This window comes from Tabrizicola sp. T74 (assembly GCF_057219935.1).
The window spans coordinates 269,925-381,165 of record NZ_JBXVVT010000005.1 but is presented as its reverse complement, the minus strand read 5'-3'; the positions used below and the strand labels follow the sequence as shown (position 1 = coordinate 381,165).

Genomic DNA, 111,241 nt, shown 5'->3' with positions numbered 1-111,241 from the left:
CGCCCCCGCCTGCCGCAGCCGCGCGACCGAGACGGCATCCTCTGGCGCGATGAACCCCGCAAACAGCCGTGACCCCTGCGTTGCCGGCAGCCCCTGTACCCAGATGTTGTCCTTGATCACCACCGGCACGCCGGCGAGCGGCAGCCGTTCCCCAGCCGCCAGCCGCCTTGCCACAGCTTCCGCCGCCTCCAGCGCATTAGGGGCGACGCAGGTCAGTGCGTTAAGCGTGGGTTCGTGCCGTGCGATCCGGTCGAGGCTGCGCTGCACCACCTCCACGGGGCTGACGCGCCCATCACGCACCGCGGCAGCAATCCCGCTTGCGGTTTCCGGCAGGTCTGCGCGCGTCGGATCGCTCAATGCCACCTCCTCATCCCGGGCCGCGACGCTCCGCGCGTTTCCGGCGCGGGCGCAAGCGGTTGCAGGAAACCGCCGCCGCAGCAGCCCGTAAATGCCGCCGTTTGCAGCCGCCAGGCGCGACTATGCCCAGAAAACGGGCAGGACGCGGCGTGGCCGTAGCGCGCCTCAGGGGCTGGGGATGATGAAATCCGGCACGATGCCCGAGGCCGCGATGAAGGGCGCGGTATCCCGCCCGGCGAAAAGTCCGTGGTCGGTGACCAGCACACTGCGGCACCCGGCCGCCGCGCCACCCAGGACGTCGGTGTGCAATGTGTCGCCCACCATTGCCAGGCGGTCGGGGGCAAGGCCTGTGCGCGCGATGCCTTCGGCAAAGGCATCGCCGAACGGTTTGCCGAACCAGTGGACCTCGCCGCCGATGGCGTCGAGCAGGTCATGACCGAACAGCCCCGGCTCCAGCGTCAGGCCATCTTCGCGGGGGGCGACGATGTCGGGGTTTGCGATGACCAAGGGGCGCGGACGGCGGGCCAGTGCCTCGACCAGACGGGCCTGCAGGGTGGGGGTCCAGCGGGCGGTCGACAGGAACAGGATACCGTCGGCAGTGTCGAAGGTGGAAGGGTCGGCCACCGCATCGACCAGCCGGGCCGGGATGTCGGCAAAACTATCCCCCGCCGCCGCAATAGCTGCCCAGGTCGCGCCGGGGGCGATGGCCTGCAGCCGCGCCACGGCTACATCGCGGGAGGCCACGACCTCCTCCGCGGTGAAGTCGAACCCCAGCCGGTGGTACTTGGCCAAAAGCTGCGCCCGGGTATAGCTCGCGGCATTGGTCAGGACCGCCAGCCGCTTGCCCCGCGCCCGAAGCGAGGCCATCCGCGCCACCGCGCCGGGGATCGCGGTTTCGCCCACATTCAGCACGCCAAAGGCATCGAGGAGGAACCCGTCGACATGATCGGCCACCGCGTCCAGCGACGGCAGGTTCAGCGACCGCGCCGGATAGCGGGCCAGCGGCAGGCGGGGGCGGATCGCCTCGTACCGGGCAAAGGCGGAAACGGCGTCGGACATCAGCCCGCCCGCCGTCGCATCCAGCGACACGTCAGACACTGGTGAACCCGCCTTCCACCATCAGAAGCGCCCCGTTCACCATGGCCGAGGCGTCAGAGGCGAGGTAGAGCGCGGCATCGGCCACCTCCACCGGCTCGGCAAACCGGCGCGCTGGGGTCGCGTTGCGGAACGGGTCTCCCTTTTCCGGCTTCCCCCAGACTTCGACCCCCATCGGCGTCATCACCACTGTCGGGCAGATCGCGTTGACCTGCACGTTGAACCGCGCCCATTCGGCGCAGAGCGACTTCGTGAGCGCATTCAGCCCGCCCTTTGAGGACGCATAGGCCGCATGGTCATCCAGCGCGATCACCCCGGTCTGCGAGGAGATGTTGATCACCTTCCCCCACCTTTGCGCGATCATCGCCGGGGCCAGGGTCCGCGCGGTCAGGAACGGGGCGCGGAGGTTGACGGCCATCATCCGGTCCCAGGCCTCGGTGGTGAAGTCGACGGCGGGGGCGACATGGGCGATTCCGGCCGAGTTCACCAGGATATCGATCGTCCCCCATTCCTTCAGCGCCGTTTCGCAGGCTTCGACGGGTTCGGTCGGGCTTTCCATCTCGGCCACCAGCGTCAGGCAGCGGCGGCCTTGCGCGCGAACCGCATCCGCCGTGGCGGCGAGGTCGGCCTTGTCGCGGCCCAAAGCCACGATATCGGCCCCGGCCTCGGCGAAGACCCGGGCGATCTCGGCCCCGATCCCCTTGGAGGCCCCGGTGACCAGCGCCTTGCGGCCCTGAAGGGAAAAGCGGTCTTGCCAGCCCATCGGCTACTCCAGGTTGGTATGGCGGGCGCGCATCGCCTGCGGGTCCACAGCCAGGCGGTCGCGCAAGGCGAGGACCAGCAACTCGAACGCAAGGTACTGCGCGCCTTCAAACAGCGATCCCATTGGCAGGACCGAGGTGGCAGCGGCCCCCTGGTCATTGGCCATGGTCTGCGCGGGGATCAGGAACACCCGGTCGGCAGCCCTTGGCGCGGACCCCTGGGCCTGCGCGGTGACACAGGCGATCCGCGCACCGGCCTTGCGCGCGACGCCGATCAGGCCGTCCACGGTCGAGAACCCTCCCGGCCCCGCGCTGACCACCAGCAGGTCTCCGGGCCCGACCGGAGGGCAGGACATGTCGCCCACCACATGCGCATCCAGCCCCATATGATAAAGCCGCATCGCCAGCGCCCGCATCATCAGCCCCTCGCGCCCGACGCCGTAGCAGACGACGCGCTTGGCCTGCGCGAGTTCGGTGACCATCCCCGCCAGCGCAGCGGGTTCGATGGCAGCGACCGCATCGCGGATTTCCGCTGCGGCGCGGGTTGCAAGGTCGGAAAGCGTCATGTGCCCACCCTGGACTGCGCGGCCTTCGGCAGGGCCGCGACGGCAGCCTGATCCAGAAGCCCGACTTCGTCCAGCAGGTCCAGCACGGTATAGCGGCTGCGCAGGAAGCGGGCTTTCAGGATCGTGCGGTAGAGGTAAGCGGTGTCGACGCCGATGTCCGCCGCCTCGACCGGCGCACCGGCGCGGGCCAGGTGCTGCGCCATGCGGTCCGCTGTCCACAGGCGGGAGCGCAGGCGGGCGGACAGGTCGGGCCAGACGCCGCGCAGCCGGGTCAGCCGGGCCTGCAGCTCCGCGCCGTCGATATGCTTGGCGCGCGTCTCGACGATAGCGCGCTCGGCTATCTCTCCGGGGCCGAAGCGGTCGCGGATCTCGGCCTCCTTGGCGGCCAGGCTCGGCGCCTCGGCGGCCCGGCGGGAGGGGTCAAGCGTGGACAGGTCGCGCGACAGAAGCCAGTCGTACATCCGCAGCGCCGTCATGGTGCCCACGGCCACACAGGCCCCATGGCTGACCCTTTCGCCGCCGTGGTGCAGGTCGTCCATCTCCCACAGATGCGCGATCTGGTGGTCGGCGCCCGACGCAGGGCGCGAAGACCCATGCGCTTCCATCGCCAGGCCGACCAGCGTCAGGCCCAGGAACAGGCCTTCCACGGCGCCCCGGTCGCCCGCCGCGATCCGGTCGGGCTGCGACAGCCAGCCTTCCAGTCCCCCCTGCACCATCGGCCAGGCGACCGCGTCGATGGCCTCGATCCCCAGCGCGTCCGCAATCATCCAGTCGCCCCCAGCCGGAACCTTCCCCGCCAGGTCGCCATAGCCCCAGCCGGTCATCTCGGGCGGAGCGGCGGCGATCACGTCCAGGTCGGCCAGCAGCACCTTCGCCGGACGGCAGGGAATGGTGATCTTGAACCCCTTGTCCGACAGCGGAGCCCCGGCCGAAGTGTATCCATCCATGCTGGCCGCCGTCGCCACGCACATGTAGGGGATGCCCAACCCGAAGGCCGCGTGCTTGACCACGTCGTTCATCACGCCGGACCCGATGGCGATGGGCGTCTCGCCCGGGCGCAACACCGCGCGCAGGCTGTTCGCCAGATCAACCGTGGGCTTCGGACGGGGCTTTGCCGGGATGACATGGCGTCGAACGGAGATGCCTGCAGCGGTCAGCGCCGCCTCGACGCCAGCGCCAGCAGCACCCCAGCCACGTTCATCCGCCATCAGCACCGCCGGCCCTTTGAAGTGCCGCGCAAACAAAGCCCCGGCCTCGGCCAACACGCCGCGCCCAATCATCACTTCGGCCACATTGGCCGACCGCGCCACGGCATCACGGATCAGATCGCCGCTCATGCCGCAACCCCGCCCGAGGCAAGCGTCCGCCCGTCCGCCGCAAAGTGGTGCTGGCGCTGCGGCGGCACGTCCAGCCCGATCACCGCGCCGTGGTCCAGCGTCGTGTCGCCCTCGGCCCGGACAACCAGCGTCTGCCCGCCCGCAAGGCGCACATACAGATAGGCGTCCCCGCCCAGCGTCTCGGTGATGGAAACGGTGGCCGAGAGCTGACCCTGACCTGCGGGCCGCAAGACCAGATGCTCGGGTCGGATGCCCAGCTTGACTGTCCCCGCGGGGGCCGCCCCCAGAGTCACGCCCTCGACCACCACCTGCCCCTCGCGCAGGTCAACCGGCAGGAAGTTCATCGCAGGCGCCCCGATGAAGCCCGCGACGAATTCGCTGGCGGGGCGGTTGTACAGATCCATCGGTGCGCCGACCTGTTCGATGCGGCCCGCGTTCAGCACCACGATCTTGTCGGCCATGGTCATCGCCTCGACCTGGTCGTGGGTGACGTAGATCATCGTGGCCTTCAGGTCGCGGTGCAGCGCCTCCAGCTCTACCCGCATCTGGACGCGGAGCTTCGCGTCGAGGTTGGACAGGGGCTCATCGAACAGGAACACCTTCGGCTCCTTGACGATGGCGCGTCCGATGGCCACCCGCTGGCGCTGGCCGCCGGACAGCTGGCTCGGCTTGCGGTCAAGGTAGGGTTCCAGCTGCAGGATGCGCGCAGCCTCGGCAATGCGGCGCTTGCGGTCGGCTTCGGGGAAGTTGTTGACCTTCATCCCGAAGTCCATGTTCTCACGCACGGTCATGTGCGGGTACAGAGCATAGGACTGGAACACCATCGCCACGTCACGGTCTGACGGAGCCGCGCGGGTCACGTCGCGGTCGCCGATGTGGACCGTGCCGCCAGAAATCTCCTCCAGCCCCGCAATGGATCGCAGAAGTGTGGACTTGCCACAGCCCGACGGGCCGACGAAGACCGCAAACTCGCCGTCCGCAATGGTCAGCGTCACCGAATGCAGCGCCTGTGCCGCGCCGTAGAACTTGTTCACGCCTGACAGCCTCACCTCGGCCATGGCGACCCCTTCTCCTGTGCCGTCCTGCCGCGAGAACGGTAAATTTTCCGGTTGACTCGTCCCGGTTTCGATACATTTATATGTGCAGCGTTACAAATGGAAGTCAACTCTGCAACGCTGAACCTTAGGGAGGTTACAATGAAACTCAAGTCGCATGTCAGCGCGATTGCGCTGGCGTCCGCGTCGCTTGCTGGCCTCGCCGGCGCGGCGCAGGCCTGGTCGCTGGAAGAAGCCGCCAAGCCCTATGCCGGGACCGAACTGGAAGTGCTGTTCCTGGACCGTCCGGGCTATAACGCCGCGATCCAGATGCTGCCGGAATTCGAGGCGGCGACCGGCATCAAGGTCAACTACACCACCGTGCCTTACGAAAACGCGCTGGGCGAACAGGTCCGCGACTTCGTGGCCGGGGGCGACCTCGACATCGCGCTGATCGACCTCGTCTGGATCGGCAACTTCGCCGAAAACGGCTGGCTGGTCCCGTCGGAAACCTTCATCAACAATCCTGACCTCGCCGACCCGGCGCTGGATATGGCCGACTTCTTCCCGCTGGTGCTGGATGCCTTCGGGTCGTGGAACGGGGTGAACTACGGCCTGCCGTTCGACAACTATTCGGGCCTGCTGTTCTACAACCGCTGCATGCTGGAAGCCGCCGGGTTCGACAAGCCTCCGGCCACCTGGCAAGAGGTGATGGACACCTATGGCCCGGCGCTGACCAAGGACGGCAAGTACGCCTATGCGCTGCAGTCCAAGCGCAACGAGACCCAGTCTGCCGACAGCTTCGCGCGCTTCCTCTGGCCCTTCGGCGGATCGTTCCTGAACGCCGAGTTCAAGTCGAACCTGCTGTCTGCGGAAAGCCAGGCGGGCCTGCAGTTCCGCCAGGACCTGATGAAGTTCATGCCCGAAGGCATCGTCGCCTATGACCATGCCGAGACGGTGAACGCCTTCGCCCAGGGCGACGTGGCGATGATCACCGAATGGTCGGCCTTCTATTCGACCGTGGTCAGCCCCGAGACCTCGAAAGTCGCGGACTGCGTTGAAATTGCTCCGGAACCGACTGGCCCCGCAGGCCGGAAACCGGCACTGGGCGGCTTCTCGCTGGCGGTTGCTTCGCAGGCCGACGAGGCTGAACAGGCGGCGGGCTGGCTTTTCATCCAGTGGGTGACCTCGGCCGCGAAGGCGGGTCAGTATCTGGAGATGGGCGGCGTCCCGGCGCGCAAGTCGGCCTATGCCGATCCGGCCTTGGCCGAGACGTTCAAGTTCATCCCGGCGCTGGTCGAAAGCTGGCAGGAAGGCGTGCCGGAGTTCCGTCCGCGCTTTGCCGAATGGCCCGCGATCACCGAGATCGTGCAGGAATGGGGCACCAAGATGATGCTGGGTGAAGTCAGCCTGGAAGAGGGTGCCAAGCAGATCGGCGAGAAGATGGAAGCCGTTCTGGCCGAAGCCGGCTACTACGACGGCAAGAAGCCTCTGGCCCAGTGATCGGGCTGATGTAAGCTCCTCCCAGGAGACGTGCCGCCAGGCACTGTAAGGCCCCCGTCCGCGTGGCGGGGGTCTGACTACCCGCAGACCGAATTCGAGGACCCGATGACCTTCCGCGTGCCCCGGCGCACTATCGCCGCCTTTCTCGGCCCCGCCGTCGCCGCGCTGGCCATCGTGGGCATCGCGCCGCTGCTCTACGCGGTCTGGAAAAGCCTGCACTATTTCAACCTGACCAAACTGGCGCAGCAGAGGTTCGTGGGGCTGGAAAACTACTGGGCCGTCCTGACCGACCCGGTCTTCTGGCAGGCGATGGGACGGACGGCGCTGTTGTTCATAATCGCCGTCCCGATCCAGATCGCGCTGGGCCTGCTGATCGCGCTGGTCCTGCACCGGCCTGGGCTCACGTTCTGGAAGACCCTGACCCGCCTCAGCCTCGTCCTGCCGATGGCCACCACCTATGCCGTGGTGGGCCTTCTGGCGCAGGTGATGCTGAACCAGAAATACGGCGTCATCAACCAGATGCTGGGCTGGATCGGCGTCGACGCGATCAATTTCATCGGTGACCCGACAAATGCATTCATTGCCGTGGTTCTATGGGACATCTGGCAATGGACCCCCTTCGTGGCCCTTGTCCTTCTCGCCGGGCTCTCCACTGTCCCGCCCGAGATCGAAGAGGCCGCGAAGCTGGAGACGAAGTCCAACTGGACAGTCCTGCGCCATGTGCAGCTGCCGTTCCTGATCCCCAGCCTTGTCGCGGTCCTGATCCTGCGCACCGCCGACACGCTGAAGCTCTTCGACATGCCCTTCACCATGACGCGCGGCGGCCCGGGGTCGGCGACCGAATTCATCGCCGTCCTGATCGAACGCGTCGGCAACCGGCAGTTCGACATCGGCATGGCTGCCGCGCAGTCGATCATCATGCTGGCGATCACCATCGTGCTGGCCCGCCTCTACATCCGCCTCTTCTACCGCGAGGTCCGCTGACATGGCCGCCCCCATCCAACGCCGCAGCCTGTGGGGCGAAGGCACGCTTCTCCTTCTCATCGGCCTATTCTGCGTCTTCCCGTTCTACTGGATGGTCACCACCAGCCTGAAGACCCAGGTCGTCGCGCTGGAGTCGCCCCCCGTCTGGTGGTTCACGCCCACGCTCGCCAACTACTGGGAGGTGCTCTTCGTCGACAAGGTCGGCCCGGCGCTGATCAACTCCATCATCGTCGCCGTCTGCACCACCGCGCTGGCCGTGGGCCTGGGCACCCCCGCCGCCTACGCACTGGCAAGGTTCGAGTTCCGCGGCAAGCAGGACCTCTGGTTCTGGTTCATCACCAACCGCTTCGTGTCGCCCGTCGTCCTCGCCTTCCCGGTCTTCCTGATCGCCCGCGAGATCGGCATCCGCGACACCCATCTGGCGCTGATCCTGATGTACCTGACCTTCACCCTGCCGATCGTGATCTGGATCTGCACCGACCAGTTCCGCGGCATCCCGAGGGAGCTTGACGAGGCCGCGATGCTGGAAGGCGCCAGCCAGTGGCGCATCTTCCGGTCGATCTGCCTGCCCTTGGCGATGCCCGGCGTCGCGGTCAGCTCGATCCTGTCGTTCATCTTCTCGTGGAACGAGCTTCTCTTCGCCTACATCCTGGCACCCAAGGCCGCCAAGACCGCGCCCGCGATGGCGGTGACCTTCATGGAAGGCTACGACGTGCCTTACGGAAAGATCATGGCCACCTCGACGCTGATCGTCGTCCCCGTCTTGATCTTTGCGCTGCTGGCGTCGAAACACCTGGTCCGGGGCCTGACGATGGGGGCCGTGAAGTAGGGCATCCATGGCGCGCGCACCAAAGCTTCCGCAGATCGACACCGAGGAGCGGTTCCTGGCGCAGGTCGCCTGGGCCTACCATGTCGAGGGGCTGACGCAGGAAAAGGTTGCCGAGAAACTGGGCGCAACCCGTCTGCGGGTGAACAAGGCCCTGTCCGAGGCGACAGCGCGGGGCCTTGTCCGGATCACCTTCAACACCGCCTTCGCGGCTTGTGCGGAACTTGAGGCCGCCCTTCGTGCCCGCTTCAACCTGCGCCAGGCCTATGTCGCACCTGCGCCGATGGAGCCGCGCGATGTCCAGACCATCACCGGCGCGGCCTTGGGGAACCTTCTGTCCGAGGTCCTCGCCGACCCCAAGGTGCGGCTCTTCGGCATGTCCTGGGGCGGCACGCTGAACATCGCCACCCGCTTCGTCGCCGCGATGGAACGGCCTGACCTTGAGGTCATCAGCGTGATGGGTGGCCTGACGCGCGGGTCGGATCTGAACAGCTTCGAGATCACCACGCGTCTTGCCGACCTGCTTGGCGCGCAGCACAGCTATTTCACCGCGCCGCTTTATGCCGGCAGCCGGGAAAGCCGCGACACGATCATGCAGCTCGACGTGTTCCGCGAGGTGCTGGAGAAGCTCCGCAGCGTGGATGCGCTGGCGATGGCGGCGGGGGACATTTCGAAGAACTCGCTTCTCATGCGCGACGGCTTGCCGGGTGATGTCACGATGGAGGAGCTGACGGCGCTTGGGGCGGTGGGCGACGTGCTGGGCGTGGTGATCGACGCCGAGGGGCAGCCCATCGCGCACCCGATCAACGAGCGCGTCATCGGGATCGGGCTGAATGACCTGAGCGGCATCCCGAACGTCATCCTCGCCGCCGGGGGGCCGCACAAGGTGGCCGTGGTCCGCGCCGTGCTGAAGCGGCAAGTGGTGAACACGCTCGTCACCGACGAAACCACCGCCCGTGCCCTGTTGGAGCGGGCCTGATGCATATCGGCATCGACCTTGGCACCTCCGGCATCAAGGCGGTGCTGATCGAGGACCTGAGCCGCGTGATCGCCGTGGCCAGCGAGCCTGTGGCGGTCAGCCGTCCGAAGGTTGGCTACAGCGAACAGGACGCAGACCTCTGGGTCTCGACCGTCCTGACTTGCCTTGACCGGCTGGCCGCCGAAGCCCCGCGCGAGATGGCGTCGGTTCGGGGCATCGGCCTCTCCGGCCAGATGCTGTGTGCTCTGATCCTGGACGAAAACCTCAAGCCCCTGCGTCCGGCGATGCTGTGGAACGACCAGCGCGCCCTGGCCGAATGCGCCGAGCTTCTGGCCGCCGTCCCCGACATCGGACGCCGCACCAACGGCACACCCGACCCCGGGATCACCGCGCCGAAACTGATGTGGCTCAGGAAGCACGAGCCGGCCCTGATGGACCGCGCGCGGATGCTGATGCTGACCAAGGACTATGTGCGGCTGGCCCTGACCGGAGAGGTCGCCTCGGAACCCTCTGACGCCGGTGGGACGCAGCTTATGGACGTCGCCACCGGCACCTGGGACGCGGACCTCTGCCGCGCCGTGGGCTGGGATCCGGCCCATCTTCCCCCAGTCCTGGACAGCTGGGCCGAGGCTGGGCGGCTGAAGCCCGACCTTCTGCAGCGCTGGGGGATGAGCGGGCCGGTTGCTGTCGCGGCAGGGGCAGGGGACAACATGGGGTCGACCCTCGGCGCGGGCGGCGCGCGACCGGGGGATGCGGTCCTGACTATCGGCACCTCGGGCGTGGCCTGCATCGTGGATTCGACCTTCCACCCCGGACCGGAGCGGGCGATCCTGACCTCGGCCCATGTGGTGCCGGATGTCTTCCTGTCGATGGGCGTCGTCATGTCGGCCACGGCAAGCCTTGACTGGGTTGGCCAGATGACCGGCCGCCGCGTTCCCGACCTCGACGCAGAAGCCACCGCCTTTGCCGCAACCGGCATCGAGACCGCGCCCGTCTTCCTGCCCTGTCTGACCGGCATCCGCACGCCGCTGAACCGCCCCGACATGACGGGCCGGATCACCGGCCTCCACCCCGGCGTGACGCCTGCGATGCTGGCCTATGCGACGATGGAGGGCGTGGCCTTCCAGTTCGCCGATTGCGTCGCGGCACAACAGGAGGTCGGGGTCCGGCCCGAACGCTTTACCGTCGTCGGCGGCGGCACCCGCAGCGCGCTGTGGCTGCGGCTTCTGGCCACGGCGCTGGACCGGCCGGTCAGCCTGATCGACGGCGCCGACATGGCTGGCCCGCGCGGGGCAGCGACGCTGGCGGCGGTTGCTGCGGGCGGGCCGGTCGGCCTTTTGTCCGCGCCCATCGCGCCGACCCGGATGATCGCACCCGATCCGGCGCTCGCCGGGCCGATTGCCACCCGCCGCGCCACTGCCACACGCCTTGCGCGGGATTGAGGGGCAACGACCGGGTTGCTAGGCTGGTCCGATCCCGCAAGTAACGGACCGCCCGATGACCCAGAAACCCCGCGCCCGCGACCTTGGCCTGCCGTTCCCCGGCACCCCCGGCCCGTTCAACGCCATCACCGATGTGCCGGGCGTCCAGGTGGGCTTCTCCACCCTCACCGATCCTGCCCGCAAGATGCGGACCGGCGTCACCGCGATCCTGCCGCGCCCCGACACTGGCAGCCCGCAGCCGGTCTGGGCCGGGTTTCACGCGCTGAACGGCAACGGCGAGATGACGGGCGTGCACTGGGTCAATGATGCCGGGTACTTTCTGGGGCCGATCCTCATCACCAACACCCACGGCATCGGCGCCTGCCATCACGGCGCCGTCGAATGGATGATCCGCACCTACGACATCCACTTCCGCGACCGCCACGCCTGGGCGATGCCGATCGTCGCCGAAACCTACGACGGCATCCTGAACGACATCAACGCGCTGCACGTGAAGCCGGAACATGCCATAGCGGCGCTGGACGCCGCCGCCTCCGGCCCCGTCGCCGAAGGCTCGGTCGGCGGAGGCAATGGCATGATCGCCTACCAGTTCAAGGGCGGCACCGGCACCGCCTCGCGTCGGGTCAGCATCGGCGGCGCGACCTACACCGTCGCCGCGCTGGTCCAGGCAAACTACGGCATACGCGACTGGTTCACCGTGCTGGGCGTGCCGGTCGGCCAGGCGATGCCGCTGGCCCGGCCCTTCCGCCAGCCTCCAAAGGAAACCGGCTCGATCATCGTGATCCTTGCCACCGACGCCCCCCTGTCCGACGCGCTTCTGCGGAACCTCGCCAAACGCGCGGCCCTTGGCATCTCCCGCTCCGGCTCGCCCGGCGGCAATTCCTCGGGCGACATCTTCCTCGCCTTCTCGGTCGCGGACCCGATGCCCGAGCCGCAACAGCTCGGCCCTATCGTCACGCGCCACAGTCTGAACTGGGAGGAGATGAACCCGGTCTACGAAGCCGCCGTCCAGGCCGTCGACGAAAGCGTCATCAACGCCATCGTCCAGGGCGAGGACGTGCCATGCGTCAAGCCCGAAGGCGAGGTCTGCCCCGGCATCGACACCGAAGACCTGCGCCGGATAATGGCTCTGCACTTGCGCCTGTCCGAAAGCACCTAGCCTTCCGCGCTGCCCTGACTGTCATGAAACCTTCACTGGACCGGTTCTGACAGTTCCAGTATTCCGGAAATATGGATAACTCAGCCGCCATCCACGCCTTCGCGACTCTCGGCCATCCCGACCGGCTGGCCGTCTTCCGCCTCTTGATGCGCTTTGCCCCGCAAGGCGTGCGCCCGACCGAAATCGCCCAGGCGCTGGGCCTGAAGCAGAACACCCTGTCGCATCACCTGGCCGACCTGACCGCCTCGGGCCTGGTGCAGGTCACCCGGGCCGGCCGGTCGCTCTACTACGCGGTCGACCTCGACACGACGGAACACCTGATCGGCTATCTCGCGCTGGATGTGGGCCGCGCCCGTCCCGACCTGCTTGCCCCCTTGCAAACCACCCGAAAGGAAACCGCCCAAATGGACCGGACCATTCCCGACACCGATTTCGACGTGCTGTTCATCTGCTCGGGCAACTCGGCCCGGTCGATCTTTGCCGAGGCGCTGCTGCGCGACCTGGGCCGCGGCAAGTTCCAGGCCTTCTCGGCCGGATACAACCCGAACAGCGCGCTGAACCCCTTCGCGGTCGAGATCCTGCAGCGCAACGGCCACGATACTTCCACCTTGCGATCCAAGCACATCTCCGAGTTCCAGAAACCCGGTGCCATCGTGATGGATTTCGTCTTCACCGTCTGCGACACCTCGGCGGCCGAGGAATGCCCGCCCTGGCCCGGTCAGCCGATCACCGGCCACTGGGGCCTGCCGGACCCGGTCAAGGCCACCGGGACCGACGCCGAAAAGGCGCTGGTCTTCGCCCAGACCTACGCCGCCCTGCGCCGCCGGATCGCGGCCTTTGTGGAACTGCCGTTCGAAAGCCTCAGCCGCCTGTCCCTGCAATCCCGTGTCGATGCCATAGGCTTTGACACCCCGGCAAAGGCCTGACCCGATGACCCACATCGCCCTGAACGGCCTTGGCCGCATCGGAAAGCTTGCCCTCCGCGACCTGATCGACAGCGGCGCGGGCGGTGAAATCGTGCTCTTGAACGACCCCGTCGGCGATGCCGAACAGCATGCCCTGCTGATGGAGTTCGACAGCGTCCATGGCCGCTGGCGCACGCCGGTAAGCGCTGCCAAGGGCGCGCTGGTGCTGGACGGGAAGACCATACGCCTGACGCATGAAAAGACCATCGAGGCGCTTCCGCTGGCCGCTCTTGGCGTTGACCTCGTCATCGATTGCACCGGAGTCTTCAAGACCGGCGCCAAGGTTGCACCCTACTATGCGGCGGGGGTGAAGAAGGTCGTCGTCAGCGCTCCGGTCAAGGACGGCGGCGCGCTGAATCTGGTCTACGGGGTGAACCATCACCTCTACGACGGCTCGCAGGCGCTGGTCACCGCGGCAAGCTGCACGACGAATTGCCTGGCCCCGGTGGTTAAGGTGATCCACGAAAACCTTGGCATCCGCCACGGCTCGATCACCACGATTCATGACGTGACCAACACGCAGACGATTGTCGACCGCCCGGCCAAGGACATGCGTCGGGCACGGTCGGCGCTGATGAACCTGATCCCGACGACGACGGGCTCGGCCACCGCGATCACCCTGATCTACCCGGAACTCAAGGGCCGCCTGAACGGCCATGCCGTGCGGGTGCCGCTCTTGAACGCCTCGCTGACCGATTGCGTGTTCGAAGTTGAACGGGCGACCACGGCGGAAGAGGTCAACGCGCTTTTCAAGGCCGCAGCGGAGGGCCCGCTGAAGGGCATTCTGGGGTATGAGGCGCGGCCGCTGGTGTCCTGCGATTTCACCAATGACCCCCGGTCCTCGATCATCGACGCACAGTCCACCATGGTCATCAACGGGACACAGGTGAAGATCTACGCCTGGTATGACAACGAATGGGGCTATGCCTGCCGCCTGGCCGACATTGCGCGGATGGTGGCGGGGTCACTGTGACGGCTGCCAACCCCCTGCGGGCCTATGCTGCCGTCACGGCGGCCTACTGGGCCTTCATGCTGTCGGACGGCGCGCTGCGGATGCTGGTGCTGTTGCATTTCAACAGCCTGGGCTTCACGCCGGTCCAGCTGGCCTGGCTGTTCCTCTTGTACGAAGTCGCCGGGATCGTAACCAACCTTGCCGCAGGCTGGCTGGCTGCGCGCTTCGGGCTGGCGGCGACGCTTTACGGCGGGCTTGCCCTGCAGATCGGGGCGCTGGTGGTGCTGGCGCAGCTTGATCCCGCATGGGGAATTGCCGCCTCGGTCGCCTTCGTGATGGCAGTGCAGGGGGTGTCGGGCGTGGCCAAGGACCTGGCCAAGATGTCCTCGAAATCGGCGGTCAAGCTCTTGGCCCCGCAGGACGGCGGTGGCCTCTTCCGCTGGGTGGCGGTGCTGACCGGCTCGAAGAACGCAGTGAAGGGATTGGGCTTCTTCCTTGGGGCAGCACTTCTGGCGCTGGCGGGTTTTCAGGCGGCGGTCTGGGGCATGGCCGGGGTGCTGGCAGTGATCCTGATCGCCGTGGTGCTGTTCCTGCCTGCGGGACTGCCGGGGCGGATGAAGGCGGACGAAGCCTGGGGCGGCTGGCGCTCGCAGGACGAGCGGGTCAATCGGCTCAGCCTTGCGCGACTTTTCCTCTTCGGCGCGCGGGATGTCTGGTTCGTCGTGGGTATCCCGGTCTATTTCCAGGCCGTCCTGTCGGATGGCACGCCGGAGGGTCGGCGCGAGGCCTTCTTCATGATCGGCGGCTTCCTGGCGCTGTGGATCATCGCTTATGGCGCCGTGCAGGCGCTCGCCCCGCGCATACTTGGTGCGAAGGCGCAGCCCGAGGCCGAGACGGTGCGGAAGGCCGTGTTCTGGGCCGGGCTTCTGGTGCCGATCCCGTTCCTGCTGGCCGGCGCTGCTTGGGCGGCAGGCGGGCCCGCGACCTGGCTGACGGCAACACTGATCCTGGGCCTCCTCCTCTTCGGCTTTGTCTTCGCGGTCAATTCCTCGGTGCATTCCTACCTGATCCTTGCCTTCGGATCGGCTGACCGGATCACCCGCGACGTAGGTTTCTACTACATGGCCAATGCCGCCGGGCGGCTGATCGGAACGCTCCTCTCCGGCCTCAGCTACCAGATCGGCGGGCTGGCTCTTTGCCTCTCCACCGCAGGTCTCATGGCGCTCGCCAGTTGGATTGCGGCACGACGGTTGGTTGGCTGACGCGGGGCCGTCCTATCCCGCGACCTGAACCCCGGTGCCCCAGTCCCGGCATTTCCGCATCAGCTCCTCGGGCAGGGGCTGGTCGGTGAACAGCGTGGTGATCTCGGACAACGACGCCAGTCGGGCCGGGGCAGAGCGGTCGATCTTGGAATGGTCGGCCACCAGATGCACCTTGCGCGACTGCTGGATGATCGCCTTCGACACCCGCACCTCGGCCAGGTCGAAGTCCAGCAGGTCCCCGTCCCGGTCCAGCGCCGAGACGCCGATCACCGCATAGTCGACCTTGAACTGCTCGAAGAACTGGGTGGTCAGCTCCCCCACCAGCCCCCCGTCCGTCCGCCGCAAGGCACCGCCCGCGACCACGATCTCGCACCCGGGGTTCGCCACCAGGATATTCGCCACGTTCATGTTGTTGGTGATGACGGTGATGTTGCGATGCGTCAGCAATTCCCGCGCCACCGCCTCGGTCGTGGTGCCAAGGTTCATGATCAGGCTGCAATTGTCCGGGATCGCCGCCGCGCAGGCCCGCGCGATGGCAGCCTTCGCGCCCTCGTTCATCTTCCGCCGCGCCTCGTAGCCGATATTAGCCACTCCGGTCCGCAGCACCGCCCCGCCATGCACCCGGTCCAGATGCCCCGCATCCGCCAGGTCCGAAAGATCGCGCCGGATCGTCTGCAGCGTCACGTCAAAGCGCTGCGCCAGGTCCTCGACCACCACCCGCCCCTCGGCCCGGGCGAGTTCCAGGATCTCGGTCTGCCGGAAGTTCAGCGCCACGGGTTCGGTTTCCTTCTGGGTCCGCGTTCCGGCTTTCTGCCACGGCTCTGTTGATCTGTCAGCGTTTTTCTTTTTTCGTATTTTTGCGAATGCAGCAAAACTCGCCGCAGTTGCACAGTCGCGCTTGCGCCGATGTTCGCTTTCTGAAAAAGCGCGTCGAAACGAAAATTTCCTGTTGACGGAATCGCAACACCCGGTCCAGCTATGCGCCGGGGGAGGAGCCCTAAGTGACAATCGAACGCGCAGGGGTCAGCGACCTCTTCATCATCGGTGGTGGGATCAATGGCTGCGGCATCGCCCGCGACGCCACCGGGCGTGGCCTGACCGTGACGCTCGCCGAACAAGGCGACCTGGCGCAGGGGACTTCCTCGGCCTCGACCAAGCTCTTCCACGGCGGGCTCCGCTATCTGGAATACTTCGAGTTCCGCCTGGTCCGCGAGGCGCTGGAGGAACGCGAGACCCTCCTCGTCGCCATGCCGCACATCAGCTGGCCGATGCGTTTCGTCCTGCCCCTGTCCCCGGACATGCGATTCGAATCCAACACGCCCACCTCGCGCCTTCTGGGCTGGGTCATGCCCTGGGCCAAGGGCCGCCGCCCCGACTGGCTGATCCGGCTTGGCCTTTACATGTACGACACGATGGGCGGCCGGAAGATCCTGCCTGCGACCCGCACGCTGGACCTCAGCCGTGATCCGGCGGGCAAGCCGCTGAAAGACAAGTTCCGCAAGGCCTTCGAATACTCCGACTGCTGGGTCGAGGATTCCCGCCTCGTCGCGCTGAACGCCCGCGATGCCGCGCAGCGGGGCGCGAAGATCATGACGCGCACCCGCGTGACCAGCGCCGAACGCCGCGACGGGCTCTGGCACGTCGCCACCCAGGGCCCGCATGGCACCGAGCACCACCGGGCCCGCGCGCTGGTCAATGCCGGCGGCCCCTGGGTCGAGGACGTGATCCGCAACGTCGCCCGCATCAACTCCAGCGAAGGCGTCCGCCTCGTCCGCGGCAGCCACATCGTGACGAAAAGGCTTTTCGACCACGACCGCTGCTACTTCTTCCAGGGCTCTGATGGCCGGATCATCTTTGCCATCCCGTACGAACAGGACTTCACCCTGATCGGCACCACGGACAAGGACCACACCGGAGCCCCGAAGGATGTCCACTGCACGGATGAGGAGCGCGACTACCTCCTCGCCTTCGCGTCGCAGTATTTCGCCAAGCCGGTGACGAAGGACGACGTGGTCTGGACCTATTCCGGTGTCCGCCCGCTGTACAACGACGGCGCCAAGTCGGCCACCGCGGCGACCCGTGACTACGTCCTCAGCCTTGACCAGACCGGCGCGCCGCTCCTGAACGTCTTCGGCGGCAAGATCACCACCTACCGCCGCCTGGCGGAATCCGCGCTGGCGAAGCTTGCACCCTTCTTCCCGCAGGCGAAACCGGCCTGGACGGCGCGTGTGGCCCTGCCGGGCGGCGATTTCCCGCATGACGGCGTGGCGGCCCTGATCGCCAGCCTCAAGGCCAAGCACCCGTTCCTGACCGACTACTGGGCTGCCCGCCTGGTCCGCGCCTATGGGACCGAGGCCGCGACGATCCTGGGCAATGCCACCAGCGCCGAGGCGCTTGGCCAGGACTTCGGCGCCACGCTGACCGAGGCCGAGGTGCGCTGGCTGATGACCCATGAATACGCGACTGCCGCCGCTGACGTGGTCTGGCGGCGCTCCAAGCTGGGGCTGCGGATGACCGCGGACCAGATCGAACGACTTGACCGCTTCATGGCCGATCAGGCCGGGGCGGACGCTGCGCGGGCCGTCAGCCCGGCGGCGGAATAGGGGGAACGGGATGACGCTGGAACTGCAGGGGGTCTCACGGTCGGTTGGAGGGCGGGTGCATATCCACCCCACCGACCTGACCCTGAAGAACGGGACGATGAACGTCCTTCTGGGCCCGACGCTCTCGGGCAAGACCAGCCTGATGCGGCTGATGGCGGGCCTCGACAAGCCGTCCTCGGGCCGCATCCTGTGGGAAGGCAAGGATGTCACCGGCGTCAAGGTGCAGGACCGCAAGGTGGCGATGGTCTACCAGCAGTTCATCAATTACCCGGGCCTCACGGTCTATGAAAACATCGCCTCGCCCCTGCGCCTGATGGGTCGCGCGTCCGCTGACATTGACAAGGCCGTCCGCCAGACCGCCGACATGCTGCGCTTGACGCCCATGCTGCAGCGCAAACCGCTGGAGCTTTCGGGCGGCCAGCAGCAGCGCTGCGCGCTCGCCCGCGCGCTGGTGAAAGGCGCTGGGCTGGTCCTTCTGGACGAACCGCTCGCCAACCTCGACTACAAGCTGCGCGAGGAGCTGCGCGTGGAAATCCCCCGCATCTTTGAGGCCAGTGGCGCGATCTTCGTCTATGCGACGACCGAACCGGAAGAGGCGCTCCTTCTCGGCGGCAACACCGCGACCCTGTGGGAGGGCCGGGTGACCCAGTTCGGGCCGACACCGACGGTGTACCGCCTGCCGGGTGACGCCCAGACCGCCCGCGTCTTCAGCGACCCGCCAATGAACTTCGTCCCTTGCCGGAAAGAGGCCGGCCGCCTGACCTTTGGCGAAAGCGCGCATGCGGCTGCGGAAGGTCCGACCCGCGACCTGCCTGATGGCACTTACACGGCGGGCTTCCGCGCGAACCATGTGACGCTCAACCGCCATTCCGGCGATGCGGTGGAATTCCGCTGCACGATCAGCGCGACCGAGATCACCGGGTCGGAAACCTTCCTGCACCTCGACCACGGGTCCGACCGCTGGGTCGGGCTGGTCCACGGCGTGCATCCGATGGCGGCGGGGACACAGGCCTCGGTCTACGTCGACCCGGCGCATGTGTACCTCTTCGATGAAACGGGACGCCTCGCCGCGCCCGCCCCTTATGCGATGGCGGCCTGACATGTCCCGGATCACGCTTTCCAAACTCGCCCACAGCTACAACCCGAACCCGACTTCGGACGCGGACTTTGCGCTGAAGGAAATGGACCACGTCTGGCAGGACGGCGGGGCCTATGCGCTCCTAGGTGCCTCGGGCTGCGGCAAGACCACTTTGCTCAACATCATCTCGGGGCTGGTGCGCCCCTCGCAGGGCCGCGTCCTGTTCGGCGATACCGACGTGACCGATGCCGAGACGACGGAAAGGAACATCGCCCAGGTGTTCCAGTTCCCCGTCGTCTACGACACGATGACCGTGCGCGACAACCTGGCCTTCCCGCTGCGCAACCGGGGGATGGATGCCGGTTACATCGCCAAGCGCGTCGATCAGATCGCCAGGATGATCGGCATGGAGGCCGACCTGAACCGCAAGGCTCGGGGCCTGACCGCCGACGCCAAGCAGAAGATCAGCCTTGGCCGCGGGATGGTGCGCGAGGACGTGAACGCGATCCTCTTCGACGAGCCGCTGACCGTCATCGACCCCCACATGAAGTGGGAACTGCGGACCCAGCTCAAGGACCTGCACCGTGAGTTCGGCCACACGATGATCTACGTCACCCACGACCAGACCGAGGCGTTGACCTTCGCGCAGAAGGTCGTGGTCATGCACGAAGGCCGCGTCGTCCAGATGGGCACGCCCGAGGAACTGTTCGAGACCCCCGCCCACACCTTCGTCGGCTATTTCATCGGCTCACCCGGCATGAACCTCTTCGACGCCGAGGTCTCGGGGTCGGTGGCCAAACTGGGCGGCGTCACCGTGCCCCTTGGAGCTGCCTATGGCGAAACCAAGGGCCGCACCCAGATCGGCATCCGCCCGGATTACGTGACGATCTCGGATGAAGGCGTCCCCGTTGCCGTGAAACGGGTCGAGGATGTGGGCCGCCACCGCATCGTCCGCGCGGAAATTGCCGGTCAGCCGCTGAACGCGATCCTGGCCGAGGGGCAGACCGTCCCCGCCGACCCCCGCGCGGCCTTCCCGCCCGCGAAGATCAACGTCTACGACAACGACTGGCGCGTCGCGCCGATGGGGGCCTGACCAATGGAAAAGACCCAGAACAACAAGGCCTGGTTCCTCGTCCTGCCGGTCCTGGTGCTGGTGGCCTTCTCGGCCATCCTGCCCCTGATGACCGTGGTCAACTACGCCTTCAACGACACCTTCGGGCAGAACGAATTCTTCTGGGCCGGGATCGACTGGTTCGAGGAGATGGTCACCTCCGACCGCCTGCACGAAGCACTCGGCCGGCAGATCCTCTTCTCGGTCATCATCCTGCTGATCCAGGTCCCGCTCGGCATCTTCATCGCGCTGAACATGCCGAAAAAGGGCTTCTGGGCCTCGTTCTGCCTCGTGCTGATGGCCCTGCCGCTTCTCATCCCGTTCAACGTCGTCGGCACGATCTGGCAGATCTTCGGCCGCGTCGACATCGGGCTTCTGGGCCATACCCTCGCCGCGATGGGCATCGACTACAACTACACCAACGATCCACTGGACGCCTGGATCACCGTCATCGTGATGGACGTCTGGCACTGGACCTCGCTGGTCGCCCTCCTCTGCTACGCGGGCCTCCAGTCGATCCCCCAGGCCTACTACCAGGCCGCCAAGATCGACCAGGCCACCCGCTGGTCCGTCTTCCGCTACATCGAACTGCCGAAGATGAAGGGAGTTCTCCTCATCGCCGTCCTCCTCCGCTTCATGGACAGCTTCATGATCTATACCGAGCCCTTCGTCGTCACCGGCGGCGGCCCCGGCAACTCCACCACCTTCCTGTCGATCGACCTTGCCAAGATGGCCACCGGCCAGTTCGACCTCGGCCCTGCCGCCGCCTTTTCGATCATGTACTTCCTGGTGATCCTCCTGATCTCATGGGTCTTCTATACCGTCATGACCAACCTCGACCGTGAGGAGAACCGCTGATGCGCATCCGCTCCAACGCCGTCGTGATGACGATCTACCTCCTGTTCCTGCTAGTGCCGATCTACTGGCTGCTGGGGATGAGCCTGAAGACGAACACCGAGATCACCTCGACCTTCACCCTCTTCCCCGCAGACCTGACCTTCCGGAACTACATGGTCATCCTGACCGACCCCAGCTGGTACATGGGCTACGTCAACTCGATGATCTACGTGACGCTGAACGTGGTCATCACCATCACCGTGGCCCTGCCCGCCGCCTATGCCTTCAGCCGCTACAGCTTCATGGGCGACAAGCATCTGTTCTTCTGGCTGCTCACCAACCGCATGGCCCCCCCGGCCGTCTTCGCGCTGCCGTTCTTCCAGCTTTATTCGGCGATGAACCTGATCGACACCCACATCGCCGTGGCGCTGGCACACTGCCTCTTCAACGTGCCGCTCGCCGTCTGGATCCTGGAAGGCTTCATGCGCGGCGTCCCGAAGGAGATTGACGAGACCGCCTACATCGACGGCTATTCCTTCCCGAAGTTCTTCGTGAAGATCTTCATGCCGCTCATCGCCTCCGGCATCGGCGTCGCCGCCTTCTTCTGCTTCATGTTCAGCTGGGTAGAGCTTCTCCTCTCCCGCACGCTGACCACCACCGACGCCAAACCCATCGCCGCCACGATGACCCGGACGGTCAGCGCAAGCGGCATGGACTGGGGCGTCCTTGCCGCCGCCGGGGTCCTGACCATCGTGCCGGGGGCACTCGTCATCTACTTCGTCCGCAACTACATCGCCAAGGGCTTCGCCCTGGGGAGGGTGTGATGTCCCAGACCCGCTGGACCCCGATCTATCTGACCCTCGCAGCCATAATGGGGGCGATCCTCGCCCTCCTCCTCTGGGCTGTCCCGGTCGATGACGAAGGCGTCCGTGAATGGACCGGGCAACTGATCCCCGGCTTCTGGATGGCCTGGACCTTCCCGGTGGCGCTCTTCTTCTGGTGCATCGCGGCGCTTCTCATCATCATGACGCTGCTTGCCATCCGCTTTCCGGAAACCCCGCGCGTCGGCATCCTGCGGATCGAAACCACGCGCGGCGACCGTCTGTTCATCACCCTTCTGGGCACAGCCTTCATCCACTTGGGCTGGCTCTTCTTCGCGGGCCCCGACGCACTCTGGGGCGCGCTCATCCTCTCCCTCGCCTATGCTTTCGCGGTCTTCCGCTGGGTTTAGATGAGGGGCACTGACGACCCCGGATCGGGTGACCGGACCGGGCAAGACCAAAGGCAACGTCTCAATTCTTGGGAGGAATCACATGAGACTTCGTTCAACCGCAACAGCCATGGCGCTCGCGCTCATGGCCATGCAGGCCCCCGCCTGGGCCGACATCGAGGCGGCGAAAGCCTTCCTCGATGCCGAAATCGGCGAACTTTCGACTCTGGACCGCGCCGCGCAAGAGGCGGAAATGCAGTGGTTCATCGACGCGGCCGCGCCCTATGCGGGGATGGAGATCAAGGTCGTCTCGGAAACCATCACCACGCATGAATACGAAGCCAAGGTGCTGGCCCCGGCCTTCACCGCGATCACCGGCATCAAGGTCACCCATGACCTGATCGGCGAAGGCGACGTGGTGGAAAAGCTGCAGACGCAGATGCAGTCGGGCGAAAACATCTATGACGCCTACATCAACGATAGCGACCTGATCGGCACCCACTGGCGCTACCAGCTGGCTTACAACCTGACCGACTGGATGGCGAACGAAGGGGCTGCGGTCACCAACCCGAACCTCGACCTCGCCGACTTCATCGGCCTCAAGTTCACCACCGGCCCGGATGGCAAGGTCTACCAGCTGCCCGACCAGCAGTTCGCGAACCTCTACTGGTTCCGCTACGACTGGTTCAACGACCAGAAGACCAAGGACGACTTCAAGGCCGCCTATGGCTATGACCTTGGCGTTCCGGTCAACTGGTCGGCCTACGAGGACATCGCCGAGTTCTTCACCGGCCGCGACATGTCCTATGCGGGCGGCCCGGCCACCGGTGTCTATGGCAACATGGACTACGGCAAGAAGGACCCCTCGCTTGGCTGGCGCTACACCGACGCGTGGATGTCGATGGCCGGCATGGGCGACGTGGGTGAACCGAACGGCCTGCCGGTCGACGAATGGGGCATCCGCGTGGACGAAAACTCGCGTCCCGTCGGCTCCTGCGTGGCGCGCGGTGGTTCGACCAACGACGCGGCGGCGGTCTATGCCGTGACCAAGGCGATCGAGTGGCTGCAGAAGTACTCGCCGCCGGAAGCCCAGGGCATGACCTTCGGCGAAGCCGGTCCGGTTCCTGCACAGGGCTCCATCGCCCAGCAGATGTTCTGGTACACCGCCTTCACTGCCGACATGGTCAAGGAAGGCCTGCCGGTCATGAACGAGGACGGCACGCCCAAGTGGCGCATGGCTCCCTCGCCGCATGGCGTCTACTGGCAGGAAGGCCAGAAGATCGGCTACCAGGACGCCGGGTCCTGGACGCTCTTGAAGTCGACCCCGGTGGACCGCGCGCAGGCCGCTTGGCTCTACGCCCAGTTCATCACCTCGAAGACCGTCGACGTGAAGAAGTCCCACGTCGGCCTGACCTTCATCCGTGAATCGACGATCCAGCACGAGTCGTTTACCGAACGCGCTCCGAAACTCGGCGGTCTGATCGAGTTCTACCGCTCGCCCGCCCGCGTCCAGTGGTCGCCGACGGGGACCAACGTTCCGGACTATCCGAAGCTTGCCCAGCTGTGGTGGCAGAACATCGGCGACGCCATGTCGGGGGCGAAGACCCCGCAGGAAGCGCTCGATGCCCTCTGCGAAGAGCAGGAGAAGGTGCTGGAGCGTCTGGAAAAGGCCGGCGTCCAGGGCGACATCGGCCCGAAACTGAACGAGCCGCAGGACCCGCAGGTCTGGCTTGACGCCCCCGGCGCTCCGGTTGCCAAGCTGGAGAACGAGGACGAAGAGCCGAAGACCGTCAGCTACGACGAGCTGATCAAGTCCTGGCAGTAAGCTGAAGGGGCCCGGGCGGTGCCGAACGGTGCCGCCCGGGACCAAATTCCTTCGAAGGAATTTGCAAGAATTTTCGAAAATTCTTGCGCCAGGGCGCACCGTCTGGGATGAAATTCAAACCTTAAGATTTCCCTAACGTCCGCGACCAAGCCCTTGTAATCCTTGACACTCCAGCGTTTGTCCACCGTGGACACTTCTTCCGGCAGGCTTCCGACATGACCCACATCCTCGCCATCGACCAAGGCACCACCTCCTCCCGCGCGATCCTGTTCGACGCGTCCCTGAGGCCGGTCGCCAGCGCCCAGGAAGAGTTCCCCCAACACTACCCCCGCCCCGGCTGGGTCGAACACGACCCCGCCGACCTCTGGTCCACCGTGGCTGCGACAGCCCGGGCCGCGATCGAGAAGGCCGGGAAGGGGGCCGGCGAAATCGCCGCCATCGGCATCACCAACCAGCGCGAAACGACGCTGATCTGGGACCGCAAGACCGGCCAGCCGATCTACCCCGCCATCGTCTGGCAGGACCGCCGCACCGCCGACACCTGCGCCGCCCTCAAGGCCGCCGGGCACGAGCCCACGATCACCGCCAAGACCGGCCTCCTCCTCGACCCCTACTTTTCCGGCACCAAGGTGAAGTGGCTCCTCGACCACGTCGAAGGCGCCCGCGACCGGGCCAACCGCGGCGAACTCGCCTTCGGAACGGTCGACACCTGGCTGATCTGGAACCTCACCGGGGGCAAGGTCCACGCCACCGACGCCACCAACGCCTCCCGCACCCTCCTCTACAACATCGCCAAGGGAGAGTGGGACGCGGAAATCTGCCAGCTGCTCGGCGTGCCGATGTCCCTCCTTCCCGAGGTCCGCGACTGCGCCGCCCCCTTCGGCACCACGCGCCCCGACCTTTTCGGTCGCGAGATCCCGATCCTTGGCGTCGCGGGGGACCAGCAGGCGGCGACCGTGGGCCAGGCCTGCTTCTCCCCCGGCATGATGAAGTCGACCTACGGGACCGGCTGCTTCGCGCTCCTCAACACCGGGGCCGACATGGTCCCGTCGAAGAACCGGCTCCTCACCACCATCGCCTACCAGCTGCAGGGCAAGCCCACATACGCCCTTGAAGGCTCGATCTTCATCGCAGGCGCCGTGGTCCAGTGGCTCCGCGACGGCCTGAAGATCATCCGCGAGGCGAAGGAGACCCAGCCCCTCGCGCAAGCGGCCGAGGAGGCGCAGGGCGTCATCCTCGTCCCCGCCTTCACCGGCCTTGGCGCGCCCTACTGGCGGCCGGACTGCCGGGGGGCCGTCTTCGGGCTGACCCGCAATTCCGGCCCCGCTGAATTCGCCCGCGCGGCACTGGAAAGCGTCGGCTACCAGACCCGCGACCTGTTGGAGGCGATGCGGGCCGACTGGGGCGCGGCGGCGGATGGGGTGCTGCGGGTCGACGGGGGCATGACCGCCAGCGACTGGACGATGCAGTTCCTGTCCGACATCCTGGGCGCGCCGGTGGACCGCCCGAAGGTCACTGAGACCACCGCCCTTGGCGCGGCCTACCTCGCCGCGATGCAGGCGGAGGTGATCGGCGGGCCGGAGGAGTTCGCGAAATCCTGGGCGCTCGACCGCCGCTTCTCGCCCCAGATGGACGCCGCCACCCGTGACGCGAAATACGCCCGCTGGGGCAAGGCCATCGCCGCCACGATGTCGGTATGACGCCCTTCGGGATCACCCAACCGGGTCGCATCCTCTTCGGCCGGGGCGAGGCTGCCAAGGCCCCCGCCCTGATCCGCGCCTTCGGGCCGCGCGGGGTGGTTGTTCACGGCGCGAACCCGGCGCGCGCGGCCTGGCTGGTTGAAGCCCTGGGATCAGAGACCCTGGCGCTGCCTTGTGCGGGCGAGCCGACGCTGGCCGATCTTGAGACCGCTCTTGGACGCGCCCGCGCCCACCGTCCCGCTTGGGTGGCAAGCCTGGGTGGAGGCGCAGCGCTGGACCTTGGCAAGGCGCTGGCGGCGCTGATCCCGGCGCCGGGTGACCCAATGGACCATCTGGAGGTCGTTGGGAAAGGCCTGCCGCTGACCGCCGCCCCGCTGCCGTTCATCGCCATCCCGACCACTGCGGGCACGGGGGCAGAGGTCACGAAGAACGCCGTCATCGCGGTGGATGGCCGCAAGGTCAGCCTGCGGGACGACCGGATGGTCGCACGGCTGGCGATCGTCGACCCGGCGCTGACCGATGGCTGTCCTAAGGGCGTGACGCTGTCCTCGGGACTGGATGCGGTGACGCAGGTGATCGAGCCGTTCGTTTCGGGGAAGGCCACGCCATACACCGACGCCCTTACCCGACCGGCGATTGGCCCGGGCCTGCAGGCACTGATGCGGCTGATGCGGGAGGAGGACAGGGATGCCCGCGACCGCATGGCCTGGGTCAGTCTCTGCGGCGGGCTGGCGCTGGCCAATGCGGGCCTGGGTGCGGTGCACGGCTTTGCCGGCGTGATCGGCGGGATGACCGGGGCCGCGCATGGCTCGATCTGCGGTGCCCTTCTGGGGCCGGTCCTGCAGGCGAACCGGGACGCCACGACGGGTCAAACGCGACAACGGCTGGACGAGGTCTGCGCCGCCCTGGGCGCGACGCTTGGCTGTCCGGCGGCCGAGGCTCCGTCGGCGTTGCAGGCCTGGGCCTGGGCCGAAGGACTACCGGGGCTTGCGGCGCTGGGCGTGACCGAAGATCAGCACGCTGCCATCGTCGCGGCGGCGCGAGAGGCGTCTTCGATGAAAGGCAATCCGGTCGTGCTGTCCGATGCCGTGCTGCACGAGGTGCTTGCCCGGGCCTAGGTTGTCCTGCCAGCTTTCCGCCCGCAATTGACGCCGATCAAGGTGGTCCGGCGCGATCCGTGCAAGGGACATCGCAAGGCTTGCGAAGGAGGGCTTCCGATGCGCCTGATGATGGTTCTCTACTCGATGATTGCGACGGCCCTGGCGGGTAGCGGTGTCGTTGCCGTGCTGACCATGGGCTATGGGACGCTGTGGCCCATCGTGATTGCCGCCGCTGCCGGAGCTGTGCTGGCCCTGCCCGTGTCCTGGGCCATCGCGCGGCAGATCGACTAGGCCTCCAGGAAAACCCGGACGGTTTCCTCGAACTCACGGGGCTTTTCGGCGTGCAGCCAGTGCCCCGCGCCGGGCAGTTTGGCAAAGCGGGCCTTGGAGAACAGCGCCCGGATGACCTCGCGGTGTTCGGGCAGGACATAGCGGCTTTCCGCGCCGGTCAGGAACAGGGTCGGATGGTCGAAGACCGCTTGCGTGCCCGGCCAGCCGACGATCTTCGGCATCTCGGCTTCCAGGACGGCAAGGTTCAGCTTCCAGCGCGGCGGCTTTTGGCGCAGGTCGAGCGATTGCAGGAAGAAGGCCCGCAGGGCCGGGTCGTCAATCCGCTCGGCCAGCGCGGCATCCGCCTCGGTCCGAGTGGTGATCCGGGTCAGGTCCAGGTCGGCCATGGCGCGCGCGTTGCGGGTCTGGTCGTGACTGTAGGCCACCGGGGCAATGTCTGCGACGACCAGGCGGTGGATCAGGTCGGGGCGGGTCAGTGCCAGCTGCATCGCGGCCTTGCCGCCCATCGAATGGCCTAGAAGATCGACCGGCTGCGGCCCGAGGCTTTCGATCACCTCCGCCAGGTCGGCGGCCATGTCGGGGTAGGACTGCGTCGGGAAGCGCGGGCTGTCGCCGTGGTTGCGCATGTCGACCGCCACCACCTCGCGCCGGTCGGCGAGACGGCGGGCGACCACGCCCCAGTTCCGGCCGGAACCATACAGCCCGTGCGCGATTACAAGGGTCGGGGCATCCGAAGGACCGGCGGCGGGGTGGCGGATCGTGGCAAGCATGCGTTTTCATAGCGATAACCCCGGCTTCGGGCCAGCCCCGTCGACCATCTGCGGTTGATCGTGCCCGCAATCACCTCTAGGTTCGGGCCTGCGAGACGGAGGGGTGGCAAGATGAGTGCGGTGACGATCCAGCAGATGGCGGATCGGGTGGCTCAGCTTCTGGAAGAGCGGCTTGGGCTGGGCGGAAAGGGACTGGCCGCGAAGATGAAGCGGGCGGGGCGCCTCTTGCCGCGCAAGGTGCGGGATGCGGGCAAGCAGCTGGCGGTGTCGGCACAGAAGGCGCAGAACCCGAAGCTGTTAGGTCAGATCGACATGGGCGAGGTCACCGAGGCCTATGATGTCTGCCTGAAACATCTGATCGCCATCGACCCGGTCGACCGCAAGCGGGGCTATCTGGCCGGGATGATCGGCTCGGTCGCTTTTGGGGTGCTGGTGCTGATGATCGCGATTGCCGTGCTGTTGGCCTGGCGCGGGTATTTCTAGCCTGTCCACGCTGGGCGGGCTGGCGCAGTCCCCATATATCAAGGGCTTGGCCGTGGGCGTTTACGATTTGGCAGGGTTTTCGGCCGGGCTGCCAAGGCCCGGGCTGCGCGGCGTGTAGGACAGGGCGCTGCGGCTGACCAGCGTCACGGTCACGAAGGCCACGTACAACAGAAGATACCAGGAGCCGAGCTTGGCCAGGCTGACCATCTCGCCCGGGAGCTGGCCGGAATAGATCCAGGTGCCGGTCGCGGTGCCGACGTTCTCGGCAACCCAAAGCGCGACTGCCGCCAACAGGGCCGCGACGGGCAGCGGCATCCACCAGTGTCGGTCATGGATGCGGAACCAGATGCGGGTGCGCCAGTATAGCGCGACGGTGGCTGCGAACAGCGCATAGCGGATGTCGGGCAGAAAGTGGTGCGCGAAGAAGTTGACGTAGATCGCCGTGGCCAGCACGACAGTCAGTGCAAAGCGCGGGTATGGCGCGAACTGCATGTCGAAGACGCGGATCACCCGGGCGATGTAGCTGCCGACGGCGGCATACATGAAGCCCGAGAACAAGGGCACGCCCATCAGCTTGAAGATGCCGGGCTCGGGGTAGGCCCAGGACCCGGCATGGACCTTGAACCATTCCATCGCGGTGCCGGTGAGGTGGAAAAGGAGGATGACGCGGGCTTCCTCCCAGGTTTCCAGTTTCGTCCAGAGGAAGACGACCTGGGTCGCGACGGCGAAGAGGAAGAGCGCGTCGTAGCGGTGGAGCGGCCAGTCGGGCTGCCAGATCAGCTTGGTCAGCAGGATCACCGCGAGAAGAAGCCCGCCGAAGAGGCAGGCCCAACCCTGTTTCAGGACGAACATGACGAATTCGGCCACTGCGAACGACAGCCGCGCCCGGGCCCAGTCGCCCATGCGGTGTTCAAGTGAACGAGTGTCGCGGGTGGTCATGCGGGTCCCGACGGTAGGGTCACGGGATGTGACCGGCGGAGCGGCGCTGCGTCAAGGTCGGGTTTCCGGAAGCGGCGTGGCGAACCGGTAGAAGAGGTTCGGTTCCGAGACGATGTAGACTTCGCCCGTCGGGCCGATTGCCACGCCTTCCGCCTGGGGCACGCTGGAGGTCAGTCCGTGCCGACCAGCCCAGAGCGACAGAAGGCTGAGCGGCGCGCCCTCGGCGTCGTATTCGAGCAGGAGCGAGGACATGTGGCTGAGCAGGATCATGTTGCCGGTCGGGTCGTGCACGGAGACGGACGACAAGTCAGCCACCCCATGGCCGGCCCAGCCCTGTGGGCGCCATTCGCGCAGCGAGATTCCCAGGCCCTGATCCCGTACCGCCTGTTCCAACCCACCCAAGACGATGACGCGGACGGGCAGCATTTCCTGCACGACGACCAGTTCCTGCTTGCGCTGATCCCACGCGATGCCCTCGAACCCGAGGTTCGACAGCATCACGGGGTCAAGCATCATGAAGGGCGTGCCCGCAAGATCGATCACCTGGGTCTCGGGTGTGATCGTGATCCAGTTCAGTCGGCTCTCGCCTTCGTCCACGATGATGAATCGGTTGCCCTCGACATGGGCAATGCCTTCGACATCCCGCGCGCCGCTGACTGCGATACGGCGCAGTAGTCTCCCGTCAGGCGATAGCTCCGCCAGTTGAGGCGGGTCGTTGATCGAGGAGAACAAGGTGCCGGTTTCCGTGCTGAAGGTCAGACCGGAGGTGTTCTCGGTCAGGCCCAGGATCGGCTTGGCCTCGATCTGGACCCGGTAGGTGCCGAAATCCAGCCTTCCGCCGAGGTCGTCGGGGCCAAGCCCGCGCATGGCGAGCAGCTGGCTGGCGAGGCCGAAGATCCCGCCAGCCCAGGCCCCGGTCGCGACAAGCAGGGCGAGAACCGGAATAAGCCGGATCAGCCGTCGCCGCCGGGGGGCGGCTAGGGCCGGGGTGTCGGGACCGAAGTCCCCGGGCATCAAAGTTCCGGATAGATCGGGAACCGGGCGCAGAGCGCTTCGACTTCGGCCTTCACCTTGGCCTCGACCGCGCCGTTGCCGTCTTCGCCGTTCTTCGCGAGGCCCTCGGTCACTTCGATGATCCAGCGACCGATCTGGCGGAACTCGGGTTCACCGAAGCCGCGCGTGGTGCCTGCGGGGGTGCCGAGGCGGACTCCGCTCGTGATCGTCGGCTTTTCGGTGTCGAAGGGGATGCCGTTCTTGTTGCAGGTGATGTGGGCGCGGCCGAGGGCCTTCTCGGTTGCGTTGCCCTTCACGCCCTTGGGGCGCAGGTCCACCAGCATCAGATGGGTGTCGGTGCCGCCGGTGACGATGTCGAGGCCGCCCTTCATCAGCTCATCCGCCAGCGCCTTGGCGTTCTTCACGACCTGGGCCTGGTAGTCCTTGAAGCCGGGGCGCAGCGCTTCGCCGAAGGCCACCGCCTTGGCGGCGATGACGTGCATCAGGGGGCCGCCCTGGATGCCCGGGAAGATGGCCGAGTTGACCTTCTTGGCGATGTCCTCGTCGTTCGTGAGGATCATGCCACCACGGGGACCGCGCAGGGTCTTGTGGGTCGTGGTGGTGGCGACATGGGCATGCGGGAAGGGCGAGGGGTAGAGGCCCGCGGCCACCAGACCCGCGAAGTGCGCCATGTCGACGAGGAGGTAGGCGCCGACTGAGTCGGCAATCTCGCGCATGCGCTTGAAGTCGATCACGCGCGGAATGGCCGAGCCGCCGGCGATGATCATCTTCGGTTTGTGCTCGGTCGCCAGTTCCTGAACCTGGTCGTAGTTCAGCTCCAGATCCTGCTTGCGGACCCCGTACTGGACGGCGTGGAACCACTTGCCGGACTGGTTCGGCGCCGCACCGTGGGTCAGATGGCCACCAGCGTCCAGCGACATGCCAAGGATGGTGTCGCCGGGCTTGATCAGTGCCTGGAAGACGCCTTGGTTCGCCTGAGAGCCGGAGTTCGGCTGGACGTTGGCGAAGCCGCAGTTGAAGAGCTGCTTGGCGCGGTCGATGGCGAGGTTTTCCGCCACGTCGACGAACTGGCAGCCGCCGTAATAGCGCTTGCCCGGATAGCCCTCGGCGTACTTGTTGGTCATCACCGAGCCCTGCGCCTCCATCACGGCGCGGGAGACGATGTTTTCAGACGCGATCAGCTCGATCTCATGCCGCTGGCGGCCAAGTTCCTGGGTGACCGCGCCGAAAAGCTCGGGGTCGCGCGAGGACAGGGGTTCGGTGAAAAAGCCGGTATCGCGGTGCGGGGCATTCATGGATCGTGTCCTCCGGGCCAAGTGTGCGCAGCTATCTAGAGCATGGGTGGGCAGTGGGAAAGGCAAGAAAGCGACATGATCGGCGGTGGGGGCGAAATATTCTTACGCGGGGGAAACCGGGGGCGCGGATCGGAAACCGGGCTTGAGTTCCGGGGCGGGGGCGGCAAGAGTGCGGGCAGGCAACGGGGGCAAGGGCGTGCGGATCAGGTTCACGGCATCGAAGGCCCCGGCGGCGGTGGAGGCGCTGGCCGCCCTGACCGCGCGCTATGGGCAGGCGGATGCGCGGGTGGCAGAGGTGATCGTGGCCTTGGGCGGCGACGGGTTCATGCTGCAGACGTTGCACGCGGCGCATGGGCGGCGGCTGCCGGTCTACGGGATGAACTGCGGGACCATCGGGTTCCTGATGAACGTCTATGCGGTCGAGGATTTGCCGGCACGGCTGGTTGCGGCTGAAGAGACGGTGATCCATCCGCTGGTGATGCGGGCCGAGAACGCGAAGGGTCGGGTGACCGAGGCGCTGGCGATCAACGAGGTGTCCTTGCTGCGCCAAGGGCCGCAGGCGGCCAAGCTGCGGGTGTCGATCGACGGGCGGGTGCGGATGGAGGAGCTGGTCTGCGACGGGGCGCTGGTGGCGACGCCGGCGGGGTCGACGGCCTACAACTACTCGGCGCACGGGCCGATCCTGCCCATCGGGTCGGACGTGCTTGCGCTGACCGCGATGTCGGCCTTCCGGCCGCGGCGCTGGCGGGGGGCCTTGTTGCCATCAAGCGCGGTGGTGCGGTTCGAGGTGAACGAGGGCGAGAAGCGCCCCGTCATGGCGGATGCGGACAGCCGGTCCTCGGTGAGGGATGTGGTCAGCGTCGAGGTGCGGTCGGAACCTTCGGTGCAGCATCGCCTGCTGTTCGACCCGGGACACGGGCTGGAAGAACGGCTGATCGGCGAGCAGTTCGTCTAGGACGCCCTGGCGTTCCAGGCTTCGATCTTGCGGTAAAGGGTCGAGGGCGAGACGTCCAGCACCCGCGCGGCCTTGGGGATCGACCCACCGTAAAGCGCAAGCGTGGCCTCGATCAGCCGGCGTTCGGCCTCGGCCAGGGGGATGCCCATCAGGCTGTCGAGCGCGAGCGCATCCGGTGCGGCAAGGGCGGCTTGGACCGGCTGGCCCGGCACGCCTTCTTCGGCGAGACCGGGGGGCAGCATGTCCGGCGTGACCCAGCCGCCGGGGTTCAGCACCACCACGTTGCGCATCACGTTCAAGAGCTGGCGGACGTTCCCCGGCCAGGGCAAGGACTGCATCAGCGCGCGTGTCGCCGGATCGAGGCCATGGAACTGCCGCCCCTCCTCCTGGGCAAAGCGGGCAAGCGCTGCCTCGGCGATCTCGATCACGTCCTGCCCGCGGTCTCGGAGCGGCGGCATGTGGATCGGCACGACGTAAAGCCGGTAGTACAGGTCTTCGCGGAAATGGCCGCGGCGGACGGCGTCCAGGGGGTCGCGGTTCGTCGCGCAGACGATGCGGACGTTGACCTTACGGGGTCGGGTGGCGCCAACAGGCTGGACGGTCGAGGTCTGCAGGAAGCGCAGGAGCTTGGTCTGCAGGGCGGGGGCCATCTCGCAGATCTCGTCCAGGAACAGCGTGCCGCCGTCAGCTGCCGTGGCTGCGCCCTGCTTGTCGGAAATCGCGCCGGTGAAGCTGCCCTTCATGTGGCCGAAGACTTCCGATTCCAGCAGGTCCTGCGGGATCGCGCCGCAGTTCAGTGCGATGAAGGGCCCCGAGGCACGGTTGGAATTGGCGTGGACGGCCAGAGCGCAGAGTTCCTTCCCGGTGCCGCTTTCGCCGGTGATGAACACGGTCGCCATCGACCGCGCGACCGAGGCGATGGTGGAATGGATGCGCCGCATCGGCTCGGAGGTGCCGATGAAGCCAGAGCTTTCCGACAGCTCGGCCGACGATGGGGCAGCGGCCGCGTCGGGCTTTGCCGGATCGCGCGGCGCGGCTTCGGCCAGGGCGTTCTGCACGGCGGACAGGAAGCGGCCCTCGTCGAAGGGCTTGACCAGGAAGTCATGTGCGCCCGCGCGCATCGCCTCGACTGCGCGGTTGACCGAGCCGTTGGCGGTGATCGCGATCACCCGGGTTTCCGGCTGCAGCGTCTGGATTTCGCGCATCAGCTCCAGCCCGTCGCGGTCGGGCAGGATCAGGTCCAGAAGCACGACCATGGGCCGGTGCGCGCGGAACTGCTGCAGGCCATCCTCGGCCGAGCCCGCGACCGCGACACGGTGTCCGGCGGTGGCCAGGATCGACCGGTAGACCATCTGCAGGGACAGCGTGTCCTCGACCAGAAGGACGGAAGGGCGGGAAAGGGGCGTGACGTTCTTCATCGTGCGTGCCCGTTCGGCGGGCGGGTGTCGTGGATCAGCCGGATCAGGCTGGACAGCTCGGACAGAAGCGTCGGCATCAGCTTGTCGAGCGCCCTGCGATCCTGGCTGTGTGCGATGGCGTTCAGCGCCTCGGACATCGCCTGCAGGGACAAGGCGCCCACCGAACCCGACAGCGAGATCAGGACATGGCTGCCTTCGCGCAGCGTCTTCCAGTCATGCGATGCCGCCCCCGCAATCACTGCCGATTCAGTCGCGCGCAGGTCTTCGGTCAGCCGGGCCAGGAGTTCGACGGCCATGTCCGGACCGGTGATTTCCAGCAGATGGTTCAGCCGGGAGGGATCAAAGTCCATCAGGCCGACCGGTTCCGACAGTGTCGGTTCCGCCAGCCGGATGGTGGTTTCCTCGATCAGGAACAGGGCGGCCAACTGGTCCGGCGTCGTCAGGTGGGGCCGAACGCCTTCGATTGCATGGCGCAGGTTTGCCAGCGCCCTTGATTTACCCCCGGTGGCCATCACGACAGATTCGTCCCGAAATGCGAAGAATTCATTTGCATAATGCGACAGGTGCCGCAAATTGCGACGCCTGTCCAGTGTTCTTCGCGCTATCCGCGAGCGAGACCCAAAGTTTTCAACGCTTGGGCGATCTCATCCAGGATCGCGGGATCGTCGATGGTGGCGGGCATCTTCCAGGGCTGGCTGTCAGCGATCTTGACCATGGTGCCGCGCAGGATCTTGCCGGACCGGGTCTTGGGCAGACGGTCCACCACCACGGCGCGCTTGAAGTCTGCCACGGGGCCGATCTGGTCGCGCACCAGTTGGACGCATTCCTTGACCACTTCGGCATGCGGCCGGTTCGAGCCCTTGTTGAGGCAGAGGAAGCCGAGCGGCGACTGGCCCTTGAGGTCGTCGGCCACCCCGATCACGGCGCATTCGGCGACGTCCTTGTGGCTGGCCAGAACCTCCTCCATCGCGCCGGTCGACAGGCGGTGGCCTGCGACGTTGATGACGTCATCGGTGCGGGCCATGATGTAGAGATAGCCGTCGGCGTCGATGTAGCCCGCGTCGCCGGTTTCATAGTAGCCGGGGAAGTGGTTCAGGTAGGACTTGCGAAAGCGGTCCTCGGCGTTCCAGAGGGTCGGCAGCGTACCGGGGGGCAGGGGCAGCTTGATCGCGATCGCGCCCAGCGTGCCTGGGCTGACGGGGTGGCCGCCTTCGTCCAGCACCTGAACGTCGAAGCCCGGCATGGCGACCGAAGGCGAGCCGATCTTGACCGGTAGGTGCTCGATCCCCAGCGGGTTCGCGGCGATGGCATAACCGGTTTCGGTCTGCCACCAATGGTCGATGACCGGGACTTTCAGGTGATTTTGTGCCCAGTGGATCGTGTCGGGGTCGGCCCGTTCCCCCGCCAGGTAGAGGGCCTGAAGGGTGGGGAGCGGCGGGACCAGTTTGCCTTCGGGGTCGTCACGCTTGATGGCGCGGAGGGCGGTGGGGGCAGTGAAGAAGCTGCGGATCTTGTGTTCGTTGATGACGCGCCAGAAGGCGGCGGCGTCAGGGGTGCCGACGGGTTTGCCTTCGTAGACCACGGTGGTGCAGCCGGCGATGAGGGGGGCGTAGCAGATGTAGCTGTGGCCGACGACCCAGCCCACGTCGCTGGCGGCCCAGAAGACATCGCCCGCGCCGCAGTTGTAGATCGCGCGCATCGTCCAGTTGAGCGCGACAAGGTGCCCGGCGGTGGGGCGGACGACGCCCTTGGGCGCGCCGGTGGTGCCGGAGGTATAGAGGATATAGGCCGGGTGGTTGCCTGCGACGGGGGTGCAGTCGGCGGGGGTGACGCCGTACTGGAATTCGTGCCAGGCGACATCGCGGCCTGGGATCAGCTTCGCGACCTCTTGCTCGCGCTGGAAAATCACGCAGAAGTCGGGCTTGTGGTCGGCCAGGTCGATGGCGGCGTCGAGGAGGGGTTTGTAGTGGACGGTGCGGGAGGGCTCGATCCCGCAAGAGGCCGCGATGATCGCCTTGGGGGTACAGTCGTCGATGCGGACGGCAAGCTCGTTCGCGGCAAAGCCGCCGAAGACGACGGAGTGAATGGCGCCAAGGCGGGCGCAGGCGAGCATCGCCTCCAGGGCCTCTGGGACCATCGGCATGTAGATGATGACGCGGTCGCCCTTTTCGATGCCCTTGGCCTTCAGCGCCCCGGCGAGGCGGGCGACGCGGTCCTGCAGTTCGGCGTAGGTGATGACGTGTTTCGTGCCAGTGACGGGGCTGTCATGGATGATGGCGGGCTGCTTGCCGCGGCCGGCGATGACGTGACGGTCGACTGCGTTCCAGCAGGTGTTCACCTCGGCGTCGGTGAACCATTCGTAGAGGGGCGCGCGGCTGTCATCGAGCGCCTTGCCGGGTTTCTTCACCCAGTCGATGCCCCCGGCGGCGGAAAGCCAGAAACCCTCCGGGTCCTTCTGCCACTGGCTGTAGACCTGTGCGTAGCTCATCGCGATCTCCCCCCGCTGCTGCACTGCGGTGGTGGTATGCGATGGGATGCCGGTCACGCAACGGTGTTACCGGTAGCGGGGTGCGACTAATTTGCAGAATTTGCCTGTTTCCGGCGCCTGGATTTGCAAAGTCTGGAAAACTGCCAATCATGTGGCGACGCGAAAAGCCGGTTTGCAAAGCCGTCAGGTATAGGCGAGTCGCAAGCCACCCCAATGCTGGCCGCGGACGATGATCGGGGCCGAGACATCCATCATGATCCGGTATTCCCCCCCACCCATGTCGCGGCGGTAGACTTGCAACAGGAACGGCTCCGTGTTGCGCCCGGCCTTCAGGCCGACGCGGTCGGCGAAGATGCGGCGGTTTCGGCAGTTCGCGGCGTTCCACACCGGGTCACGACCCTGCGGCCGCGAGAACTTGACGTTGTGGGTCGGCAGATAGCCGTTGCGATCGACCGCCGCGCAGAAGACGACACGGTCGGATAGGTCAAGCGCCGCCTCTTGCACTTCGGGGAACAGCCGGTCGGTCAGAGTGGTGAAGGGGGCCATGACCTGGGCCGGATCGCTGTTCGGGACCGGGCGGTAGTCGGAACTGAAGAGCGCGGCCTGTGTGATTTCGCCCCGGTCCAGCGCAGCTTCAAGAAGGTGGGACAGCTTGGCCGCATCGGCCATCACGCGGTCGATGAACTGCTTCTCGCTGCTGGCAGCACCAAGCGAGACGGCGTGCTGGACCATCGATTCGGAGGTATCGATCAGCTCCAGCGAGCGGGCGCCGAGTTGGGTGATATCCTCGCCGCGCTTGCGCAGGTTGGTTTCCAGTTCGCGGATGTCGGGCGCATAGGCTGAGACCGCATCCCGCACACGCGAGGTCGCCCCACCGATCGAACCGGCCACGGCATCCAGCGCGGACATGCCCTGTCGGATGTCGTCCAGCGCGCGGTCCATGTCCTGCGAGCTTGCGACGACCTTTTCGGCATCCGCCATCACCTCGACCGCGCCGGCGGCAAAGCTTTCAGCCTCTTCGCGCACGCGGGTCAGGCTTTGGCCGATCCCGCTGGCTGCCGTCCCCGTGTCACGTGCAAGCTGGCCGATCGCCTCAGCAATAACGGAAAAGCCCGCGCCGGATGAGCCGGCACGCGCAGCCTCGATCCGGGCATTCAGCGCCAGGATGTTCACCTCGCGCGCGATGTGGGTGATGAGCGAGAGGTCCTTCTCGGTCGCGGAAAGCGAATCCATGAATTCGGCCATCCAGCCCCGCACGCCCGAGACCCAGTCGGTGATTCGCAGCGCCTGACCCAGCGAGTCCTGCATGATCGTCACTGAACCTTCGATCACCTGGCGTGAGGAAGTGGCCGCCTCGACCACGGTCTGGGCGGCGGTCTGCATCTGGCCGGTTTCGTCCAGCACCCGATCAAGCCCGCGGCCGATCTTGGTCAGAAGTCCCTGTTCGGCCTTGGCATTCTGGTCAAGGTCATCCAGGAACCGGGCAATTTCCACGGCCGAGCGACCGACCTGCCCGGCCTCGTGCGCGACGGCATTCAGCTTGGTCCAGTCAGCGGCAGTCTCTTCCGCGGGGGTTGCGCCCTGGAAGGGATGATGGGCGGCAAAGGTCATGAACACTCCGTCCTCTGGGCTGCGGACAGAATGGCAACAAGGCCTGAAGGCAGTGTTAACGGCTATCCGTAATGTGCGACGGGAGTCCCTGCGATGGCGGACATGTTCAGAAGGCCCCGCGCGGTGATTGCCGGGGTCACGACATGCGCCTTGTTGCCCATGCCCATCAGGATCGGGCCGACCTCCAGCCCGCCTGCCTTGACCTTCAGGATGTTGCGGACGCCCGAGGCGACCTCGGAGGAGGCGAAGACGAGGACGTTCGCCGCGCCTTCGTAGCGGGAGCCCGGCAAGAGGCGGTCGCGGATCGACTGGTCGAGGGCCGCGTCGATGTTCATCTCGCCTTCGTAGGCGAAGTCGGGCTCGCGGGCGTCGAGCATCTCGAGCGCGTCGCGCATCCGGCGGGCGCTGGCGGTATCCATGTTGCCGAACTGCGACTGCGTGCAGAGCGCGATCTTGGGCGCAAGGCCGAAGCGGCGGACATGGCGGGCGGCGCCGATGACCGTCTCCATGATCTGCTGCGGCGAAGGTTCCGGGTGCACATGCGTGTCGGCGATGAAGAGCGGGCCGTCTTCCAGGATCATCAGCGACAGGGCGGCGACGGGGTGGAGACCCCCGCGCGCGAGGATCTGGCGGACATAGCCCAAGTGCCAGTTGAACTGGCCGAAGGTGCCGCAGATCATGCTGTCGGCTTCGTCCCGGTGGACCATGATCGCGGCGATGGCGGTGGAGTTGGTGCGCATCACGGCGCGGGCGGTGTCGGGGGTCACGCCGCGGCGGGCCATCAGCTCGTGATAGGTGCCCCAATAGTCGCGGTAGCGGTGGTCGTTTTCCGGGTTCACCAGATGGAAGTCGCGGCCCGGGCGGATCGGCAGGCCGAAGCGTTCGCAGCGCGCCTCGACCACTTCGGGACGGCCGATCAGGATCGGCTGGTCGTTCGTCTCTTCCAGCATCGCGTTGGCGGCGCGGAGGACGCGCTCGTCCTCGCCTTCGGCAAAGACGATGCGGCGGGCGGCCATTTTTGACGCCTCGAACACCGGGCGCATCAGGAGGGCGGATTTGAAGACCGACCCGTCGAGGTTGCGCTTGTAGGCGTCGAGGTCCTGTAAGGGCCTGGTGGCAACGCCGGTTTCCATCGCGGCCTTGGCGACGGCAGAGGCGACGACGCCGATCAGGCGGGGGTCGAAGGGTTTCGGGATCAGGTAGTCGGGGCCAAAGCTGAGGGTCTCGCCCCGGTAGGCGGCGGCGGCCTCGGCTGACGTGGTGGCGCGGGCGAGGGCGGCGATGCCTTCGATGCAGGCCAGTTCCATCGCATCGTTGATCGTGGTCGCGCCGACGTCGAGCGCACCCCGGAAGATGAAGGGGAAGCAGAGGACGTTGTTGACCTGGTTCGGGAAGTCCGACCGGCCCGTGGCGATGATCGCGCCGGGGGCGACCTTGCGCGCATCGTCGGGCAGGATTTCCGGGGTGGGGTTCGCAAGCGCGAAGATGATCGGGTTCGGGGCCATGGTTTTCACCATGTCGGGCGTCAGGACGCCGGGGCCCGAGAGGCCGAGGAAGAGGTCGGCCCCCTGGATGACGTCGGCGAGGGTGGCGGGCTTTTCGCCTTGGGCGAAGGCTGCCTTCTGCTGGGTCATCTGCTCGGCCCGACCGTGGTAGACGAGGCCTTCAAGGTCGCAGAGCCAGACGTTTTCGCGTTTCACGCCCAGCTTCACCAGCATTTCCAGGCAGGCAATTCCGGCCGCCCCGCCGCCGGTGGAGACGACCTTGATGTCGCCAAAGGACTTGCCGGCGACGATCATCGCGTTGGTGGCCGCCGCGCCGACGACGATGGCGGTGCCGTGCTGGTCGTCGTGGAAGACCGGAATGTTCATCCGTTCGCGGCAGAGCTTTTCGACGATGAAGCAGTCGGGGGCCTTGATGTCCTCAAGGTTCACCGCGCCGAAGGAGGGTTCCAGCGCGCAGACGATCTCGGCCAGCTTGACTGGGTCGGGTTCGTTCACCTCGATGTCGAAGCAGTCGATGTTGGCGAATTTCTTGAAGAGGACGGCCTTGCCTTCCATGACGGGTTTGGAGGCTAGAGCACCAATGTTGCCGAGGCCAAGGACCGCGGTGCCGTTCGAGATGACGGCGACGAGGTTGCCCTTGGAGGTGTAGCGGGAGGCGGTCGACGGGTCGGCCTTGATCTCAAGGCAGGCCTCGGCCACGCCGGGGGAATAGGCGCGGGCCAGGTCGCGGCCGTTGGCGAGGGGTTTGGTGGCGCGAATCTCCAGTTTCCCGGGCTTTGGAAACTCGTGATAGTCCAGCGCCGCCTGCCGTGCCGCCTGTTTCGCCTCGTCCTGCCGGTCGTCCATCTGTCCCCTCCTGAAGATGGTTTAATGTTGAACCATCTTTTGTGAGCCGGTTTTATTGGTGGGTATCCGGCCTTGCGGTGCCACCATGCCTGCATTTGCGGGTTATGGAAATCGTGGAAAACCCGCAAGCGGTTTTCGGCTTTGCAAGCAAGTGGTGGCGCTAACGATTGCAGGAGTATACTGATCTGGCCGATTTTGCGCAGTAAGCTCCGGTTTGGCTGGACATGTGGCTTGAACGGTATACTTTTCACCGATGTCCCGCACCAGCCACCGCACCCGCATTCACGAAGCCCTGCGCTTGCGCCTTCAGCGCGGCGAGGTGGGGCCGGATGTGCGGCTGGTGGACCATGCAATAGCCGAGGAGATGGGCGTAAGCCGGATGCCGGTGCGCGAGGCGCTGATGCAGCTGGTCTCCGAGGGCTATCTGGAGAGCACCAGCCGGGGGTTTGCGCTGCCGAACCTGTCGCCGGAGCGGATCGCGGAGGTGTTCGTGCTGCGCCGCCTGCTGGAGCCTCATGCCGTGGCCTGTGTGGCGCGGGACCGGTCTGAGGGGGACCTTGAGGCGATGCGGGCGGGGCTGGCGGTGGCCGAGGCGGCGGGAGAGGACGTGGCCGCTTTCCATCGCGGGTCCGAAGCGTTCCGGAATGCCTGGCTGGGGGCGGTGCGGAATTCCGAACTGCGGCATGCCATCCAGCGCTACTCCGGGCAGGTGCAGTCCGTGCGCTTTGCCACACTGCCGGACCCGGCGGCGCGCCGGACGATTGTCGCGGGGCTGCGCGCCCTGCTGGACGCCTTCGAGGCGCAGGATGGGCCGAGGGCCTCTGACCTGATGCTGCGCTTCATCTATGACGCCGAAACCGCCTACCACCGCCTTGAGGAGGGACCATGACCCAGGAAATCCGCGCCGAGATCCGGCTGCCGACGCACGAACTGCGGGACGACCTGCCGTTCTATACGAAGACGCTGGGCTTTCGGCTGGACATGATCTTTCCGGCGGACAACCCCTCCGTCGCGGTGCTGTCGGGGCATGGGGTGCGCCTGCGGATCGAGAAGGGAGCGAGCGAGGCCCCGGGAACCTTGCGCATCCTGACGGATGATCCGGGGTTCGCGGGTGGAGCGAAGTCGCTGGTGGCGCCGAACGGGACGCGGGTGGAGGTGGATGAGCTGAACCCGCCCGTGGTGACGCCTGCAACGGAACATGCCTTCGTGGTGCGCAGGCTGGCGGACCAGGCGCCCTGGGTGATCGGGCGGGCGGGGATGGAGTATCGCGACCTGGTGCCGACGCGGCTCGGCGGCGCGATGATCGCCAGCCACATCCGCGTGCCGGACGGGCCGGTGCCGGACATGGTGCATTACCACAAGGTGGGCTTCCAGCTTATCTTCTGCGTCGCGGGCTGGGTGGATGTTCTTTATGAAGATCAAGGCGGTATCCGCCGCATCCATGCCGGGGACTGCTTCATCCAGCCGCCGGGCATCCGTCACAAGGTGCTGCATTCCGAAGGCGTGCAGGTGGTAGAGATCGGCGTCCCGGCCGAGCATGTGACCGAGATCGACCATGAGATGACGCTTCCCACGGCGCACTATCGGCCTGAACGCGAGTGGGACGGGCAGCGGTTTGTCCATGACATCGGGAAGGAGGGGGTGTTCAAGCCGTTCCGCATCCCGGGCTTCGAGGCGCGGGATACCGGGATCATGACGGCAACGAAGGGCGTGGCCTCGGTCATGGTGGCGCGGCCGGTGGGCGAGGCGCCGTGGACGGTGCATGATGGCGATATCCTGTTCACGTTCGTGATGTCGGGCGGGATGACGCTGGAAGGCGAGGGGAAGGACCCATTCCGCCTGTCACCAGGTGATGCATTCGTGATCCCTCCCGGCATGGCGACGCGGTATGCGGAGGCGACCGCGGACCTGGAGCTTCTGGAGGTGACGCTGCCGGGCAATCCGGCGACGCGGGTGGTTGATCGGTGAAGCCTCCTCGTGCGCTTCGCTTCTCGTCGGGAGGGTCACCGAGGAGAAGCCGAAGGCGCACGACGAGGCACCGCTTGCGGAACGTTACGCTTCGGCCCACACTCTGACCAATTGGTCAAGGAGAGCGCCATGACGCTATTGGAAGCGGCAACCGCAGTGCGTGAGCGGGCCTATGCGCCCTATTCGCGGTTCAAGGTGGGCGCGGCCTTGCGGTCGACTTCAGGCGCGGTCCACGTCGGCTGCAATGTCGAGAATGTGGCCTACCCGGAAGGCACCTGCGCGGAGGCAGGGGCGATTGCTGCAATGATCGCCGCCGGAGACACGCGGATCGCCGAGGTCTGCGTGATCGCCGACAGCCCGGACCCGGTGCCGCCCTGCGGTGGGTGCCGCCAGAAGATCGCGGAGTTCGCGGGGCAGGAGGTGCGCGTCACGCTTTGCACGACGGACGGCAAGCAGAAGGTAATGACGGTGGCCGAGCTTCTGCCGGGGGTCTTCACGGCAGCGCATATGGAACGCACATGACCGACGCGCGGGCAGTCATCGCGAAAATCCGGGACGGGGGAAAACCCTCGGTCGAGGATCTGCGCTGGTTCGCGATAGGGCTGGCCTCAGGCGAAGTGACGGATGCCCAGGCGGGGGCCTTCGCTATGGCGGTGCTCCTGAAGGGCCTCTCCGAGGAGGGCCGCGTGGCCTTAACCCGGGGGATGCGCGACTCGGGCCGCGTGCTGGAGTGGGACTTGCCCGGACCGGTTGTGGACAAGCATTCGACCGGAGGAATCGGGGATTGCACCTCGCTGCTATTGGCCCCGGCGCTGGCGGTTTGCGGGGCCTATGTGCCGATGATCTCGGGCCGCGGACTGGGCCATACCGGTGGGACGCTCGACAAGCTGGAGGCGATCCCGGGGTTCCGGACGGGGCTGACGGAAGCGGCTTTGCGCAAGCAGATGGCGGATGTGAAATGCGCCATCGTCGCGGCATCGGCGGACCTCGCCCCGGCGGACCGGCGGCTGTATGCAATCCGCGACGTCTCGGCGACGGTGGAGTCGATTGACCTTATCACCGCGTCGATCCTGTCGAAGAAGCTGGCGGCGGGGCTTGAGGCGCTGGTGCTGGACGTCAAGTGCGGCAGTGGCGCGTTCATGAAGACCCCGGAGCAGGCGGAGGCCTTGGCGCGGTCGTTGGTCACCACGGCGCAAGGGGCGGGGTGCATGACCAGTGCGCTTATCACCGACATGTCGCAGCCTTTGGCCACGGCGGCGGGGAATGCGCTGGAGGTGATCGAGGTGATGGAGACGCTGACCGGCACCTCGGTCAACGCGGCGCTGTGGGATGTGACAGTGGCCTTGGGCGGCGAGGTGCTGGCTCTGGCGGGGCTGGCGTCCGACGCGCAGGACGGCGAGGGGCGGATCGCGCAGGCGCTGGAGTCGGGCGCGGCGGCGGAGTGTTTCGGGCGGATGGTCGTGGCGCAGGGGGGGCCTGCGGATTTCGTGGAGCGTTGGCCGGATCGGTTACCCTCGGCCCCCGTGATGATGGAAGTGCCCGCGCTGGAGGACGGATTCGTCGCGAAGATCGACGGCGAGGCGTTGGGGCTGGCGGTGGTGCATCTGGGCGGCGGCAGGTTGCGCGAGGGGGATCGGGTCAACCCCTCGGTCGGGCTGTCGGACCTGGCGGGGATCGGCGAGGAGACGGGTGAGGGCGTGCCCTTGGCGATGGTCCATGCCGTGACCGAGGACGCGGCTCGCGCGGCGGTGGCGGCGGTGCAGGCGGCCTACGGGATTGCGCCCGAACCGCCGGGGGAACCCGCGCTGATACAGAAGAGGATCAGCTGATGGCGCGCGCGTTTCTGGTGGTGATGGATTCGGTCGGCTGCGGCGGCGCGCCAGATGCGGCGGCCTTCGGGGACGAGGGCTCGAACACGCTGGGCCATATCGCGGCGGCTTGCGCCGAGGGGCGGGCGGAGGTGGGGCGGTCAGGTCCCCTGAAGATGCCGAACCTCGACCGGCTGGGGCTCGGGGCAGCGATCCGGTTGGCCTCGGGGGCGGCGACGCCGGGGCTATCGGCGGTCCCGGAGGGGTTGTGGGGGTCGGCGACGGAAGTGTCGCGCGGCAAGGATACGCCGTCGGGGCATTGGGAGTTGGCGGGGGTGCCGGTGCCCTGGGACTGGACCTATTTCCCCGACACGGTGCCCGCCTTTCCGGATGACATCGTGGCCGAGGTCTGTCGGCTGGCGGGGACGGAGGGGATACTCGGGAACTGTCACGCCTCGGGCGTGCCGATCATCGCGGAGCATTGCGAAGAGCACCTGCGGACGGGCTGGCCAATCTGCTACACCAGCGCCGACAGCGTGTTCCAGATCGCCTGCCATGAGGAAGCCTTCGGGCTGGAGCGTCTTCTGAAGCTGTGCAAGGACCTGGCGCCGATGCTGCATGCCCGGAAGGTCGGGCGGGTCATCGCGCGGCCCTTCACCGGGACACCGGGCGACTTCAAACGAACCTCGAACCGCAAGGATTTCGCGATCGAGCCACCGTCGCCGACCCTGCTGGACTGGGTGTCTGGCGCGGGGCGGGCGACGCACGGGATCGGCAAGATCGGTGACATCTTTTCAATGCGGGGGATCGACAAGCTGCACAAGGGCAAGTCGGACGCTGACCTTTTCGAACATCTCGTATGGCTGGCGGCGGAGGCGGAGGAGGGAAGCTTGACCTTCGCGAACTTCGTGGAATTCGACACCTTGTACGGTCACCCGCGCGACGTCGCAGGCTACGCCCGGGCGCTGGAATGGTTTGATGCGGGTTTGCCCCGGTTCTTCGCCCAGTTGCGGCCGGGAGACCTGGCGATCTTTACGGCGGACCATGGGAATGATCCGACCTTCAAGGGCACTGAGCACACGCGGGAGCGGGTGCCGGTGGTGGGCTGGGGAGTGGGCCCGCGTGAGGTCGGGTTGCGCGGGTTCGTTGACGTCGGGGCGTCTGTGGCGGCGCATTTGGGGGTGGGGTCGCAAGGGCCGGGGCGGAGTTTCCTGTGACCTCTGTCGGACCGGGGGCCAGCCCCCGGACCCCCGGGATATTTGTGGACATAGAATGAGGCTGCGATGAGCGGATTGCCGAAGGTCGAGTTGCATCTGCATCTGGAGGGGGCGGCGCCTCCGGCGTTTATTGCGGGGCTGGCGAAGGAGAAGCATCTGGACATATCCGGAGTGTTCGATGCGCGCGGTCAGTACAAGTACAAGGACTTCTGGGACTTTCTGAAGGTCTATGAAGCGGCGACCTCGGCGCTGCAGACGCCCGAGGACTATGCGCGGCTGACTTTGGCCGTTTTGGAAGAGTCGGCGAAGTCGGGGGTGGTCTATTCGGAGACCTTCCTGTCGCCAGACTTCTGCGGGGGTCGCGATGTCGGGGCCTGGCGGGAATACCTGCATGCGATGCAGGAGGCGGCGGATCAGGCGGAGCGGGAGATGGGGATCACTCTGCGCGGGATCATCACCTGCATCCGGCATTTCGGGCCGGAGAAGGCGCGGGAAACGGCAATCTGTGCGGCGGAGACGGCGGGGGACTGGATTGTCGGCTTCGGCATTGCCGGGGACGAGAAGATCGGCGCGCCCAAGGATTTCCGCTGGAGTTTCGACTGCGCGCGGGAGGCTGGTCTGCGGCTGACGGCCCATGCGGGGGAGTGGGGTGGTCCGACCTCGGTCAAGGATGCGGTGCGGGACCTGGAGGTGGAGCGGATCGGGCATGGGGTGCGGGCGATCGAGGACCTCGCGCTGGTCGATGAACTGGCGGAGAAGGGGATCGTGCTGGAATGCTGCCCGGGGTCGAACGTGACGCTGGGGATTTACAAGACGTTCCGCGACCATCCGATTGCAGAGCTGGACCGGCGGGGGTGCAAGGTCACCATCTCGACCGACGACCCACCCTTTTTCCACACCACGATGGCGCGGGAGTATGAGGAGCTGCACCGCGCCTTCGACTGGGACGATGGGCAATTCCGGCGGATCGCGCGCCAGTCGCTTGACGCGGCCTTTTGCGATGCCGATACCAAGGCGAGGATCGGAAAGCTGTTGGAGGCCTGAAATGCTGGATCACCTGACCGTCGTGTCGCACCCCCTGGTCCAGCACAAGCTGACCCTGATGCGCGAGAAGGACACCTCGACCGCGTCGTTCCGCAAGCTTCTGCGCGAGATCAGCCTCCTCCTCGCCTATGAGGTGACGCGGGAACTACCGATGACCACCAAGCGGATCGAGACGCCGCTGGAAGAGATGGATGCCCCGATGATCGAGGGCAAGAAGCTGGCGCTGGTTTCGATCCTGCGGGCGGGGAATGGGCTGCTGGATGGTATTCTGGAACTGGTCCCGGCGGCGCGGGTCGGGTTCGTGGGGCTTTACCGCGACCCGGAAACGCTGCAGCCGGTGCAGTACTACTGCAAGCTGCCCGAGCATATGGAGGACCGGATCGCCATCGTGGTCGACCCGATGCTGGCCACAGGGAACTCGTCCGCGGCGGCGGTCAGCCTGCTGAAGCAGGCGGGGGCGAAGCAGATCCGCTTCCTGTGCCTGTTGGCCGCGCCGGAAGGGATCGCCCGGATGAAGGAGGCGCATCCCGATGTGCCGATTGTCACGGCGGCGGTGGACAGCCACCTGAACGACCACGGCTACATCGTGCCGGGCCTTGGCGACGCCGGGGACCGGATGTTCGGGACCAAGTGATGCGCACTGCGGTAGCAGCGGGGCTGGTTCTGGTGCTTGCGACGCCGACGCTTGCGCGCGATCTGATCCAGCCGGCGGAACTGCCACCACCAGACTATGCGGGCCAGCAATACGTCGATTCCAGGGGCTGCATGTTCGTCCGCGCCGGCACGGCTGGAGAGGTGGTCTGGATCCCCCGCGTGACGCGCGAAGGCGTGCCGGTCTGCGGCAACCCGCCGTCCGGACAGCGGGTTCCGGTGGCCGAAGAGGGTGCGACGACCACCATCGCGCCCAAGGCGGCACCGTCCGCCGCCGATGCTTCGGCAAGCCCAACGGGTGCCGCGGACTCAGCGCCTGGGGGCTATTTCGTGGCCGTGGGCAGCTTTGGCGTCGCGGCGAATTCGGACCGGGCCGAGGCGAAGTTGCGGGCGCTCGGCTATGGCGTGGTCCGGGGACGGGTGCAGGGCGGCAGCACGACACTGACCACGGTTTTTGCCGGGCCTTTTGCCGATGCGGGCGCTGCGGCTGCGGCGCGGGCTGCCCTGCGAGACAACGGCTTTCCCGATGCGGTCGTGATGGGTGAGTAGAGCCCTAGCCGCCGCAGATGCCCTGCAGCGCGATCCAGGATTCATCGGGGATCAGCGGCGACGGGGCCAGACCCTTGTAGGGGTCGCCCGCCGCAAGACCGGCTGTGGCGGTGCCCTCTGGATCGATGGCCAGCGCATAGGGGGTCGCAGGGATCTGCGCGGCCTCGAAGGCGGCAAGCATCTGGGCGTCGGTCAGGGCCACGGGTGCGCTGCGCAACAGCGTCTCGCCATAGCCGTCGATTGCGCCTGCGGGCAGGTCGGCAGTGGTCAGAAGCTGCACTGTCGCCCGCAGGCCCGCATGTTCCAGCATCGGGATGATCGGGTCCTGTGCGCGCGAGCGCAGCCGTTCGACCAGCGCGGCGCCCGCGACGGCTTCGGGGCCGTTCGCCTGTTCGATCATCTTGCGCGGCAGGACGATCAGGTCGCCGGGCAGATGCAGGGGGCGCTCGACCCCTTCCGGCATGACGTAGAGGATCGGCGTGTCCAGCGGGCCGAACACCCGTTCCGACAGGCTGGCCAGCGCCTGCAGGCCCAGCTGGCTGTTGCAGTTGGAGCCGGTCACCCGCGCCAGATCGTCCAGCGCGCGCTGTCCAAGGTCGGCGCGCTGGGCCGGAGGCACGACGGACGCCGTGTGCCGCACCAGGACGCCAGGCAGCCAGAAGACCCCGACCGCCAGCACGGCCAGCGTCGCCCCGGCCAACAACACCCCGCGCAGCCGCCCGGGGCGCGCGGTGGCGGCCTTCACCGCATGATGCACGGCGCCTAAGGCCGCGATCATCTCGGGGTCGGTCAGTTCGAGGCTTTCGCTGGCATCCGTCCCCGGTGCAAAGACCGGCGGTTCCTGGCCCTTGTTGATGCGCTCGATCGCCGGCAGCGACCAATGGCTGATCGCGGTCCCGCTTTTCGGGTCGGACAGGACCAGAGTGGCGTCGCCGAAACGGACCAGGACCTCACGCCGCTGGTCCTGCGGCGTCTCGCGCCACAACCCGCCGCATTCCAGCCTTTGGTACTTCTTCAACGCCGTCATTGGCCGGAAGGTCTCTGCCTGTTTTCCTGTCAATCTATCCGTCCCGGCGGGCGCCGACAATGACCCGCCGGGGCAAAAGCGGACAAGCGACTGTGTCGGCTGTCAAACGGTCGCGTTCAGGCAGGATTTATGCGGCGCGGGCGGGCATCAGGGACAGGGAGAGGCGGGCAAAGATGAGCGACACACCAAACCGAACCCTGGCCGCCTTTGGCGCAGTGCTGGTCTATGCCTCTGTCATCGCCTTCACCGACAACTATGTCCGGGTCATCGCCCGGGATGGCGGACTTTGGCAGTTCCATGCCACGCGGACGCTGATGGCCTTTGCGATCCTGGGGTTGATTGCGGTGCCTCTGGGCCTGCGCCTGCGCCCAAAGCGGCCGTGGGCGGTGCTGGCGCGGTCGGCGATCCATGGCGCGGCGATGGTGATCTACTTCGGTGCGCTGGCCTTCCTGCCGGTGGCGCAGGTGGCGGCGGGCCTCTTCACCGCGCCGATCTTTGTCCTTCTGATCCAGCGGTTCCTTTATGGGCAGGCAATCCATGGGCTGCAGATTCTGGCCGTCTTCGTCGGATTTCTGGGTGTCGTCCTGGTCCTCGGCCCCGAGGCGATGTCGGGCGCGACCTTCGCCGCCCTCTTGCCGGTCATCTCGGGCGCGCTGTATGCGATGGGCAACATCGCCACCCGCGCCTGGTGCGAGGGCGAAACCGCCGAGACCATCGTGGCCGGGTTCTTCGGGATGCTGGGGGTGATTGGTCTGGTCGGGATGGCGGTCCTTTGGGCCTTCCCTCTGGAGGTCCCCGCAGGCGCCGAGGGCTTCCTGCAGCGCGGACCGGTCTGGCCGACGGGTGAGTTCCTGTGGTGGACCTTCGTGCAGGCGGCGGGCTCGCTGCTTGGGGTGGCGATGATCGTGAAGGCCTACCAGATCGCTGAAGCCTCGAAGGTGTCGGTCTTTGAATACGTCATCCTGCCCGCCTCGGCGGCCTGGGGGCTGATCCTGTGGGGCGAGCGGCTGACCTGGATTGCGATTGCGGGGATGGCTCTGATCGTGGTGGCGGGGGTGCTGATCTCGCGTCCCACGAAGGTTGGTGCGGGGGTTCAGTCGCCCACTGCCTCGCGCCAGTGACGGCGGCAGAGGCTGACGTAGGTCTCGTTCCCGCCGATCACCACCTGCTCGCCGTCCTTCAGCGCGCGGCCGTCCGGGCCCTTGCGGACGACCATGGTGGCCTTCTTGCCGCAATGGCAGATCGTGCGGACCTCGCGCATCTCGTCGGCCCAGGCGAGGAGCGCGGCCGAGCCCGGGAAGAGGTTGCCCTGGAAGTCGACGCGCAACCCGTAGCACATGACCGGCACGCCCAGGTCGTCGACGGCCCGGGCCAGCTGCCAGACCTGCGGTTTGGACAAAAACTGCGCCTCGTCGATGAACACGCAGGCGACGGGGCCCTTTTCGAACCGCGCCTTCAGCTTTTCGAACAAGTCCTCGTCCGGGCCGAAGGTGTCGGCATCCTCGCCGATGCCGATGCGGCTGGCGATCCGGCCCTGGCCGGCGCGGTTGTCGAACTGCGCGGTGATCAGATAGGTCTGCATGCCCCCCTCGCGGTAGTTGTGCGAGGCCTGCAGCAGCGAGGTCGATTTCCCCGCGTTCATCGTCGAGTAATGGAAGTAGAGCTTGGCCATGGTCCCGAAGCCCTAACCGATCACCGGGCGGTGCCGCAAGCCATTGGCCTGCGCGCACTGCCCGGCGAGGGAAACCGACTGGTTACGGGTGGGCTATGCGGGCCCGGTACTGGTGATTACTCGCAAGAACTGGTGCAACCGAACAACTGGCAAAGAACACGGGCCCGCCGCGTTTCATCGGCACCGCCGTCAGCCCGTTCCCGGCCTGATGCGACGGGCCCCACCCCAACCGGTGCTGGGGACACCGGCCACTCGCTACAGGTTCCGGAAGGCCCGGAACGTCTTTGTAAATGACAAAGAGTTCCGATCCGATTAATGGGAAAAAATCGCTGCGTTTCCCCTCGGGTGCCCCGGGGGCAGGAGTTTCCGATGTCGATTGCGTCTTACCTCAAGAAACACTCCGAGGCGCTGGTCAAGGATGTGGGAATCGAGGCCGCCTGCGAGATCACCGGCAAGTCGAAGGCAACGCTGGGCCGGTATTATTCCGACAGCGACGAACATGACGACCGCTTCATGCCGATCGATGTCGTTGCAGCACTGGAGGAGGCGAGCCGCTTTCCCCATGTGACCGCCGCGCTGGCCGACCTGCGGGGGATCACCATGTCCTATGACGGCGAAAAGCGGAACGCGACTTCGTCGGGGGTGAACCAGGACGTGGTGGCCCTGGCGCAAAGGTTCGGGATGCTGATGGCCGAGTACAATCAGGCGATCGGTGACGGCAAGATCAGCGTCAACGAGGCCAAGCGCCTGTTGCGCGAGACCTTGGCGATCCAGCAGGTCCTGCTGGAGATGAAGCTGAACCTTGAGGAGGAGGCGGGCTGAAGTTCAGCCCGGCCGACGCTTCTGCCCTTCGGGACGGCGGGGTGCAAAGCTGCCGCCCTGGGGTTTCGCTCCGCCCTGACGCGGCTTCTGCCCGCCCGGTTTCTGCCCTGCCGGCCGCTGGCCCGGCGCAGGCGGCTTTGACCCCGGTTTTTGTCCACCCTGCCGCTGCGGCCGTTGACCCCGGTTCTGGCCGGGTTTCGGCGCTGCGGCCACCACATCGGCGGCCCAAGGCGCGCCCCCCACTACCGGCAACGGCTTTTTCAGAAGCTTCTCAATCGCCTGCAGCTCGCCCATTTCCGCCGGAGCACAGAAACTGATCGACGACCCTTCGGCCCCCGCCCGCGCCGTCCGACCGATGCGGTGGACATAGTTTTCCGGCACGTTCGGCAGGTCGAAGTTGTAGACGTGGCGCACGGTCGGGATGTCGATCCCCCGCGCGGCGACGTCGGTTGCGACCAGGACATCCAGCTCTCCGCCCCGGAATTCGCTCAGGGTGCGGTCGCGCTGGTTCTGGCTTTTGTTGCCGTGGATCGAGCCCACCTTGAAGCCCCAGGCGGCGAGGAGTTTCGCAAGCTTCTCAGACCCGTGCTTGGTGCGGCCGAAGACCAGTGCCTGCTCGCCCGGGTGCTTCTTGAGGTATTCCTCCAGAAGCTTCGCCTTGTCGCCGTTCGGGATGTAGTGGACGCCCTGGGAAATCCGTTCCACCGGCTTGCCGGGGGGCGCCACCTGCACGCGCACGGGGTTGCGCAGGTAGGTGTCGGCAATCTCCTCGATGTCCTTGGGCATGGTCGCGCTGAAAAGAAGCGTCTGGCGCTTCAGCGGGATATGCTTGGCGATCTTCCGCAGGGAATGGATGAAGCCCATGTCCAGCATGTGGTCCGCCTCGTCCAGCACCAGATAGCCGCACTGGTCGAGTTTCACATCGCCACGCTCCAGCAGGTCGATCAGGCGGCCCGGCGTGGCGACAAGAACGTCGGTCCCGCGGGACAGGGCCTGCGCCTGCTTGAACAGCGACGCGCCCCCCACGACCATCGTGATCTTGACGGCGGTGCCCTTGGTGAAGACTTCGAAGTTGTCCTTGATCTGGCCGATCAGTTCCCGCGTCGGCGCAAGGATCAGCGCGCGAACGTTCTTTGGCCCCGGCGGATGGCCGATGTCCAAGAGGCGGTGAAGAAGCGGCAGCCCGAAAGCAGCGGTCTTGCCCGTGCCGGTCTGGGCAAGGCCCATCAGGTCGCGGCCTTCCATGATATGCGGAATGGCTTGCGCCTGGATCGGCGTGGGGGTCTTGAGCGTGGTCTTTTCCAGCGCTTTCAGGATTTTCGGCGACAGGCCGAGGTCGGCAAAAGTGGTCATGGGAATCCCATTCATTCAGAGGGCCTGCGACCCTCGTCCCGGGCGAATGCCCGTGACCGTGCCGCAAGCGGCGCCCCTGCGTGACGGTGGGAACCAGACTGTCCGGGCCGTTCGAAGCCTCACGCGGGCACGGGCAGCGGACTGGGGGGACATGGGCGCAATCGGGCCCCAAGTCAAGCCAAAGCGGTTGCAAAACCGGGCTGGACCTTGGTTCCGTGCAGGCGTATCAGTTGCGTTTACCCGCGTAGCCAGTCTTCCATCCCGTCCGGCTGTCGGGCCCATGCGCTGCCCGCGACGGTCGAAATCCTTTCTGATCAACAACTTGCCCGGATCACGCTCGTCATGCCCAAGTTTCATCGCATCGCCGCCTTCTGCGTCATGGTCGCCGCCGGGGCCTGGATCGCGACCGGAGAATTCTCGTCCGTCGGCAGTGCCCAGACGGCCGAGGGTAAGGAATCCCTCACCCCCGAGCCCGTCGCGGCCGAGAAGGGGCCGCTGGTCCGCACCGTATCCGCGGTTGAACCCAAGTTTGTCGACCATGCCCGCGCGATCCGCCTGTCGGGGATCACCGAGGCCGACAAGCGGGTGGAACTTGCCGCGCGGGCCGAGGGGGTGATCTCGTCCCTGAGCCTGACCAAGGGTGGCATGGTCGAGGCCGGGGCCGTGGTGATGGAACTGGAAGGCCCCGAGACGCTGGCCCAGGAAGAGATCGCGCGGATCGCGCTCGAGCAGAAAGAGCGCGACCTGGCTGTGGCGCAGAAGCTGTTCGAGGGTGGCAGCACGTCGGAATCGAACCTGACGAATGCCCGGTCGACCCGCGACGCGGCGCAGGCCGAGCTGAACCGCGCCCGTGCTGCCGCCGACCGGCTGCGGCTGAAGGCGCCCTTTGCCGGCGTCGTCGATAGCCTGTCGGTCGAGCTGGGCGAATGGGTCCAGACCGGAACTCCGGTCGCCACGATCCTGTCCTTGGACCCGATCCTAGTGAAGGCCGAGGTCAGCGAGGTGGACCTGGGCGCAGTGTCGGTTGGGTCTACCGCCAAGGTGCGCCTGGTGAACGGGACCGAGATGGACGGCACCGTCCGCCTGGTGGCCCGCGAAGCCAGTGCGCAGACCCGGACCTTCCCGGTCGAGATCGCCCTGCCGAACCCGCGGATGGCCCTGCCCTCGGGCATGACGGCCGAAGTGTCGCTGTTCGTAGCCTCGGTCCCCGCGGTAGTCGTGCCGCGGTCGATCATCACGCTGTCCGAGGATGGTGCGCTTGGCCTGCGCGTCGTCGGTGCCGACAATGTCGCGCAGTTTGCCGCGGTCCAGATAATTGACGACACACCTGAAGGCCTGGTCGTGACCGGCGTGCCGGAAGGCGTGCGGATCATCACCGCCGGGCAGGACCTGGTCCGCAACGGCGACACCGTCGAAGTCGTCCCCGAGGTCGGCCAATGAAGCTTGTCGAAACCGCCATCCGAAATGCCCGGCTGACGATCTCGGTCCTTCTGTTCCTGATGCTGGCCGGGACGATGGCCTATGTCTCGATCCCCAAGGAAGCCGAGCCGGACATCCAGATCCCGATCATCTATGTCAGCATGAGCTACACCGGCATCTCGCCCGAGGACAGCGAGCGGCTGCTCCTCCGCCCGATGGAAACCGCGCTGAAGTCGATCACCGGCATCAAGAAGATGACCTCGACCGCCTATCAGAACGGCGGCAACGTGGTGATCGAGTTCCAGGCCGGGGCCGACCTGAAGAAGGCGCTGGACGATGTCCGCAACCAGGTGGATTCCGCGCGGCCCGAACTGCCGGACGGGGCCGATGAGCCGACCGTCAACGAGATCAACCTGTCGGAATTCCCGATCCTGGTCATCACGCTGTCGGGTGACGTGCCGGAACGCGTGCTGGCCAAGGCCGGGCGTGAGCTGCGCGACCGGATCGAGGAACTGCCGCCGGTCTTGAACGCGGACCTGCAGGGGGTGCGCGATGATCTGGTCGAGGTGGTGATCGACCCCGGCAAGCTCGCGACCTATGGCCTGCGCCCCGACGTCCTGATCGGCGGGTTTGCCGCCGGAAACCAGCTGGTCGCCGCCGGATCGCTGGAAGGGGCCGAGGGTCGCTATGCGATCAAGGTGCCGTCGCTGCTGGAGACGATCGAGGACGTGGCGAACCTGCCCGTAGTGTCGACCGGCACCGCGACAGTCCGCGTCCGCGACATTGCCGCGATCCTGCCGACGCTCAAGGAACCCGAGACCATCACCCGCCTGAACGGCGCCCCGGCCATCGCCATCGAAGTGTCCAAGCGCAGCGGCGCGAACCTGATCGAGACGGTCGACGAGGTGAAGAAGGTCACCGAAGAGTTCAAGGCGCTTCTCCCCGAAGGGACCGAGGTCAGCTTCAGCCAGGACAAGTCCAAGGACATCCGGCAGCTGCTGTTCGACCTGCAGAATTCCGTCCTAACCGCCGTCATCCTGGTCTTCATCGTCATCCTTTACGCCCTGTCGGTCCGCGCCTCCTTGCTGATCGGCCTCGCGATCCCGGCGTCCTTCCTGATGGGGATGCTGGCCCTGTCGCTGTGGGGCTATACGGTCAACATCGTCGTCCTCTTCAGCCTGATCCTGGCCGTCGGCATGCTGGTCGACGATGCGATCATCGTGACCGAATACGCCGAACGCCGGATGTCCGAAGGCATGGACAAGCGCGAGGCCTTTGCGCTGGCGTCGCACAAGATGGCGGGACCGGTCATCGCCGCCACGACGACCCGGGTTGCGGCCTTTTCGCCGCTCTTGTTCTGGCCGGGGATTGTCGGCGAGTTCATGAAGTACATGCCGATCACCCTGATCGTGACGCTGTCGGCATCGCTGGTCTACGCGCTGATCTTTGTGCCGACGTTGGGCGCGCTGATCGCCAAGCCCTTCAAGCACCCGCCGCAGCACAAGGACGGGGCTTACATGTGGGTCGTGGGCAAGGCGGTGCGGCATCCCTGGCAGATGCTGGTCCTGGCCGTCGGCCTCTTGGTCGCGGTGCCCTATGCCTACACCCATTACGGCAAGGGGACCGAGTTCTTCCCGGACGTCGAACCGGAATTCGGCCTTCTCTACGTCAAGGCGCGCGGCAACCTCTCCATCGCCGAGAAGGACGCGCTTCTGGCCCAGGCCGAGGCTCGCATCCTGGGCTGGCCAGGGATCGAAACCGTCTATGCCCGCACCGGCGCCGGGGGTGGCGAAGGCAACGACACCGCTCCTGACGTGATCGGGGTGATCCAGTACGAATTCGTCGACTGGCGGGAACGGAAGAACGCGAACGCCATCCTCGCCGATCTGCGCGAGGCCATGATCGGCATTCCCGGCGTCGACATCGAGGTCTCGGTGCCCCAGGCGGGGCCACCCACCGGCAAGGCGATCCAGATCCAGCTGTCAGCAGACGACCCGACCTATCTCAACGAGGTCGCCCGTCAGGTGGCCGACCGGCTGGCGACCGTGCCGGACGTGATCGACATCTCGAACGGCCTGCCGCCCCCGGGCGTCGACTGGGAGCTGCAGGTCGACCGCGCCGCGGCCGCGCGCTATGGCATCGCGCCCTCGACCGTGGGGGCGATGGTGCAACTGGTGACCGGGGGCCTCAAGCTTTCGGACTACCGCCCGGCGGGGGCCGACGATGCGGTGGATATCGTCCTGCGCCTGCCCGCCGACCAGCGGACGATCTCGGCGCTGGACCAGTTGCGCATCCAGACGGCGGAAGGTTCGGTCCCGATCTCGAACTTCGTGACCCGCAAGGCCGCGCCGACGACCGGCACGCTGACCCGGCTGGACGGCGCGCGGACGGTGACAGTGCAGGCGGGCATCCGCGAAGGCGTCCAGGCCGATGCCGTGCGGGCCAAGGTGACCGAGGCGCTGGATGCGGCGGGGCTCGATCAGTTCGGCATCCGCTGGAAACTGGCGGGCGAGGACGAGGAACAGGCCGAGGCGATGGCCTTCCTGGCCCAGGCCTTCGTCGCGGCGATCTTCCTGATCTTCGCGGTGCTGCTGGCGCAGTTCAACAGCTTCGTCTCGGTCGGGCTGGTGCTGTCGGCGGTCGTCATGTCGACGATCGGCGTCTTCCTGGGCCTGATGATCATGGGCCAGCCCTTCAGCGTGGTGATGACCGGCATCGGGGTCATCGCGCTGGCCGGGGTGGTGGTGAACAACAACATCGTGCTGATCGACACCTATGACACGCTGCGGCGCGAGGGGCAGCCGAAGATCGAGGCGATCCTGCAGACCTGCCGTGAACGTGCGCGTCCTGTGGTGCTGACGGCGCTGACCGCGATCCTGGGCGTCCTGCCCATCGCCTTCGGCCTGAACCTCGAGCTTCTGAACCACGAGGTCACCATCGGCGCGCCCTCGACCCAGTGGTGGATCGCGCTGTCCTCGGCCATCGTTTACGGCCTGGCCTTCGCCACGGTGCTGACGCTGGTCATCATCCCGTCGATGCTGATGCTGGTCACGCGGGCCGACAACCCGAAGCCCTGGTTCTGGCAGCGGCAGAAACGGCGCGAGTGGTACGCTCGGTTCCGCCCGGAAAAGGTGCGGGGGCGGGCACAGCCGGCCGAATAGGTCAGTACATCGAGGCGCGGTAGTCCGCTTCCAGCCCCTCGTCGATCTTCTGCATCGCAACCGGGTCCTGAGGGGCGCCGGTGGTCTGGTCGAGAATCATCTTCAGAAGGCTCGGCATCTCCTTGCGGTCCTGCCGGGCCTCGGGGTCCCACATGCGGGACCGCCGGAAGGCCTTGGCGCAGTGCAGGAAGACCTCCGAGACCGTTACGATGATGGCCAGCGTCGGGGTGCGGTCATTCACCTCCATTCGGCGCAGAAGGTCGGGGTCGGTCGACAGCCGCGCCGTGCCGTTCACCCGTAGCGTATCGTCAAAGCCCGGAACCATGAACAGAAGGCCCACATTCGGGTTGGCCAGGATGTTCGACAGCGTGTCCAGCCGGTTGTTGCCCGGCCGGTCCGGGATCGCCAGCGTCCGGTCGTCCAGCACCTGCACGAAGCCCGCCGGGTCGCCGCGCGGGCTGACATCGGCGCGGCCCTCGCGATTCTGCGTGCCGATGGTCAGGAAGGGTGAGCGGCGGATGAACTCCCGCGCATGGGGATCAAGGACGCCCAGCGACTTCTGCGCGGCAAGGGCATGGGTCGGCGGGTAAAGGCTGCGCAAGGCGGCCTCATCTACGACGATATGTTCAGGCTGGCTGGTCCAGGACGCCATGGCGGCTCTCTCCGTTCGCAAACGCGAACAGTGATAGCGGCCCGTCCGGCAGGGGTCCAGAAATGAAAAGGGGCGGTCAGAACCGCCCCGCTTTCAGTCTCTTGTTGGTGGAGCCAGGGAGGATCGAACTCCCGACCTCTTGAATGCCATTCGTCCGGTCTCGGTATTGCTTCGTCCCATGTGATCCAATAAGTAACTGCAAAACAATAGTTTGCAACAAAATTCAAGTTGTCAAATATCCACTTGATCCCATATGATCGGCCTCAGTTGTTGCAAAATTTGTTGCAAAGGAGCCCGATCATGCCGTCCGTTGACCTCTCGAAACGCCCGTCCATCGCGAAGATCAAACACCCGGAGACGGGCACCGTCTTCTACTCCCACGACGGCACCGGCTACAAAGGCCTGCGCTTGTCTGTCGGCAAGACGACGAAGACATGGGTCTTGTCCAAACGCATCGGGTCGTCTGTGAAGTCTGTCACCCTTGGTTCGTTCCCGGCCATCGCGACGGGCGATCAGGCATTGGTCCTCGCCAACGCCAAGCTCGAAGAACTCGACCACGGGCGGGACGCGAAAGCATCAGGTATCAAAACCTTAGGCGATGCCTTCGACTCACACATCAAGAACAGCACGGCCAAGCAGGCGACGCTCGACACCTACAAAATCGAAATCGACACCTACCTGACCGACCTGTTCAAGAAGCCCGTCGAGAAGGTGACGTTGCCGATGATGGAGGAGGTTGTCCGCAACATTGAAAAGGCGGGCAAGGTTTCGACGGCGGAACACGTCTGCGCCCTCATCCGCATGGCATCGCGCCGGGCGTCAATTCTTCGCGGTCTGCCCTACGTTGCGGCAGAGCTGAAGGTCAAACAGAAGCCAAAGAAGAAGCCCGGCATCCTGTTCGACGTAAACCAGCCGTGGCCCTGCATCGACCTCATCCGGGCGATCAGCAGCCCGACGAGGCGGGTTGCGTGGATTGTCATGCTGTTCACCGGCATCCGGTCTGGCGATGTCTGCGAACTGCGCTGGTCCCACGTTGACCTCGTCAAAGGCACCATCAAGATCGACGATTTAAAGAACCATCAGGAACGTGTTTTCCCCATCGCGAAGGTGGTCGTCGCTGCGCTTGAGACGCTGCCCAAGCACGACGGATGGGTGTTCCCTGCTGAGTCAAAATCCGGCCATGCCGAAGACCTCGGACACCTCGGCATCACCGAAACGGTCGATGGTAAGAGGCGGCAGAAGAAGCTGCTACGCCAACACGACACCCGCCGCCTGTTCACGACTGCCGCCCGCATGGAGTTGCTGCCGTCCTACATCATCGACCAACTGCGCGGGGACACGGAGAAGTCGGTCCAGGATGTCTATGACCAAGGATCCGCATCCCACCATCACGCCAACCAGATTGCCGACCGCATTTTCAAACAGTGCGGAGTTCCACCTGAAACGCTGCTTGATCCCATTTGATGTGGCACCTATGTTCGACCTGCTTGAGGGGCTGCTCTGGGTCGTGGACCGTAACCAGCCGCTGAACAATCTCAGGTGGGTGATCCCCTAGCCGCGCGGCGTTCGGAATGCGGGCTAGGTCAAGGGCGCGAACCGAACGCATATCAACGGAGCGCACCGTCTCTATCGAACTTTGATAGGGGGATTCCGTTGATGGACCTCGCAGAAGAAGTGCGCTCGTTGCGCGATACCGTTGGCCAGATGGCCGACCAGCTGACCCGTATCGGTGTTGGCCCCAAACTCATGAAAACCCCGGAAGCCGCAGAATTCCTCGGCGTGTCACCGGAAGTCATGTTCGAGTGGCGGCAGAAAGGCGAAGGCCCGCCGTTCCTGCACATCACGGCGCGGACGCTGCGCTATGACCGGGATGACCTCATCGAATGGGCGCGTTCCCATCGGGTAACAAAGTGAAGGGGCGAGATTGGTTCTCGCCCCATTCGGTGTCGCCAAGCGCAGAGTGAATAACCGACTTATAGCGGTTTCCAAAGCAGCATCGAACCGGAGTTTGAGGACCAATCTCACGGAAAGTGAGATATGGAAATGGACGGACTGAAACAGATCGCTGCCCTCGCTGGCCCGGGCTACTCGGAGTTGCACAGGAAGGACGGCAAGAAGGCGTACTATCCGAAGGACGGCGACATCACAGACGACGTTATCCGCGCGCACCTCGACGGCAGGCAACCCATTGGGATCAACATGAACGTCGGGGACGAAAAGTCCCACTTCGCCGTGTTCGACCTTGATGACCACGGCGGATCGCACGATGCCTCTGTGATGCGGAAGCGGGTCGGCTACATCGCCGCCGCACTCCACGAAATGGCCGTCCCTTACTTTGTCGTCAGGTCAGGCGGCGGGCGCGGCTACCATGTCTGGGTCGCGTTCGAGAACCCCGCCCGCATGGACAGCATTCGCGCGAGGATGAACGGTGTCCTCGAAACAGCCAACCGCATCCTCGGCCAGTCACCTTGGGCACATGAAAGGTTTGTGCCCGACGACGGGCAGGGCAAGGGGATGTTTCACGCTACGGACAGGGTGTGGAAGAAGCACCCAAAGCGTGACCTCTACGCTGTCGAACACCACGTCGAGTTGCTGCCGAAGGGTGGCAAGCGGCCCGTGGTCGCACTGCCCCTTGCGATGGAAAGCATCGTCCTGACACCTACCGAGATCGACGAGTCAGGGGCAATGCAGTTCAACGAAGGAGGCGAGCTTATCCTTCGGTTGGCGCGTGCCCAGAAGCCCGGTCCCAAGAGCGGCCAGCGCACGAAGGCGGTCGATGAAGCGGCGGCGCTGCAAGCCTTCATGAAGGCGCGCCCCGGTGGCGGTTACAAGGCGTGGAGCGATGCGGGTTTCAACATCTTCGGCGCCTTCGGCGAAAGTGGCCGCGATCACTGGCTGACCTACTCGAAGGAAACTGACGGCTTCGACTCCGAACGGAATGTCCTCGAGAAGTGGGCGGACATTACGAAAGCGGGGAAATGTGGAAAGGAGCCTTTCTGGGCGTATGCGCGGGCAGGGGGATATACCGGCGGGTTGCCTGACGACGTGCAGCTTGACCGTAAGGGCGACCAGACGAAGATCATCCTTGATGACGTAGTCGGATCACTGAAACTGTTCCGCGACCCTGACGGCACGGCATATGCGCGAGTTGGCCCTCGGCGTGTCCTGCGGATCGACTCGATCGAGTTCGGCGACTGGCTGCGGCGTGCGGCATATGCAAGCGGCGTAACCCCAAGTCAGGAACAGATCGGCCTTGTTGTCGGCATAGCACGGGCGCACGCCCATGAGACGGTTGAAGATGTCCATCTACGGGTCGCAAAGGTCGGACCCCACATCTACGTCGATCTCTGCGATGCTGAGGATCGAGTCTTGGTCATCTCGGCCGAGGGGATCGACCTGATCGACGGCGACCGCGAATGCCCCATTGTGTTCCGCCGGTCAAGGCAGCTTCCCCTTCGCCATGCCGAAGGCACCTTGGAAGACATCCGGTCGATGGTGAACATGGACGACGATCAGTTCGCTATCTTCATGGCCTGCGCCGTGAAGATGTTCTTCCCCGACACCCCGTCGCCCATCGTCAACCTGATCGGGGAGTACGGAGCAGCCAAGACATCGACAACACGGGTGATGCGGTCAATGATCGACCCCGTCACGGCAATGGTCGCCCCGGGCGGCGAGAAGCCGGACGATGTGCTGATCCGCGCATGGCACAACTACGTCCTGACCCTCGAAAACATGTCCGACCTGACTAAGCTGTCGGACACACTCTGCGGGATCACGACGGGGATGGGGTTTGAGGTGCGGCAGTTGTTCACCAATGGTGACCTGTTTTCGATCTGGGTGCGCCGCCCTGTGATCGTCAACGGCATCGACCCGTCAAAGTATGCGGCGGACCTGATCTCGCGGATGGTCGAAATCGAACTGGTGAAGCCGGAACGTCGGATGCTTGAATCTGAGTTCGAACAGCGTCTTGCGGACTCCGCACCCCGGATGTTCGGGGCGGTCGTCGGCCTTGTCGTGAAGGTGTTGAAGGTCTTGCCGCAGATCGACCCGCATGAGTTTGCGGACAATGTGCGGCTGGCCGAGTTCGGGGCGATTGGCGAGGCGACAGCGCGCGTGCTTGGGAAGGAACCTGGCTGGTTCATCGAAGTGATGGTCGAGGCGCAGGCAATCGCGCAGGACGAAGCGGCGGACGACTCGGTCACCATGCAGGCGCTGGAGGCAATGCAGGAGCCTGTCGCGCGGCACGGGAGGTTCCTCGGTACGCCGCAGGAGTTGTTGGAGATCATGCGTCAGGCGGCAGAGGCACGGGGGATGAACCTTTCGCGGTTGCCTCTGACGGCTGCGACCCTTAGCCGGGAGTTGAACCAGCTCAAGCCTGCTCTGCACAAGCGAGGATGGCAGATCGACAAGAAGTCTCGGAAATGGCTTCTGGTGCCCCCGCAGGACGCAACGGCGGAGGAAATCGAACGGATGTCGTCAAAACCCTAGCAGCGAAGCATCAGTCAACGCCATCGGCCCACGCTTCGATGCGGTCTCGGGGAATTTGGCAGTCCCCGAGCCGTCCACCGCATTTGAGCAGCGTTCCTCCACCAAGCACCGCAGTGTCCTCCCGCGTCACGGGCGAAATCGGGTGATCGCACCAAGGTATTTCTACGCGCGTCGGGGGCCGACGTTGCCTGTCGCCAGTCATCGCTCTGCTTTCAAAGTTCTTAACATCGACTTTGTAGAAGGTGCATTCGGCCATTGGTCGGGTGTCCTTGGGCATGGGTCGTGCAGGCATGACAGGAATATCAGGGTGCTGTAGGCATGGCGAAACATTAGTTGGTTGGTTGGTGAATGTTGACCGACCAACCAACTAACTTTTCCTACTAAGATGAACTGCGTGTCATCCCTGTCATGCCTGCATAGACTGAATGAACGTCGATCTACATTCTAAATGGATAGCCCCTGAACTCGTCGACTTCATCCAGCGCTGCGCGGACAGTGGCGCGGTTGAGGTTATCACGGTCGATCATGTGTGAGATGTACTTCTGCATCAATTCGATCCTGCCAGCTATGCTGGCTTCGCGCCAACTTAAGTCACAAGCGCCTACGGACAGTGGATGCTCCTTAAGGCTAGGGTGTTCGGGTATTGTTGTGACTGCAACCGTACCGGCCAGAGGATTCTTGTCAAACGGCTCACGGTCGGGGGTCCAAACAAACATCGCATCTTCGGCTTTCAATCGTTCCTCCTCGAAAATGTTGTCCGACACCGAAGCTACACTGAGCCTTCCGGCTATCCAAGGGTGATCTCCGATCCCGCTCTCCACCTTCCAGTTGCGCGCCCTACTTTAAGACTTGCTTCTGCTCTGACCTCTTGATGCCGATGCAACTTGGCTGGGTTGCTAACCGGTTCTTTGCCAAGAGGATTCGCGTAGGTGCTGTTGCAAAGCGCGTTTCGTCTGCAACATCGTGGAGATGGCGGTTTATCAGGTCACCCTTTCCAGCGGGCTTAGTGGCAGAAAAGGTCAGACACTGCGGGCAAGTTCCGTCGTGGATGCTGCGTGACCGTCTTGACTTTTGGGCTCTGCTTCACAATCTAGAGGCCACGACCGGCAGAGCAGAGGTGCATAACCTTGCCAGCTCGTCTGAGCGCCGGTCGTCACCACCTGTACCATTGAGCTTCACTCGGCCAGATTCTTTGGCGAGCGCAGGTCTGGACGCCAGACGCAGTGATAACGTCGGCAATGCCTTTTCTCCAGCCTGCTGAGTTGTCCTGAAGCATGAACTGCATGCAGTACAAGAACACATCTGCCAGCTGGATCATCCTACTATGGTGGGAGCGCGCGAAGTGAACCGTGTCGATGATGTTCTCGATCTCGCGGCCTCTGTGCCAGTGTGTTCCACCTGCGCGATAACGGGATAAAGACGCGACAGATGTGCCGATGTTCGGTTCGTCATAATCGCCAAACAGCATTCCTAGCGTCCCTAGGCTCTTGAACAGCCCGTCTGCTTGTTCGATCAAGTACATGAAGGCGATTTCGTCGGCGGGTGTAGACGAATGCGTGATGTTTGCGGGAATTATCCGAACATAGACTCGATGGACCTCATCGCCGCCGATGATTGCAAGTAATCGGTTCAGCACGTCTAGCCGCTCTTCAAACGGTCTTCCCTTGAAATTGCCGCGGCCCCCGCAAATTTCCTTGCCGTGAAACTCAGTTTCCTTTGACAGCAGTTTCGACCCGAATGCCAACTGCGAAACTTCGTTCACTTTTGCTTCAATAGTGGGCACTGCCAATGAGGAGACACAGATCCCGCCTAGCCAAAAACTTGCTTGGGTCGGCGGATCATATTTTACTTCATCGTAGTACAGTAGATGCATTTGTGTGGTTCGTTCCTTGGCCGTTGCTCTGGGGCTGATGCTCTGTGGAGCATCCCGCGCACCTTATTCTCTTCCTGATCTACCTTAATCACAAGGCCAGCACGTCTAGGGCGATGTTAAATTGTGGCGTTAGGCCAGATTTAGATGGCCTCGCCCACCAATACTTCTCGGAGAGCCTTCCGATGACTAGCCCGTCACCGCTCAAACGACTGATGGCACACGACCTCCCCGTCTGGGACTGCTCTCGCGATGAGGTGGTCTGGACGACGCACCCGACCGACGCCCAGCAGGCCGAGGCAGCCCACCTGCTCGGTCATCCCGTCCGCCACTCAACGACCCTCCCGAAGCAATGACCCGCATCGCCCGCGACTATGAAGCATCCCTCGAAGGCCTTCCCTCGGCCGAACGTCGCCTTTGGGCTGCTATCGTCTTCCGCGTGATCTCCGACCTTTTCTTTCCGGGCGCAATCCTCGACCCAGCCACACGCCGCCGTGCGCTGTCCTGGCTTACCTCGGCCAGCGGCGATCTTGCCCTTGATCGGAGACTGGCATGCACCTTCGCCGGGATCGATGGCGATCTCCTGCGGAATCGGATCGTTGCGATCTTGGACGGCGACGTTCCCTTCGATTACTTTCCCGGCGTTCGCAACACGGAAGCTTCACTCGAGGAAGCCCGTGCGATGTGGCGATCACAACACCGACCGCCCGCGCGGAAGCCGGTCGCCAAAATCACTGCATCCGTCCCCGAACCCATCGTCCTCCCGAAGCTTACCCCGACGATTCCACCAATCAAAGACGACCCCTTCTACATCTGCCGTGCTGGACACATCCGCGTATCGCGCCCTTGGCGTGAAGGTGAAGTCTCCTGCCTAATTGGTTCCCTCCCTCAGCCGCACAGCGCCGTTGGTCGCGCCCTTTGGGAAGTCACCCAGTCAGGCCGCGTGGGATGGAACAAAATCAGCTATCTCGGCAACCCGAAAGCCCTCGTTTGCGAACTCTCGAACGCACTCCCTACCTGTGAAATCCGGTGGGTCAACAAGGACCTGCGGCTGACCGAACACAAGCTCGGCGCGGCCCTACGCGTCTACCCAAAACTGGCTACGCAGGCCGCCTAAAAGACCTGATTTCCAAGTTGAGCAACACCATTTCTGGGACTTAGCGTCACAGCATCGGCGGGTTAGGCTCGGCGCTTCTCAAGCAAATGAGACGGCGAGCAGTTCCGAACCTGTTCGCCGTTTTTGCTTTGAGAAAGGAGCAGACAATGCCGGATTCCAATGATGAACACGCGGCTGCATTGATTGCAGCCCTCGCGCCGAAACTCATCGAAGCCATTTTGCCGCAGATCGCCAAGTCGGTCGAAGTTCAGATCGGTGGCTTGAAAAAGAAGAACGAAGAATTGCTTGGCAAGCTGGCCGAGACGAAAAAGCCCGACCCATCGGAAACCTTCGACCGACTAAGCGCGACCCTCGACGCACAGGAAAAAGAGCGCGCCATGCAGGCCGCTGGCTTCGTGAAGGATGCCGCCGGCAACTGGATTCTGGGCGGATCGCAGTCCGAACCGGGCGTCTATCTTTCGCGCGAAGACGCTCGGAACATCGCCAAGTATCAGGCGGCGAAGCTGGAAGCGGAAAAGCGCGGACTGCCTCTGCGGATTGGGGATAGCCGGGAAGACCCGACACGGCGCAACACTACTGCCCCGCCTGCAATCGCCCCAACCAAAACGATCAGCTTGGACGACGACCATCACCGTATCCGGTATGTCCGGGCGGATCACCAGACGGGCAATGGCATCGTGCATCGGCGGCTTGAAGCCGAACGTCAGGGTTTCAAGATTCAGACTTGGAGGACGCCCGAAGACCTGCCGCAGCACATGCAGACGAAACTCGCGCTCATGGAGAAAGCTCATGAAGCCGAGTGAACGTGCCTGCCTCGAATGGGCCTACCGCGTGGGTCTTGGGTTTTCGGCGGAGGACGAGGTGATCGTCCTCCGTGGTGGCGAGGTCGTCACCCGACATGGGATCGAAACGCTCGACCCGTCAAGCGGCCCGACGACCGCCGTCGTCGCTACGTTGGCCGGGATGATGAAGCTCCACCTCGACAGCTTCTCGCTTGTTGAGTTGCGCCACGACCTCCTGCGGTCGGGCGTGGGGAAAGAGTTTGCAGATCGCGTTTATGACCATCTGAAGGATGTCTCCGTTGTCGAGTGGGACCGGCTTCGCGCTCGCGTCCACTGGTATGCCGACGATAACGGTGCCCCCATCACCGTCTCAACGCCTCAATCGGGAGTCACCTCAAATGGCTGATCCCCAAGGCAGGGGCCGGAAGAACACGATCCTCCTGCACCCAGAGCGCAAGTCGATCATCAAGCAGATCATCTTGGGCGAGAACAACCTGCCGGGTGGAATGGCGAAGACGCAGATCGCGAAGCGCCTTGGTCTGCATATCGACACCTTGGTCCGCTTCCGCAGGGATCACATCACCGAAGAAATGGTGCGGGCCGTTCTGGCTGAGGTTCGGCTGTCCAAGATCGAAGGCGACACGGCAGTCCTGAATGAGGATCGCTTGGATGTCGGCAACACCTACGAAAGCCTTGCCCGCCGCGTCGAGAAGCTGATCACCAAGGCCGAGCAGAACGAGGACGACGCATTTGCATTGTCTGCTATGGAGGGTCTTCGTCGCATCCTCCGCGACATTGCGACCATGCACGGGAAGATGGCGACCAATCTGACCGTCTCGGTCACGTTGGCGCAGTCGCCCGAATGGGAAACTCTAAAGCGCGTCTTGCAGGAAGTCTGCGACGAAGTTCCAGCAGCCCGCGAACCGTTGCTACGCCGAATGCGTCAGCACGTCCTTTCCGTCACGAGGGAGGAGGGCGGCGTTGGCATATGACGGCCTTGTCAAATGGGCGCAGGGGCTAGAACGCACCCTCGATCCGAGGGTGCGCCTTGCCCATTGGATCGGCCATGAGCCAGACGACTGGCAGGTTGAGATGTTCTCCACCCGCTCGTCCGAGGTGGCGTGCCGTGTCAGCCGCCAAGCCGGGAAGACATCCGTTCTCGCCGCCCGTGCGGTTGAGGAACTGCACATCCCGGAGTCGCTGTCCCTGTGCATCGCCCCGGCAGAGCGGCAGGCGAAGATCATTGCCCGCGAAATCGCCCGCCAACTTCGCCGGACAGACCTCGTGATCACCCGGTCGACCCTGACCGAACTCGAAATGTCGAACGGTGCCCGAGTGGTTGCCTTGCCGTCCACATCGGACACGATCCGGGGGTATCCTTCGGTGTCACTACTCGAGATCGACGAGTGCGCCTTCCTTCAAGGCGAGGGCGGCGGGGAAGACTTGATTTCCAGCGTCCTGCCCATGCTCACGGCCCAAGGCCAAGTGTATTTCTCATCAACCCCAGCCGGGAAGGGAAACTACTTCGCGAAGCTGTTCCTTGATGCAAAACCCGGCGACGGAATCCACAGGATCGTGGTCAAGGGGACGGACATTCCAAGGCTGGCCGAAAAGGTCGAACGAATGCGCCGCGCACTGTCCGCGACCAAGTTTCGACAGGAGATCGAAGTCGAAATGCTGGCCGATGGTCAGGCCTATTTCGATCTCACCATCATCGAAAACGCCACATCTCAGGAGGGCGCGATATGTCCCAAGTTCTAGATCTCGTATTCATGCCCGATGGTCGGGTGATCAACGAGACGTATCATGACCCGGCCATCCCGCGCGTCACGGGCTTCCAGAATTACTGGGTTTCGGCGGACCTCGGACAGGCGAACGACTATTCAGCCGTCACCGTGATCAAGGACGAAGCGCTACCTGTCGTGGACGAAAACAGGATCATTGTCGGCCCGCGCAATCGGACAGTCGTCTATGCTGACCGCTTCCGGGGTGTCAGCTATGTCGATGTGGTCGATCATCTGATCCGTCTCAAGAACGCGCATCCGTTCGGTGGAAAGTCACATCTTGCCATCGACGGAACGTCCATCGGACGTGTGGTCTCAGACATGCTGCAAGCGCAGTCTGTGCCGCATTGGGCGGTCACGATGACTGGGGGCCAGGATTGGTCGAAGAGGTCAGGTCGTTACGTCAACGCGGGGAAAACCTTCATGATCGAGAACCTCGCCGTCATGTTCGCGGCAGGAGAAATCCGGTTCGCCCATGACCTGCCCCTCCGGGCCGAGATCGAGGCCGACCTTGCCAGTTTCTCGACAGAAACGACTGCTGCTGGAAACCAGATCATCACGCAGTCCCGCTCCGCTGCTGGCCACGGTGATCTTGGAATTTCCGTGATCGTTGGTGCCTTCGCAAGCCAGTATCTCAAGCCGCAGCGCGTCGAGTGCTACCATCTTCGTAACTACTACGGCTGACCCCCGAAAAACCGGGCAGCGCTAGGCGATGAGGCATCGTCGGGTGTGCGGGTAGGGCATCGCGCCCACCGCCCGTGGCTGACGCGCTGCGGAGGCGCAGCCGGTATCTACCGGCGGAGAGTTCATCGAACCAAGATGGTCTTCGACGCCTCCTGCCATGCGTCAGTAGGTTTGCCGTTCACCATCACATACTCCTTCGGTGCTCTTGATCCCTTCTTCAGGACTTCCAGAAATTTGGCCGAAACCCGAAGTTGCGTCGGCTCCATCCAGCCAATCATTGAGCCGCTGACTACTTCATCGCCCAGAATATCAATGAAGTTATTGTGTCGAACCCCAATCATTAGCTTGTGTTTGGTCGCCAAATTCTCTGCCAGGCTGTCAAACGACATGATCTTGAAGTCATTCTCCTCATATGAGTGAATTAGTTGCCGACGGTCTGCATTTCCAGAGTACTCACCACGACGCCCATGAACCAAAACAAACTTGCAGCTTGTTGGGTTCATTGCCATATGTGCCGGAACTTGAAGCGAAGCAAGAGATTGAAGAAACGCAGATTTGTTGTTCGGAACACTCAGCCAAGCTTTCCACTGTTTTATTTGACTTACGGCAGATTGAAAGTCTTGGTGAACCTTGTTCCCCTTGTCGGAGAAGTATCGCGATTGAGGCTTCTCGATTTCTACGAAGACAGCATGCCAATCATCTGAACTCTTTGAGAAGAAGAAAAAGTCCGACTTGTAATCTGCCCCGAAACTCAGCTTCCTCAGTACTAGGCTAAAGTGAATGCCGTGGTTCTGCACAAAGTCTCGCGGTATGAACTCGGTGTTTCTCTCCAAGAAGTCTTGGTATACCTGCTCACCGTGTTTCTCATCCAATAGTTCAAGAAAGCGATTTCGAGCGTCTTCTGCGTCCGTCCCATCCATGCAAAGGTCTCTCCACGTTAAGCTCTTGCGGTAACATCGTCCAGAACGCCACACAGCGGCGAGTGAGAAATTCCTTGCCCTGACGCAAGACTAGTGGGCGGCGCGTCAACCGGACAGATTTGCGTGAGGCCCGGATTAAGTCGTCGGACGTGTGCCCAGATACTCGACGTGCAGTGGGAACTTAACCACTACATGCCGAGAGAGAGCCTTGCCAACAGCAAGGAGCTTCCGCTGTGGGACAACAGCCGCGCGAAAGTAGTCGCCGCCACCGCGCATCATTTCTTTCGTCCCGTTTAGGGGACGGCGCAGGTAGAGGTGATAGAACTTCGGTTCATCGGGAAGGGGAAACAGCTCAAGAAGTGGCCGGATGCTCTGGAAGTTTAGAGCGTATTCTCCGGCCTCATTCTCATTCGCTGGTTTGCTGCTGAACACCTTCCAAAGATCAGCACCAGCATTAACCTCTACGATCAAGGCGCAGCCGCTTGCCGTGGTGTGAACTGATGAGCGTACTTCCGAATATCCGCATGGATGCGGAATGCAAACTCGCGCATACCGCGATAGCGCTCGACAGCAAACCTGACTGCTTCTCGCACCTTCTCAGGTGCAGGGGCAGGCTCGGTAATGAAGTCGGAGGCAAGCCGTTTAAACGTCACATAGACGTACTCGCCCTTGGCCGACTTGCTTTCGACTTCCCACGCAGACATTGCGCCAGCGGAAAGGTCATCCAGTTCCGTTTCGAGGGCAGCGATTGTCTTACTGCGGTAGTCAGCTTTCTGTTCGGCGATGGCCTGATCCGCATCAGGAATTAGCGAGTCATCAATGTCGCCAGTCTCCTCGAAGACCTGCATCCGCGTTTTGAGCTCATCAAAGGCCTTGATGAGGTCCGCAGCCTCTTGATCGCACTCGGCCAGCTTGCGCGGGATTTCCAGTTGCTGAAGTTCAAGATGCTGCCGCCTCTTACTCACAGCCTCCATCTGCCGAGCCATCTCTTCAAGCTTCGGCAGAAAAGGGTTGTCCAAGCGGGTGTTGAAAGTGCCGTCACTCAGGCGACGAAGAATAGCGTCTGGCGAAGTGCCAGCGGGGTGAAAGAACAGCCCTTCGTTGAGTTGCGTCGCCATACGCGAATCGTAGCCCTCGCCGGAATCTTGTGTCAAGCCTTTGTGCTGCCAAGGCTCCCGCGTTCGAAGTCAACGCTGCCGAAAAAGTAGCCTAGTTCATTAGGTTGCTGCCCAACGATGACCCCTCGCCCACCAGCAAACCGAAACGTTGCACGGCGTGGCGAACCGTCGCTGAATCCGAGTTCTTCCGCAAACTCAAGGACGCGCAAGAAGTCGCGACTGCTTACAGACATATCGGGGGTGGACGCGCCAAGGTCGACTCCTATCGTCGCCGCAAGGCCGTCCCGGTCGCCAACCTCGGCTATCACATGGTCCCCTTTGAAGTGCAGGATTTCGATCCCTGGCTGGTTGAACGTTGCGAGAGTGGTCTTCCGCCAATCGTCATCAATCTCCACGGAAGGCTCGACCCAGAGCTTCTCAATCAGCGAAACGATTTCTGATGCGCTGGGTGTATCAGAATACTTGGAACCCTCCCACATGCTGTAGCGTGCAGGGTCGGTGTGGTCGGCATGGATCATCAGAAAGGTCGATCCATCAGCCCATCTGAACTCTGTCGTGTCAGCGGTCGCCCGCATATCACTTGGCAAACCCAGAGCGACCAGCGTCGAGATGTCTTTCGAAGTGAAAGCAGCCGCTGGGAGACCATTCGGCTCTAGTCGATACTCAACGACAACTTGGTCATTGGTGACATAGAGACTGCTTTCGTGAAGGAAGGCGACTTGGCGCTCAACGCGGGCCTTTGGGGCCTTGCCGATAAACTGGCGTGCCGCGCTAAGGGCCACAAGAAAGTCGCCCGGAACGGCTTGCCAGTCATCATGCTCGTCCTTCGCCGGCCCTATGGGTTTCGCGATAGGGTCAATCGCAATCCGCATCAGATGCCAAGCGGCCCCGTGCCAGTTGGCCGACCGCGCGCTTCGCGTTCGCGCTCGTCGCAGACTTCTCGCCAGATAGCGTAGGTCTCTGCGACCATGGCTTCCAACTGGTCAAGAGAGTAGAGCGTCACGCCTTTGTCCGTGTAGAGACGGGCAGCACGACGACCTTCGTTCGGATCATCAAACCGCAGGATGGCGAGGCCAATTTCGGCGAAGTCTTCATCAGCGGCGCGAATGCGCTCGTGCATCATGGAAAAGGCAAACCGGCGGCCTTCCGCAGGCAGACCACGGGTGCGGCGCGGTTCGATGAAGATGGCATGGGGCGCATCGTCGATGGCGATGATCATCGACTGCCAGTAGGTCACCTTCCGACCTGCGCCCATCGCAAGCGGAAAGAACTCATGCTTGCGCCCGATCACCCGGCCGGAAGTCGCGAAGTCATGGAGGCCGCGCGCAACACGCTTGTTGTGTTCGAACTCGTCTGCATCTGCCGACCTCTTGGCCAGCGCAGCTTCAATCGTCGCCCAAGGCGTCGGTGCTGCTGTCCCGAAGTCGAGTTCGGGCTGGATGTTGAAGATGTCGTCAAAGCAGGAGCGCAGCGGCTTATAGGAGAATGGTGGGCGACCGGCGCGCATCTGCTCCAAACTCTTGCGCTTCATATCCCTCGGCTGCGGAGCAATCCGCGCAAGGTCGATGTCAGGCAAAGGGCGTATCGTCACTTGGCGGCTCTCCGAAACGAGGGGTAGCGTCCACCGACACTTTGTGGTGCCGGAATCGCTCCAAGATCACAGTATCAGGTATGCGCATTCCAAAAGCAACGTCTGTTCTCGCTTTGTCCACCACCACGTCCCATGGTGAACCTTTCGCGTGTGACAGATCAACGAGGCGACCCGGAGACAGCTTGCCGTAACGCCACACGACTTCCGCGACCAGTTCCTTCACGTCCTTGTCAGCCGGTAGCGGCAGATCTCGTTCTTTTCCCGTTAGCGGGTCTTTGGCGACCGCGCGGACGGCAATAGCATCAGAACCGGCCCCCTTGAACGCTCGGTAGACTGCCGGGTGGACAGGCCCGAATTGCCACGCCTCGAAGTAGCCGGACACAAGGGGACGCTTCGTCTGGGTCAGGTAGATGCCATGCGCAAAGTAGAGGAGCTTCTGTAATGCAAGGTTCGTGATCTTGATCCCGCGACTGCTCGCCTCATCCAGCATGAGGTTCGCGACGGCCCGTGGATCGTATGCGCTAGTCATCGGCCCATGCCTGATATTCCAATGTTCTTCTTCTGTTCCCATTTTGCGCCATGTTGGGGTGATTTGGCAAGGAGGAACGCCGCCCGACTCCTGTCGGCGCCCCCGAATCCGCCCACGCACCCTCTGATGTTGCAAAGATGTTGCAAAACGACGAAACCGCCGATCTTGCGATCAGCGGTTTTCGTTATTTTTCAGTGGTTTATTTGGTGGAGCCAGGGAGGATCGAACTCCCGACCTCTTGAATGCCATTCAAGCGCTCTCCCATCTGAGCTATGACCCCACCGGAGAGAAGCATCGCGCCGTTTCCGTCGCGATGCCGGCTATCTAGGACAGGTCGCCGGGGGCCGCAAGGGGGAAAATCGCCCCGCTTCCCAAGGCACTTGCCCTCAGACTTCTTCCTCGTCGCCCGGCACGTCGGCGAGGTCGTCGAGCGACACGTTGTCGTCCGCATCGTCTTCCAGAAGATCGTCGTCCAGTTCGGAATCATCCGCGACAGCGCCATCAAGCAGCGCGTCTTCGGTTTCCAGATCCTCCACCAGAACGTCGTCATCCTTTTCCGGCACAGCGCGCGAAATGACCGAGGCGGCCATCTTGCGGCGGACGGATTCGATGTCCACGACCTCGCCCGTGTAGGGGCTGACGATCGGGTTTTTGTTCAGGTCGTAGAAGCGCTTGCCGGTCGTCGGGCAGATGCGCTTCGTGCCCCATTCTGCTTTGGGCATGGTCATCCCTTCGGGTGGTAGTAAGCAGGAAAGCTGCCGCTTGCCACAAGGCCGAGCGACTGTCAAAGCCTTTTGTGTGCTGCGGCAAATGGCTATGGTCCGGGCAGGATTCAAGAGGTTCTCATGGCGGTCCTCCCCGGCTCTCCCCCGGTCGAAGTTCATCTCCGGCGCTCGGCCCGGGCGCGGCGGTTTTCGCTGCGGGTGTCGCGACTGGACGGCAAGGTCACCCTGTCGATGCCGCTGCGGGCGCGAGAGGGCGAGGCCCTGGCCTTCCTCAAGGGCCATGAGGGCTGGCTGCGCGAGACGCTGCAGGCGATGCCCGATGCGGCGCGGCGGCTGGTGGGCCTGGCGTCGGTGATCCCGGTAGAGGGGCGGGACCTGCTGCTTGCGCCCGGCACGGGACGTCGGATCAAGGTTGAGGACGACCGCCTGCTGGTGCCGGGCGATCCCTCCACGGCGGGCGCGCGGGTCGCGGCCTGGCTGAAGGTGCTGGCGCGCGACCGGCTGGCGCGGGCCTCGACCCACTATGCCGGGCTGGTCGGGCGGCCCTATGCCTCGCTGGCTCTGCGGGATACCCGGTCGCGCTGGGGATCCTGCTCGCCTGACGGGCGGCTGATGTATTCCTGGCGGCTGATCATGGCTCCACCCGCGGTGCTGGACTATGTGGCCGCGCATGAGGTCGCGCATCTGGTCGAGCTGAACCATTCCCCGGCCTATTGGGCGGTGGTGGGGCGGATCTATCCGGGCTGGAAGGCGCAGCGGGGCTGGCTGCATGACCATGGCAACACGCTGCACCGGCTGCGCTTTCAGGATTGACCGGGCGGCCTGCGGGGTGTTCCCCTGCGCCCCATGCTGACCCCGCGCACCCCCGACCCCAACGCTGCGGCCCATGAGCGGCTGTACCGGACCCTGCGCCAGCAGGTGATGCATGGCGAGCTGGACCCCGGCCAGTCACTGACGCTGCGGGGGCTGGGCAAGGCTTTCGGTGTCTCGATGACGCCCGCGCGGGAGGCCGTGCGGCGGCTGGTGGCCGAGGGGGCGCTGACCCTGTCCTCCTCGGGCCGGATTTCGACGCCGGAACTGACCCCGGAACGGATCGAGGAGCTGGCGGCGATCCGGGCGCTGCTGGAACCCGAGATGGCGGCGCGGGCGCTGCCGAGGGCCCACTTCGCGCTGATTGAAAGGCTGACGGCGATCAACCTGATGAACGGCGAGGCGGCGGTCAGGGGGGATGCGGTCACCTATGTCCGCACGAACCTGGAGTTCCACCGCACGCTCTACCTGCGCGCCCAGACCCCGGCGATGCTGGCGATGTGCGAGACGGTCTGGCTGCAGCTGGGACCGACAATGCGGGCGGTCTATGCGAGGGTCAAGCGGCGGGAGCCTCCGACCCACCACCGGATGATCCTGGCGGCCCTGAAGGCGGGGGACGAGCCGGGGCTGCGGCTGGCGGTGCGGACCGACGTGACCCAGGGGCTGCGGCATCTGACGGGGTGAGTGTCCACGGTGGACAATCGTGGGTGCGGAAGGGAAATCAAGGGGTTGGTCGCGGACGTTAACCGGATGGTAAGATGGTGATTTGTCCCGGATCTTGGTGACCGCAGGCTCATTTCTGAGTAAGATCGCCTTCGCTTCTTGTGAAGGCCACAGCAGAGGCCGCGCATGTTCAAGGTCGACGTAGACAGCATCGAGGCGTACTTCGCCTTTGACCCGGCGCGGCAATCGGAGTTGGAGCGGATGGACCGGATGATCCGGGACACGGTGCCAAGGCTCCGGCGATTTTTCCATAAGGGGACGCCACCGGGAGAGCCGGGAATGCGGTTCAAGATGATCGGCTACGGACTTCTGAACTATCCGGCAAAGGGCGGAAAGGTGCTGGAATGGCCCGCTGTGGGGATGGCCCTGCAGAAGAACTACATCAGCCTCTATTTCGCGGTCAGGAAGCACGGTCGGCTGGTGACGGAGGACTTCAAGGACCGATTGGGCGCCCAGCGGACAGGGGAGGGGAACTTCAGCTTTGTCCGGTTTGGAGACTTGAATCAGGAGTCCTTGTCGCAGCTTCTGATCGAAACCCAGGCGCTGTACGAGGTCGACCCGGCTCGCGCGCCGATACTCTGACGGCAGGCCCGCAAGGTCCGTGCATCCTTGCACAATCACCCCCCGCATTTGCGCCTTGGCGCGCGGCCCCCTTGGCCCCATCTTCTGCCCAACGCAATTCAGGAGAGACCCATGTCCATCCGTCCCGTCATCGAGACCCGCCGCGCCAGCCCCCATATCGAGGGCGCGGGCGTCCATCTGCACCGCGCCTTCGGGTTCCAGGACCCGACGGAGGCTGACCCGTTCCTGCTGTTCGACGATTTCCGGGGCGATCATCCCCGGGATTACTCGGCGGGGTTTCCGTGGCATCCGCATCGGGGGATCGAGACGATCACCTATGTCCTCGCCGGGACCGTGGAGCATGGCGACTCCTTGGGCAACAAGGGCACCTTAGGGCCGGGGTCGTTGCAGTTGATGACGGCGGGGCGGGGCATTCTGCATCAGGAGATGCCGAAGGGCGACGCGCAGGGCCGGATGCATGGCTTCCAGCTGTGGGGCAACCTGCCGAAGGCGCTCAAAATGACCGCGCCACGCTATCAGGACATGCCGTCCGAGGCGCTGCCAGAGCGGCATGAAGATGACGGTACCAGCATTCGCGTGGTGATCGGCGACTATCGTGGGGTGAAGAGCCCGGTCGATGGCATCGCGGCAGACCCGCAGTATCTGGATGTCTATGTACCTGCGGGCAAGCGGAAGACGTTCAAGGTCGACACCCGGCGTCGGGCCTTTGCCTATGTGTTCGAAGGCTCGGCCAGCTTTCGCGATGCGGCACGGCCTGAGGGCGTGCTCTTGGAAAAGGAAGTGCGCGGGCAGGAAGTGAACATCCGCGACCTGTCGGGCAACCGGACGCTGGTGCGCTTTGGCGCAGGCGACGAGGTGACGGTGACCGCGGGGCCGGAGGGCGTGCGGTTCCTGTTGATCTCCGGTGCTCCGATCGAGGAGCCGGTGGCCTGGGCGGGCCCCATCGTGATGAACACCGAGGCCGAGCTGCGCCAGGCCTTCACCGAACTGCGCAACGGCACTTTCATCCGTCCGGCACACTAGGATACTCGGGCCCGTCCAGATCGGCGGGCCCGACGTCTTTCGGCGGGTTGCAACGCGGACCAAGCCTCGGCAGACTGCGCGCGCCTTTAGCCAAGAGATCGTCGATGTTCCTCAAGCCCGTCGGGATGCCCTACTACCGCTTCCTGAGACTGTTGCACGAAACCTGCCTGTTCGACTGGTATCTGGAGGTGGGCTGCCGATCGGGCGAAAGCTTCGCCCCCGTCAGGTCCAAGACCGTCGCGGTCGACCCGTTCTTCCGGGCCGAGATCAACATCATCGGCAAGAAGCCCGCGCTGCATGTCTTTCAGGCGACAAGCGACGATTTCTTCGGCACCGGCTTTCTGGCGCGGAACGACATCCGGCTGAGCCTTGCGTTCCTGGACGGGATGCATCTGGTCGAGTTTCTGTTGCGCGATTTCATGAACACCGAGGCGGCGATGGACCCGCGCGGCGTCATCATGATGCATGACTGCGTGCCCTATGGGTTGAAGATGACGCGGCGGGACCTGAACAACCTGCCGAACAGCGCCTGGACGGGGGACGTCTGGAAGCTGATCCCGATCCTGCAGAAATGGCGCCCCGACCTGACGGTGACGGTGCTGGATTGTCGGCCGACGGGGCTGGTCTGCGTCAGCGGGCTTGACCCGACGAACCGGGTGCTGGCTGAGAACTACGAAGAGATCGTCGGAGAATTTGTCGACACCGACATCAAGCAGTTCGGGATCGAGCGCTTCTTCGCGTCCTTCGCCTATACGCCTGCACGGCTGGTGGCCCGCAAGGGGTTCCAGATGTTCCGTCCGGCCAGCCTGCCGGAAGATCACGCGCTGGAGCCGCGCGAGATCACCCCTTAATCCTGGGCGCGGAGGGTCCCGGCCGGACGGGCCGCCAGAGGGCGCAGCGCGAAGAAGAGGCCGGCGAGCAGCGTGGCAAGGACACCGCCCGCGACAATGCCGATGGCGGACCACGGCTCGAAACGGTAGGTGCCGTCCATCACGAAGGTCATCACCGCCCAGCCGCTGATCCCCCCGGCGATGACGGCCACGATGCCTGCGGCGGCGCCCATGAGGGCAGAGCGGAGGGCGAAGCTGGACAGGATCTTGCCCCGCGTGGCGCCGAGGGTCTTCAGGATCGCGGATTCGTAGATGCGCGCGCGTTCGCCAGCCGCTGCGGCCCCGATCAACACGACGAAGCCGGTGATGAGCGTCCCTGCCGCGGCCCAGGCGGTGGCGGTGGCGATAGCGGAAAGGGCTTCGGCCACGCGGTCCACGGCTTCGCGGATGCCGATGGCGGTGATGTTGGGCCAGGTCTTGGTGACGTCCTTCAGGATCTGCGCCTCGGCTTCCGGGGGCGCGTAGACGGTGGCGATGTGGGTGTGCGGGGCTCCGGCCAGTGACGCGGGGTTCAGCGTCATGACAAAGCCCATCCCGGCGTTGGAGAAATCGACCTCGCGGAACGAGGTGACGGTGGCGGTCAGGTCGCGACCGAGGATGTTGACGGTCATCGTGTCGCCGATCTTCAGGCCGATCTCCTGCGCTTCCTCGTCGGCAAAGCTGATCTGGGGGTCGCCTTGATAGTCCTCGGGCCAGAAGGTGCCTGCGGTGATGCGGGTCTTCTCGCCCGGGGTGGCGGCATAGGTGATGCCGCGGTCGCCCCGGACGACCCAGTGGTCGCCCGCAACCTCGCGCGCGGGCTTGCCATTGATCTGGGTGATGACGCCGCGCAGCATCGGGGCGGTTTCGATTTCGGTCACGGCCTGGTTCTCGTCCATCATCGCCAGGAACGGGTCGAGCTGGTCGGGCTGGATGTCGACGAAGAAGAAGGCGGGCGCGCGGGTGGGAAGGTCGGTCGCGATGGCCTGGCGGAGGTTCCAGTCGATCTGGCCGACCGCGGCGAGGACGGAGAGGCCGAGGCCGAGGGAGAGGACGACGGAGGTCGCGTCAGAACGGGGCGCGCCGATGGCGGCTAGCGCGGCGCGGGTGGCGGGGCGGCCTTGGGTGAGTTTCGTGCGGGCGAGGCGTTTGGTGGCCCATCTGAGGCCCGCGGCGGAGAGGGCGAGGATGATGAGGGCGCCGAGGACGCCGCCTGCTGCGCCGAGGGCGAGTTCAGGGATGCCGGAGAGCCAGGTGGCGCTGCCGATCAGGGCGACGGAGAGGACAGCTAGGGCGGTCAGGTAGCGTTTCCTCGGCCAGGCGCGGGTGCCGCTGCCGCCGCGATAGAGGGCGGCGGGGCGGATGCGTTCGGTGCGGGCAAGGGGGAGGAGGGTGAAGATCAGGGCCGAGAGGGTGCCGTAGAAGGCGGCCTCGATGAGGGCACCGGGGGAGAGGCGGATTTCGGCGGGGAAGGGGAGCGAGGCCTCGATCAGCGGGGCGGCGAGGAGGGGGACGACCGCACCAAGGGCCAGACCGATGGCGATGCCGAGGGCCGACAGGATCGCCGTCTGCCAGAGGTAGCTGCGGAAGATCAGGCCGCCCTCTGCGCCGAGCGTCTTCAGCGTGGCAATGGTTTCGACCTTCCCGTCCAGATAGGAGCGGATCGCGGCAGAGATGCCGACCCCGCCAACGGCCAACCCGGCCAGGCCCACGAGGACGAGGAAGCTGCCGATGCGGTCGACGAAGGCCTCGATCCCCGGGGCGGCGTTGCGGCTGTCGGTCCAGCGCATGCCCTTGTCGCGGAAGGTGGTTTCGGCTTCGTCCTCAAGGGCTTGCAGGTCCGATCCGGGCGGCAGGACAAGACGGTATCGGGTTTCGTACATGGAGCCAGAGGCCAGCAGGCCGGAGTTGGCCAAGGCGTCGGAGTGGACGACGGTGCGCGGGCCGAGCGTGAAGCCGGTGGACGCACTGTCGGGCTCTCGCGTCAGGGCGGCGGTCAGGCGGAACTCTTGCGTGCCGAGGCGGAAGGTGTCGCCGATGGCGAGGGAAAGACGCTCGATCAGGACGGGGTCGATGACCGCGCCGGGGAGGCCGTTCTGATCGGCGAGGGCTTCGGCGACGGGGATCGGCGGGTCAAGCTGGGCGGCTCCGGTCAGGGGCCAGGCGTCGTCGACGGCCTTGATCTGGGTGAGGGCCTGGTCGCCCTCGACAAGTGCCATCGAGCGGAAGTCGTAGACCTCGGACACCTTGGTCGCGATCCGGTCCATATAGGCGCGTTCGTCGGCATCAGCGGTGCGGTAGGTGAAGCGCATCTCGGCGTCGCCGCCGAGGATGACGGACCCCTGGTCGGTCAGGCCCTGCTGGATGCCGGTGCGGAGCGTGCCGACAGCGGCGATGGCGGCCACGCCAAGGGCGAGGCAGGCGAGGAAGACACGGAAACCGCGCAGGCCGCCGCGCAGTTCACGGCGGGCGATGGTGAGGGAAAGGCTCATTCCGCAGCTTTCGCGAGCGCCTCGGGGGCGAGAAGGCCGTCGGCCAGGCGGATCACCCGGTCGCAGCGGGCCGCCAGTTCGGGCGCGTGGGTCACCAGGACCAGCGTCGCGCCGTGACGGTCGCGGAGGCCGAAGAGGAGGTCCATGATCGCCTGGCCGTTGACGCCGTCGAGGTTGCCGGTGGGCTCATCCGCCAGAAGGATCGCCGGTCGCGGGACGGCGGCGCGCGCAAGGGCCACGCGCTGCTGTTCGCCGCCGGACATCTGGCTGGGGTAGTGGTGCATCCGTTTGCCAAGGCCCACGGAGTCGAGTTCCGCCTGCGCCCGGTCGAAGGCATCCGCGGCGCCCGCCAGTTCCAGCGGCAAGGCGACGTTCTCTAGCGCGGTCATCGTCGGAATCAGGTGGAAGCTTTGGAACACAACCCCCATATTCCCCCGACGAAAGCGGGCGAGCGCATCTTCGTCCATCGTGGTCAGGTCCTGCCCCAGGGCAAGCACCTTGCCGCCGGTGGCACGCTCCAACCCGCCCATGAGCATGAGGAGCGACGACTTGCCCGACCCCGATGGCCCGATCAGCCCGACCGTTTCGCCCTTGTGGATGGAAAGCGTGATGCCCTTCAGGATCTCGACCGGCCCGGCGTTGCCGGCAAGGGTCAGTCGCGCATCGGTCAGCGCGAGGATGGCGTCGGTCATTGAAAGGGTCCTTCGGGTGGGTCGTTCAGTCGGATATGGCGCAGTGCGGCGAATGCGCAATGCTGCAATTGCAGTCTTGGCACTGTCAACTTTCGCAATGGCCGAGCCGGTCACGATCGTGGCATTGGGCGACAGCCTGACGGCGGGTTATGGGCTGGCCGACCAGTCACAGGGGTTCGTGCCGGTGCTGGAGGGCTGGCTGAAGGCCAAGGGGCATGACGTGGTGGTGCAGAACGCGGGCGTGTCGGGGGATACGACGGCGGGGGGCCTCGCACGGATCGGCTGGGCGCTGGGGCCGGATGCGGATGCGCTGATCGTGACGCTGGGCGGGAATGACCTTTTGCGCGGGATCGACCCGGCGGCGTCCAAGGCGAACCTGGAGGGCATCCTGAAGGAAGCGGCGGCGCGGGATTTGCCGGTGCTTCTGGTGTCGATGAAGGCGCCGGGCAACTTCGGGCCGGAGTACAAGGCGGCCTTCGACGCGATGTATGGCGAGTTGGCGGCGGCTTACGGGACACTGCTGGCGGATGACTTCTTTGGGGGCCTCAGGGCGGCGGGGGCGGACCCGGCCGATCCGGCCTCGATGGCGGCGTTCATGCAGGCGGACGGGCTGCACCCGAACCCCGAGGGCGTGAAGCTGATCGTCGAGGGGCTGGGGCCGAAGGTCGAGGAGCTGTTGGCCAAGGTCGACGACTGACGAATTTTCTGCGAAAATTCAGGCGGTTGGCGCCGTTGGGTCCTCTGGCCCTGCCGGGGTAAGGTGCCCGCGGTAGTGGACCATCAGCGCGCCGGTGACGGGTGCGGTGAGGCGCACGTCGAAGTGGAAGGTGCCGTCTTCGGCGTATTCGCGGGTCTCTGATCCGGGCAGCAGCCAGCGCGGCAGCGGGATGGGGCCGATGCGCCCGGCGGCTACGGGGTAGTGTAGCGCGCCGTCGCGGACAGTCAGGCCAAGCGTGAAGGTGAAGGGGCCGAAGCGTTCGGTCATGCCCTGCGGCGTGGGTCTCAGGTGGGACCGGAAGGTTCGGCTGCCGAAGCGGCGGATCCAGGTTTCCCCCTTGGCTGTTGCAGTCTTGGTGACTTCGACCTCGGTGTCGACGCTGGCGGGCGGGAAGCGGAAGAGGGTGGCGAGGAGGCGGGCCCAGAGGCTGGTGCCCCGGGTGACGGAGGCGCGGCCGGTCCAGCGGCTGGTGGCGGCGGTCAGGTGGGTGGCGCGGACATCTTCCGGCAGGCTGGCGAAGGCGGGGCCGAGGGTGCGGGGGAAGATCGGGTCCAGCGGCTCCGAATGCCGTTCGCAGCGGATGGAGAGGTCGGACATCGCGGCCTCGATCTCGTCGAGGGTGACGGTTTCGAGGGCCGGGGTTGCGCCGGTCGGCAGGGTCTCGCGGCGGAGGAGCGCGCGGATCGCGATGGCGGGGACGAAGGGGCCGTCGCCGTTGGTGGCGAGAAGGGTCCAGCGGTGGCGGTGCGTGGCGGTGGTGACGGTGACGGACATGCCGCCGGTGCCGGTGCCGAAGGGGGAGAGGAGGTCAGCGGCAAGGCGGAAGGCGCGGACGAGGGGGGTGGTGACAGGGAAGGGGATGCCTCGGCGGAGAAGGGCGAAGGCGGCGAGACCGTAGCGCATCAGGCCGAGTTCGAGGCCCGCGCGGAAGTCCACGGTCTCGGCGTGGAAGTGGGCGGGGAAAAGGCGCGTGTCGGGTACCTCGATCCGCCAGCCGTGCCGAGTCAGGCCGCCGGGGAGGGTGTAATCCTGTGGGTCGGACCAGCCGGGGGCAGTGGTCCATTGGCCGGATTGGTAGAGCGGGTAAGGCCGACCGGCCTGGGACAGAATCGAGGCCATGACGGAGAGGCCGCGTGGGCTGCGGTTGCCGGGCAGGATCGCGCTGTCGATGTGGAGGGGACGTTCGGCTCCGGTCAGCGCACGGACGGCGGCGCTGGAGATGGCGGGGACGGAGGACAGGCCGGAAATCGCGGCCCTATTGGCGGCGCGGGCCTGAGCCTCCAACGCGGTGATCCCGGCGCAGAAGGCGGCGTTGTCGGCGAGGTCAAGGTAGTGCGACCCGGCGACAACCGCGGCGCGGGCCAGGCGGTACGGGTCGGTGCCGTAGGCGTGGAAAGGACCGGCGGCGTCGATGACGACCTCGTGGCCTTGCAGGGCAGAGAGGTCGCCATTCCTGTCGATCTGCAGGGCTTGGGCGGCCAGTTCCGTTGCGAGGGCCTGCGCGGCGGGCAATGTGCGGGCGGCGATGGTCAGCTGGTGGCCGTCACGGGCGAGGAGGCGGGCGAGTCGCTCGCCAAAGACGCCGGTGCCGCCGAGGATCAGGACCTTCATCAGAGGATGCGGCGCTTCAGGGCCGGGTCGGGCAGCGCGCAGAGGTCGGCCCGACCGAAGAGGCGATAGCGGTTGCGGGCGAGGCGGATGTAGAGCCAGTCGCGCAGGGGTCTGGGGACAAGGCGGAGGGCCTGGGTCAGGAGGCCAAACCCGCCATAGAGGCGACCGGCGTGGAGGACGGCCTCGAAATCCTTGTGGGCCTGCCCCTCGTGGAGGAACAGCCAGCTTGCCGAATCCTGCGGGTCAAGCCCGTAGTGGCGGAGGAGCGCGGTGCCAAGTGGCGACTGGATCGGGCAGATTCGGGTGGTCCCTTCGCGGTCCAGCCGGTGGATCATCCGCGCGCCCCAGCTGCAGATCGCGCACTCAGCGTCCATCACCGCGACGGGGGCGCTGTCGTCGAAGGTCGGGACGGCGGGGTCGGTGCAGTAGGAATACGGTCGCATGGTGGAAGGCTAGTGCAGAGCCCAAGGCCCGACAATGCGGCCCAGGGTCGCGCGGACGAATTTTCTGCGAAAATTCAGACGGTTCAGCCGGTCACGATCAGGCCAAGGCCATGCCGCGACAGACGCTCGACCCCGTCGGGTTTGACGAGGACCGAATGGCCGAGCGTCATCGCCTCGCCTGCCTCGCTGTCCATCAGGATCATGTGCAGGAAGAAGACCTGTCCCGCCTGCATGACCAGCGGGTTGCCTTCGTAGAACATCGGGAAGTCGACCCAGATCGGGTTGTAGACCGCGCCCATCGCATAGCCGCAGGCCTTCAGTCGCGCATGTGACAGACCTCGTGCGTCGAAGACCCGGGCGTGGGCTTCGTAGACATCCCCCATCGGCGCACCGGGGCGGATGGCTTGTTCGCAGGCCTCCAGCGCCTCGACCGCGGCCTCGTGCATCCGGCGGTGGTGGTCGGAGGGCTGGCCGACGATGATCGTCCGCATCATCGCGGCGTGATAGCGGGCATAGGCGCCGGACCATTCCAGCGTCAGCTGGTCGTTGGCCGACAGGTGGCGGCGGCCGGAATAGTAGCGGCAGAGCAGCGCGCCCGGGCCCGAGCCCAGGATGAACTCGTTCCCGGCATAGTCGCCGCCGCCCTTGAACACCGCGCCCTGCATGGCGGCGAGGATGTCGCCCTCGAAGGCGCCCGGTTTCGCAAGCTGGATGGCCTGGTCCAGCGCATCGTCGGACAGGGCGGCGGCGCGACGGTGCATTTCGATCTCGGCGGGCGACTTGACGCGGCGCAGCGCGCGGATCAGGTCTGAGGCGTCGATCAGGCCTGGGATCGCGGCGTGAAGCGCGCGGCCGGTGCGGTCGGTAAGGCCGACGGTATCGGATTCATAGCCGATGGGGCCCTTGACGCCGAGGTCATGCAGCAGGCGGGCGAGGTCCTGGGCCGGCGACGCGCCTTCGATGTCCTGCCAGATGTGAATCTCGTCGGCGGTCAGGGTCGAGGTGTAAAGCGCCTGCCGCAGGTCGGGGGTGCGGGTCAGCAGGTGCAGGTCCCCGCGCGCGGTCAGGACCATGCACTGGAACATGGCAAAGCCGAAGGTGTCGTAGCCGGAAATCCAGAAGTGGCTTTCGGGCGCGAACATGAGGATCGCGTCCAGGCCCTGGGCCTGCAAGGTCTCGCGGGCCTTGGCTTGGCGGGCGGCATATTCGGCGGGGGTGAAGTGCAAGGGCATGGTGGCAGTTGGCGCTTTGACGCCTGAGTCGGTCAAGTGTTGCATCCGCGCGCCGGGCGGGCCACCAAAGGGGGCGGAGGTGCGGCATGGCGTGGGAATTCTGGATCGACCGGGGGGGCACCTTCACCGACGTGGTGGGGCGGGCGCCGGATGGGCGGCTGGTGACAGTGAAGCTTCTGTCCGAGAACCCCGAACGGTATCCGGACGCGGCGGTGCAGGGCATCCGGGATTGCCTTAGTCTGAGGGAGGGGGAGCCGATCCCGGACGGGGCGATTTCCGCCGTGAAGATGGGGACGACAGTCGCAACCAATGCGCTGCTGGAACGGAAGGGCGAGCGGGTCGCGCTGCTGATCACCGAGGGGTTCGGCGACCTGCTCCGCATCGGGACGCAGGCGCGGCCCTCGCTGTTCGAGCTGAATGTGCGGCGGCCGGATCTGCTATATGAACAGGTGTTCGAAATCCCTGGGCGACTGGATGCCGAAGGGGATGAGGTGCGACCGCTGGACGAGGCGGCGGTTGTTGCGGCGCTGAGCTCAGCGCGCAAGGAAGGGACCGAGGCGGTGGCCGTGGCGCTGATGCATGGGCATGTCAATCCGGTGCATGAGGCGCGGGTGGGACAGCTGGCGCGCGAGGCGGGATTCACGCAGATTTCCCTTTCCCATCAAGTCTCTCGCCTGGCCAAGCTGGTGCCTCGAGGGGACACGACGGTGGTCGATGCCTACCTGTCCCCGATCCTGCGGCGCTATGTGGCGCAGGTGGAAGGGGCGCTGGACATGGGGCGTGCGACGGGGCGGCTTCTCTTCATGCAGTCGAACGGGGGCTTGACTGAGGCGGGGCAGTTCCAGGGCAAGGATGCAATCCTCTCTGGCCCGGCGGGGGGCATCGTCGGCATGGCCAAAACTGGCGAGGCGGCGGGTTTCGACCGGCTGATCGGGTTCGACATGGGGGGAACCTCGACCGATGTCAGCCATTATGCGGGCCAATATGAACGGTCGTTCGAAACCGAGGTCGCCGGCGTCCGGATGCGTGCGCCGATGATGGATATCCACACCGTCGCGGCGGGGGGCGGGTCGATCTGTACGTTCCGGGACGGCAGGTTTCAGGTCGGCCCGGAAAGCGCGGGGGCGAACCCCGGCCCGGCCAGCTATCGCCGGGGCGGGCCGCTGACAATCACCGACTGCAACGTGATGCTGGGGCGGCTGTCGCCCGCGCATTTCCCGGCGGTCTTCGGCCCCGGTGGGGACCAGCCACTGGATGCCGAAGTGGTGCGCGCGAAGTTCCAGGCGCTGGCGGCCGAGGTGGAGAAGGTGACCGGCAGGCGGGACGCTCCAGAGGTGATCGCCGAGGGTTTCCTGCGGATTGCCATCGACAACATGGCCAATGCGATCAAGAAGATCAGCGTCCAGCGTGGGCATGACGTGACGGCCTATGCCCTGCAATGCTTTGGCGGTGCGGGGGGGCAGCATGCCTGCGGGGTGGCGGATGCTTTGGGAATGAAAACGGTTTTCATCCATCCGCAGGCGGGAGTGCTTTCGGCCTTCGGCATGGGGTTGGCGCAGTTGCGGGTGCTGCGGGAAACCCAGTTCGACGCGCAGCTTGCCGCGCAGCCAGAGGCAGCGGCACGACTGGACGCGCTGGCGGCCGAGGCGGTTGCCGGACTGGCCGCGCAAGGGGTGGCCGCACCTTCGGTCACGCGGACGGCGCACCTGCGCTATGACGGGCAGCACCAGTCGCTGCCGGTGCCCTTTGGCGATGTCGAGGCAATGGCACAGGCCTTTGCCGCAGCGCATCAGGCGCGGTTCGGCTTTACCTCTCCGGAACGGGCGCTGTTGTTCGAGATGCTGGCGGTCGAGGCGGAAGGCGGGGGGGCCGACCTGCCGGATATGGCTCCGAAGCCAGGTGCCGGAACGCCGGAGGGGCGGCTGACCGTCTGGGCGGGCGGGGCATTGCAGGAGGTGCCGCTCTACCGCCGCGAGGCCTGTGGCACGGCCACCCGGATCAGCGGCCCGGCGGTCATCGCCGAGGCGACCGGGACAGTGATCGTCGAACCGGGCTGGGAGGCGACGCTCGATCCGCAGGCCAACCTGATCCTGCGGCGCCAGACGGCCATCGCGCGGCCCCCGGCGGCGGGGACGAAGGCCGATCCGGTCCTGCTGGAGGTGTTCAACAACCTGTTCATGTCGGTGGCCGACCAGATGGGCGCGACGCTGGCCAACACGGCCTGGTCGGTCAACATCAAGGAAAGACTGGACTTTTCCTGTGCGATCTTCGACGCCGCCGGGGATCTGGTCGCCAACGCCCCGCATGTGCCGGTGCATCTGGGGTCGATGTCCCATGCGGTGAAGACGGTGATCGCGGCGGTGGGTGCCACGGCGCAAGAGGGTGACGCCTGGATGCTGAACTCGCCCTGGAATGGGGGAACGCATCTGCCGGATGTCACGGTTATTACGCCGGTCTTCGTCGGTGGGAAGACGGCCTTCTGGCTGGGCTCGCGCGGGCATCACGCGGATATCGGGGGGCGGACGCCGGGCTCGGGACCGCCGGACAGCACGACGATCGAGGAGGAAGGCGTGGTGATCGACCTCTTCCCGCTGGTGCGCCAGGGTGTGCTGCAAGAGGCCGAGACGCGGGCGCTCTTTGCGTCAGGCCGCTGGCCCTGCCGGTCGCCGGACCAGAACATGGCGGACCTGAAGGCGCAGATCGCGGCGAACGAGACCGGGCGGCGGGAGCTGCTCCGGGTGGTGGCGCTGCACGGTCTTGCCGTGGTCGAGGCCTACATGGGCCATGTGCAGCAGAACGCCGAGGAATGCGTGCGCGCGGTGATCGACCGGCTGTCGGATGGGTCCTTCCGCTATCCGATGGACATTGGGGCCGAGATCGCGGTGACGGTGACGGTGGACCGCAGCAAGCGTTCGGCGAAAATCGATTTCACTGGCACCAGCGCGCAGCATTCCGGCAATTACAACGCGCCGCAGGCGGTGACGCGGGCGGTGGTGCTGTATGTCTTCAGGACGCTTGTCGGCAAGGCGATCCCGCTGAACGAAGGCTGCCTTAAGCCCCTGGAGATCATCGTGCCGGAGGGAACGCTGCTGAACCCGCAGGCCCCGGCGGCAGTGATCGCGGGGAACACCGAAGTCAGCCAGTCGGCCTGCAACGCGCTTTACGGGGCGCTGGGGGTCGTCGCGGCGGCGCAGGGGACGATGAACAACTTCATCTGGGGCAACGACCGGTTCCAGAACTACGAGACCATCGCGGGCGGCACCGGGGCGGGACCGGGGTTCGACGGCTGCGCTGCGGTGCAAAGCCACATGACCAACACGCGGATGACCGACCCGGAAGTGCTGGAGAAACGCTTCCCGGTGCGGCTTGAGGAGTTCGGGATCCGGCGCGGCTCGGGTGGTGCAGGCAAGTGGCGCGGGGGCGACGGGGCGGTCCGGAAGCTGCGGTTCCTGGCGCCGGTGACGGTGACGACGCTGTGCAGCAGCCGCAAGGTCGCGCCGTTCGGCGGGGCTGGGGGTGGCCCCGGCGCGGTGGGCGAGAACATCGTGCACTGGCCGGACGGGCGGGTCGAGCGGCTGGAAGGCAATGACGAGCGTGACCTGCCCGCGGGCGCGCTGTTCGAGATGCGCACGCCGGGCGGGGGCGGCTGGGGCGCGGCGTAGGCGGCAGTTGGCCGGGGTCCCGCGCTGTCATTGCGGCGTTGCAACCGGCCGGACATAGTGCGCCCGACACAGTAGGAGGTCCCGATGCTGAACGCGAAATCCCTGTTGAACGACCTGATGGGCAGCCTGAACCAGATGACCGGCGGCCAGGGGGCCAAGGGTCTGGCCGACAAGGCGAAATCGACCTGGAACAATCAGTCGGCGCTGGGCAAGGGCGCGATTGCCGGAGGGCTTCTGGGGGTGCTTCTGACCCGGGGCGGGCGGCGGATGCTGGGCACCGGGGTCAAGATCGGTGGGATGGCCGCGATCGGGGGGCTTGCCTACAAGGCCTATCAGGACTGGAAGAATGGGCGCAGCGGCGGTGAGGCGACGGCCCTGCCCGCGCCGGAGGGGAGCGCTTTCAACCCGTCCGAAGGGGCAGCGGCGGATGATCTGGCGGCCCACATGCTGCAGGCGATGATCGCGGCGGCCAAGGCGGATGGCGAGGTGTCAGAGGCCGAGCGCGCCGCGATTTCGGAACAGCTGGACGTCCTGGGCCTTGGGGCCGAGGCCAACGACCTGATCCGGGCAGAGCTGGAAGCGCCCCTGGACGTGGGCCGGATCGCGGCGCTGGCGGGGTCGGAGGCCGAGGCGGTGCAGCTTTACACGGCCTCGCTTCTGGTGGTGGACGAGGCGAACCCGGCCGAGAAGGGCTATCTGGCGATGCTGGCTGCGCGGATGAACCTCGACCAGGCGCTGGTCGACAACCTGCATGCCGAGGCGGCGCGGCTTTAGCGGGTTGCGATTTTTCGACGAAAAATCGGGGCTTTAGCCCTTGGCGATCAGCCAGTCCAAGGCGCGGGTTGGCAGGATGCGGCGGGCGAAGCCCATCAGATAGGTGGGCGTCGTTACATAGTACCGCGGTTTCGGGCGGCGGGCCTCCAGCGCATGGATCAGTTTCGCCGTCACCGCTTCGGGGCCAAGCTCGAAGGCGTCTTTCTTCGTCTTCTTGTCGTAGAGCCGACCGCGCAGGGAGACATACTGCCCCCGCCGGGCCGAGTTCTCCCAGTCCACCCATTTCTCGAAATGCGGCACGGCGTTTTCGCGGATCTTCGTTGCGATGGGGCCGGGTTCGATCAGGATGATCTCGATCCCCGTCCCCTTCATCTCGATCCGCAACACATCCGTCAGCCCCTCCATCGCGAACTTGGTCGAGACGTAGGCTCCGCGCCAGGTCATGCCCACCAGGCCCAGGACGGAGGAGCAGTTGATGATCCGGCCGTGGCCCTGCGCCCGCATCAGCGGGATCACCCGGCGGGTCAGGTCGTGATAGCCGAAGAGGTTGACCTCGAAGATCTCTCGCAGGGCGCCGCGCGGCAGGTCCTCGACCGCGCCGGGGCAGGCGAAGGCGCCGTTGTTGTACAGCGCGTCGAGGGTGCCCCCCGTGCGGCTGACGACTTCCGCGACTGCGGCGGCGATGCTGTCCTCATCCGCATAGTCCAGGCGAAAGCTTTCCAGACCCTCGGCCCGCAGCCGGTCGCAGTCGGCCTCTTGCCGGCAGGTGGCAAAGACGCGCCAGCCGCGTTTGTGCAGGGTGCGCGCGGCGTCAAGGCCGATGCCCGAGGAGCATCCGGTGATCAGGATCGAGCGTTGGGACATAAGGGGCTCCCGGGGCTTGCGCCCTCAGGGGGCTTCGGGGCTGAGGTAGCGCATTGCGACAAAGCCTTCCACCCCGTCGCCCTGGATCACGATCCGCGCCCATTCGTCGTTGACCGCCTGCACCAGAAGCGTCGCTTCGCCCGAGCCAAGCTTGCCCAGCACGTCCGCCTCGGTCGAGGGTTCGGCGCGCACGTTCACGGAATCCGCCACGACATACCAGATCGTGCCCGCGCCATCGGCGGCAACCTCGGGGGCGGGTTCGGGCGCAGCGGGGACGGTTTCGTTGCCCACGGTCGACAGCGAGAAGACCGGCTCTTCAACCTCGGTCACCAGTTCGCGGACCGGTTCGACATAGGGCTCGGGCTCGGCCCGCGCGACGACGGGGGCTTCGACCTCGGCCACGGCGGGCTTTGCCACTGACGGCTTGGCCACAGGCTCGGCCGCGACAACGGTCACTGTCTCGGTCCCGGCGGCAGGTTGCGCCGAATCAGCGCCTGCGACGGCCTTCTTCGCGGCCGCTTCCGCCAGACCCGGACGCAGCTGGCCGCGATCCTCCCCCGCAATCATTAGGGCGGCGAACAGGCCGGCACACAAAATCAACGTCAAGCGCAGCATCTGGAACCCGTGTCTTACTTTCGGACCTCTTAGCACAGACGCTATGCGGGAGTGCATGAAAAATGCACAACCCTGATGATGAATCCTGTCTGTGACTTTGCCATCTGGACCCGTGACCGCGTTTTCCCTACACAACATGCATGAGTGCAGATGACGACGAGCCCAATATCGAGGGGCCGGATGGCCTGACCGTGTCCGAACCGCTGTCCCGCGCGATCGGTGAGCGGTATCTGACCTATGCGCTGTCGACCATCATGCACCGCGCGCTGCCGGATGCCCGCGACGGGCTGAAGCCGGTGCACCGCCGAATCCTCTGGGCGATGCGGCGGCTGCGGCTGACGCCGACGGGGGGGTTCCTGAAATCGGCCAAGATCAGCGGCGACACGATGGGGGACTTTCACCCGCACGGCGACCAGGCGATCTACGACGCGATGGCGCGGCTCGCGCAGGATTTCAACATGCGCTACCCGCTGGTCGACGGGCAGGGCAACTTCGGCAACATCGACGGGGACAACCCGGCGGCCTCGCGTTACACCGAAGCGCGGGTGACGGCGGCGGCTGAGGCGCTGATGGAAGGCATCGACGAGACCGCCGTCGACTTCCGCCCGAACTACGATGGCCGGTTGGAAGAGCCGGTGGTGCTGCCTGCCGCATTCCCGAACCTGCTGGCGAATGGCTCTAGCGGCATTGCCGTCGGGATGGCGACGAACATCCCGCCGCACAACCTGGATGAGCTGATCGACGGCTGCCAGGCGCTGCTGGAGGACCCCAACCTTTCGGACGAGGCGCTGGTGGCGAAGATCCCCGGCCCCGATTTCCCCACCGGCGGCGTGATTGTCGAACCCCGCGACAGCATCCTCGAAGCCTACAAGACCGGTCGCGGCGCCTTCCGCACCCGCGCCAAGTGGGAGGTCGAGGACCTGGGCCGCGGCACCTGGCAGATCGTGGTCACCGAGATTCCGTTCCAGGTGCAGAAGTCGAAGCTGATTGAAAAGCTGGCCGAGCTTATCCAGATCAAGAAGGTGCCCTTGCTGGCTGACGTCCGGGATGAATCCGCCGAGGATGTCCGGCTGATCCTGGAACCCCGCGCGCGCACGGTGGACCCCGAGGTTCTGATGGGCAGCCTCTTCCGCAACTCGGACCTCGAAGTGCGGTTCAGCCTGAACATGAACGTGCTGATCGACGGCAAGGTGCCGAAGGTCTGTTCGCTGAGAGAGGTGCTGCGCGCCTTCCTCGACCACCGGCGCGACGTCTTGCGGCGCAGGTCCCAGCACCGCATCGAGAAGATCGACGCCCGGCTGGAGGTGCTGGAAGGCCTCCTGATCGCCTTCCTGAACCTCGACCGGGTGATTGACATTATCCGATACGACGACGACCCCAAGGCCGCCCTGATGGCCGAGGACTGGTCGAAATCGCACATCCGGGCGACGTCCGAGAAGGACTACCGGCCTCCGGTCAAGGGCGTTGAGGGCGAGCTGACCGAGGTCCAGGCCGAGGCGATCCTGAACATGCGCCTGCGGTCCTTGCGGCGGCTGGAGGAGATGGAGCTGAACGCCGAGCGCGATGCGTTGATGAAGGAACGGTCGGACCTTGCCGACCTTCTGGACAGCGAACGCCGCCAGTGGAAGCGCATCGCGAAAGAGCTGGACGAGGTCCGCAAGCTTTATGGCAAGAACACTGCGCTGGGCGCGCGCCGCACCCAGTTCGCGGATGCGACCGAGGTCGAGGAGATCCCCTACGAGGCGATGATCGACCGCGAGCCGATCACTGTCATTTGCTCGAAGATGGGGTGGATCCGGGCAATGAAGGGCCATGTCGACCTGGCCGCCGAGCAGAAGTTCAAGGACGGCGACGGCCCGCGCTTTGCCTTCCATGCCGAGACGACGGACAAGATACTGCTGGTCGCGGAAAACGGGCGGTTCTACACGCTTCTTGGCGCGAACCTGCCCGGCGGGCGCGGGATGGGTGAACCCGTGCGCCTGATGGTCGACCTGCCGAACGACACCGGGATCACCGATCTGTTGATCTATCGCCCGGGTCAGAAATATCTGCTGGCATCTTCAGCTGGCGATGGGTTCATCGTGCCGTCCGAGGAATTGCTGGCCCAGACCAAGGCGGGCAAGGCCGTGCTGACGGTGCGCGACGGGGTCAAGACCGCCGTCTGCACCCCGGTCACTGGCGACACGATCGCCGTTGTCGGCGACAACCGGAAAATGTTGGTTTTCCCACTGTCGGAGCTGCCGGAGATGGCCAAGGGCAAGGGTGTCCGGTTGCAGAAGTACAAGGACGGGGGTCTGTCGGACGCAGTGACGTTCGTGAAGGCCGAGGGGCTGAGCTGGAAGGACCCGGCCGGACGCACCCGGACCGAGACCGACCTTCTGGAATGGACCGGCGCCCGGGCCAGCGCCGGAAAGATGGCCCCGCGCGGCTTCCCACGGGACAACCGTTTCACCTGAGCCCTTCAGGCCGCTTCATAGACCGTGGCCCAGAGGACCTCGAACCGGTAGATCCCCGGATGATAGATCCCGAAGGCGATCGCGCCTTTGCCGAAGGTGGTGAAGGGCTTGTCGTGGCCAAACGCGTGCAGGGTGGCAGCGTTCAGCATGATCGAGCCGTCCTCTCCGACACCGTCGAAATGGCGGTACTCGCCGCCCTCGACCACGGCGGTGGCAAAAAGCGCGCGGTCTTCTTGCATCGCGGTGATCGTTTCGTCCGACAGATGCGGGTTGCGGTTGATATAGGTTTGCCAGAAGGCGTTGAAATCCGGGAAGACAAAGCGCAATTCGGTCGTGCCCTTGGCGATCCGGTAAGTTTGCGCCCGTTCCAATCCGGCGGAATGGCAATGCGCCTCGTCAAAGGTGATGGTGGAAAGCAGGTCCTTCTTCTTGCCGAACAGTCCGAACATGGAGCGCACCCGTTTTGTTGTCCGCTGGCCATCGTAAAGCCGTCAGCAAACCTCGCAACTCAGGAGAGTCCTACCTGGGCTCAGGCCCGCTCCACCTTCAGCCAGACCCCGCCCTGAGGGCGCAAGGTCAGGATCATCACCGGCTTCGGCTCCTTCCCCGGAATGGGGGTGAAGCGGAAGCAGGCGAGGAGGGTGGCCAGCACGATCACCGCCTCTTGCAGCGCAAACGACGCGCCGATGCAGATGCGGGGGCCGTCGCCGAAGGGCAGGTACTGGAACCGCGGCACCGCCTTGGGGTCGGCGAAACGGTCGGGGCGGAAGGCGTCGGGGTCCTCCCACAGGAGGCGATGGCGATGGAGCGCATAGATCGGCAGGATCACCGTGTCGCCGGGACGGACCTCGCGGCCGCAAAGCGTGTCGGCAGCCATCACGGTGCGCGACAGGAAGGCGGCGGGGGGATACATCCGCAAGGCCTCGTCGACGATCCGGCGGGTCAGGGGCAGGTTCGGCAGGTCCGCCACCGTCGCCGAACGGTCACCCAGGGCCGCCTGCGCCTCCTCGCGGGCGGCGGCCTGGACTGACGGGTCGAAGGCGCAGAGATAAAGCGCCCAGCTCAGCGTCAGCGCCGTCGTCTCATGCCCCGCGACGATGAAGGTCAAGAGGTTGTCGCGGAGTTCCGAGGTCGTCATCTGCCGCCCGCTTTCCGGGTCGGACCCGGCCATAAGCAGGTCGAGAAGGTCCGGCGGGGTCTTCCCACCCTCGGCCTTGCGCGCCTCGATCGCCCGGTCGGCCAGCCGCTTAGTCTCGCGCATCGCCGAGCCGGTCAGCAGGCGACCGGGACGCGGCACCCAGGGCGGGGCGCCAAGGACGTCGAGGAGCGAGACCTTCGCGGTGTCCGAGATGTACTGCTCGATGGCCGCATGCACCGCGCCCCGGTCAAAGCCCGAGCCGTCCGAGAAGGTGACATCCGCGATCACCTCGAAGGTGGCGGTCACCATTTCATCAAACAGGTCCGCCCCGCGCCCGACCGCCTTGTCCAGCCGCGCCACCGACCGCTCTGCCGCCGCCGTCATCACCGGGCCCAAAGCAGTGACGTTGCGGTGCGAGAAGACCGGGGCGGCGGTCCGCCTCTGCCACATCCACTGCGCGCCCTCGGCGACGAACAGGCTGTCGCCGATGGCGGGCTCCAGGATCAGCTTGGTCACCACCGACTTCGGATAGTCATCCACCCGGTCGCGCAGCACCTGTTTCAACCCGTCCGGGTCCATCAGCATGTGCCAGCGCTTGCCCGTCCGCCCCGACAGGATCGGCACCCGCGTCGCGACCTCGGGGATCAGTTCCAACACGTTGCGCTGTGCGGCGCGGAAGCTGGCCCAGACCCCCATCGGTTCGGTGTGAAGGGCTACGCGGGCGGGCAGGGGGGCGGGGGCGTCAAGCATGATATGTGAAAGATAGGGCGCGACGGGGCAGCGGCAAAGCGCGAGCATGCCGCACCCCGGGCCGCAGGGCCAATCAGGCTTGAATTTCTCGCAGGCAAGGGCTAAGTCGCCGCGCGTGTAATCTCGGGTCCCCGGCGGGCCCGATCTGGACAAGGGCGGATAACGCGATGGCGAAGGCAAAGTTTGAACGGAATAAACCGCACGTGAACATCGGGACCATTGGTCACGTTGACCACGGCAAGACGACGCTGACGGCGGCGATCACGAAGTATTTCGGCGAATTCCGCGCCTATGACCAGATCGACGGCGCGCCGGAAGAGCGGGCTCGCGGGATCACCATCTCGACCGCCCACGTGGAATACGAGACGGCTGCCCGCCACTACGCCCACGTCGACTGCCCCGGCCACGCCGACTACGTCAAGAACATGATCACCGGTGCTGCCCAGATGGACGGCGCGATCCTGGTCGTGGCCGCCTCCGACGGCCCGATGCCGCAGACGCGCGAGCATATCCTGCTCGGCCGCCAGGTCGGCATCCCCTACATGGTCGTCTACATGAACAAGGTCGACCTGGTGGATGACGAGGAGCTGCTGGAGCTCGTCGAGATGGAAGTCCGGGAACTGCTGTCGTCCTACGAATACCCGGGCGACGACATCCCGATCATCAAAGGCTCGGCCCACCAGGCGATGATCGGCGAGTCGAAGGAAATCGGCGAGGACTCGATCCGCGCGCTGATGGATGCGGTCGACAGCTACATCCCGACCCCGGCCCGCGCCGTTGACCAGCCCTTCCTGATGCCGATCGAAGACGTGTTCTCGATCTCGGGCCGCGGCACCGTGGTGACCGGCCGGGTCGAGCGTGGCGTGATCAACGTCGGCGACGAAGTTGAAATCGTCGGCATCCGCGACACCAAGAAGTCGGTCTGCACCGGCGTCGAGATGTTCCGCAAGCTCCTGGACCGCGGGGAAGCTGGCGACAACATCGGCGCGCTGCTGCGCGGCGTGGACCGTGACGGCGTGGAACGTGGCCAGGTGCTGTGCAAGCCCGGCTCGGTCAAGCCGCACACCAAGTTCGAAGCCGAAGCCTACATCCTGACCAAGGAAGAAGGCGGCCGCCACACCCCGTTCTTCGCGAACTACCGTCCGCAGTTCTACTTCCGGACGACCGACGTGACCGGGACCGTGCAGCTGCCGGAAGGCACCGAGATGGTGATGCCGGGTGACAACCTGAAGTTCGTGGTCGAGCTGATCGCCCCGATCGCGATGGAAGAGAAGCTGCGCTTCGCCATCCGTGAAGGCGGCCGCACCGTCGGCGCAGGCGTGGTGTCGAAAATCATCGCCTGATAGCAAATCGGGCGTCTGTGCCCGGCTCAAGGCAAGAGAATGATGAAAGGCCGCCCTTCGGGGCGGCCTTTTTCGTTGAACCGATGGTCAGCGCGGCAGGTATCGTCCTTGAAGCGCGGGTTCACGGCCTGCGGCCCTCCACAAGGTCCTTCAGCCGAAGCAGCGATTGCTCCCAACCCGCGCCGATCTCGTCCAGAGCCTGGCGCGCCACTGAAAGACCCGCAGGATCGCCGTGCCAGACCACCTCGCGCCCCCGCCGTTCGCTGCGGATCAGGCCCCCTGCCTCCAGCACCTTCAGGTGCTTGGTGGCCCCCTGGCGTGTCATCGGCAGGTCCTTGGCAAGATCCGAGATCGATTGCCCCTCGGCGCCGATGCGCCCCAGAAGGTCAAGGCGCACCGGGTCGCCCAACGCAGCGAAAATGCGCGCCGGATCAGCCGACATGGGATTTCAGCTGCGCCAACTGCACCTCCCAGCCTTCGGTGTTCTCGCGCAGAAGCCGCGCACCAAGACCGGGAGCGAACCCGGCAAACCCGCTCTCGCAGACGGTCACGCGCGTGCCCTCGGGCACGGGTTCCAGCGTGAACTCGACCCGCGTCCAGGGTGCGTCATCCTCAAGGTTCCGGTTCGCCTCGAAGTCCCATTGCGGCCAGTCGAAGGCAAAGCGGTGCGGCGGCATCAGAGCCACGGTCCGCGCCTTGAACGGAAGGCCTGCCACTTGCGGCATGGTCATGGCGCCCGTGGTCATCTCCCCGGCTTGGAAAGGCCCGTCCAGCCGGACCTGGAACCAGGTCCCGAACTCTTCCGTGAGGGCCCGGAAGACGCGATCCGGGGTGCCGGATATGATGACCGTCCGGGTAACGCTGTCGCTGTCATGCTTGTCCATTTTGGCAACCTCCTGGTTGCATATATGGCGCAGCACTGCGGAAATGGCAACCAAAAAGTTGCGCAATGATCCGATGAAGCTTGATTTGACGATTCGGCGAAGCGGCTCCACATTGAAGGGGTGACCAAATGGGGGGCCAGCGATGTGTCAGATGTTCGCCGGGCAAGACCCGGCCCGCTATGAATATGTCACCCGCCGCCTGCGGCTGAACGGGCAGTCGACCAGCATCCGGCTGGAGCGTGCCTTCTGGGGCATCGTCGACCAGATGGCCGAGAAGGATGGGTCCACCACGCCCGCCTTCCTGTCCAAGCTGCATTCCGAAGTGCTGGAACAGCATGGCGAGACGTCGAACTTCACCTCGCTGCTGCGCTGTGCCTGCACCATCCATCTGGGCGAGCTGGACCAGGTGCCGCAGCCGAAACGCTTCGCCGCGGAATAATGCGCCTGTAGTAGTCCGCTACTACCCTGCCGGGAAAGTGGTCCACTAACCTTACCAATATCGGCAATTGGTGAGGCGAAGGCATGGCGAAGGCAATCCATTCGATGATCCGCGTCCTGGATGAGGCGCGGTCTTTGGCGTTCTACGACACGGCCTTCGGGCTGAAGGTTGCGGATCGGCTGGATTTCGAAAGCTTCACCCTGGTCTACCTGTCGAACGCGGAATCGACCTTCGAGGTCGAACTGACCATCAACAAGGGCCGGACCGAGCCCTACAATCTGGGCGACGGCTATGGCCACCTGGCCGTCAGCGTCGCCGATGTCGCGGCCGAACATGCGCGGCTGACGGCGGCGGGCCTTGCCCCCCGCAAGATCGTCGACTTCGCCCCGGCGGGCAGCGTCATCGCCCGCTTCTTCTTCATCGCGGACCCCGACGGCTACCAGATCGAGGTCCTTGAACGCGGCGGCCGCTATCTCTGAGGAGGGGGACGCGGACCGACCCAGCCAAAAGCAAGGGAGGAACCAAATGACCAAACATGACCTGAGAGGGTTGACGCGGCGGCAGCTTCTGTCGCGCGGCCTGTCTGCCGGGGCCTTGGCGGTGGTCGGCACCGGCTTCATCGCCGCGCCGAACGCCGCCTGGGCGGTCGAGGTGACGGTGATCACGCCGGAACAGATGGCGACGCTGCTGCAGATGGCGCGGGACATCTACCCGCATGATCAGGTGCCGGACCAGCACTACGCCGTGGCAGTCAAGGGCTATGACAGCGAGGAGATGAAGGCGATGGTCGCCGAGGGCGTGGCCGCACTGGACGCCGCCGCCAAGGCAGCCGGGTTCGACAGCTATGTCGCGGCGGGCTGGGAGGAAGACCGGGTCAAGCTTCTGCAGGGCATCGAGATGACGCCCTTCTTCCAGACGGTCCGCTCCGGCCTCGTGACCGGGCTTTATAACCAGAAAGAGGTCTGGCCGATCTTCGGCTACCAGGGGGAAAGCTTTTCCCAGGGTGGCTACATCGAGCGCGGCTTCAACGACATCGACTGGCTTTGAGGGGGGACGATCATGGCACCGTTTGACAAGAACGACGACCAGGTTGTCGTCATCATCGGCACGGGCGCGGGCGGCGGGGTTCTCGCCAACGAACTGGCGCAGAAGGGCGTCAAGGTCGTGGCGCTGGAGGCCGGCGGCAGGTATCTGCCCGAGGACTACATCAACGACGAATGGGAGAGCTTCGGCCAGCTCGCCTGGCTGGACGCCCGGACGACCTCCGGCACCTGGCGCGTGGCCAAGGATTTCGGCGGGCTGCCCGCCTGGATCGTCAAGGCGGTGGGCGGCACCACGACCCACTGGGCGGGCGCCTCGCTCCGGTTTCAGGACCACGAATGGAAGGCGCTGACCACCTACGGCGCGGTGGAAGGCGCAAGCCTTCTCGACTGGCCGATCGATGGGGCCGAGATGGCGCCCTGGTACGAGAAGGCCGAGACCAAGCTGGGCGTGACCCGCACCGGCGACCGCGCGGGCCTGCCGGGGAACAACAACTACCTGGTGTTCGAGAAGGGCGCGAAGGCCTTGGGCTACAAGGAAGTCCACACCGGCCGGATGGCGATCAACTCCACCGATTACGACGGTCGGATGGCCTGCCAGCAGACCGGCTTCTGCTTCCAGGGCTGCAAGTGGGGTGCCAAATGGTCGGCCGCCTATACCGACATCCCGGCTGGCGAGGCGACGGGGAACCTGGAGGTGCGCGAACGCGCCCATGTCGCGCGCATCCTGCACAATGAAGCCGGGAAAGTGACCGGGGTCGAATACTTCGACAAGGACGGCAATCTGCAGATGCAGAAGGCGCGGATCGTCTGCGTCGCGGGCAACTCGTTCGAATCGCCCCGCCTGCTTCTGAACTCGGCGTCGTCGATGTTCCCGGACGGGCTGGCGAACTCCTCTGGCATGGTCGGCAAGAACTACATGCGGCACACGACGGGGTCGGTCTACGCGATCTTCGACAAGCCGGTGCGCATGTGGCGCGGCACGACGATGGCGGGGATCGTCCAGGACGAGGCGCGGCATGACCCAAGCCGCGGGTTCGTCGGCGGATACGAGCTGGAAACGCTGGCGCTGGGCCTGCCGTTCATGGCGGCCTTCCTCAATCCCGGCGGCTGGGGCCGCAGCTTCACCACCGCGCTCGACCACTACGAGAACATGGCCGGCATGTGGATCGTGGGCGAGGACATGCCGCAGCTGACGAACGGCGTCACCCTTAGCGAGACGAAGGACCAGTACGGGCTGCCAGTCGCCAACGTCCACTTCGACGACCATCCGAACGACGTGGCGATGCGCAACCACGCCTACAAGCAGGGCATCGCGATCTACGAGGCGGTGGGGGCCACCCGCGCCTTCCCAACGCCGCCGTACCCCTCGACCCACAACCTCGGCACCAACCGGATGTCTGCCGAGGCCAAGGACGGCGTGGTGAACAAGTGGGGTCAGACCCACGACATCGCGAACCTGTTCGTGTCGGACGGCTCGCAGTTCACCACGGGGGCGGCGGAAAACCCGACGCTGACCATCGTGGCGCTGGCGATCCGCCAGGCCGACCATATCGCCCGGGAAATGTCGGCTGGGACGATCTGAAGCTACTGCCCCGGGGCCGTGTTGCGGCCCCGGGGGACGCACCCACCTTTCGCCAGACCAGCCGTCAGGCTGACCGCTCGGCATTTGCCTTCCGGGCGTTCTGTGCCGCGCGCATCTTCCAGCCTAGCCGCACGCCGGGGTTCAACTTGATCTGCCGCAGCATCGCCTGGAACCGTTCGCGCAGGATCATCCCGTCGTGCCATTTCGCGGCCTCGCGCACCTGCTTCATCAGGGCGCCATCGGTCAGGTCATTGGTCCGCGCCGTCGTCAGGGCCGCCTGGTCGACCGCCTTTACGCAAAGAAACGCCACGCAGAATTGGTCCACCTGCGCCAGCGGCACGAAGCAGTCGCGCAAGGCGACCATCTGCGCCGCAAGCCAGGGCTGCACCGCCATCAGGTAATCCTGATGCACCAGCACCGACCGCCCCGGCACCAGCGAGGGATAGAACTCGGCCGCAACATGGTCGGCGATGGCCGATCCCTTCGCCGCATCCACCACCAGGATCTCGATCTTGCCCCCGGTCCAGCGCTGGTTCGCGATCTCGCCCGGATGCAGGGTCACCCGGTCGATCCAGGGGGCCAGGTGCCGCCGGACGAGCGGCAGAAGGTCGGCGTTGTCGTGGTCCGGCACCGGCTCGTCCTTCAGCCACTTCGCCCAGACCGCGCGCGAGGACTTGAAGTGGTCATAGGCGTGCAACTGACAGGTCCGCCCCGACAAGGCGAGCCCCGACAGAAGCCGCGCAGCCGACCCGCCCGCATAGGCCCCCAGGTCGATCACCGCCCCGTCGCCCTGCACGTTCCGTCCCAGCCAGTGGTAAAGCTGACTTTCGCCCATCCGCAGCATCGCGGGCACCTTCAGGCAGGCAGCCAGATCCGCCTCGGGGATGGCTTCCCAGGGCCGCGCCGCAAACTCTGCCACGATCTTGGACACTGACGACACCGGCGGACCTCCCGCCCAAAGCATAGGCGTGCGCTGCGGGGCTTTCCAGATGGCTCCTCGTTCGCCTTCGGCTTCTCGTCGCAAGGTTCACAGCGGCGCGTGATGCGGTCATCGAGGAGCGGTCCCTTCCTTGCCCTTGGCCCCAGCCTTGCGGCAGCGGTCGGAACAGAAGCGCACGGCTTCCCAGTCCCGCTCCCACTTCTTGCGCCAGGTGAAGGGCAGACCGCAGGCCGCGCAGTGCTTCTGCGGCAGGTCCGACTTCTTGCGCATCTTCGCCATCCCGGCCCTCGCCTTTCCCGCTCGGCAAAGCTGGCGCGCGCCAGGCGCCCGGCAAGCCCGTGCTGGCGAACAGAATCCCTTGACCTCCCGCGCCGCCTGCCGTAACCCGTCGCTCGCGTAGGGGTATAGCTCAGCTGGTAGAGCGACGGTCTCCAAAACCGTAGGTCGCGGGTTCGAGCCCTGCTGCCCCTGCCATCTTCCAAGCTTGAATTCCGTCGCCAGAGGCCGTATCTCCCCAGCAACCTTATCGCCGGAATCCCCATGTCAACCACCAACCCGATCCAGTTCCTCCAGCAGGTTCGCGCCGAAGTCGCCAAGGTGGTCTGGCCCACCCGGCGCGAAGTGCTGCTGACCACGTTGATGGTTTTCCTTCTGTCGGCGCTGGCTGCGGCGTTCTTCAGCCTGGTCGACATTCTGATCCGCACCGGCCTGACCTACATTATCGGCGCCTGATTTCAGCCAGGCCCCGGTGGTTCCCTCTTGAATTGACGGCGGTCAGGGGGTAGACCCCGCGCCAACCAAAGGAACACCGGCGCGCATCGATTCGGGGTGCGCGCTGTTTTTTGTTCCGGGACATGACGAAGACAGGGCTGAATGGCCCGGGCAGCAAGGAAGCAGGCAGATGGCGAAGCGCTGGTATTCGGTAAGCGTTCTCTCGAACTTCGAGAAGAAGGTGGCCGAGCAGATCAAGACCGCCGTTGCCGAGGCCAACCTTGGCGAGGAAATCGATGAGGTCCTGGTTCCGACCGAGGAAGTGATCGAGGTCCGCCGCGGCAAGAAGGTTACGTCCGAACGCCGTTTCATGCCGGGCTACGTGCTGGTTCACATGGAAATGTCTAACCGGGGCTATCACCTGATTTCCTCGATCAACCGCGTCACCGGTTTTCTGGGCCCGCAGGGCAAGCCGATGCCAATGCGGGACAGCGAAGTGAACGCGATCCTGAACCGTGTCGAGGAAGGCCTGGAAGCCCCGCGCAACCTGATCCGCTTCGACATCGGCGAGACGGTGCAGGTCACCGACGGCCCGTTCGAGGGCTTCTCGGGCATGGTCGAGGATGTGGACGAGGCGCACAGCCGCCTGAAGGTCACCGTGTCGATCTTCGGCCGGGCAACGCCCGTTGAACTGGAATTCACTCAGGTCTCGAAAGGGGCCTGAGGAAGCGCGTGGGAGGCGAGCGTGCCGGACAAGGGTCCGGCATGACGGACCGAACCACTAAACCGCATCTTCGGATGCAGTGACAAAGGAGAAGGCCAGATGGCCAAGAAGATCATCGGCAGCCTCAAGCTGCAAGTCAAAGCCCAGCAGGCGAACCCCTCGCCCCCGGTCGGCCCGGCCCTTGGCCAGCGCGGCCTGAACATCATGGCCTTCGTGAAGGAATTCAACGCGAAGACCGCCGACATCCCGCCGGGCACGCCCACGCCCGTCATCATCACCTACTACCAGGACAAGTCTTTCAGCCTCGAGCTGAAGACCGCCCCGGCCTCGTTCCTGATCAAGCAGGCTGCCGGTCTGCCGCCCGTGGGCAAGCGCTCGCGCTCCAAGGGCTCGACGAAGCCCGGCCGTGAAGTTGCCGGCACGATCACTGCGGCGCAGCTCCGCAAGATCGCCGAGACCAAGATGAAGGACCTGAACGCCAACTCCGTGGAAGCTGCGATGCAGATCATCCTCGGCTCGGCCAAGTCCTGCGGCATCGAAGTGAAGGGCTGAGCACCATGGCAAAGATTGCAAAACGCGTCGCCAAGGCGAATGAGCTGTTCGCTGGCAAGTCCAACCTGACGGTCGAAGATGCCGTGAAGCTGGTCAAGCAGGCCGCGTCGGCCAAGTTCGACGAAACTGTCGAGATCGCGATGAACCTCGGCGTCGACCCGCGTCACGCCGACCAGATGGTCCGTGGCGTCGTGGCCCTGCCGAACGGCACCGGCAAGACCGTCCGCGTCGCCGTCTTCGCCCGCGGCGCCAAGGCTGACGAAGCCAAAGCCGCCGGTGCGGACATCGTCGGCGCCGAAGACCTGATGGAGACGATCCAGCAGGGCAAGATCGAGTTCGACCGCTGCATCGCGACCCCGGACCTGATGCCGCTCGTCGGCCGCCTGGGCAAGATCCTCGGCCCGCGCAACCTGATGCCGAACCCGAAGGTCGGCACCGTGACGATGGACGTCAAGTCCGCCGTCGAGGGCGCCAAGGGCGGTGAGGTCCAGTTCAAGGTCGAAAAGGCCGGTGTGATCCATGCAGGCGTCGGCAAGGTCTCGTTCGACGAGGCCAAGCTTGCCCAGAACATCCGCGCCTTTGTCGACGCGGTGTCCAAGGCACGTCCGTCGGGCGCGAAAGGCACCTACCTGAAGAAGGTGTCGCTGTCCTCGACCATGGGCCCGGGCGTGTCGGTCGACGTTTCGTCGGCGACCCAGGCGTAAGCCAGAATTCCCGGGAAACCGGGAGACTACCCGGGCCGCGAGGCTGATCCCTTGGGGCCCGGTTCTGTCCGAGACGGTGGGTGGTGCGCAAACACCATAAATCCTGCCTGAGATGGGGAACGAGATTGAAGGCGCCTTCGGGCGATCTTGGATCCGGGAACCGTTGCGGACCCGACGCCCCCGCAAAGGGGCAAATATGAGCCGGGGGAAACCCCAACCTTGGAGTGAAACTGTGGATAGAGCCCAGAAAGAGAAAGTGGTCGAGGAACTCGGCCAGATCTTCGAAAGCTCTGGCGTTGTGGTGGTTGCCCACTACACCGGGATGACGGTTGCACAGATGCAGGACCTGCGCGCGAAGCTTCGCGAAGTGGGCGGGTCCGTTCGCGTTGCCAAGAACACGCTCGCCAAGATCGCCCTTGAAGGGAAGCCCGCTGCAAAGATGGGTGACCTGCTCACGGGCATGACCGTGCTGTCCTTCTCGGAAGACCCCGTGGCTGCGGCCAAGGTCTGCGAGGCCTACGCCAAGACGAACGACAAGTTCGTCATCATCGGCGGGGCAATGGGCGAAACGGTTCTGGACCAGGCCGGTGTCAAGGCTGTCGCGTCCATGCCGTCGCGTGAAGAGCTTATCGCTCAGATCGTGTCGTGCATCGGTGCGCCCGCTTCGAACATCGCCGGGGCCATTGGTGCGCCTGCTTCGAACATCGCGAGCATCCTGTCGACCATCGAGGAGAAGGCCGCGGCCTGATCCCTTGCCTGGTGTGGTTGACCCCATGCCGTTGGAACCCATCTTAACATACGGAACGTGAAAAATGGCTGATCTGAACAAACTCGCCGAAGAGATCGTCGGTCTGACCCTCCTGCAAGCTCAGGAACTGAAGACCATCCTTAAGGACAAGTACGGCATCGAGCCCGCCGCTGGCGGCGCTGTGATGATGGCTGGTCCGGCTGCTGGCCCGGCTGCTGCAGCTGAAGAAGAAAAGACCGAGTTCGACGTCGTCCTGACCGACGCCGGTGCGAACAAGATCAACGTGATCAAGGTCGTCCGCGAACTGACGGGCCTGGGCCTCAAGGAAGCCAAGGACCTGACCGAAGCTGGCGGCAAGATCAAGGAAGGCGTCTCGAAAGCCGACGCCGAGGCGATGAAGAAGAAGTTCGAAGAAGCTGGCGCCAAGGCGGAGCTGAAGTAATCGACTTCGGGGGAAACCCCATCAAAAAGCAGGGCTGGGGCCGAGGAATTCGGTCCCAGCCATGCGCGTCTTGGAAGGGGCTTCGGCAGATCAAGCCTCTTCCAAGACGCGTCGGGTTCGGGAGCCACCCTTCGGGACGGGCGGCACGAATGGAACCCTGACGGTCTCTTCGCAAGCGGTGCGCGCCCGTGGCCCGACGGGTGGTGCGCCAGCGAAAAATGAAAGGTACAGACGAACATGGCGCAAGCTTATGTTGGCCAGAAACGTGTCCGCCGCTACTTCGGAAAAATCCGTGAAGTGCTGGAGATGCCGAACCTGATCGAGGTTCAGAAATCCTCCTATGACCTCTTCCTGCGGTCCGGTGACGGCGACAAGCCCCTGGACGGCGAAGGCATCCAGGGGACCTTCCAGTCGGTCTTCCCGATCAAGGACTTCAACGAGACCAGCGTTCTGGAATTCGTCAAGTACGAGCTGGAAAAGCCCAAGTACGACGTCGACGAATGCCAGCAGCGCGACATGACCTATGCGGCACCCCTGAAGGTGACGCTGCGCCTGATCGTGTTCGATGTCGATGAAACCACCGGGGCCCGGTCGGTCAAGGACATCAAGGAACAGGACGTCTACATGGGCGACATGCCCCTGATGACGCACAACGGGACCTTCGTGGTGAACGGGACCGAGCGGGTGATCGTGTCGCAGATGCACCGTTCGCCGGGCGTCTTCTTCGACCACGACAAGGGCAAGACCCATTCCTCGGGCAAGCTTCTGTTCGCCTGCCGCATCATCCCGTATCGCGGCTCGTGGCTGGACTTCGAATTCGACGCCAAGGACATCGTCTTCGCGCGCATCGACCGCCGCCGGAAACTGCCGGTGACGACGCTCCTTTACGCGCTGGGCATGGACCAGGAAGGCATCATGGATGCCTATTACGAGCAGGTGAACTTCCGTTACGTGAAGAACAAGGGCTGGGTCACCAAGTTCTTCCCGCAGCGCGTGTCGGGCACCCGTCCGACCTATGACCTGGTCGATGCCGCTACCGGCGAAGTCATCCTGAAGGCGGGCGAAAAGGCCACGCCGCGGATGGTGAAGAAGTGGAAGGACGAGGGCACGGTGACCGAGCTTCTGGTCCCCTTCGACCACATCGTCGGCCGCTATGTCGCGAAGGACATCATCAACGAGGAAACCGGCGAGATCTGGGTCGAAGCCGGGGATGAGCTGACCTGGGAACTGGACCGCGACGGCGAGGTCAAGGGCGGCACCGTCAAGGTGCTGCTCGACCAGGGCATCACCGACATCCCGGTCCTCGACATCGACAACGTCAACGTCGGCCCCTACATCCGCAACACGATGGCGGTGGACAAGAACATGGGCCGGGACACCGCGCTCATGGACATCTACCGCGTGATGCGCCCGGGCGAACCGCCGACCGTGGAAGCCGCGTCGCAGCTTTTCGACACGCTGTTCTTCGACAAGGAGCGCTATGACCTCTCGGCCGTCGGCCGCGTGAAGATGAACATGCGGCTCGACCTTGACCGCCCGGATACCCAGCGCACGCTGGACCGCGGCGACATCGTCGCCTGCATCAAGGCCCTGACCGAACTGCGCGACGGCAAGGGCGAGATCGACGACATCGACCACCTCGGCAACCGCCGCGTCCGGTCCGTCGGCGAGCTGATGGAAAACCAGTACCGCGTCGGCCTTCTGCGGATGGAACGCGCGATCAAGGAACGCATGTCGTCCGTCGAAATCGACACGATCATGCCGCAGGACCTGATCAACGCGAAGCCGGCCGCCGCTGCGGTGCGTGAATTCTTCGGCTCCTCGCAGCTGTCGCAGTTCATGGACCAGACCAACCCGCTGTCGGAGGTTACCCACAAGCGTCGTCTCTCGGCCCTCGGGCCGGGCGGTCTGACCCGTGAGCGTGCTGGCTTCGAGGTCCGCGACGTCCACCCGACCCACTACGGCCGGATGTGCCCGATTGAGACGCCGGAAGGCCAGAACATCGGTCTGATCAACAGCCTCGCGACCTTCGCCCGCGTGAACAAGTACGGCTTCATCGAAACCCCGTACCGCAAGGTGATCGACGGCAAGGTGACCGACGAGGTCGTTTACATGTCGGCCACCGAGGAAATGCGCCACACCGTCGCCCAGGCCAACGCCGGCCAGGACGCGGAGGGTCGTTTCACCGAGGAACTGATCTCCAGCCGGAAGGCCGGGGAATTCATGCTGAACCCGCCGGATTCGGTGGACCTGATCGATGTGTCGCCGAAGCAGCTGGTGTCTGTTGCGGCCTCGCTGATCCCGTTCCTGGAAAACGACGACGCCAACCGCGCGCTGATGGGCTCGAACATGCAGCGTCAGGCGGTGCCGCTGTTGCAATCCGATGCCCCCTTCGTCGGCACCGGCATCGAAGCGGTCGTCGCGCGTGATAGCGGCGCCGCCATCATGGCCCGCCGCGCCGGCGTGATCGACCAGGTCGACGCGACCCGTATCGTTGTCCGTGCTACGGAAATGCTGGAACCGGGTGAACCGGGCGTCGACATCTACCGTCTGCGCAAGTTCAAGCGGTCGAACCAGTCCTCCTGCATCAACCAGCGCCCGCTGGTGAAGGTGGGCGACGTGGTCAAGCGCGGCGAGGTGGTGGCCGACGGCCCCTGCACCGACATGGGCGAACTGGCCCTTGGCCGGAACGTGGTCGTCGCCTTCATGCCCTGGAACGGCTACAACTACGAAGACTCGATCCTGATCTCGGAACGCATCCTGCGCGACGACGTCTTCACCTCGATCCACATCGAGGAATACGAAGTCGCCGCCCGGGACACCAAGCTGGGACCTGAGGAAATCACCCGCGACATCCCGAACGTCGGCGAGGAAGCGCTGCGCAACCTCGACGAAGCGGGCATCGTCTACATCGGGGCCGAAGTGCAGCCGGGCGACATCCTGGTCGGCAAGATCACCCCGAAGGGCGAAAGCCCGATGACGCCGGAAGAAAAGCTCCTCCGCGCCATCTTCGGTGAAAAGGCCTCGGACGTCCGCGACACCTCGCTGCGGTTGCCCCCGGGCGCCTATGGCACCATCGTGGAAGTGCGCGTCTTCAACCGCCACGGTGTCGACAAGGACGAACGTGCCCTGCAGATCGAGCGTGAGGAAGTCGAACGCCTCGCCCGCGACCGCGACGACGAACTCGCGATCCTGGAGCGCAACATCTACGCGCGCCTCAAGACCCTGATCATGGGCAAGACCGCCGTGAAGGGCCCGAAAGGCATCAAGGCGGGCTCGACCATCGACGAGGAACTCCTGGGCACGCTAAGCCGTGGCCAGTGGTGGCAGCTTGCCCTTGGCGAAGAGAACGACGCCAAGGAAGTCGAAGCTCTGCACGACCAGTTCGAAGCGCAGAAGCGTGCCCTCGACCACCGGTTCGACGACAAGGTCGAAAAGGTGCGCCGTGGCGACGACCTGCCTCCGGGCGTGATGAAGATGGTCAAGGTCTTCGTCGCGGTGAAGCGCAAGCTGCAGCCGGGCGACAAGATGGCCGGCCGTCACGGCAACAAGGGCGTCATCTCCAAGGTCGTGCCGATGGAAGACATGCCCTTCCTGGCCGATGGCACCCCGGTCGACCTCGTGCTGAACCCGCTCGGCGTGCCGTCGCGGATGAACGTGGGCCAGATCCTCGAAACCCACATGGGCTGGGCCGCGCGCGGCCTGGGCCTGAAGATCGACGACGCGCTGAAGGAATATCGCCGGTCCGGCGACATGACCCCGGTGCGTGAAGCTGTCCGTCTGGCCTACGGCGACGAGACCTATGACGAGGCCTTCGCGGGCCGCGACGAGGACGAGTTCCTGGAGCTGGCGGGCAACGTGACCAAGGGCGTGCCGATTGCGACCCCGGTCTTCGACGGCGCCAAGGAAGCCGATGTCAACGACGCGCTGACCCGCGCGGGCTTTGACACCTCGGGCCAGTCCGTGGTGTTCGACGGCCGCACCGGTGAGCAGTTCCAGCGCAAGGTGACCGTGGGCGTGAAGTACATGCTCAAGCTCCACCACCTGGTCGACGACAAGCTGCACGCCCGGTCTACCGGTCCGTACTCGCTCGTCACCCAGCAACCGCTGGGCGGCAAGGCGCAGTTCGGCGGCCAGCGTCTCGGCGAGATGGAAGTCTGGGCCCTGGAAGCCTACGGCGCCGCCTACACCCTGCAGGAAATGCTGACGGTGAAGTCGGACGACGTGGCAGGCCGGACCAAGGTCTACGAGTCGATCGTCAAGGGCGAGGACAACTTCGAAGCCGGCGTGCCGGAATCGTTCAACGTCCTTGTCAAGGAAGTGCGGGGCCTCGGCCTCAACATGGAACTCCTGGATGCGGAGGAGGAGTGAGGTCAGTCCATAGTTAGGGCAGAGGCAAGGTGGAAAGCATGAGCTGGGAAGCAGTTACGGGTGATCGTGCCGCGATCTTCAAGACCCAGCTCATGCGCGAAGTCAGTAGCGGACACGCACTGTTCCCCATACTCAACCGTATCGACGTGGTAGCCATCGACGACGCAAGTGACGACGTTCTGGCCATCGACCGAGACAATGCGGATGAGGCTCATGTGGTGCATCTGACTTGGCAAATCGCGCCCGACCCTACGCCGGAATGGCCGCACACCTATGTGCTTCGGATGTCCGAGATTGAAAAAACGCTTGGCGTAATCGTTCGCCGAGACCCGACTTCCCTCCCTCAAGTGAGGAATTGAAATGAACCAGGAACTCTCGACCAACCCGTTCAACCCGGTTGCTCCGGTCAAGACCTTCGACGAGATCAAGATCTCTCTGGCATCGCCCGAGCGGATCCTGAGCTGGTCCTATGGCGAGATCAAGAAGCCGGAAACCATCAACTACCGGACCTTCAAGCCCGAGCGTGACGGCCTCTTCTGCGCCCGGATCTTCGGGCCGATCAAGGACTACGAATGCCTCTGCGGCAAATACAAGCGCATGAAATATCGCGGCGTCGTCTGCGAAAAGTGCGGCGTTGAAGTCACGCTCCAGAAGGTGCGTCGTGAGCGGATGGGCCATATCGAGCTCGCCGCCCCCGTCGCCCACATCTGGTTCCTGAAGTCGCTGCCGTCCCGGATTGGCCTCATGCTCGACATGACGCTGCGGGACCTGGAACGCATCCTCTACTTCGAAAACTACGTCGTCATCGAGCCGGGTCTGACCGACCTCACCTACGGCCAGCTGATGACCGAAGAGGAATTCCTCGACGCGCAGGACCAGTACGGCACCGACGCCTTCACCGCGAACATCGGTGCGGAAGCGATCCGCGAGATGCTGGCGGCGATCGACCTCGACGCGACGGCTGAACAGCTGCGTGAGGAGCTGAAGGAAGCCACTGGCGAGCTGAAGCCCAAGAAGATCATCAAGCGGCTGAAGATCGTTGAATCCTTCCTCGAGTCGGGCAACCGCCCCGAGTGGATGATCCTGACCGTGCTTCCCGTGATCCCGCCGGAACTGCGCCCGCTGGTGCCCCTGGACGGCGGCCGCTTCGCCACGTCCGACCTGAACGACCTCTACCGTCGCGTCATCAACCGCAACAACCGCCTGAAGCGCCTGATCGAGCTTCGTGCGCCGGACATCATCGTCCGGAACGAAAAGCGGATGCTGCAGGAAGCCGTTGACGCGCTGTTCGACAACGGCCGTCGCGGCCGCGTCATCACGGGCACCAACAAGCGCCCGCTGAAGTCGCTGTCGGACATGCTGAAAGGCAAGCAGGGCCGCTTCCGCCAGAACCTGCTGGGCAAGCGCGTCGACTTCTCGGGCCGTTCGGTCATCGTGACCGGTCCCGAACTCAAGCTGCACCAGTGCGGCCTGCCGAAGAAGATGGCGCTCGAACTCTTCAAGCCGTTCATCTACTCGCGGCTGGAAGCCAAGGGTCTTTCCTCGACCGTCAAGCAAGCGAAGAAGCTGGTCGAGAAAGAGCGCCCCGAGGTCTGGGATATCCTGGATGAAGTCATCCGCGAACACCCGGTTCTCCTCAACCGCGCGCCGACGCTGCACCGTCTGGGCATCCAGGCCTTCGAGCCGATCCTGATCGAAGGCAAGGCGATCCAGCTGCACCCGCTCGTCTGCTCGGCCTTCAACGCCGACTTCGACGGTGACCAGATGGCCGTCCACGTGCCGCTTTCGCTGGAAGCCCAGCTGGAAGCGCGCGTCCTGATGATGTCGACGAACAACGTGCTGTCGCCCGCCAACGGCGCGCCGATCATCGTGCCGTCGCAGGACATGGTCCTTGGTCTCTACTACGTGACCATGGAGCGCAAAGGCATGGTCGGGGAAGGCATGGCCTTCGCCGATATCGAGGAAGTCGAGCACGCGCTGGCTGCCGGTGCGGTGCATCTGCACGCCAAGATCAAGGCCCGCCTGCGCCAGGTTGACGAGACCGGCAAT

The 111,241-nt window shown here is 65.2% G+C and carries 107 protein-coding genes and 2 tRNA genes (2 of these 109 only partly in view); 67 read left to right on the top strand and 42 right to left on the bottom strand.

Annotated elements, in window-relative coordinates; all coding sequences use genetic code 11:
• From AC2EAL_RS16760 to AC2EAL_RS16735, 6 genes are all read right to left on the bottom strand, one after another.
• Positions 1–357: the 5' end (the start) of an amidase gene (locus AC2EAL_RS16760; protein WP_484725370.1), read on the bottom strand. The gene continues 999 nt to the left of window position 1, outside the view; only the first 357 of its 1,356 coding nucleotides appear in the window; its start codon is at positions 355–357; its stop codon lies off the left edge, out of view.
• Between the two features lie 165 nt (positions 358–522).
• Entirely contained in the window at positions 523–1,455 is a 933-nt protein-coding gene (locus tag AC2EAL_RS16755; RefSeq protein ID WP_484725369.1) for an HAD-IIA family hydrolase, read from the bottom strand.
• Positions 1,448–2,215, bottom strand: a complete 768-nt coding sequence (locus AC2EAL_RS16750; RefSeq protein WP_484725368.1) for an SDR family NAD(P)-dependent oxidoreductase — start codon at positions 2,213–2,215, stop codon at positions 1,448–1,450. Before AC2EAL_RS16750 ends, AC2EAL_RS16755 begins: the two co-directional genes overlap by 8 nt.
• Positions 2,216–2,218: 3 nt before the next feature.
• Positions 2,219–2,779, bottom strand: a complete 561-nt coding sequence (locus tag AC2EAL_RS16745; protein WP_484725367.1) for an SIS domain-containing protein — start codon at positions 2,777–2,779, stop codon at positions 2,219–2,221.
• Positions 2,776–4,116, bottom strand: coding sequence for a sn-glycerol-1-phosphate dehydrogenase (locus tag AC2EAL_RS16740; RefSeq protein WP_484725366.1), 1,341 nt, complete (start codon positions 4,114–4,116; stop codon positions 2,776–2,778). Before AC2EAL_RS16740 ends, AC2EAL_RS16745 begins: the two co-directional genes overlap by 4 nt.
• Positions 4,113–5,174, bottom strand: coding sequence for an ABC transporter ATP-binding protein (locus AC2EAL_RS16735; RefSeq protein WP_484725365.1), 1,062 nt, complete (start codon positions 5,172–5,174; stop codon positions 4,113–4,115). The genes AC2EAL_RS16740 and AC2EAL_RS16735 overlap by 4 nt, the downstream gene beginning before the upstream one ends.
• 138 nt (positions 5,175–5,312) lie before the next feature.
• Here AC2EAL_RS16735 and AC2EAL_RS16730 point away from each other — a divergent pair, with 138 nt between their 5' ends.
• The 9 genes from AC2EAL_RS16730 to arsJ all read left to right on the top strand — a co-directional run bounded on the left by AC2EAL_RS16730 (position 5,313) and on the right by arsJ (position 15,222).
• Entirely contained in the window at positions 5,313–6,653 is a 1,341-nt protein-coding gene (locus AC2EAL_RS16730) for an ABC transporter substrate-binding protein (RefSeq protein ID WP_484725364.1), read from the top strand.
• Positions 6,654–6,758: 105 nt separating this feature from the next.
• A complete protein-coding gene (locus AC2EAL_RS16725) occupies positions 6,759–7,637 on the top strand; it encodes a carbohydrate ABC transporter permease (RefSeq protein ID WP_484725363.1) in 879 nt (292 codons plus the stop codon).
• A 1-nt stretch (position 7,638) separates the two neighbouring features.
• A complete protein-coding gene (locus AC2EAL_RS16720; RefSeq protein ID WP_484725362.1) occupies positions 7,639–8,466 on the top strand; it encodes a carbohydrate ABC transporter permease in 828 nt (275 codons plus the stop codon).
• Between the two features lie 7 nt (positions 8,467–8,473).
• On the top strand, positions 8,474–9,442 hold the full coding sequence (locus tag AC2EAL_RS16715) for a sugar-binding transcriptional regulator (RefSeq protein ID WP_484725361.1): 969 nt from the start codon (positions 8,474–8,476) through the stop codon (positions 9,440–9,442).
• Complete coding sequence (gene xylB / locus AC2EAL_RS16710; RefSeq protein WP_484725360.1) at positions 9,442–10,884, top strand: xylulokinase; 1,443 nt, start codon at positions 9,442–9,444, stop codon at positions 10,882–10,884. Before AC2EAL_RS16715 ends, xylB begins: the two co-directional genes overlap by 1 nt.
• A gap of 55 nt (positions 10,885–10,939) precedes the next feature.
• Positions 10,940–12,043 carry a DmpA family aminopeptidase gene (locus tag AC2EAL_RS16705; protein ID WP_484725359.1) on the top strand — a complete coding sequence of 368 codons (1,104 nt, stop codon included), beginning with the start codon at positions 10,940–10,942 and terminating at the stop codon, positions 12,041–12,043.
• A 71-nt stretch (positions 12,044–12,114) separates the two neighbouring features.
• A complete protein-coding gene (locus AC2EAL_RS16700) occupies positions 12,115–12,969 on the top strand; it encodes a metalloregulator ArsR/SmtB family transcription factor (protein WP_484725358.1) in 855 nt (284 codons plus the stop codon).
• Between the two features lie 4 nt (positions 12,970–12,973).
• Entirely contained in the window at positions 12,974–13,981 is a 1,008-nt protein-coding gene (locus AC2EAL_RS16695; RefSeq protein WP_484725357.1) for an ArsJ-associated glyceraldehyde-3-phosphate dehydrogenase, read from the top strand.
• The gene (arsJ, locus tag AC2EAL_RS16690) at positions 13,924–15,222 is read left to right on the top strand and encodes an organoarsenical effux MFS transporter ArsJ (RefSeq protein WP_484725356.1); all 1,299 of its coding nucleotides are present in this window, start codon (positions 13,924–13,926) and stop codon (positions 15,220–15,222) included. Before AC2EAL_RS16695 ends, arsJ begins: the two co-directional genes overlap by 58 nt.
• A gap of 12 nt (positions 15,223–15,234) precedes the next feature.
• Here the strand turns inward: arsJ and AC2EAL_RS16685 are convergent, their stop codons facing one another.
• A complete protein-coding gene (locus tag AC2EAL_RS16685; RefSeq protein WP_484725355.1) occupies positions 15,235–15,996 on the bottom strand; it encodes a DeoR/GlpR family DNA-binding transcription regulator in 762 nt (253 codons plus the stop codon).
• Between the two features lie 227 nt (positions 15,997–16,223).
• Between AC2EAL_RS16685 and glpD the strand changes: the two genes are divergently transcribed.
• From glpD to AC2EAL_RS16635, 10 genes are all read left to right on the top strand, one after another.
• Complete coding sequence (gene glpD, locus AC2EAL_RS16680; protein ID WP_484725354.1) at positions 16,224–17,825, top strand: glycerol-3-phosphate dehydrogenase; 1,602 nt, start codon at positions 16,224–16,226, stop codon at positions 17,823–17,825.
• A gap of 10 nt (positions 17,826–17,835) precedes the next feature.
• Positions 17,836–18,924, top strand: a complete 1,089-nt coding sequence (locus AC2EAL_RS16675; protein WP_484725353.1) for an ABC transporter ATP-binding protein — start codon at positions 17,836–17,838, stop codon at positions 18,922–18,924.
• 1 nt (position 18,925) lies between these two features.
• Complete coding sequence (locus tag AC2EAL_RS16670; RefSeq protein WP_484725352.1) at positions 18,926–19,996, top strand: ABC transporter ATP-binding protein; 1,071 nt, start codon at positions 18,926–18,928, stop codon at positions 19,994–19,996.
• A gap of 3 nt (positions 19,997–19,999) precedes the next feature.
• A complete protein-coding gene (locus tag AC2EAL_RS16665; protein ID WP_484725351.1) occupies positions 20,000–20,872 on the top strand; it encodes a carbohydrate ABC transporter permease in 873 nt (290 codons plus the stop codon).
• Positions 20,872–21,675: a carbohydrate ABC transporter permease gene (locus AC2EAL_RS16660; RefSeq protein WP_484725350.1), complete on the top strand. Its 804-nt coding sequence runs from the start codon at positions 20,872–20,874 to the stop codon at positions 21,673–21,675. Before AC2EAL_RS16665 ends, AC2EAL_RS16660 begins: the two co-directional genes overlap by 1 nt.
• Positions 21,675–22,082 carry a DUF2160 domain-containing protein gene (locus AC2EAL_RS16655; RefSeq protein WP_484725349.1) on the top strand — a complete coding sequence of 136 codons (408 nt, stop codon included), beginning with the start codon at positions 21,675–21,677 and terminating at the stop codon, positions 22,080–22,082. Before AC2EAL_RS16660 ends, AC2EAL_RS16655 begins: the two co-directional genes overlap by 1 nt.
• A gap of 82 nt (positions 22,083–22,164) precedes the next feature.
• Positions 22,165–23,886, top strand: a complete 1,722-nt coding sequence (locus tag AC2EAL_RS16650; protein ID WP_484725348.1) for an ABC transporter substrate-binding protein — start codon at positions 22,165–22,167, stop codon at positions 23,884–23,886.
• 215 nt (positions 23,887–24,101) lie between these two features.
• On the top strand, positions 24,102–25,586 hold the full coding sequence (glpK, locus tag AC2EAL_RS16645; protein WP_484725347.1) for a glycerol kinase GlpK: 1,485 nt from the start codon (positions 24,102–24,104) through the stop codon (positions 25,584–25,586).
• A complete protein-coding gene (locus AC2EAL_RS16640) occupies positions 25,583–26,704 on the top strand; it encodes an iron-containing alcohol dehydrogenase (RefSeq protein WP_484725346.1) in 1,122 nt (373 codons plus the stop codon). The genes glpK and AC2EAL_RS16640 overlap by 4 nt, the downstream gene beginning before the upstream one ends.
• Before the next feature lie 99 nt (positions 26,705–26,803).
• Positions 26,804–26,977 carry a CTP synthetase gene (locus AC2EAL_RS16635; protein ID WP_484725345.1) on the top strand — a complete coding sequence of 58 codons (174 nt, stop codon included), beginning with the start codon at positions 26,804–26,806 and terminating at the stop codon, positions 26,975–26,977.
• Here AC2EAL_RS16635 and AC2EAL_RS16630 read toward each other — a convergent pair.
• Positions 26,974–27,747 carry an alpha/beta fold hydrolase gene (locus AC2EAL_RS16630; protein ID WP_484725344.1) on the bottom strand — a complete coding sequence of 258 codons (774 nt, stop codon included), beginning with the start codon at positions 27,745–27,747 and terminating at the stop codon, positions 26,974–26,976. The two genes, AC2EAL_RS16635 and AC2EAL_RS16630, sit on opposite strands and share 4 nt — an antisense overlap.
• 111 nt (positions 27,748–27,858) lie before the next feature.
• Here AC2EAL_RS16630 and AC2EAL_RS16625 point away from each other — a divergent pair, with 111 nt between their 5' ends.
• Positions 27,859–28,230 (top strand): hypothetical protein, encoded by a 372-nt coding sequence (locus tag AC2EAL_RS16625; protein ID WP_484725343.1) that lies wholly within the window; start codon positions 27,859–27,861, stop codon positions 28,228–28,230.
• Positions 28,231–28,290: 60 nt separating this feature from the next.
• Here AC2EAL_RS16625 and AC2EAL_RS16620 read toward each other — a convergent pair whose 3' ends face one another.
• The 3 genes from AC2EAL_RS16620 to glyA are packed head-to-tail and all read right to left on the bottom strand — an operon-like array spanning position 28,291 to position 31,478.
• On the bottom strand, positions 28,291–29,169 hold the full coding sequence (locus AC2EAL_RS16620) for a DUF817 domain-containing protein (protein WP_484725342.1): 879 nt from the start codon (positions 29,167–29,169) through the stop codon (positions 28,291–28,293).
• Between the two features lie 51 nt (positions 29,170–29,220).
• Positions 29,221–30,183, bottom strand: a complete 963-nt coding sequence (locus AC2EAL_RS16615; RefSeq protein ID WP_484725341.1) for an SdiA-regulated domain-containing protein — start codon at positions 30,181–30,183, stop codon at positions 29,221–29,223.
• On the bottom strand, positions 30,183–31,478 hold the full coding sequence (gene glyA, locus AC2EAL_RS16610) for a serine hydroxymethyltransferase (protein ID WP_484725340.1): 1,296 nt from the start codon (positions 31,476–31,478) through the stop codon (positions 30,183–30,185). Before glyA ends, AC2EAL_RS16615 begins: the two co-directional genes overlap by 1 nt.
• A gap of 196 nt (positions 31,479–31,674) precedes the next feature.
• On the opposite strand from glyA, the gene AC2EAL_RS16605 reads away from it, so the two are divergent.
• Positions 31,675–32,433 carry an NAD kinase gene (locus tag AC2EAL_RS16605; RefSeq protein WP_484725339.1) on the top strand — a complete coding sequence of 253 codons (759 nt, stop codon included), beginning with the start codon at positions 31,675–31,677 and terminating at the stop codon, positions 32,431–32,433.
• Here the strand turns inward: AC2EAL_RS16605 and AC2EAL_RS16600 are convergent.
• The 5 genes from AC2EAL_RS16600 to AC2EAL_RS16580 all read right to left on the bottom strand — a co-directional run bounded on the left by AC2EAL_RS16600 (position 32,430) and on the right by AC2EAL_RS16580 (position 40,301).
• Positions 32,430–33,851 carry a sigma-54-dependent transcriptional regulator gene (locus AC2EAL_RS16600; RefSeq protein ID WP_484725338.1) on the bottom strand — a complete coding sequence of 474 codons (1,422 nt, stop codon included), beginning with the start codon at positions 33,849–33,851 and terminating at the stop codon, positions 32,430–32,432. The two genes, AC2EAL_RS16605 and AC2EAL_RS16600, sit on opposite strands and share 4 nt — an antisense overlap.
• Positions 33,848–34,363 (bottom strand): hypothetical protein, encoded by a 516-nt coding sequence (locus tag AC2EAL_RS16595; RefSeq protein ID WP_484725337.1) that lies wholly within the window; start codon positions 34,361–34,363, stop codon positions 33,848–33,850. Before AC2EAL_RS16595 ends, AC2EAL_RS16600 begins: the two co-directional genes overlap by 4 nt.
• Before the next feature lie 89 nt (positions 34,364–34,452).
• Entirely contained in the window at positions 34,453–36,339 is a 1,887-nt protein-coding gene (locus tag AC2EAL_RS16590) for a propionyl-CoA synthetase (protein ID WP_484725336.1), read from the bottom strand.
• Positions 36,340–36,522: 183 nt separating this feature from the next.
• The gene (locus AC2EAL_RS16585; RefSeq protein ID WP_484725335.1) at positions 36,523–37,950 is read right to left on the bottom strand and encodes a methyl-accepting chemotaxis protein; all 1,428 of its coding nucleotides are present in this window, start codon (positions 37,948–37,950) and stop codon (positions 36,523–36,525) included.
• A 62-nt stretch (positions 37,951–38,012) separates the two neighbouring features.
• Positions 38,013–40,301: an NADP-dependent malic enzyme gene (locus AC2EAL_RS16580; protein ID WP_484725334.1), complete on the bottom strand. Its 2,289-nt coding sequence runs from the start codon at positions 40,299–40,301 to the stop codon at positions 38,013–38,015.
• Between the two features lie 253 nt (positions 40,302–40,554).
• Between AC2EAL_RS16580 and AC2EAL_RS16575 the strand changes: the two genes are divergently transcribed.
• From AC2EAL_RS16575 to AC2EAL_RS16540, 8 genes are all read left to right on the top strand, one after another.
• On the top strand, positions 40,555–41,190 hold the full coding sequence (locus AC2EAL_RS16575) for a GntR family transcriptional regulator (RefSeq protein WP_484725333.1): 636 nt from the start codon (positions 40,555–40,557) through the stop codon (positions 41,188–41,190).
• The gene (locus AC2EAL_RS16570; protein ID WP_484725332.1) at positions 41,187–42,269 is read left to right on the top strand and encodes a cupin domain-containing protein; all 1,083 of its coding nucleotides are present in this window, start codon (positions 41,187–41,189) and stop codon (positions 42,267–42,269) included. The genes AC2EAL_RS16575 and AC2EAL_RS16570 overlap by 4 nt, the downstream gene beginning before the upstream one ends.
• A gap of 111 nt (positions 42,270–42,380) precedes the next feature.
• A complete protein-coding gene (locus AC2EAL_RS16565) occupies positions 42,381–42,791 on the top strand; it encodes a cytidine deaminase (protein WP_484725331.1) in 411 nt (136 codons plus the stop codon).
• Positions 42,788–44,098 carry a thymidine phosphorylase gene (locus AC2EAL_RS16560; RefSeq protein WP_484725330.1) on the top strand — a complete coding sequence of 437 codons (1,311 nt, stop codon included), beginning with the start codon at positions 42,788–42,790 and terminating at the stop codon, positions 44,096–44,098. The genes AC2EAL_RS16565 and AC2EAL_RS16560 overlap by 4 nt, the downstream gene beginning before the upstream one ends.
• On the top strand, positions 44,098–45,294 hold the full coding sequence (locus tag AC2EAL_RS16555; RefSeq protein WP_484725329.1) for a phosphopentomutase: 1,197 nt from the start codon (positions 44,098–44,100) through the stop codon (positions 45,292–45,294). The genes AC2EAL_RS16560 and AC2EAL_RS16555 overlap by 1 nt, the downstream gene beginning before the upstream one ends.
• 66 nt (positions 45,295–45,360) lie before the next feature.
• Positions 45,361–46,338, top strand: a complete 978-nt coding sequence (locus AC2EAL_RS16550; protein WP_484725328.1) for an adenosine deaminase — start codon at positions 45,361–45,363, stop codon at positions 46,336–46,338.
• A gap of 1 nt (position 46,339) precedes the next feature.
• Positions 46,340–46,972 (top strand): uracil phosphoribosyltransferase, encoded by a 633-nt coding sequence (upp, locus tag AC2EAL_RS16545; protein WP_484725327.1) that lies wholly within the window; start codon positions 46,340–46,342, stop codon positions 46,970–46,972.
• Complete coding sequence (locus AC2EAL_RS16540) at positions 46,972–47,538, top strand: SPOR domain-containing protein (protein WP_484725326.1); 567 nt, start codon at positions 46,972–46,974, stop codon at positions 47,536–47,538. Before upp ends, AC2EAL_RS16540 begins: the two co-directional genes overlap by 1 nt.
• Positions 47,539–47,542: 4 nt before the next feature.
• Here AC2EAL_RS16540 and AC2EAL_RS16535 read toward each other — a convergent pair whose 3' ends face one another.
• Positions 47,543–48,565: a hypothetical protein gene (locus AC2EAL_RS16535; RefSeq protein WP_484725325.1), complete on the bottom strand. Its 1,023-nt coding sequence runs from the start codon at positions 48,563–48,565 to the stop codon at positions 47,543–47,545.
• Positions 48,566–48,738: 173 nt separating this feature from the next.
• On the opposite strand from AC2EAL_RS16535, the gene AC2EAL_RS16530 reads away from it, so the two are divergent.
• Positions 48,739–49,686 carry a DMT family transporter gene (locus tag AC2EAL_RS16530; protein WP_484725324.1) on the top strand — a complete coding sequence of 316 codons (948 nt, stop codon included), beginning with the start codon at positions 48,739–48,741 and terminating at the stop codon, positions 49,684–49,686.
• Here AC2EAL_RS16530 and AC2EAL_RS16525 read toward each other — a convergent pair.
• Positions 49,659–50,237, bottom strand: a complete 579-nt coding sequence (locus AC2EAL_RS16525; RefSeq protein WP_484725323.1) for a thymidine kinase — start codon at positions 50,235–50,237, stop codon at positions 49,659–49,661. The two genes, AC2EAL_RS16530 and AC2EAL_RS16525, sit on opposite strands and share 28 nt — an antisense overlap.
• 369 nt (positions 50,238–50,606) lie before the next feature.
• Between AC2EAL_RS16525 and AC2EAL_RS16520 the strand changes: the two genes are divergently transcribed.
• Complete coding sequence (locus tag AC2EAL_RS16520) at positions 50,607–51,059, top strand: hypothetical protein (protein ID WP_484725322.1); 453 nt, start codon at positions 50,607–50,609, stop codon at positions 51,057–51,059.
• A gap of 3 nt (positions 51,060–51,062) precedes the next feature.
• Here AC2EAL_RS16520 and AC2EAL_RS16515 read toward each other — a convergent pair whose 3' ends face one another.
• Complete coding sequence (locus AC2EAL_RS16515) at positions 51,063–52,412, bottom strand: DEAD/DEAH box helicase (protein WP_484725321.1); 1,350 nt, start codon at positions 52,410–52,412, stop codon at positions 51,063–51,065.
• 342 nt (positions 52,413–52,754) lie between these two features.
• On the opposite strand from AC2EAL_RS16515, the gene AC2EAL_RS16510 reads away from it, so the two are divergent.
• Both AC2EAL_RS16510 and AC2EAL_RS16505 read left to right on the top strand, forming a co-directional pair.
• Entirely contained in the window at positions 52,755–53,852 is a 1,098-nt protein-coding gene (locus AC2EAL_RS16510; protein WP_484725320.1) for an efflux RND transporter periplasmic adaptor subunit, read from the top strand.
• The gene (locus AC2EAL_RS16505; protein ID WP_484725319.1) at positions 53,849–56,992 is read left to right on the top strand and encodes an efflux RND transporter permease subunit; all 3,144 of its coding nucleotides are present in this window, start codon (positions 53,849–53,851) and stop codon (positions 56,990–56,992) included. Before AC2EAL_RS16510 ends, AC2EAL_RS16505 begins: the two co-directional genes overlap by 4 nt.
• Before the next feature lies 1 nt (position 56,993).
• Here AC2EAL_RS16505 and AC2EAL_RS16500 read toward each other — a convergent pair whose 3' ends face one another.
• Complete coding sequence (locus tag AC2EAL_RS16500; RefSeq protein WP_484725318.1) at positions 56,994–57,644, bottom strand: pyridoxamine 5'-phosphate oxidase family protein; 651 nt, start codon at positions 57,642–57,644, stop codon at positions 56,994–56,996.
• 300 nt (positions 57,645–57,944) lie between these two features.
• Between AC2EAL_RS16500 and AC2EAL_RS16495 the strand changes: the two genes are divergently transcribed.
• From AC2EAL_RS16495 to AC2EAL_RS16485, 3 genes are all read left to right on the top strand, one after another.
• Positions 57,945–59,108, top strand: a complete 1,164-nt coding sequence (locus AC2EAL_RS16495; RefSeq protein ID WP_484725317.1) for a tyrosine-type recombinase/integrase — start codon at positions 57,945–57,947, stop codon at positions 59,106–59,108.
• Between the two features lie 192 nt (positions 59,109–59,300).
• Positions 59,301–59,558 (top strand): helix-turn-helix transcriptional regulator, encoded by a 258-nt coding sequence (locus AC2EAL_RS16490; protein ID WP_484725316.1) that lies wholly within the window; start codon positions 59,301–59,303, stop codon positions 59,556–59,558.
• Between the two features lie 129 nt (positions 59,559–59,687).
• Positions 59,688–62,135: a TOTE conflict system archaeo-eukaryotic primase domain-containing protein gene (locus tag AC2EAL_RS16485; protein WP_484725315.1), complete on the top strand. Its 2,448-nt coding sequence runs from the start codon at positions 59,688–59,690 to the stop codon at positions 62,133–62,135.
• 437 nt (positions 62,136–62,572) lie between these two features.
• Here AC2EAL_RS16485 and AC2EAL_RS16480 read toward each other — a convergent pair whose 3' ends face one another.
• Complete coding sequence (locus AC2EAL_RS16480; RefSeq protein ID WP_484725314.1) at positions 62,573–62,869, bottom strand: hypothetical protein; 297 nt, start codon at positions 62,867–62,869, stop codon at positions 62,573–62,575.
• Between the two features lie 419 nt (positions 62,870–63,288).
• Entirely contained in the window at positions 63,289–64,008 is a 720-nt protein-coding gene (locus AC2EAL_RS16475) for a DUF3800 domain-containing protein (RefSeq protein ID WP_484725313.1), read from the bottom strand.
• A gap of 212 nt (positions 64,009–64,220) precedes the next feature.
• Here AC2EAL_RS16475 and AC2EAL_RS16470 point away from each other — a divergent pair, with 212 nt between their 5' ends.
• The 7 genes from AC2EAL_RS16470 to AC2EAL_RS16440 all read left to right on the top strand — a co-directional run bounded on the left by AC2EAL_RS16470 (position 64,221) and on the right by AC2EAL_RS16440 (position 68,372).
• Entirely contained in the window at positions 64,221–64,361 is a 141-nt protein-coding gene (locus tag AC2EAL_RS16470) for a hypothetical protein (protein ID WP_484725312.1), read from the top strand.
• The gene (locus AC2EAL_RS16465) at positions 64,358–65,122 is read left to right on the top strand and encodes a hypothetical protein (RefSeq protein ID WP_484725311.1); all 765 of its coding nucleotides are present in this window, start codon (positions 64,358–64,360) and stop codon (positions 65,120–65,122) included. Before AC2EAL_RS16470 ends, AC2EAL_RS16465 begins: the two co-directional genes overlap by 4 nt.
• Positions 65,123–65,268: 146 nt before the next feature.
• Complete coding sequence (locus AC2EAL_RS16460; RefSeq protein WP_484725310.1) at positions 65,269–65,925, top strand: hypothetical protein; 657 nt, start codon at positions 65,269–65,271, stop codon at positions 65,923–65,925.
• The gene (locus AC2EAL_RS16455) at positions 65,912–66,310 is read left to right on the top strand and encodes a hypothetical protein (protein WP_484725309.1); all 399 of its coding nucleotides are present in this window, start codon (positions 65,912–65,914) and stop codon (positions 66,308–66,310) included. Before AC2EAL_RS16460 ends, AC2EAL_RS16455 begins: the two co-directional genes overlap by 14 nt.
• Complete coding sequence (locus AC2EAL_RS16450) at positions 66,303–66,896, top strand: hypothetical protein (RefSeq protein ID WP_484725308.1); 594 nt, start codon at positions 66,303–66,305, stop codon at positions 66,894–66,896. The genes AC2EAL_RS16455 and AC2EAL_RS16450 overlap by 8 nt, the downstream gene beginning before the upstream one ends.
• The gene (locus tag AC2EAL_RS16445; protein WP_484725307.1) at positions 66,886–67,665 is read left to right on the top strand and encodes a terminase large subunit domain-containing protein; all 780 of its coding nucleotides are present in this window, start codon (positions 66,886–66,888) and stop codon (positions 67,663–67,665) included. The genes AC2EAL_RS16450 and AC2EAL_RS16445 overlap by 11 nt, the downstream gene beginning before the upstream one ends.
• Positions 67,650–68,372, top strand: a complete 723-nt coding sequence (locus AC2EAL_RS16440; RefSeq protein ID WP_484725306.1) for a hypothetical protein — start codon at positions 67,650–67,652, stop codon at positions 68,370–68,372. Before AC2EAL_RS16445 ends, AC2EAL_RS16440 begins: the two co-directional genes overlap by 16 nt.
• Positions 68,373–68,494: 122 nt before the next feature.
• Here the strand turns inward: AC2EAL_RS16440 and AC2EAL_RS16435 are convergent, their stop codons facing one another.
• The 7 genes from AC2EAL_RS16435 to AC2EAL_RS16405 all read right to left on the bottom strand — a co-directional run bounded on the left by AC2EAL_RS16435 (position 68,495) and on the right by AC2EAL_RS16405 (position 73,252).
• The gene (locus AC2EAL_RS16435; RefSeq protein WP_484725305.1) at positions 68,495–69,292 is read right to left on the bottom strand and encodes a Shedu anti-phage system protein SduA domain-containing protein; all 798 of its coding nucleotides are present in this window, start codon (positions 69,290–69,292) and stop codon (positions 68,495–68,497) included.
• Positions 69,293–69,759: 467 nt separating this feature from the next.
• A complete protein-coding gene (locus tag AC2EAL_RS16430; RefSeq protein ID WP_484725304.1) occupies positions 69,760–70,410 on the bottom strand; it encodes a hypothetical protein in 651 nt (216 codons plus the stop codon).
• A 32-nt stretch (positions 70,411–70,442) separates the two neighbouring features.
• Positions 70,443–71,282: a hypothetical protein gene (locus tag AC2EAL_RS16425; RefSeq protein ID WP_484725303.1), complete on the bottom strand. Its 840-nt coding sequence runs from the start codon at positions 71,280–71,282 to the stop codon at positions 70,443–70,445.
• Complete coding sequence (socB, locus tag AC2EAL_RS16420) at positions 71,282–72,001, bottom strand: type VI toxin-antitoxin system SocB family DNA replication inhibitor toxin (protein ID WP_484725302.1); 720 nt, start codon at positions 71,999–72,001, stop codon at positions 71,282–71,284. The genes AC2EAL_RS16425 and socB overlap by 1 nt, the downstream gene beginning before the upstream one ends.
• A complete protein-coding gene (gene socA, locus AC2EAL_RS16415; protein WP_484725301.1) occupies positions 71,979–72,572 on the bottom strand; it encodes a type VI toxin-antitoxin system SocA family antitoxin in 594 nt (197 codons plus the stop codon). The genes socB and socA overlap by 23 nt, the downstream gene beginning before the upstream one ends.
• Before the next feature lie 162 nt (positions 72,573–72,734).
• Positions 72,735–72,810, bottom strand: a tRNA-Ala gene (locus AC2EAL_RS16410).
• Between the two features lie 106 nt (positions 72,811–72,916).
• Entirely contained in the window at positions 72,917–73,252 is a 336-nt protein-coding gene (locus tag AC2EAL_RS16405) for a TIGR02300 family protein (RefSeq protein WP_484725300.1), read from the bottom strand.
• Between the two features lie 123 nt (positions 73,253–73,375).
• Between AC2EAL_RS16405 and AC2EAL_RS16400 the strand changes: the two genes are divergently transcribed.
• From AC2EAL_RS16400 to AC2EAL_RS16380, 5 genes are all read left to right on the top strand, one after another.
• Complete coding sequence (locus AC2EAL_RS16400; RefSeq protein ID WP_484725299.1) at positions 73,376–74,068, top strand: M48 family metallopeptidase; 693 nt, start codon at positions 73,376–73,378, stop codon at positions 74,066–74,068.
• Between the two features lie 33 nt (positions 74,069–74,101).
• Complete coding sequence (locus tag AC2EAL_RS16395) at positions 74,102–74,749, top strand: GntR family transcriptional regulator (RefSeq protein WP_484725298.1); 648 nt, start codon at positions 74,102–74,104, stop codon at positions 74,747–74,749.
• A 165-nt stretch (positions 74,750–74,914) separates the two neighbouring features.
• Positions 74,915–75,370 carry a hypothetical protein gene (locus tag AC2EAL_RS16390; protein WP_484725297.1) on the top strand — a complete coding sequence of 152 codons (456 nt, stop codon included), beginning with the start codon at positions 74,915–74,917 and terminating at the stop codon, positions 75,368–75,370.
• A gap of 111 nt (positions 75,371–75,481) precedes the next feature.
• Complete coding sequence (locus AC2EAL_RS16385) at positions 75,482–76,393, top strand: pirin family protein (protein WP_484725296.1); 912 nt, start codon at positions 75,482–75,484, stop codon at positions 76,391–76,393.
• A 104-nt stretch (positions 76,394–76,497) separates the two neighbouring features.
• A complete protein-coding gene (locus tag AC2EAL_RS16380) occupies positions 76,498–77,244 on the top strand; it encodes a class I SAM-dependent methyltransferase (protein WP_484725295.1) in 747 nt (248 codons plus the stop codon).
• On the opposite strand, the gene AC2EAL_RS16375 is transcribed toward AC2EAL_RS16380, so the two are convergent.
• On the bottom strand, positions 77,241–79,754 hold the full coding sequence (locus tag AC2EAL_RS16375; RefSeq protein WP_484725294.1) for an ABC transporter permease: 2,514 nt from the start codon (positions 79,752–79,754) through the stop codon (positions 77,241–77,243). The genes AC2EAL_RS16380 and AC2EAL_RS16375 overlap by 4 nt on opposite strands.
• The gene (locus AC2EAL_RS16370) at positions 79,751–80,446 is read right to left on the bottom strand and encodes an ABC transporter ATP-binding protein (protein ID WP_484725293.1); all 696 of its coding nucleotides are present in this window, start codon (positions 80,444–80,446) and stop codon (positions 79,751–79,753) included. Before AC2EAL_RS16370 ends, AC2EAL_RS16375 begins: the two co-directional genes overlap by 4 nt.
• Positions 80,447–80,498: 52 nt before the next feature.
• Between AC2EAL_RS16370 and AC2EAL_RS16365 the strand changes: the two genes are divergently transcribed.
• Positions 80,499–81,143 carry an arylesterase gene (locus tag AC2EAL_RS16365; RefSeq protein WP_484725292.1) on the top strand — a complete coding sequence of 215 codons (645 nt, stop codon included), beginning with the start codon at positions 80,499–80,501 and terminating at the stop codon, positions 81,141–81,143.
• Between the two features lie 18 nt (positions 81,144–81,161).
• Here the strand turns inward: AC2EAL_RS16365 and AC2EAL_RS16360 are convergent, their stop codons facing one another.
• The 3 genes from AC2EAL_RS16360 to AC2EAL_RS16350 all read right to left on the bottom strand — a co-directional run bounded on the left by AC2EAL_RS16360 (position 81,162) and on the right by AC2EAL_RS16350 (position 84,450).
• A complete protein-coding gene (locus AC2EAL_RS16360) occupies positions 81,162–82,775 on the bottom strand; it encodes a saccharopine dehydrogenase family protein (RefSeq protein WP_484725291.1) in 1,614 nt (537 codons plus the stop codon).
• The gene (locus AC2EAL_RS16355) at positions 82,775–83,218 is read right to left on the bottom strand and encodes a thiol-disulfide oxidoreductase DCC family protein (RefSeq protein WP_484725290.1); all 444 of its coding nucleotides are present in this window, start codon (positions 83,216–83,218) and stop codon (positions 82,775–82,777) included. The genes AC2EAL_RS16360 and AC2EAL_RS16355 overlap by 1 nt, the downstream gene beginning before the upstream one ends.
• A gap of 83 nt (positions 83,219–83,301) precedes the next feature.
• On the bottom strand, positions 83,302–84,450 hold the full coding sequence (locus tag AC2EAL_RS16350) for a M24 family metallopeptidase (RefSeq protein WP_484725289.1): 1,149 nt from the start codon (positions 84,448–84,450) through the stop codon (positions 83,302–83,304).
• Between the two features lie 86 nt (positions 84,451–84,536).
• Here AC2EAL_RS16350 and AC2EAL_RS16345 point away from each other — a divergent pair, with 86 nt between their 5' ends.
• On the top strand, positions 84,537–88,112 hold the full coding sequence (locus tag AC2EAL_RS16345) for a hydantoinase B/oxoprolinase family protein (RefSeq protein WP_484725288.1): 3,576 nt from the start codon (positions 84,537–84,539) through the stop codon (positions 88,110–88,112).
• 84 nt (positions 88,113–88,196) lie between these two features.
• Entirely contained in the window at positions 88,197–88,886 is a 690-nt protein-coding gene (locus AC2EAL_RS16340; protein ID WP_484725287.1) for a tellurite resistance TerB family protein, read from the top strand.
• Between the two features lie 33 nt (positions 88,887–88,919).
• On the opposite strand, the gene AC2EAL_RS16335 is transcribed toward AC2EAL_RS16340, so the two are convergent.
• Positions 88,920–89,750 carry an SDR family oxidoreductase gene (locus AC2EAL_RS16335; RefSeq protein WP_484725286.1) on the bottom strand — a complete coding sequence of 277 codons (831 nt, stop codon included), beginning with the start codon at positions 89,748–89,750 and terminating at the stop codon, positions 88,920–88,922.
• Positions 89,751–89,774: 24 nt separating this feature from the next.
• Positions 89,775–90,365 (bottom strand): SH3 domain-containing protein, encoded by a 591-nt coding sequence (locus tag AC2EAL_RS16330; protein WP_484725285.1) that lies wholly within the window; start codon positions 90,363–90,365, stop codon positions 89,775–89,777.
• A 140-nt stretch (positions 90,366–90,505) separates the two neighbouring features.
• Between AC2EAL_RS16330 and parC the strand changes: the two genes are divergently transcribed.
• Positions 90,506–92,821 carry a DNA topoisomerase IV subunit A gene (gene parC / locus AC2EAL_RS16325; RefSeq protein ID WP_484725284.1) on the top strand — a complete coding sequence of 772 codons (2,316 nt, stop codon included), beginning with the start codon at positions 90,506–90,508 and terminating at the stop codon, positions 92,819–92,821.
• A 5-nt stretch (positions 92,822–92,826) separates the two neighbouring features.
• On the opposite strand, the gene AC2EAL_RS16320 is transcribed toward parC, so the two are convergent.
• Both AC2EAL_RS16320 and AC2EAL_RS16315 read right to left on the bottom strand, forming a co-directional pair.
• Positions 92,827–93,270 carry a hypothetical protein gene (locus AC2EAL_RS16320; RefSeq protein ID WP_484725283.1) on the bottom strand — a complete coding sequence of 148 codons (444 nt, stop codon included), beginning with the start codon at positions 93,268–93,270 and terminating at the stop codon, positions 92,827–92,829.
• An 80-nt stretch (positions 93,271–93,350) separates the two neighbouring features.
• Positions 93,351–94,709, bottom strand: a complete 1,359-nt coding sequence (locus AC2EAL_RS16315) for a cytochrome P450 (RefSeq protein WP_484725282.1) — start codon at positions 94,707–94,709, stop codon at positions 93,351–93,353.
• Between the two features lie 167 nt (positions 94,710–94,876).
• On the opposite strand from AC2EAL_RS16315, the gene tuf reads away from it, so the two are divergent.
• Positions 94,877–96,052, top strand: coding sequence for an elongation factor Tu (tuf, locus tag AC2EAL_RS16310; protein ID WP_484725281.1), 1,176 nt, complete (start codon positions 94,877–94,879; stop codon positions 96,050–96,052).
• A 121-nt stretch (positions 96,053–96,173) separates the two neighbouring features.
• Here tuf and AC2EAL_RS16305 read toward each other — a convergent pair whose 3' ends face one another.
• Positions 96,174–96,494: an ArsR/SmtB family transcription factor gene (locus AC2EAL_RS16305; protein ID WP_484725280.1), complete on the bottom strand. Its 321-nt coding sequence runs from the start codon at positions 96,492–96,494 to the stop codon at positions 96,174–96,176.
• Complete coding sequence (locus AC2EAL_RS16300; RefSeq protein WP_484725279.1) at positions 96,484–96,936, bottom strand: SRPBCC domain-containing protein; 453 nt, start codon at positions 96,934–96,936, stop codon at positions 96,484–96,486. The genes AC2EAL_RS16305 and AC2EAL_RS16300 overlap by 11 nt, the downstream gene beginning before the upstream one ends.
• A gap of 142 nt (positions 96,937–97,078) precedes the next feature.
• Between AC2EAL_RS16300 and AC2EAL_RS16295 the strand changes: the two genes are divergently transcribed.
• From AC2EAL_RS16295 to AC2EAL_RS16280, 4 genes are all read left to right on the top strand, one after another.
• Positions 97,079–97,375 carry a ribbon-helix-helix domain-containing protein gene (locus AC2EAL_RS16295; protein ID WP_484725278.1) on the top strand — a complete coding sequence of 99 codons (297 nt, stop codon included), beginning with the start codon at positions 97,079–97,081 and terminating at the stop codon, positions 97,373–97,375.
• 83 nt (positions 97,376–97,458) lie between these two features.
• Positions 97,459–97,854 (top strand): VOC family protein, encoded by a 396-nt coding sequence (locus AC2EAL_RS16290; RefSeq protein WP_484725277.1) that lies wholly within the window; start codon positions 97,459–97,461, stop codon positions 97,852–97,854.
• Positions 97,855–97,900: 46 nt separating this feature from the next.
• Positions 97,901–98,422 (top strand): Twin-arginine translocation pathway signal, encoded by a 522-nt coding sequence (locus AC2EAL_RS16285; protein ID WP_484725276.1) that lies wholly within the window; start codon positions 97,901–97,903, stop codon positions 98,420–98,422.
• A 9-nt stretch (positions 98,423–98,431) separates the two neighbouring features.
• Complete coding sequence (locus tag AC2EAL_RS16280) at positions 98,432–100,000, top strand: GMC family oxidoreductase (protein ID WP_484725439.1); 1,569 nt, start codon at positions 98,432–98,434, stop codon at positions 99,998–100,000.
• Positions 100,001–100,064: 64 nt separating this feature from the next.
• Here the strand turns inward: AC2EAL_RS16280 and AC2EAL_RS16275 are convergent, their stop codons facing one another.
• Together AC2EAL_RS16275 and AC2EAL_RS16270 are read right to left on the bottom strand one after the other, a co-directional pair.
• Complete coding sequence (locus AC2EAL_RS16275) at positions 100,065–100,940, bottom strand: class I SAM-dependent methyltransferase (RefSeq protein WP_484725275.1); 876 nt, start codon at positions 100,938–100,940, stop codon at positions 100,065–100,067.
• Between the two features lie 108 nt (positions 100,941–101,048).
• Positions 101,049–101,210, bottom strand: coding sequence for a DUF2256 domain-containing protein (locus AC2EAL_RS16270; RefSeq protein WP_484725274.1), 162 nt, complete (start codon positions 101,208–101,210; stop codon positions 101,049–101,051).
• A 128-nt stretch (positions 101,211–101,338) separates the two neighbouring features.
• Between AC2EAL_RS16270 and AC2EAL_RS16265 the strand changes: the two genes are divergently transcribed.
• From AC2EAL_RS16265 to rpoC, 10 genes are all read left to right on the top strand, one after another.
• Positions 101,339–101,414, top strand: a tRNA-Trp gene (locus AC2EAL_RS16265).
• A gap of 66 nt (positions 101,415–101,480) precedes the next feature.
• Positions 101,481–101,672, top strand: a complete 192-nt coding sequence (secE, locus tag AC2EAL_RS16260) for a preprotein translocase subunit SecE (protein ID WP_484725273.1) — start codon at positions 101,481–101,483, stop codon at positions 101,670–101,672.
• Positions 101,673–101,841: 169 nt separating this feature from the next.
• Positions 101,842–102,375 (top strand): transcription termination/antitermination protein NusG, encoded by a 534-nt coding sequence (nusG, locus tag AC2EAL_RS16255; RefSeq protein ID WP_484725272.1) that lies wholly within the window; start codon positions 101,842–101,844, stop codon positions 102,373–102,375.
• A 99-nt stretch (positions 102,376–102,474) separates the two neighbouring features.
• A complete protein-coding gene (gene rplK / locus AC2EAL_RS16250; RefSeq protein WP_484725271.1) occupies positions 102,475–102,927 on the top strand; it encodes a 50S ribosomal protein L11 in 453 nt (150 codons plus the stop codon).
• Between the two features lie 5 nt (positions 102,928–102,932).
• Positions 102,933–103,631 (top strand): 50S ribosomal protein L1, encoded by a 699-nt coding sequence (gene rplA, locus AC2EAL_RS16245; RefSeq protein ID WP_484725270.1) that lies wholly within the window; start codon positions 102,933–102,935, stop codon positions 103,629–103,631.
• 232 nt (positions 103,632–103,863) lie between these two features.
• Positions 103,864–104,379 (top strand): 50S ribosomal protein L10, encoded by a 516-nt coding sequence (gene rplJ, locus AC2EAL_RS16240; protein WP_484725269.1) that lies wholly within the window; start codon positions 103,864–103,866, stop codon positions 104,377–104,379.
• Between the two features lie 64 nt (positions 104,380–104,443).
• Positions 104,444–104,821 (top strand): 50S ribosomal protein L7/L12, encoded by a 378-nt coding sequence (rplL, locus tag AC2EAL_RS16235; protein ID WP_137110171.1) that lies wholly within the window; start codon positions 104,444–104,446, stop codon positions 104,819–104,821.
• Positions 104,822–105,058: 237 nt separating this feature from the next.
• Complete coding sequence (gene rpoB / locus AC2EAL_RS16230) at positions 105,059–109,192, top strand: DNA-directed RNA polymerase subunit beta (RefSeq protein ID WP_484725268.1); 4,134 nt, start codon at positions 105,059–105,061, stop codon at positions 109,190–109,192.
• Positions 109,193–109,230: 38 nt separating this feature from the next.
• Positions 109,231–109,551 carry a hypothetical protein gene (locus tag AC2EAL_RS16225; RefSeq protein WP_484725267.1) on the top strand — a complete coding sequence of 107 codons (321 nt, stop codon included), beginning with the start codon at positions 109,231–109,233 and terminating at the stop codon, positions 109,549–109,551.
• A gap of 1 nt (position 109,552) precedes the next feature.
• A protein-coding gene (gene rpoC / locus AC2EAL_RS16220; RefSeq protein ID WP_484725266.1) for a DNA-directed RNA polymerase subunit beta' crosses the window boundary here: on the top strand, positions 109,553–111,241 show its 5' end (the start). The gene runs 2,562 nt beyond the window's last position; the window shows 1,689 of its 4,251 coding nt (coding positions 1–1,689); its start codon is at positions 109,553–109,555; its stop codon lies off the right edge, out of view.

Bases quoted from the DNA above. Each gene is read 5' to 3' on its own strand.
- AC2EAL_RS16675 (WP_484725353.1), top strand. From the start codon at position 17,836: ATGACGCTGGAACTGCAGGGGGTCTCACGGTCGGTTGGAGGGCGGGTG.
- AC2EAL_RS16625 (WP_484725343.1), top strand. From the start codon at position 27,859: ATGAGTGCGGTGACGATCCAGCAGATGGCGGATCGGGTGGCTCAGCTT.
- AC2EAL_RS16535 (WP_484725325.1), bottom strand. From the start codon at position 48,565: ATGACGGCGTTGAAGAAGTACCAAAGGCTGGAATGCGGCGGGTTGTGG.
- AC2EAL_RS16735 (WP_484725365.1), bottom strand. From the start codon at position 5,174: ATGGCCGAGGTGAGGCTGTCAGGCGTGAACAAGTTCTACGGCGCGGCA.
- AC2EAL_RS16595 (WP_484725337.1), bottom strand. From the start codon at position 34,363: ATGGCCACCGGGGGTAAATCAAGGGCGCTGGCAAACCTGCGCCATGCA.
- AC2EAL_RS16320 (WP_484725283.1), bottom strand. From the start codon at position 93,270: ATGTTCGGACTGTTCGGCAAGAAGAAGGACCTGCTTTCCACCATCACC.
- AC2EAL_RS16500 (WP_484725318.1), bottom strand. From the start codon at position 57,644: ATGGCGTCCTGGACCAGCCAGCCTGAACATATCGTCGTAGATGAGGCC.
- AC2EAL_RS16560 (WP_484725330.1), top strand. From the start codon at position 42,788: ATGACCGACGCGCGGGCAGTCATCGCGAAAATCCGGGACGGGGGAAAA.
- rplL (WP_137110171.1), top strand. From the start codon at position 104,444: ATGGCTGATCTGAACAAACTCGCCGAAGAGATCGTCGGTCTGACCCTC.
- AC2EAL_RS16365 (WP_484725292.1), top strand. From the start codon at position 80,499: ATGCGCAATGCTGCAATTGCAGTCTTGGCACTGTCAACTTTCGCAATG.
- AC2EAL_RS16435 (WP_484725305.1), bottom strand. From the start codon at position 69,292: ATGGATGGGACGGACGCAGAAGACGCTCGAAATCGCTTTCTTGAACTA.
- AC2EAL_RS16345 (WP_484725288.1), top strand. From the start codon at position 84,537: ATGGCGTGGGAATTCTGGATCGACCGGGGGGGCACCTTCACCGACGTG.
- AC2EAL_RS16700 (WP_484725358.1), top strand. From the start codon at position 12,115: ATGGATAACTCAGCCGCCATCCACGCCTTCGCGACTCTCGGCCATCCC.
- AC2EAL_RS16615 (WP_484725341.1), bottom strand. From the start codon at position 30,183: ATGCCCGGGGACTTCGGTCCCGACACCCCGGCCCTAGCCGCCCCCCGG.
- AC2EAL_RS16380 (WP_484725295.1), top strand. From the start codon at position 76,498: ATGTTCCTCAAGCCCGTCGGGATGCCCTACTACCGCTTCCTGAGACTG.
- AC2EAL_RS16665 (WP_484725351.1), top strand. From the start codon at position 20,000: ATGGAAAAGACCCAGAACAACAAGGCCTGGTTCCTCGTCCTGCCGGTC.
- AC2EAL_RS16430 (WP_484725304.1), bottom strand. From the start codon at position 70,410: ATGGCGACGCAACTCAACGAAGGGCTGTTCTTTCACCCCGCTGGCACT.
- arsJ (WP_484725356.1), top strand. From the start codon at position 13,924: ATGGGGCTATGCCTGCCGCCTGGCCGACATTGCGCGGATGGTGGCGGG.
- xylB (WP_484725360.1), top strand. From the start codon at position 9,442: ATGCATATCGGCATCGACCTTGGCACCTCCGGCATCAAGGCGGTGCTG.
- tuf (WP_484725281.1), top strand. From the start codon at position 94,877: ATGGCGAAGGCAAAGTTTGAACGGAATAAACCGCACGTGAACATCGGG.
- AC2EAL_RS16620 (WP_484725342.1), bottom strand. From the start codon at position 29,169: ATGACCACCCGCGACACTCGTTCACTTGAACACCGCATGGGCGACTGG.
- AC2EAL_RS16405 (WP_484725300.1), bottom strand. From the start codon at position 73,252: ATGCCCAAAGCAGAATGGGGCACGAAGCGCATCTGCCCGACGACCGGC.
- AC2EAL_RS16725 (WP_484725363.1), top strand. From the start codon at position 6,759: ATGACCTTCCGCGTGCCCCGGCGCACTATCGCCGCCTTTCTCGGCCCC.
- AC2EAL_RS16495 (WP_484725317.1), top strand. From the start codon at position 57,945: ATGCCGTCCGTTGACCTCTCGAAACGCCCGTCCATCGCGAAGATCAAA.
- AC2EAL_RS16385 (WP_484725296.1), top strand. From the start codon at position 75,482: ATGTCCATCCGTCCCGTCATCGAGACCCGCCGCGCCAGCCCCCATATC.
- AC2EAL_RS16550 (WP_484725328.1), top strand. From the start codon at position 45,361: ATGAGCGGATTGCCGAAGGTCGAGTTGCATCTGCATCTGGAGGGGGCG.
- AC2EAL_RS16460 (WP_484725310.1), top strand. From the start codon at position 65,269: ATGCCGGATTCCAATGATGAACACGCGGCTGCATTGATTGCAGCCCTC.
- AC2EAL_RS16515 (WP_484725321.1), bottom strand. From the start codon at position 52,412: ATGACCACTTTTGCCGACCTCGGCCTGTCGCCGAAAATCCTGAAAGCG.
- AC2EAL_RS16705 (WP_484725359.1), top strand. From the start codon at position 10,940: ATGACCCAGAAACCCCGCGCCCGCGACCTTGGCCTGCCGTTCCCCGGC.
- AC2EAL_RS16330 (WP_484725285.1), bottom strand. From the start codon at position 90,365: ATGCTGCGCTTGACGTTGATTTTGTGTGCCGGCCTGTTCGCCGCCCTA.
- AC2EAL_RS16395 (WP_484725298.1), top strand. From the start codon at position 74,102: ATGCTGACCCCGCGCACCCCCGACCCCAACGCTGCGGCCCATGAGCGG.
- parC (WP_484725284.1), top strand. From the start codon at position 90,506: ATGAGTGCAGATGACGACGAGCCCAATATCGAGGGGCCGGATGGCCTG.
- AC2EAL_RS16505 (WP_484725319.1), top strand. From the start codon at position 53,849: ATGAAGCTTGTCGAAACCGCCATCCGAAATGCCCGGCTGACGATCTCG.
- AC2EAL_RS16630 (WP_484725344.1), bottom strand. From the start codon at position 27,747: ATGCTTGCCACGATCCGCCACCCCGCCGCCGGTCCTTCGGATGCCCCG.
- AC2EAL_RS16555 (WP_484725329.1), top strand. From the start codon at position 44,098: ATGGCGCGCGCGTTTCTGGTGGTGATGGATTCGGTCGGCTGCGGCGGC.
- glyA (WP_484725340.1), bottom strand. From the start codon at position 31,478: ATGAATGCCCCGCACCGCGATACCGGCTTTTTCACCGAACCCCTGTCC.
- AC2EAL_RS16695 (WP_484725357.1), top strand. From the start codon at position 12,974: ATGACCCACATCGCCCTGAACGGCCTTGGCCGCATCGGAAAGCTTGCC.
- AC2EAL_RS16370 (WP_484725293.1), bottom strand. From the start codon at position 80,446: ATGACCGACGCCATCCTCGCGCTGACCGATGCGCGACTGACCCTTGCC.
- AC2EAL_RS16355 (WP_484725290.1), bottom strand. From the start codon at position 83,218: ATGCGACCGTATTCCTACTGCACCGACCCCGCCGTCCCGACCTTCGAC.
- AC2EAL_RS16640 (WP_484725346.1), top strand. From the start codon at position 25,583: ATGACGCCCTTCGGGATCACCCAACCGGGTCGCATCCTCTTCGGCCGG.
- AC2EAL_RS16285 (WP_484725276.1), top strand. From the start codon at position 97,901: ATGACCAAACATGACCTGAGAGGGTTGACGCGGCGGCAGCTTCTGTCG.
- AC2EAL_RS16740 (WP_484725366.1), bottom strand. From the start codon at position 4,116: ATGAGCGGCGATCTGATCCGTGATGCCGTGGCGCGGTCGGCCAATGTG.
- AC2EAL_RS16465 (WP_484725311.1), top strand. From the start codon at position 64,358: ATGACCCGCATCGCCCGCGACTATGAAGCATCCCTCGAAGGCCTTCCC.
- AC2EAL_RS16530 (WP_484725324.1), top strand. From the start codon at position 48,739: ATGAGCGACACACCAAACCGAACCCTGGCCGCCTTTGGCGCAGTGCTG.
- AC2EAL_RS16540 (WP_484725326.1), top strand. From the start codon at position 46,972: ATGCGCACTGCGGTAGCAGCGGGGCTGGTTCTGGTGCTTGCGACGCCG.
- AC2EAL_RS16730 (WP_484725364.1), top strand. From the start codon at position 5,313: ATGAAACTCAAGTCGCATGTCAGCGCGATTGCGCTGGCGTCCGCGTCG.
- rplK (WP_484725271.1), top strand. From the start codon at position 102,475: ATGGCCAAGAAGATCATCGGCAGCCTCAAGCTGCAAGTCAAAGCCCAG.
- AC2EAL_RS16525 (WP_484725323.1), bottom strand. From the start codon at position 50,237: ATGGCCAAGCTCTACTTCCATTACTCGACGATGAACGCGGGGAAATCG.
- AC2EAL_RS16400 (WP_484725299.1), top strand. From the start codon at position 73,376: ATGGCGGTCCTCCCCGGCTCTCCCCCGGTCGAAGTTCATCTCCGGCGC.
- upp (WP_484725327.1), top strand. From the start codon at position 46,340: ATGCTGGATCACCTGACCGTCGTGTCGCACCCCCTGGTCCAGCACAAG.
- rplA (WP_484725270.1), top strand. From the start codon at position 102,933: ATGGCAAAGATTGCAAAACGCGTCGCCAAGGCGAATGAGCTGTTCGCT.
- nusG (WP_484725272.1), top strand. From the start codon at position 101,842: ATGGCGAAGCGCTGGTATTCGGTAAGCGTTCTCTCGAACTTCGAGAAG.
- AC2EAL_RS16510 (WP_484725320.1), top strand. From the start codon at position 52,755: ATGCCCAAGTTTCATCGCATCGCCGCCTTCTGCGTCATGGTCGCCGCC.
- AC2EAL_RS16600 (WP_484725338.1), bottom strand. From the start codon at position 33,851: ATGAAGAACGTCACGCCCCTTTCCCGCCCTTCCGTCCTTCTGGTCGAG.
- AC2EAL_RS16315 (WP_484725282.1), bottom strand. From the start codon at position 94,709: ATGCTTGACGCCCCCGCCCCCCTGCCCGCCCGCGTAGCCCTTCACACC.
- AC2EAL_RS16425 (WP_484725303.1), bottom strand. From the start codon at position 71,282: ATGCGGATTGCGATTGACCCTATCGCGAAACCCATAGGGCCGGCGAAG.
- AC2EAL_RS16450 (WP_484725308.1), top strand. From the start codon at position 66,303: ATGGCTGATCCCCAAGGCAGGGGCCGGAAGAACACGATCCTCCTGCAC.
- socA (WP_484725301.1), bottom strand. From the start codon at position 72,572: ATGGGAACAGAAGAAGAACATTGGAATATCAGGCATGGGCCGATGACT.
- AC2EAL_RS16660 (WP_484725350.1), top strand. From the start codon at position 20,872: ATGCGCATCCGCTCCAACGCCGTCGTGATGACGATCTACCTCCTGTTC.
- AC2EAL_RS16720 (WP_484725362.1), top strand. From the start codon at position 7,639: ATGGCCGCCCCCATCCAACGCCGCAGCCTGTGGGGCGAAGGCACGCTT.
- AC2EAL_RS16305 (WP_484725280.1), bottom strand. From the start codon at position 96,494: ATGTCGGCTGATCCGGCGCGCATTTTCGCTGCGTTGGGCGACCCGGTG.
- AC2EAL_RS16485 (WP_484725315.1), top strand. From the start codon at position 59,688: ATGGACGGACTGAAACAGATCGCTGCCCTCGCTGGCCCGGGCTACTCG.
- AC2EAL_RS16375 (WP_484725294.1), bottom strand. From the start codon at position 79,754: ATGAGCCTTTCCCTCACCATCGCCCGCCGTGAACTGCGCGGCGGCCTG.
- AC2EAL_RS16520 (WP_484725322.1), top strand. From the start codon at position 50,607: ATGTCGATTGCGTCTTACCTCAAGAAACACTCCGAGGCGCTGGTCAAG.
- rpoB (WP_484725268.1), top strand. From the start codon at position 105,059: ATGGCGCAAGCTTATGTTGGCCAGAAACGTGTCCGCCGCTACTTCGGA.
- AC2EAL_RS16745 (WP_484725367.1), bottom strand. From the start codon at position 2,779: ATGACGCTTTCCGACCTTGCAACCCGCGCCGCAGCGGAAATCCGCGAT.
- AC2EAL_RS16575 (WP_484725333.1), top strand. From the start codon at position 40,555: ATGTCCCGCACCAGCCACCGCACCCGCATTCACGAAGCCCTGCGCTTG.
- AC2EAL_RS16475 (WP_484725313.1), bottom strand. From the start codon at position 64,008: ATGCATCTACTGTACTACGATGAAGTAAAATATGATCCGCCGACCCAA.
- AC2EAL_RS16650 (WP_484725348.1), top strand. From the start codon at position 22,165: ATGAGACTTCGTTCAACCGCAACAGCCATGGCGCTCGCGCTCATGGCC.
- AC2EAL_RS16635 (WP_484725345.1), top strand. From the start codon at position 26,804: ATGCGCCTGATGATGGTTCTCTACTCGATGATTGCGACGGCCCTGGCG.
- AC2EAL_RS16670 (WP_484725352.1), top strand. From the start codon at position 18,926: ATGTCCCGGATCACGCTTTCCAAACTCGCCCACAGCTACAACCCGAAC.
- AC2EAL_RS16590 (WP_484725336.1), bottom strand. From the start codon at position 36,339: ATGAGCTACGCACAGGTCTACAGCCAGTGGCAGAAGGACCCGGAGGGT.
- AC2EAL_RS16455 (WP_484725309.1), top strand. From the start codon at position 65,912: ATGAAGCCGAGTGAACGTGCCTGCCTCGAATGGGCCTACCGCGTGGGT.
- AC2EAL_RS16440 (WP_484725306.1), top strand. From the start codon at position 67,650: ATGTCCCAAGTTCTAGATCTCGTATTCATGCCCGATGGTCGGGTGATC.
- AC2EAL_RS16340 (WP_484725287.1), top strand. From the start codon at position 88,197: ATGCTGAACGCGAAATCCCTGTTGAACGACCTGATGGGCAGCCTGAAC.
- AC2EAL_RS16335 (WP_484725286.1), bottom strand. From the start codon at position 89,750: ATGTCCCAACGCTCGATCCTGATCACCGGATGCTCCTCGGGCATCGGC.
- AC2EAL_RS16580 (WP_484725334.1), bottom strand. From the start codon at position 40,301: ATGGACGACCGGCAGGACGAGGCGAAACAGGCGGCACGGCAGGCGGCG.
- AC2EAL_RS16655 (WP_484725349.1), top strand. From the start codon at position 21,675: ATGTCCCAGACCCGCTGGACCCCGATCTATCTGACCCTCGCAGCCATA.
- glpK (WP_484725347.1), top strand. From the start codon at position 24,102: ATGACCCACATCCTCGCCATCGACCAAGGCACCACCTCCTCCCGCGCG.
- AC2EAL_RS16270 (WP_484725274.1), bottom strand. From the start codon at position 101,210: ATGCGCAAGAAGTCGGACCTGCCGCAGAAGCACTGCGCGGCCTGCGGT.
- AC2EAL_RS16490 (WP_484725316.1), top strand. From the start codon at position 59,301: ATGGACCTCGCAGAAGAAGTGCGCTCGTTGCGCGATACCGTTGGCCAG.
- AC2EAL_RS16300 (WP_484725279.1), bottom strand. From the start codon at position 96,936: ATGGACAAGCATGACAGCGACAGCGTTACCCGGACGGTCATCATATCC.
- AC2EAL_RS16750 (WP_484725368.1), bottom strand. From the start codon at position 2,215: ATGGGCTGGCAAGACCGCTTTTCCCTTCAGGGCCGCAAGGCGCTGGTC.
- AC2EAL_RS16295 (WP_484725278.1), top strand. From the start codon at position 97,079: ATGTGTCAGATGTTCGCCGGGCAAGACCCGGCCCGCTATGAATATGTC.
- AC2EAL_RS16290 (WP_484725277.1), top strand. From the start codon at position 97,459: ATGGCGAAGGCAATCCATTCGATGATCCGCGTCCTGGATGAGGCGCGG.
- AC2EAL_RS16390 (WP_484725297.1), top strand. From the start codon at position 74,915: ATGTTCAAGGTCGACGTAGACAGCATCGAGGCGTACTTCGCCTTTGAC.
- AC2EAL_RS16350 (WP_484725289.1), bottom strand. From the start codon at position 84,450: ATGCCCTTGCACTTCACCCCCGCCGAATATGCCGCCCGCCAAGCCAAG.
- AC2EAL_RS16570 (WP_484725332.1), top strand. From the start codon at position 41,187: ATGACCCAGGAAATCCGCGCCGAGATCCGGCTGCCGACGCACGAACTG.
- AC2EAL_RS16470 (WP_484725312.1), top strand. From the start codon at position 64,221: ATGGCACACGACCTCCCCGTCTGGGACTGCTCTCGCGATGAGGTGGTC.
- AC2EAL_RS16715 (WP_484725361.1), top strand. From the start codon at position 8,474: ATGGCGCGCGCACCAAAGCTTCCGCAGATCGACACCGAGGAGCGGTTC.
- secE (WP_484725273.1), top strand. From the start codon at position 101,481: ATGTCAACCACCAACCCGATCCAGTTCCTCCAGCAGGTTCGCGCCGAA.
- AC2EAL_RS16585 (WP_484725335.1), bottom strand. From the start codon at position 37,950: ATGACCTTTGCCGCCCATCATCCCTTCCAGGGCGCAACCCCCGCGGAA.
- AC2EAL_RS16360 (WP_484725291.1), bottom strand. From the start codon at position 82,775: ATGAAGGTCCTGATCCTCGGCGGCACCGGCGTCTTTGGCGAGCGACTC.
- AC2EAL_RS16225 (WP_484725267.1), top strand. From the start codon at position 109,231: ATGAGCTGGGAAGCAGTTACGGGTGATCGTGCCGCGATCTTCAAGACC.